This window comes from Limosilactobacillus agrestimuris, from assembly GCF_943193105.1.
GTDB lineage: Bacteria > Bacillota > Bacilli > Lactobacillales > Lactobacillaceae > Limosilactobacillus > Limosilactobacillus agrestimuris.
The window spans coordinates 1-100,803 of the sequence record NZ_CALPCW010000006.1; the positions used below are offsets into that span (position 1 = coordinate 1).

Below are 100,803 nucleotides of genomic sequence, written 5' to 3' on the forward strand. Positions count from 1 at the left end.
TTTTGCTGAAAACTTTTTGATCCCCCCGCCTCACGGGCTTTGAAAGAAGAGCGCACACATTGCCCTCGACTTTTGTTGCACAACATAGAATACAAACTTTTACCGGCAGGGGCTCTGTTAGAATGCCCGCCAAATCAACGATTAAATACAACGGGGCCTAAAATGCCCGTAAAATCAATTAAAGGAGGCTCAAATGATGCCAAAAACTGTTTATTATAAGCAAAATAACGGGCAACTGAGCAAATCACCACCACGTCATTTGGGCCCAATTGCTGCTGCTTGTTGGCGTCAAATTGTTCCATATCTGATTTCAACTGGAAAAGTTGAACGGATTGATTCTCACGTGGTGGAGCGCTATTGCATTGCTTACGAAACATACCGCAAGTGTTATGACGATATCTTACAAAATGGTGAGAAAATCGAGATCATTAAAGACGTTCAAGACAACACCGGCAAGGTGATTGATAAGGTAACCACTAGAATTCAAGCAAACCCGATGGAGCGATTAAAGAAGGATGCATCTGCTGAAATGACAGAGCTTGGTCAACAACTTGGATTGTCACCAAAATCACGTCAAGAGTTGCAAGAACTAGCTGGTGAAAAGAAAGAGAAGAAATCAACTGCTCAGCAGCTACAGCAATTCTTTAACAAGAACAAGGGTGGTGATAACTAGTGAAAATTGATTTAACTAAAACGCATGACGTTAATAGTGCTTATGAATCTATTGATTGGTCTGATATTCGATCAAAATACCGCGATGCAGGTACAAAATACGCCTTTGATGTTATGGATAATAAGATAGTTACTGGTTATCACATCAAACTTGCTTGCTTTCGTCATTTGAGAGATCTTCAACGTCAAGATACGGACGTTTTTCCTTATCACTATGATGTGGACGAAGCTAACCGCATCTTGCTCTTTGCATCTGTTTGTCCTGAAATGGCAACACATAAACCTGTTAAACTACTTGCTTGGCAGAAATTCATTCTGACACAGCTGGTTGGATGGCGGAACAATCTTGGTGATAAGCGTTTTACAACGGCTATTATTTCAGTTGCTCGTCATAACGGGAAGACTTACTTAATGTCAATTATTACTGTTTACAGTGTGCTGATTGAAGCGATGAACGAAAGCTCACAAGACTTTCTGGTTAGTTCTATTAACTACAAACAAACTAGCAAGTTGTTTGGCTATGTTAAAAGCATGTTGCTATACCTTCACCAGACAGAACCTTGGGGCTCTTTGATGGATGACTTGGGAATTAGCTTGCAGACGTTACGCTCACAAGCTGACCAGATTGCTTTGTCAAATACTGGTGGTTTTATTCGTGCTATTACCTATAAATCAGGGCAATACGACTCATTCCATTTTAAAACAGCAATACTTGATGAAGCTGGTGATCCTGAAGTTTCCGATGATACAAAGATCAACAAAATTACATCAGGTCAAGCGCTTGGTGTTAAGTCAAAGCAATTTATTCAGATTTCAACTGCTTATCCTGACGCGTTGGTTCCGTTCCACTTGGATGAGAAGCGTGTCATTCAATCAATGGAGCAAGATTATAAGCGTGATGCAGATACTTATTTGGTGCTTGATTGGTCACAAGATGACGAAAACGAAATGTATAAGCCCGAAACTTGGGAGAAATCAAACCCGTTACTTGCAATGAAAGGCCAGCGCGATTCGTTCATGTATGACTTGAACGATCAAAAGAACAAAGCCGAGTTGAAAGGCATTGTTAACGACTTTCAGAACAAAACTATGAACGTCTGGACGCAACAAAGTGCTGATAGTTTCCTAAAATATGCTGATATTCAAAAGGCAAAACTTGATCACTTCGACATCCGCGGTCATCAAGTCTACGTTGGGTTTGACTATTCAATGGCAAGTGATAACACCGGTATTGGTTTTGTCATCCCTTATACGGATGAACACGGAACTCAGCGCTTCTATGCTTGGCAACACAGCTTCATCCCTTGGCAACAAGCCGGATCTATTGAAGCTAAGGAAAAGCAAGACGGTATGAATTATCGAGAGCTTGCTAAAAAAGGATTCTGTACCATCACTAGTCATCAAGAAGGGTTAATCAACCCCGACCAGGTTTACTCCTGGCTGACGGATTACATTGAACAAAACAATTTAAACGTTGTTTTCTTTGGATATGACTCAATGGGTGTTAATAGAATCATTAAAGCGTTGGAACTAAACACAGATTATCCATTGGAACCAATTAGACAACGTACTAGTGAATTAAAAGATCCAACCAAGTATTTACAAAGGCTGTTTGTTGAAGGAAACATCTCCATTCCAGATGATCCTGTGTTAGAAAAAGCTTTAACCAACGCTCAAATTTACGAAGATAAGATTGGTATTCAAGTATCGAAAGCAGCCGCAACGTTTAAGATTGATGTTGTTGATGCTTTGATTGATGCTTTATATCAAGGAATGTATCACTTTGAAGATTATGGATACACCAACGACAAGAGCCATCAAGTAGAAAGAATGACGGCTCAACAGGTTAAAGATTGGTTTCATAGTCAAGAAAGTGGGTTGTTAGATGATGATTAAAACACTTTTAAAATCAATTTGGCGTTATTTTGACGTCATATGTATAGTTGCCGCAATGGTCTTTGCCGTTTGCGGTTTTTTCTTGCTTAATTTTATTGCTGGAATCTTTTCAGTGGCGGGCGCCTTGTTAATCTTGGCGCTTTTATCGGAACTGATTGCCAGTTCAATCAACAGAAAGGGGTGATAATCTTTGCCATTGATTAAATTTAATCGTGGTGGTCGTAATAGTCCACCAAATGGAGGTGCGTTAAGCATTGCCAGTGATCAAGACATTCTTCATTTCTTGGACCCACAAGGAAAAAGCAAGTATGTTGATGCATCCACGGCTATAAAGAACTCTGATATTTATTCTATCGTTTTCCAACTATCATCTGATTTGGCTAATGGGACGTTGAAAGCTTCTCAGCCACGAGCTCAAGGCATTCTTGATAATCCTAGTTCAACATCAAATGCTCATGCATTTTGGCAGTCAATGTATATTCAGCTGTTACTCGGCGGTGAGGCATTTGCCTATCGTTGGCGTAATCGTAATGGAACAGACAAGACATGGGAATATTTACGGCCGTCACAAGTTCAGCCGTTCTTGTTAGAAAATGGCAACGGGCTGATTTATAACATCAATTTTGACGAACCAAATGTTGGGATTATGGAGGCTGTACCACAAACAAACGTCATTCATATCCGGTTAGCATCACAAAACGGCGGAAAGACAGGAATTAGTCCACTTCAAAGCCTAGTTAATGAGCTACAAATCAAGGATAAATCTGATGAATTGACGTTATCAGCACTCGCACGTTCTCTTATTGCACCTGGTGTCTTAAAGATCCAGGGTGGAGGTCTTCTAAATGCTAAAGAAAAAGCCTCACGGTCTCGTCAATTTATGAAACAGAGCGAATCGTCCAAAAACGGTCCAATTGTGCTGGACGACTTGGAAGATTACACACCTCTTGAAATTAAGAGCAACGTGGCTCAGCTTTTGAGTCAAGTTAGCTGGACATCAGCCCAAATTGCTAAGGTTTACGGTGTGTCTGACGCCATGTTGAACGGTACAGGTGACCAACAATCATCTGTTGATATGATTGCAGGTCAATATATCCGGTCACTTAATAGGTTTGCATCTGCGATTGAAAGCGAATTGAGGAATAAACTTGGCTCTAACGTTCATCTTGACTTGCGGTCTTCCATCGATCCGTTGGGTGATAGTCTTGCTTCTCGGATTGATACACTGCAAAAAGATGGAACATTAGCTCAAAACCAGGCTCAATATGTTCTCAAACAGTTTGGTTACTTACCTGATGACTTACCGGAAGCTAAAGTTACTCAAACACAAGCTAAACCGGTTCAAGTAATCTCAACGAAAGGGGGTGCTGATAGTGAAGAAGATGACGATTAATGGCGACATTGTCGATGATGACACAGCTTGGATGTACAACTTCTTTGGTATGAGTTGTACTTCACCAAAATCTGTCCGGGATGTGTTACAAGATTCTGACGATGACGAAACCACACCTGAAGACTTGACTGTTGATATTTCTTCTGGTGGTGGTGATGTTTTCGCTGGTAGTGAAATTTATACGCTGTTACGTAATTATGATGGAAAAGTTGTGGTTAACGTTTACGGTATGGCTGCATCTGCTGCTTCTGTTATTGCAATGGCAGGGGATGAAGTCAACATGTCACCGACTGCTCAAATGATGATTCATAAAGCGTGGTCTGTAAATCAAGGAAACGCTGATGATCATGCGCACGAAGCAAAAGTGTTGGATTCAATCGACCAATCAATTGTTAATGCGTATGTTGATAAGACCGGTCTAAAGCGTGATGACATTTTACAGATGATGCAAAATGAAACGTGGATGACCGCTCAAGAAGCCGTTGATAAAGGATTTGCAAATGGCATTATGTTCCACAATGATGATGACGATGAAGACGACACAGACGATCACGAGGATGCTTTACAGGTCGCCGCTGCTACTCACAGCATTCCTAAAAAGGACGCGGTTAAGAAGTTTATGATGTTACTGCATAGTGATAAATCTAAGGAAACTGTAAAGAAACAACAAAACAACTCACAAAATAAGCCAACTTCTTTATATGACAAGAAGCTGGCTTTGCTTTTAAACAAAAACATTACTGAAAAGGAGAATTAATTATGGATATTAACACTTTAAATGATGCTTGGGTTAACGCTGGTCAGCAAGTATCTGACTTAGACAACCAACTTAACACTGCTTTGGTTGATGATTCTTTTGACCAAGAAAAGTTTGCTAGCTTGAAGACTAAGCGTGATAACGCTAAGACTCGTCGGGATGCTTTGAAGGACCAATTAGACGAAGCACGGGCTGTAGAAGTTCAAAACATGAAGGAATCAGATAAGAAGCCACTAAACAACAAGGAAAAGAGCGTTGAAGCTAAGTTTGTTGAAGGTTTCAAGAACATGGTCACTTCAGGTACGACTGGCAAGGGTAACGGTGGATTAACTATCCCAACTGACATTCAATACGCTATTAACAAGCTTGTTCGTCAGTTCGCTAGTTTGCAAAACTTGGTCAATGTTGAATCTGTTTCAACCACTACCGGTCAACGGACTTATGAAAAGATTTCAGACATTACGCCAATGGTCGACCTTGACGACGAAACTGCTGCTATTCCTGATATGGATGACCCTGAATTAACTCTTATCAAGTACGCAATTCACCGTTATGCAGCTATTCAAACGGTTACTAATAGCCTGTTGAAGGACTCAGTTGAAAACATCTTAGCATGGTTATCTGACTGGGTTGCTAAGAAGGTTACGGTTACTCGGAACGCTAAGATCATTGACGCCATGGGTAAGCCATCAGCTAAGCCAACGATTGCAAGCTTTGATGACATCAAGGACTTAGAAAATAACACTCTTGACCCTGCAATTGAAACTACTTCAAGCTTCGTTACTAACCAATCTGGTTTTAACGTTTTGAGCAAGGTTAAGGATGCTGAAGGTCGTTACATGATCCAACCAGATGTTACTCAACCGGACGTTTACCGTATCGGTGGAAAGAATATCACTGTTGTAGCTGACAAATGGTTACCTGATATTAAGGGTGCTCATCCGCTTTACTTCGGTGATTTCAAGCAAGGTATTACGTTATTCGACCGTGAACACATGTCATTGCTTTCCACTAACATTGGTGCTGGTTCGTTTGAACATGACTTAACCAAGGTACGTGTTATTGACCGGTTCGATGTTGAAGTTATCGACGACGGTGCATGGGCAACTGCTTCATTCAAGACGGTTGCAAACCAAGCACCAACTACGGCTGACGCTTCTGGCAAGACCGACACTGCTAAGTAATCGAGGTGTGAACGATGAGTGACAACAACGTAGATCCACGAGTTCAGCAAGTCCGTGACAACATGCTATATCTTGACGATGATAGCGATGATAAGTTGCTGTCACTTTACGTCAACGCAGCAGACCGTTATGTACGTAATGCGATTGGTACTGATTTAGATGGATTTTATGACAACGAAGAAGTGAAACCGCTCTTTACTGAAGCGGTTCTTTCTTTAGCTGCCACTTTTTATCAGAATCGGCTAGCAATTTCTGCTGTACCAACCTATAAGGTTGATTTAACGGTTAATAGCGTTATTGCTCAACTTCGTGGTGTATATGCAACGATGAGCGACGACAACGATAACTAAAAATGTAATTCAAAGAACTACCCGGAATGAAGTAACGAAGTGATTAAGTCCGCACTGGTTCTATAGTATCTCTAAAACCTCAGCGCCTCCGCGGGGATGCTAAACGTTTTACATTTTGAGGACAAGGCGTGTGATAAGGAGGAATTTGATGGCACGTTCAGGTAAATTATATCGCCAAACGTACCAATTCCGTCACGTTGGCGAGTTTGGGGTGTCAAAATCAATGTTAGATCCAAACACTGGAGCTAATATTCCCAAATTTCAAGCTGTCAAGCGTCTGCATTTTGCACGAAAGAAGCAAACTTTATCTGAGAAGGCACAGGTTGCTGGAACAGAATATGCTGATAGCATTGTTATCACTATTCGGCACAACAAAGCCTTGGCAGAAATGAAATCATTATTTGCCGAAATCAATGGTGATGTCTACGAGGTTATCAGCTATTCCGTTGATGATGATAGCTATGATTCTGTTGATTTGCTGACGTTAAAGCACACTGAAAAGATTGCGGGGTGACGGTCTTGGCTGATTTTGAGAACACGCTTGGCGAGAAGTTGAGAGCCTGGGTTGATACAGATTTGGCTAAAAAGACGTCTAAGATGACTCTAGCTGACAAAACCCGGATCACAACGGCACAAGCGGAAGTATACAAAAAAGGTCTGACTGACTTAACTAACCAGGAACACCGGACAACCCACGACGATAAAGTGTTTGGACACGCTGCTGATGACATCCACATGGCACCGCTTGGAATGGGCGGAGCTAAGGATGTTAATGAGCTGAACGGGACAATGCTGGTTGGTTGGGGAAAGCATTATCACGCAAAAAACATGCAGTTCATCAATGATGGAACCAAGCATGTCACTGGTGACCATTTTGTCACCAACTACTACAATGACTCGGCGATTCATTCAGCCATGAAGGCGGCTGGTGAAGAAGCCTGGCGCGAAATTTTGAACAGAAAGGACTGATAGTGATGGCATTAGCTGTAGTTGACGCTAAAAACGTTATTGAGACCGCCAAAATCGACGGAATAGATGCTGTTTATACTATCAATCTTCCTGCTGAAGAAGTTGAAAATGTCAATCAGACTTTGGTTTTAATCACTGATGCTAACACAAATTTGGGTGGCTATGGTTCTAATCATTTCAACACGTTAAGACGAGAGGTTGAGGTGCAAGTCTTCTATGCTTTGCATCCCTCTGTAAGTGTTGATAATGTGGAGGTTTCATTGTATCGAGCATTTGAAAATGCTGGTTGGGAAATTGGTGAAACTCATGGCCACACCTACGATCCAGAGACGCATCAGCTGACCGTAACGATGTATTTATATCAAACAAAAGTAGTAAATGATTAAAAAGGAGGACAAACAATATGTCTCTTGAAGGTTTAAAGAAGGTTGTATTCCATACACCAAGTGGCACGTATGAAGTTGGCCGTGGTGACAACGGTGCCACTGATGTTGAATTTAAGGATCTTGATGGAGCTTTGAACGACGTTTGGGGTTCTGATATCAAGCAAGCAACGTATAAGGGTAGCGCTAAAACTAGTGCAACCGTAACGGTTAATGGTATTTCACTCCCATTGTTAGGTGAAATTGTTGGATGGAAGAAAACATCGGACAATGTTTATGTTCCACAAAATGATGCAAAGCTTCCAGTTGTTGGATTACTTGCTATTACGCACTTGTTCAACACTAATATGGATCGTTGCGTATTTATTCCGTCTGCTAATGCCACTTACACTAAGTTGAGCTTGAAGACTAACACTGATAAGAAGAATCTAGCCACGGTTGCTATCGACTTTAGTGCTATTCAAGATGATAAGCTTGGTGGATTGTCTGGATTTAAGGACGTTCCAAGTGGTGATGCTTCATCTGTTTACACTTTGTTAGGTTGGGACGAACCAAAACAAGATATTGAAGCAGGTGCAGACAACGGCACTGTTGCTGACAAGGCACAGTAATAAATATCAATCAGTCCATGATTTAGCTTTTAGTTTAGGAGGTTTTATAAATGAAACATACTGTTCACGTATCAGTTTTAAATAAGGATTATGAAGTTCAAGGACGTACTATTGACGCTTACCATGCGCTTGAGTATCAAAAGGCACAATCACAGATTCAAGCCGACACCATGCGTCAAAGCTTAAAGAAGTCTGAAAGTGTTATAGATGACGCTCAGAATGCTGTTGGTGTTTATGAATCTGGGATGAAGATGATCAAGGGTCAACTTGACTTCATTCAGAACATGCTTGATTTGTCAGATGCCGACGCTAAGAAGCTATGGAATCTCGGGAGTATTGAACGCCAAGTTCTAGTTCAAGAAATTCTTGGCTACGCTGAAGGGAAATCAGAAGAACAAGTTGAGGCTGATATTCAAGATTTAAAAAGCAACCTTGAAGAACAAACCGAAGCATCGAACGAAAGCGGAAATAAAAAAGCTACTAAATAAGCTAGATGACCAAATCATGGACTATGACATCATGTTGAAGCGGTCACTAGCGGCCGAACATGAGGCCATTAAAGAGTTCGGCTGGTCGCTAGAAACGTATGAAAATACTGATTTGAAGCGATTAAACGCTGTTATAACAGCGGAACGTCAGGAATCAGCTGATAGTGAAACATCGGGAATGACTAAATACTAGTCACCCGTCTTTATTTTTTAAAGAAAGGAGGAGAATGTATGGCTGTTGATATGATAATGGCTACTCAGATTGGAGTAGACGTTAGCCCGGCCAAGCGAGCGCTAAACAACTTAAAAAGCAGTATTAATATTGTTGATCGTTCAAGTCAAACATTGTATAACTCGCTAAAATCAGCCGGTGATATGACGGGTGCTTGGTCTAGTCGTGTTAATGGCTTGAATACGGTTTTAGACCGTGAAAAGGAAGTTATTAGCCAGCTTCGTGATCGTCAAGCCTCTTTGCTGGAAATTGCAAAGAATAAAGACGAAGAAGAGAAAGCGGCACGTGAAAATATCGAACGTGTCACTCAGGAAATGAACGAAGAAGCCAAGGCCAATGGTCGGACAAGTGATAAGTACAAAGAGCTACGTGAACAACTCAAGCAGTACAACACGGAATTACGTACTATCACTAATGTTGGTACTAAGTTGGAAACCACTAACCGTCAACTTGGTATTCAAGAAGCTAAGCTCCAGCGTGATACTCAACGTTGGAATGATGCCAAACGTCAATTGGATTATTACAGTAGCGGTCTTGGCGACTTAAAAAAGCAGTATAACAAAATCAATCAAGCCACTGATGTCCATGTTCAACGTTTGCAAGCTGAAGGACGACAAGCAGAAGCTACGACTACTCGTTATGATGGCCTTAAAAATCAACTAGACAACCTCCGTCAGCAATACAAATTGGAAGAATCAGCATTAAATCAAATTGCTGATAAATCTAGCGAAGCTTACAATAAACAAAAAGTTTCACTAGATAAAACTGCTACATCAATCGCCAAGACTAAGGAACAGATGCTGGGGATGTCCTCAACAGTCTCACGACTTCAACCAACCGGGGTTGATCGTGTTGATCGTGCTTTAGTGCGTGTAAAAGACAATGCAAACATTGTTAAAACTCGCCTGGGTTCAGCATTTCAAAGTGTTAAATCTACAGCTATTACTGCAACTCCAGCCGTTGCTGGTATCGGCGCTGCGTTAGGTAAAGGTGCTGTTGAAGCCACTAACCTTCAAAACAGCTATCAACAAACAAAGAACTTGCTCATAACGGGCGGTGAACAATCAGCCGAAGCCATCCGTAATGTCAATCAGATGCAAAAGGACGGTCAACAGTACAGTGTCCAGTATGGTATCTCACAAAAAGAGATTGCCGATGCTTACCAAGAATTGACTAAACGTGGTTACACGTCTTCTCAATCGTTGGGTGCTATGAAAACCATGATGCAGGCTTCTGTTGCATCTGGTGAACCATTGACTGATGTTGTTAATAATTCGACTGCCGCCTTGGAAGCCTTTGGACTTAAAGCTGATGGCACAGCTCAAATGATGCGTAACACCAAGCAGGCTGTTAACGAAATGGCCTCTGCTGCTGATCTGACGGCCACTGACTTCAATTCGATGGGTATTGCAATGGAATATGCTGGACCGCAAGCCCACACACTTGGATATAGTGTTGGTGAAACTGCTTCAGCGATCGGTATTCTTTCTAACAATGGTCTTGAAGCTGACAAAGCTGGTACTGGTTTACGTCAAGTTCTTAACTCTTTGATTGCTCCAACTGCTGGTGCTAAGAAGCAATTGAAAGCCATTGGGTTGTCAACTAAAGACTTTACAGATAAAGCTGGAAAAATGAAGCCGATTAATGAAATCATGGCGGAGTTGAACCAGCACACCAGTAATCTTAATGCTCAGCAAAAAGGTGCCTTGTTCAAGGCAATTTTCGGGTCAACTGGTGAATCAGCTGCCTTAATTCTTGCTAAAAACAGTCAACAACTTGGTGATTTGAACAAGAAGGTTCAGAACTCGTACAAAGGCCAAGGCTATGTTGCTAAGTTGGCTGAAAAGAATACGGGATCAGCTAAAGTTTCATTTAATCAATTTAAAGAAGCAGCTAATGCGGTTGCAATGACGCTAGGTAAACAGCTTTTACCTTCGCTAAGAGATGGCGCTGTTGCAATGGCTAAGTTCTTTAACTCAAAGCAAGGTCAACAGGATTTGAAGGCACTAGCTAATGGTGTTCGTAATTTTGCTCAACAAACCGAACACGTAATCCAGTTTATGATTCAACACCAGCAAGCTGTTAAGACGTTTGGAAGAATCTTTATTAGTGCTTTTGCCTTAACTAAAGCGATTACAACACTTGCATCTCTCAAACGAAGCTTAGGTATTTTAGTGCCGAGTCTTAACAAGGTCAATTTGACAGGTAAGGCGTTACAACTAGTATTCCGAGGCCTTGGTGTTGCTATCCGATTTATGTTTGCTAATCCAATTGGTATTGCAATTACGGCTATCACAGCTTTGTCGGTTGGCTTCTATGAGTTGTACAAGCATAATACGAAATTCCGTAACTTTGTAAACGGAATTGGACGTGCTATTAGTCAAGGATTTGGTGCCGCTATTAACTGGATTAAAAAGAATTGGGGCAATCTTGCTTTAATGATCGTCAATCCAGTTGCTGGCGGTTTGAAGATGCTATATGACAACGTTCCCGGCTTTAGAAAATGGGCTAACGGTGTTGGTGGACATGTCAAACACGCTTTTAATACTGTTAAAACACACGCTCACTCCGTTGTTACAACGGTCGGCAATTTCTTTACTAAGGACATCCCCAATGCGATTACTGGAGCATGGGGCGCTTTAAAGAGTGCTGCTAATAAGGTGGTTCATGCTTTGCTTGAGCCACTGAACGGCGGACTTAAAAAGCTAGAAGGCGTCTGGAATAAGATGGCTGGAAAGTTACACGTTGGTGAAATTCATGCTTCATTGCCTGGATTTGCTAACGGTACTGGTCCAATTGACCGTGACCAACTAGCTATTGTTAACGATTCTAAGACCGACCACTGGCGTGAATTAATGTTTTATCAGAACCGGCTTTTTGCCTTTCCTAACCAACGTGACTTTATGACACTTTTGCCAAAGGGTGCTGAAATCATTAACGGGGATGACGCTCACAAGCTGATGCCTGGTTATGCTAACGGTACAAGTTCCGGAATGCAAGCACTTATGAATTGGGCTTCTGGTATCAATGATTACGGTTCTGCAATCCATACAATCGAACTTAGAGAGCTTTCAAAGAAGCTAACTAAGCAGATGAACGACCGGATCCAAAAGATTTGGGAGAAAGAGATGGATGCAATTGAAGCTCGTGACGAATCAGGTACTGACGAAGATTGGTATAAGTATAATCGTCAAGTTCAAGGTTACGAAGCTCTGATTGATAAAGCACATGCTTGGAAGAAGAGCAACATGGATGCTGCTTTGAGAGGCGTTCCAATGTTTGCCAACGGCGGTTTAGCTACTGCTCCAGGTATTGTCGGTGAAGCTGGCTATCCTGAAATGGTTGTTCCTCTAGCGGATGGTCAAGAAGGTAATGCATTTAATGAGCTTGCAGGAATTATTGATCATTACAGAACAGGTAAGCCAACCTCTGGAAATGCTTCAACTGAGCAACTTGTTAATGAAGTGCGTGGCTTGAAAGAAGCCTTGTTAGGTGCTCTTACGAAGATTAACGAAGCTCAAGGAACACAAATCAGTGCTACACGAGGAATCCAAGGTTACGACAAAGATGTTGCTATTCGTGATAATACGGAAGCAATGCACAACGCCGCAACCTTTGGAATGACGTATTAAAGAAAAGAGGATTGAAATTTAATGGCAGGTTTAGCAGATTTGTTCGGACACATGAACGATAACGAGCGATTACATCTGGCTATATATCGGGATTGGGGAGGCTTGAACTCTCATAATTCGTGGTGGGATAACCATGACACTGCACAAATGGTGGATATTGAGTCTTTGTTTCCTGATTTACGTTTCTTAGATTATGAGATCAACCCGGTTATTAACAATTCTTTCACCAATGATGCTGGAATTGATGGTTCTAGTTGGCAATATAATTCGGCTGGACAATCAACCCTAACGTTACATTTCTGGTTACATTTTGACTCATATTATGACTTCTTAGATAAAAAGCGTGATATTCAAAATTATTTTACTAGTAAGGCAGCCTTTGAGCTGTCTTTTAGTAATCATGATATTATTCACGCACGCTGTTACACAAGTAAGTGTGATATGACACTAAAAGATCAAGGGACGCATGACCTGTTGTTTGATGTTGAGATGATTAATGCTCTGGGCTTGTGGTTCACAAACCCAACCAGCTTGTTACAGAAACGTTGGAAGAGTGATTGGCTGTATGACTTGCACATGGCCGTTGGTGTTAGTCATCCTGACTGGAGCTTAAAACCAGGCACAAACAACATCTACATCCCCGAAGGTGTGAGAATCCAAATGACCAATCCAAACATGGAGCTTGGAATCAAAATTTACGGTGCAAGTGGTTCAATATCAATCAATAACGAAACGACCGGCACCGAATTATCAGCCAAAGGAGACGGTGTGATCGGCAATTTGACTTGGTACAATCTCAATCTAAAGAACTCAGTCGGTGAGCCAATTAACCAATATTCAAATTCACGTGATTTCTGGCTGGATCCCGGTGTTAACAAAATTACTTTAACTGGTGCTTCTGGTGGATACGTTGATACGCGTTTCTTCTTCGCAGCACCATAGAAAGGAGAGAGCTAATTGAACAACAAAACAAATACTTCATCAATTTTGTTTAGTGATACGTGTGATTATCTTAAAGTTCGACAAGAAATGGACGGAAACACACGACTTAAAAAGCCTTTGATATATGTTCTTGACTCGGCAACTCGTCAATCAACAACTGTCAACTATAAAGACAATCAAGAGTTCTCTATCAGCTTTCAAGTCTACAATAACAGCCATCCTGGATTTAAGGCCTTGAACGTTGGAAACGTTATCTTGTTTGGTGGGAATGAATTTAAGATTACTTCTTTTACTAAGCAAGTTAACGGTGCCGCTAACGCTTCTGTCACAGCTAATCAACTTGTCAATGTTGACTTTCAAAATGTTGTTCAACCGCGAAAGTTAAACTATGCAACTACTGGAACTGGTTCTGCTGATAATGACAACAAAAACGTTGCGTATCTTGATTTGCAAGGTCTCATTGATTGGTTCAAAAAGGGCGTTGATATGCAAGGCTTCACTTTCAAAACACACGGATACTTTCCAACTCGTCCAATATCTGATGCTGGAAAATGGGATGGCAAGCAATTGTTAACGTCAATTAAAACTGTTTGGCCTGGAACAGTAATTGTTGGGAATAAAAAAGAAATCAACATTTATGGCTTCCAGGAAGAACGTGACGATCACGGTAACTTACAAAACGTTATTGATACTGAAACAGGTGAACGTGTTGATGCAATGTTAAACGCGCGTTCAGTCTCTATCACACGTGACATTTCAACGTTATGTAATGCAATTGAGGTACAGTCTGCCAGTTATACTGTCAATAATGACAATGACGATGAGACGACTGAAGAGCAAGAATTAACGTTTGACCAATATTATTACTTCCAAAACCACATTGCTTACTCCAAAGAGTCTGTTGACAATTGGGGCTTCCATCCAGCAAAACAAGCGCTAGCTAACAATTTCACTGATGCAGATGCTGCTGATGATGCAGCGCGTGAAGCAATGGTTACCGAACCAACGGTATCAATCACCGGAACGATTGACCGACCGGGTGATAGTTACACCATCCCCGCAATTCACGGAAAGTACACTGTTGGTTTGAGTCAAGAAAACGAAACATACCACGTCATGCTGGTTGGCTTTACTGCTCATCCGTTCGACTCTTCAACCGGTACTTCTGTAACATACTCTAACTTAGAGCCTGGTATTCTTGACGTAATAAGTAAAATCACTGTTCACGATCAAGAAATGTCACCAGTTGTCAAACAGATTAAAGATGCCATTGATAACGATGAGATTAACGATGTTAGTGATATTGGAAAAGATGAAGGAACTGATACATATCACAAACGCAAGCTGCGTAACACCGATAAAACCAAGCATCGTAAGAGTGATGATGGGAAGGCCGCCAAAGAACTTCTTAAAGCACTCGTGAAAAAAGTGAGTACCATGAGGGCACACTTGCCGATCAGTGACCGAAAAACAAACGCCCACATTAGTAAATATGGTGGATTGACGTTAAACGAAAAGAACAAATCGTGGAACATTCGTATAACTGATGATGATCACTTGAAAGATTTACGTGATGGAACATGGCAACAACAAACAGATGAAGATCCTGGAGATGAGGATGATTCTGAATGGCGTCACCTTTTAAAGGCCGACTATCACCATTACGATTGGGACTGGATCAATAAAGAAGGACATCAAAGTTATTACACACAATCTGATTGGTACTTGGGACAGATGGCGTTTTGCAATTCGGGACTAATCACCACAACTTCCCCGACGTTCACTCTTAGAGCAAATGTAACTGATGATGACTATATTCCAGATTTTTCTAATGATGATGGAATGGGATTTAAGAAAAACAAAAACGGTGGAACGTTAAGACGTGTGTGGAAAACGGATAAAAAGGACCCAACACTCCACACCATTGATGATGCAAGCCCTGAACAACCTGGTGAGTTAGCTGGGTTGCAAGTTGGAAGAATTCACGTAAACCGAATGCCAACACCAACTGACGGATACAAACAAGGGGATGTTATATGTCATCGGATTGCGTATAAGAACAGCTATACATTTTCAAAGCTCAGCATGAAGAAGGACGTCAAGTCGCTCTCAAAAAGTAAAGCATTGAATACAATTCTTAATACGGATATTGCAGAGTATCAGTATAAGCACGATGATACCCACGAAAAGCACGCATCTGTAATTATTGATGATGTTCATGATAAACCACAATGGAAAACACCAAAAGCTTTTATTGCAGATAATGGTGCTGGTGGTGGTCGTAAAGATGACGTCACGGTTGGCTATCTTGTTAAAGCAGTGCAAGCTTTACAAGACCAAATCAACGATCTCAAAGATGAAAATAAAGACTTAAAAAAGCAACTTAACGACTTGAAAGGTTAGGCTGCTTTTTGCTTTAAAGAGGTTTTTACAATGAACGATTTAGAAGATTTCAGCAAGCACATTGACGATTTTAATTATCGTTGTCTTGCAATTAAAAAGAAGATTTTAAGAGTGTTTTCAATCAATGTAAATTTTGAACCAGTCAATGCTGAAAAGCCACGTTATTACAACAGTCGACTTCGTGCATATGTTCGTGAGTCTCAATATGGTGTTATTCGTGGCTTTAACAACTTATCAAAGCAGTTGCAACAATTACGGCTAGCACCACCGGTCTTACTATATGACAATGCCGACTGGTCAACAGTAGACCAGGCTTTAAAGCAGATTGAAAACAAAGTTAACAAATACTAGGAAGGAGGAAAATTATGTTAAATCAAGATCCAAAAATGCAAAGGTACACACCAAAGTTAGTTGCCAATATGTATTACGAGCTGGACACCACAACATTACCTAATAAAACAGCGGTTATTAACGCCGCTAATGGTCGAGCAGACGATGATATGCGGGCTGTTCCAATTGCCTTTGTTGATGATGGCCAACCACACGATTTGACTAACACAACTATTGAGTTGCGAGTTCGTGATGCAAGCGGCGTCGTTAAAGTGTCTGATAAGATTCTAAACTTAATGGAGCCGACATCAGGATTAGTTATTTTTGGCATTCCAAAGGCGTTCTATGAGGCACCTGGTGAAATCCAACAAGGTTATTTTGTTCTTAAAGACAAAACGTTGACCGGGGATGATCAACAAATTTCAACTATTAATGTTGTGTTTACTGCCATGCAAAGCATTGACATCACTAACCAGCAATCAACGGTTTATATTTCAGCTTTAAACCGGGTGATTGGCTCAGCCAACAATGTTATTACGGCTGATGGCGATAATCATTTTACTGGAAGTAATGTGATTGACCGGGTGACTATCAAGAACTTAGTCAACAGTGAAGTTGAATCTCTGAAGGCTGAAATGCCAACTGTTAGTGATGTAGCTTCAAACGCTGTGGTGAGTGCGTCAACTAATGCAACGAGTATTTCTAGCTTGAGTGCTGCTGTTAGTGATGCTCAAAACGCGGCAACTAATGCTGGAAACAGTGCATTTAGTAATGCTAATAGTATTTCTGCTATGTCTACTAGTCTTGATACTGTTTCAACTAGTCTTAGTGCTATTAAGAACAACTTAACATCACTATCTGAAACGGTTGATGCTATTCCAACACTAGGTAGTACCAAGGATTATTCCAGTGATATTTCAAGTGTTGCTGATGATGTCACTGATGCTCAAAATGCTGTCAGTTCACTATCAAAAGAAGTTTACAAAGTAAGTAATACTTACAGTTTAGCAAGCTATCAAATAGCGGTTAACTCGGTGATGACATCATCTATTTCTCAAGCTGTTCATGATTTCATCATACAATATGACACGAATTCATCTGTCTATGGTGAGTCTGGGCTTAAATTTATGGGGTCATTCTTGCAGTCAGCACAAACTGAATACACGAAAAACATTGGAAATATACATTAAAGGAGGCTTTTAATTCATGCATTTATTAATTTTAGCCGCCTCTGAATGGACAGCGTTTGGTATGACAGTTACTGATTGGGTAGCATTATTGACGTTTTTAGGTACAATTATTGGACTTTTGATTGGAGCTATAAAAATGATCGACGCTTTACGCAATGCTATCGACGACCTAAACAAGACTGTTAAAGATATGAATGAAGCCAATGCTAGGCGTGACGCTGATTATCAAAAATTATCAGAGCACTTAGCAAAGCATGACAAGGCTTTTATTAAAGATGAAGAACGCATTGCCGAATTATTTCGACTGTTAAAGAACGGAGGCAAATCTCATGGATAAGACTAAATCAGTTTTGAAGAATAAGTTTTTGAATGTTGATGGAACAATTAACAAGACTACTTTAGTTAGTTTTATTACTTTATTGATCGTTCTGGTTAATGAAGTGTTATCAGCATTTAACATCACACCAACTCATGAAGACCAAGTTGTAGGAATCATTAACACCATTCTAACTATCCTCGGTTTACTTGGCTTTGTTGAGGGTGGTGCTAATGATCAATCTAAAGTAGTTGCATCAATTGATACCAAACCAGAACTTCACCACTCAGTCCAAAACGTCTCAACTGCTGAAATCAAAGCATTAACGTCCCTAGCATCACAAGCTCAGCACATCAAAGACGAACAAATTGCGTCTGTTAGTGCATCCGTTTTAGCGGAAAATAATAAATCATTGTCATCAAAACGAGACAAACAATAAGGAGGACTTCCATTGTTTAGACATAAAAATATTTTACGTACTATTGCCGTTGCTTTAGCAGCGGTTTTTTTATTGGGTACAAGTACTCAAACAGCCAACGCTGCCAAGGGTGACCGCGGAACTGACCAAAGTGTCTACCAAGGTGCTTATGGGAAAGCCGGTTACGGGGATGAAACGTTTGAATTCAGCCAAGTTGGAGGCTATTACAACGGCTCATTCGTCCCACACTGGACGTATAGCACCCAAGTTTCTAACGCTAGAGCTCGTGGATTACATGCTCACACGTACATTTACGCTCAGTTTAGTGGACGTTGGCAAGCCGACCAGATGCTCAACTACTACTTGCCACGTGTTACGACACCAAAGGGATCAATTGTTGCGTTAGACGTTGAATCAGGCAGCCCAGATACTGACTCTGTCATGTATGCACTTGGACGCATTAAAGATGCTGGTTATACGCCTGTTTTATATGGTTACAAGAACTTCTTGCTTAATCATTTGAACCTGCAATATATCAGTCAAAACTATCCACTTTGGCTTGCTGAGTATCCAGATTACAGTGTTCGTCGCTATCCAAATTACGGCTTCTTCCCAAGCTTTAACAACGTGGCGATCTTCCAGTTTACTTCAACGTATATTTGGGGAGGCCTTGATGGTGATGTTGATTTGACCGGGATTACCGACAACGGGTACACGAAGAACACCAACCCAGCAGTCAAACAGCCAGCGCACACCCAGAATACTGCGCCAGTAAAGCCTGCTCAATCAAACGGAACTTATACGGTTCGCGATGGAGATTCCTGGTGGGCCATTGCAAATGCTCATGGAATGAACATGTACGCGCTCGCATCAATCAATGGAAAGAGCATCAACTCGGTTATTTATCCAGGTCAAGTGTTAAAGCTCACCACTTCAACACGGCAAGCAAACCCTGTTAAATCAGGCAGTTCATGGCGTGATGCGTTGGGTGATACTTGGCATTCGGAACAGGGAATGTTCACCGCGTCGACGTGGATTAATCTCCGGTGGGGTGCTCGTACAACATCAAACCGGATCACAACACTAGTACCGGGTAGTCAAATTAAGTATGACGCTTGGAGCAATCACGGTGGATACGTTTGGATTCGCCAGCCACGTTCACACGGCGGTTACGCTTACTTGGCTGTTCGTAATGCTAACACACATCAACCATTTGGCAGTTTTAAATAAAGGAGATACTTAATAATGCGATACTTAACAAATGAAAATGACACAAATGTTTTTAAAGCTTCTGATTCGTCTGAAATCATCCGGTTATCGGCACGCAATGATAATGAACCTGTAACGTGGGATAATGACAATGTGGCAAAGATCCACATTGATAAAGACAAGGCACACGTTAAAGATATTGACGCAACGTTAATCACAGGCAGCAACAATGTTACCTTCTCGACATCAGAATTAGCAGACCTTCCAGCTGGTGACTATCAACTTGAACTCTGGACTAAGTTAAGTGATGGTGTGAATGCAATTTGGCCTTCACAAGGTATGCTTGAGTTCACCATTGACCGTAACGCTGATAGTCTTGAAGGCGGTGCTATCACTGTTATCACATTGGATGATTTTAAGAAGCAATTAAACAATGCAATCGATGAAGCCGAAAAGAAAGCTGTTCCGGGTAAGAGTGCTTATGAAGAGTGGCTTGACGCTGGAAACAAAGGCTCAAAAGAAGATTTCTTGAAGTCATTAAAAGGTGAAAAAGGTGACGGTGGCGATACTGGCCAACCGGGTCCATCTGGAAAGAGTGCTTATCAAGTAGCCGTTGATAATGGCTTTAAGGGAACTGAAAAAGAATGGTTAGACTATCTGCGTAAAGGTCCTGTTGGTCCAGACGGAAAGAGCAGTTATCAGATTTGGCTTGACGCTGGAAACAAAGGGTCTGAAGAGGACTTTTTGAAGTCATTAGTTGGCCCTCAAGGTGATCAAGGATTGACTGGCAAGAGCGCTTACGACATTTGGAAAGATGCAGGTAATGTTGGTGATGAAAAAGCCTTTTTGAAATCACTAGTTGGTCCAAAAGGTGATTCCGGAAAGTCTGCTTATCAGTTAGCAGTTGAAGGCGGATTTGCTGGAACAGAAAAGGAATGGATCAATTCACTAAAAGGTCAAGACGCCTACCAATTAGCAGTTGATTCTGGTTATCAAGGAGACTTAAAGTCATGGCTTGCATCACTCAAAGGTGAAAAGGGTGACCAAGGATTACCTGGCAAGGATGCTGTAGCTCCTAAGCTTAAAATGGGTGGTGTTAAGAGCGTTGCATCTGACCAACCAGCTCAAGCAGATTTGGTTGACAACCACGACAACACTTACACGTTAACTTTAAGCATCCCCGCTGGTGCTAAAGGTGAAACTGGTGGTGTTAACCAAGTCATCAAGCCACAATTAACAATCGGTACAATCACTAGTGTTGGCAGTGATGAAAAACCATCAGCTTCACTAACTAAGACCGGTGAGACAAGCTATGCAATCAACCTGTCAATTCCTTCTGGAAAAGCTGGAGCAGATGGCGTTGGAAAGCCGGGTGCTGATGGAAAGAGTGCCTACGATTTAGCTGTTGAAAATGGCTTTAAAGGTGACCTTCAAAGTTGGTTAAACAGTCTCAAAGGACCAGCTGGAAAGGATGCAGTTGGTGCACCCGGCAAAGATGGTGAGAGTGCTTATCAAATTTGGCTTGACCAAGGCAATACTGGAGACAAGCAAGCATTCTTAAACAGCTTAAAAGGTACTCAAGGTGCACCAGGTAAAGACGCTATTGGTACACCAGGTCGTGACGGAAAACGGGGTACTGCAATCTTCCTGAGTTCCGACACTGTATCTACTCGAATGTCACCAATGACTGTTAGTCTGACGGCATTATCATCTGCTGATTCAACGTTGAAACCAGAAGTTGGTGACTATGTGATCGCCGATGATAACTTCGCCAATGGTCAAATGCTTTTGCAGATCAATAACGTTACTGACAGCACAGCAGAATTGAGTTCAAACTTTGTTAAAATCGAGGGGAAGCAAGGCCTCACAGGTACTCAAGGTAAAGGCATTTGGTTCTACACTAAAGGAAGCGTAAGTAACTTGTCACACGCTCAAGTTTCGGACTTAGCGGGGTACGAAAGTTACGGAACTCAACCACTATATGATGATGTTGTTATTGGCACTGATGGCTCTGTTTCAACTATTAGCATGTTCACTGCATATGCTTCGGATGGAACCACTCCAACACAGTTCTCAACAAACGCCGCAACGGCTAACATTGGTGGTCAATCAGAGGCTTCAACTAACGCCAACTTTGATTACGACAAGTTACCTAAATTAACGATTGTAGACCAGGACCAACTTGGCAAATATCTTAGCCTTGACTCGTCAAAGAGCTATACTTTAGATGTCGATAATTTCACTCTTAATGATGGAACTAACGATATTAAAAAGTTCTTGAAGCCAGGCATCTACCTACTACGTGATATTGCAAATCATGGATACAATTTGACGATTAAGAGTAGCTCTAACATGGCTTCAACCTATGCAACTCCGGTTCAGTTAATTGTCACACCTTATACTGTGATTGCAACTGCTGCCGAAGGTTCAACAGCGGTATGGTTTATTCGTACTGATTGGTCACACGATTCAATGCCTTACTACGGAATGAATAACGGTTGGACTAAGCTTGCTGAAGGTCCAAAGTCGGTACAATAATTGAATAATTAACACGAAGAGCACAACCTGTTGAAGGACTGTGCTCTTTTTCTTTTTGTGTATTATCATCAAAAAGAGACAATTATTGTTTAAACAGTTTGATAGAACTGATGATATTTTGACATAGCTGTTCACTTGTTTCAGTATCCATTTTATCTAATAGGTTATTCAATCGCTGTTGATTAGGTTTCAAACTGCTATTTAAATCAGAATTTTTCTTATTAGTTAGATCATCGAGTGTCACACTAAGAGCTTCTGCAATTCTCATTAGAATTGTTACGCTAATATTTGTAGGTATTGATCTCTCCACCTTTGACAAATAACCAACAGATAGCCCAGCTTGCTCAGCAAGCTTTTCTTGACTCAATCCCGCCTTCCTACGATATTTTGAAATGTTATTACCTATGTTGTTAGTTTCATTCATACTTTACGATCCTTTTTTATATTTAATCGTAAAGTTTCAGGTTGACTCAATTTAAGAGACTAAAGAACTTATTTAAATGGTCATATATAGCTAGTACAATAGTTAAAACTGATATGAATCAATAGTTGAAGTATGTGATAAAATATTTATGAAAAATGTTTTAGGGAGGAATCTATTTTATGACAAAGAAGAATACTAAGAAGACATTAGCCATGGCTGCCGCTGCAGCCGCCGTTACCGGTGGAACAATGGCAGTAACAGGCAATGTTCATGCTGATACCGTTAATACCCAAGCTGATACCCAAACTCAGACTCAAAATCCACAAGCTAGTGACTTAAAGACTCAGCAAGACGCCAGCCGGCAAGCTTATGCTAACGCTAATAAGGCAAATACAGACGCACAAAGCAATCTTGCTCAAGTTAGTGCTAAGAACACTCAAGCCCAAGGCAACGTTGATTCTGCTCAAGCTGACGTTAACACAGCTAATCAAAAGGTTCAATCAGCTACTGCTGCCGAACAAGACACTCAAACTGAAGTTGCTCAAGCCCAAGCTGAAGCAAGTAAGGCACAAAATGACTATGACAACACGGTAAAGCAACAAGCCCAAACCGATCAAGCTGTACATCAAGCACAAAGTGACCTCAAGGCTGCCAACAACGCCGTTAGCGACGCCCAAAAGGCTGCCGATCAAGCTAACGCCAAGCAATCTCAGGCTCAAGCCAATGCTGACACTGCCGCCCAAAACGTTAAGGACACTACTAATCAAGTGCAAAAAATCCAAGGCGAAGTTAACGACGCCCAAACCAGTGTCAACAACGCACAAAACGACGTCAAAAACGCTGAAAACCATGATCAAGTAGTTGCACAAGACACTAACGATGTGAAGACGAAGACCAATGCCAAAAACACGGCCGACGCAAAAGTCAATGACGCCCAAAAGGTTAGCGACGAAAAGAGCGAAGCGCAAAATAACGCACAAACTGCCGTTAATAATGCACAAAAAACAGTTGATCAATTAAGCAAGGATGTCCACGTTGTTAACACCATTAATGCCAGTGACGCCTACCTTAACCAAATCAACAAGGAACGCGGCGGCATGGGCTTTATCGATCAAAACTTAAAGCCAAAGAACATGTCTGATAATGATTACCAGCAACTAGTTAGTGAAAGTAAGAAGCTCAATCAAAGTAACCAATACCAAGACGATCCAGCTGCCGAAGCTATTCCAATTCACATGAACAGCAATGGTACATTATCTGATGAAGACGCTAAGTTTGCCACTCAATATGCCGCTCAATTGCTCAACCCATTACGTCAAAAGGCTGGTTCTCCAGTTTATAAGATCACTAATGGTTCACTCAAGATTGCACAAGATGTTGCCGATCGATACAGCAGTGACCACTGGAACCAATGGGAAAAGGGCCATGACAATGCCGGAATCGAAGCTGTCGGCAATCAATGGGGTGTCGGTGTTAACGAATCATGGAGTGGTGACAACTCATTCGCTCACCAAAAGTTCGTTGCTGACAACCCAGACGACATTTTAGCTACCAGCGGTACCTGGGTAAGTGAATACAACGGTCTTACTCGCAATGATTTACAACGTGGTATTTACAACGCTATCAAAGCCATGCTCTTCGACGACATGGGCGAAAGCTTCGGTCACGCTACCGATATTTTAGGCATTCGTGAAACCAATGCCGATAAGCCAGTCGAATTCGGGGTATCTTACGAATACGACACATCTGACCACGTAACAAACTTCGCTGGTCAAAAGAACAAGAACGCTGGTGGATTCCACTTCAACTCTGAATTCAACAGTAACAACACCAATCCAAACGGAAAGTTCTTCCAAGCTGAATGGCAAAAAGACGTTGCTATTCCAAAGACTGACGATCATGCAGCCCAACTTGCCAACGCCAAACAGGAATTGCAAGACGCTCAAGCTAAGCTTGAAACAGCTAAACAAGAAGCCAGCCAAGCAAGTGCTGACCTAGCTAGTGCCAAGGCTGACGCACAACACGCTGCTGACGAACTGAAGGCTGCTCAAGACAAGTTAGCTCACGATCAAGGTTCTAGCATGTCACTTGCTGACGCCCAGGAGGCACTCAAGAATGCCAAGGCAGTACTGGCTCAAAAGCAAGCTAACTTAGCAGATGCCAAGAAGGCCGCTCAAAAGGCTCAGACGATGAAGAGTCAATCTGACAGTGCGCTTGCTAGTGCTAAGCAAGAAGCTCAAGCAGCACAAAAGACCCTTGCTGACGCACAAGCCAAAGCTAAGTCGGCTCAAGAACGGGTTGACGCATTAACAAGCGGTGATCAAACTGTTGCTGATGCCAAGGACAAGCTCAACGCTGCCAGCCAAAAGTTACAGGTTGCCAAGTCCAATCACGAAACAGCTCAAGAAAACTTAACCAAGGCCCAAAACGAGTTAAAGCAAGCTCAAACAAAGCTCGAAAATGCCAAGGACGAAGCTACCAAGACAGCTAACGCCTTAACAGACGCTCAAGCAAAGGCTGACAAGACCAAGAACGCGCTCGCCAAGGCCAAGGCAGGCCTCATCACTGACAACAAAGTTTACGGTGACTCAGTTGCTATCAAGGACCAAACCATTCACGCCAGCGAAACCGGCAAGCTCGTTGATCCACAAATTGCCAACCCAATGGCTAAGGATCCTACCCAAAGTCTTGTTATGGGTGCCTTCTTACAAATGGCCGCTTCCAAGCTTGACACAATTCCTACTGGAACGACGGCTTCATGGAACGACCTCAACACGCTCAATCATGACGCCAACACCGTTGGTGACCACAGCGAAGACGTTCTGGTAACGTTCCCTGATGGTTCAACGACCACCGTTAAGATGAACTTACACGTCTTGGCAGCAGTCAAGCCATCTCAGCCTGACACACCAGTTGTTAACCCAGGTCATGAAACAAAGCCAGGTGACGGTCAAAAGCCAACCACCCCTAGTGATCCTACGGACCAACCAGGCCACAACGTCAAGCCGGGTGACAACAACAAGCCATCAACTGAACCTTCAACGACGCCAACTCACGAAGAACAGCAACCTGGTACGCACACTAACACGCCAACTGCAAAGCCTAGCGAACAACAGCCATCCACTCAACCAAGTGGTGACCAAGGCCAAACTAAGACCGATCACAAGGCAACAGTTGCACCTAGTCAAGGCAATAAGGTCGATGATGTTCAAAGCAATGCTACCGCAGAACCAATTGCCAATGAACTCGGCAACAGTGACGAATACCTTAACGTTGAACCAACTGCCGAGGTTACAGTTAAATCAACAGCTAAAGCCACTGTTGCAAAGCGTTCTGATCTTAACAATGGTCAGTTGCCACAAACGGGTAACAAGAACGAAACTGCCTTAATTGGATTAGGTTTAGGCACTATGCTTGCGATGTTTGGACTTGCCGATTTACGCCGTAAAAACTAACTCATATAAACGATTTTAATGTTAAGACGACCTAATTTAGGCCGTCTTTTTTCGTGTCAGAGTGGATTTGTTGAATCATGAAAAGATACCCGCCAGACGGTCATTTAGTACCAAGACAGTTATTTTGTATTTATTGCACTTTTGCTCAAATTCAGCCTAATAGTAGGGTAAACAGCCGTCTATTGGTTATCTAGTTGTATTGTCTATACATCGTCAAACCGTGATGAACTCGTTAGACAATCAGCCCGATTAGGCGGTGATCCTTATGCTCTTCCCGCATACCGTGTAGACGAATTTGCGGGTATAGTTGCGGGGAATTAAATTATCAATAACAAGGTAAAAACAAACCCGGCAATGCCGGGCCTTTTTGTTATGCGATTGCTACACGGCGATCACAAGATGGTTCATAGTAGTAACGGCAACGTTTTTCCTTGTCATTGTACAAGGCAACCTGCTTAATGTATGGAGCACCATTCACCAACCATTGCTGCTCGGCAAGCTGTTCTAGTTCATCAAAACTAGCAAACTTTGCCGTGTGCTCGTGATCAAACTTTTTATCATACTTGTAAGGCTTTGACTTAGCAAGTTCTTTTAAGTCAACAATGGCTACTCGTTGTTGAATTTTATCCGTAGCCTTGATGGAATTGTACTTATTGAGGTAGTAACGCTGATTGTTAATCACAATGTAGTCATCTTCTTTATCAAACGTTAGAATTACAAACCGCTCTTTGTCGTTTAACACATCAATAGGACATGTTTGTTTTGGTTCAATGTAATAGTTGTTGCCGTGAGCGCCTTGCTTGGTTCTTGTGTAGTAACGTTGAATACCTTTTAAGCTTTTTTCTTCCTTATTATTAGTCATAATATGATCTCCTTTTTCTAATTTTTAATTTCTTGTTTCGTAATTTCTTTGAGTGCTTCACTGAAGCACCAATCCAGCAGATAGCATCTGATCAATGAATCACACCATTCAGGACCTTTTTGAATGGGATTAACATGCAAGTCAAATTCACTCATTGCTTCTTCTAGTAAGTCCCAATTGCCTACCAGATTTTCTTCAGCCTTTCGAGTGCTGAATGTGTAGCTTCCCGATCCATTTCCGGTTATATCATCTTGGTCAAACATTAGATCTTTAACGTCTTCAATTGTGTCTTCATCCCCTTGAATTAGTAGACCAAACGTTCCTGCGTCTAAACGTGCTTCAATGAACTGTTTGATGTCTTCTTTCTCGTGGGTTGGATAACTGTATGTTTTCATATTAATTGCTCCTTCAATTTGTTCTGTTTTCTTCTTTCAACATAAAATCATTAAGCCGGGTTTTGCCCGGCGTCTAGTTGTCATCAAAAAGAGATAATTAAATTAAAACAGTTTTGTGGACAGTTACACTGTTTAATTCATCTGAGAGCCTGTTATATTGTCAGTCAAGTGTTATAATGTAATGAAGACCAAACCAGTTTGTTATTGTCGTAAGATGACACGAAATGACAGGTGAGGCGAAAATGTGACAAATGTATAAAAATAAGCCCGTCAAAGGTTGATTTGGCGGGTTCTTTTCGTTGTGGAAGTTTTGTCACGGCCGCAATTGGCTTAGAAGAAAACCGGAACGTTTGTGCTATCCCTGGACGGATCGATGCGCCACTTTCTTTGGGCTGTAATCAGTTAATTGCAGAAGGTGCGAAACCAATTACTGAAGTAAAGGATCTTCTCGAGGAGTTTCTTTTAACTAATTGATCCTTGCAATTTGGCTCCTTTTTAATTAAAATCAACATTCGATTAGGATATGGTTTGACAGATACTATATAAATGCATTAATAATAGTAGTATCAGTAAAGATAATTAAAAGTATAAAAGTAAGGAGCCAATGCAATGGCAACTAGTACTACAAAGAAAAAAACGACGAGTAAACGAAAAACACCCCGTCGCGCAAAGCCAAAAAAGAAATTAGTGATCGTTGAATCACCATCGAAAGCAAAAACAATCGGGAAATTCCTGGGTCGATCTTACAAGGTTGTTGCAAGTTTAGGTCACGTGCGAGATTTGCCAAAGAGTCGAATGGGAGTTGATATTGAAAATGACTATCAACCGGATTATATTTCGATTCGAGGAAAAGGGGATGTAATTAAGAAACTGCGTAAAGATGCTAAAAATGCTAAAGCAGTCTACCTTGCATCTGACCCTGATCGTGAAGGTGAAGCGATTGCCTGGCACGTTTCTAATATTTTAAAATTAGATGATTCTGAAAAAAACCGGGTAACCTTTAACGAAATTACCAAGGATGCGGTTAAAGAGGCTTTTAATGAACCACGAACCATCAATATGGATTTAGTTGACGCTCAACAAGCACGACGAGTATTAGATCGGTTAGTAGGGTACTCAATCAGCCCGATCTTATGGAAAAAAGTAAAAAAAGGTTTGAGTGCAGGACGGGTGCAGTCCGTTGCCCTTAACCTTATTATTCAACGGGAGAATGAAATTAAGAATTTCAAGCCTGAAGAATATTGGACAATTGATGCCGAATTTAAGCATAATAAGGACAAATTTAAGGCATCATTCTATGGCGAGAACGGGAAAAAGGTTAGCCTGAAAAATAATGATGATGTTCAACGAGTTTTAGGTAAATTGGATAAGAATAAGGATTTTCAAATTACCCAGGTAACTAAGCGGGAACGGAAACGTCAACCGCAACCACCATTTACAACGTCGACCATGCAACAAGATGCAAACCGTCGCTTGAATTTCCGCACGCGAAAGACAATGATGACTGCTCAAATGTTGTATGAAGGAATTGACATTAAACAGGGAGCAGCGGTTGGTCTAATTACCTATATGCGGACTGATTCAACCCGGATTGCCTCTGTTGCTAAGCATGAAGCTTCTAAGTTTATCCATGAAGAGTATGGTGGTGAATATGCTGCCGTAAAACCGATTAAAGGGAAATTGCCAGAAGGGGCTCAGGATGCCCATGAAGCGATTCGGCCAACTTCGGTTTATCGGACACCAGCAAAAATGAAGCCGTATTTAACTAATGACCAATACAAGCTCTATAACTTAATCTGGTCACGGTTTGTCGCCAGTCAGATGACGCCCGAAATTATTGATACGATGAATGTTAACCTTCAACAAAATGACGTCGACTTTCGGGCATCAGGTTCTAAGGTTAAGTTTCCTGGCTTTACAAAAGTTTATAAGCGAGGGAAGGAACAAGATAATTTGCTTCCTGAATTAAATGAGGGTGATAGTGCTCTAATGGTAAGCGATAATCCTGCGCAACACTTTACCCAACCGCCTGCACGGTATACCGAAGCGGCCTTGATTAAGACCCTTGAAGAAAATGGTGTTGGTCGTCCTTCAACCTATGCACCAACACTAGATACTATTCAACGGCGTTATTATGTTCGCCTGGTTTCACGTCATTTTGAACCAACAGAACTTGGTGAGATTGTTAACACTATCATTGAAAAACAGTTCCCAGATATCGTGAATGCTAAATTTACTGCTGATGTTGAAGGTAAGCTTGATCAAATTGAAGAAGGAAAGCAGAATTGGGTAAGGGTTGTTGATAGTTTCTACCAACCATTCTCAAAGGAAGTTAGCACCGCTGAAAGCGAAGTTGCTAAAATTGAAATGAAAGATGAACTTGCCGGAATAGATTGTGATATTTGTGGGGCCCCAATGGTAATTAAAATGGGACGTTATGGTAAGTTCTATGCTTGCTCTCGTTTCCCAAATTGTCGAAATACCAAGGCAATTGTTAAGGATACTGGGATAACTTGCCCAAAGTGTGGTCAAGGAACTGTTGTTGAACGAAAGTCAAAGAAGAACCGAACCTTCTATGGATGTTCTCGTTATCCAGATTGCGACTTCGTTTCTTGGGATAAGCCAATTGGTCGTAATTGCCCTAAAGATGGTCACTTCTTAGTTGAGAAAAAGATCAAGGGTGGTACCCAAGTTGTATGTCCTAACGGTGATTATGAAGAAGCACCACAGAAATAGTAAAACGGTTTCATTTAATTTTACTAAATTTTACTAGTTTACTAATTTAAAAGAGCTCTCTAATTTGCTATGATGCGGTTAGAGAGCTTTTTACTAAGGAGAAATGGTACTATGATTAAGCTAGAAAACGATAAATTAACTGTTGAAATTGCTGAGTTAGGAGCCCAATTACATAGTATTCGGCGGAATGACAATCAGGTTGAATATTTATGGCAAGGTGACCCTGCTTCATGGAAGCGTCAAGCACCAGTCCTCTTTCCGTTTGTTGGTCGTCTAAAGGATGATCAATATGAATATGCGGGTGAAACATATCATCAGACTCAGCATGGTTTTGCTCGTGATCGTGAATTTAAGGTAATTGATCAAACTAGTTCACGAGTTGTTCTCGAACAAACAGAGGATGAAGAGACATTAAAAGTCTTTCCGTTTGTCTTTCAATTGCGGATAACATATGAATTAGCTGGAGATCAGTTAAATGTTTATTACGCGGTTACTAACCCTGATAGTAAACATTCACTAATTTATGCAATCGGTGCTCACCCTGGTTTTAACATGCCGTTGAACAACGATGGTGCCTTTGAACAGGTCCAATTAAGTGTTTCTCCTGCTGAAGAGTATTCGCGGGTCGTACTAGATGGTCCTTACAATGATTCACAAAATCCAATTATGATTAACATGCAAAAGCCATTAACAATTAACCATGAATTATTTAAGAATGATGCCATAATTTTTGAAACTGAAGGTGCAAAGTTTACTGCTACTTTGACCGATCCGGTTAATAACCATGGTGTTCATGTTCATACCTTAGGAACCCAACATGTTGGAGTATGGTCGCCATATCCTGCTAAAGCTAACCTGGTTTGTGTTGAACCATGGTGGGGGATTGCGGATAATGTTAATGCAGATGGTAAATTACTCCATAAACAGGGGATGCACCGCTTGGCACCGCAGGATAATGATACATATAAGTATAGTATCCAACCATTTTAAATCAAAAAGTAATTGGTAATAATTTTCTTGCAGATCTTAAAAGACTCTGGCACAGTACACAAAAAGGCTCTAGTATTTGGAAAATCCGAACGCTAGAGCCTTTTTCAAAACCCCTATTTTTGGTGTTTTTTCTTTAAATAATAAACGAGACCGAAACTCACTAATGATTCTTTACCAGTAAGAATTCGTATAATATTACTCTTGTGTCGCCAGAGAACTAATACGGTTAAAATTCCTGCAACGCAGCTAAGAATCAGATCATGCTCACAAAGAGCGATGATAAAGATTGAAGTAATTCCAACGATACTGGCACAACTAGCCATACTAGTTAACAATAATGTCCCAATGAAAATTGCGCAGGCAAGTGCAAATAATGGCGGATTATATGCTAATAGGATCCCAGCACTAGTTGCAACTGCTTTTCCTCCATGGAAGTGATCAAAAATCGAAAAAGTATGCCCTAATGAGGCAAAGATACCAATAAGCAGTGGGTTAACAGAGTGAGAAACTCCCAATAAGTATGGTTGACTTGCTGCTAAAGTTCCTTTCAGAACATCCATTAGGAGAACAACAACTCCTGCTTTAGGCCCCAATTCACGAAAAGTGTTAGTGGTTCCAATATTCCCACTACCAAGTTTGCGAATATCTTTATGGTAAAAAGTTTGACCAATCCAAAGTCCTGATGGAATAGAACCAAGAAGGTAGGCAACAATTACCATTCCAATTATTTTAATTGTCATTCAATTTACTCCTTAAAAATAGCTACCCATTTAAGATAGCACGAAATGCTGCTGGAAGCTACTAAGTCAACTACTTTTTAAAATGCGGTTTGCAAAATAATGATCAAATGAAGTATTATCGTTATTGTTAACGATTGTAATTGAACTATTACAATCTTGTTTGAACTAGGGTATAATATACTAGCCGAACAAATGTTCAAAATGAAAAGGGAGGTCATTTTGTGGCCACAAAGAAAGTAAAGTATGATGCATCCTCGATTCAGGTCTTAAAAGGGCTTGAAGCCGTTCGAAAACGACCGGGGATGTATATTGGATCTACGGATTCTCGAGGATTACACCACCTCGTATACGAAATTGTTGATAATGCGGTTGATGAAGCATTATCTGGATATGGTGATGAAATTAATGTCACTATTGAAGCTGATAATTCTATTACTGTCCAAGATCATGGTCGGGGAATGCCAGTAGGGATGCACGCTTCAGGTAAACCAACCCCTGAAGTGATTATGACTGTTCTCCATGCCGGTGGAAAATTTGGACAATCAGATGGTTATAAAACTTCTGGAGGGTTACATGGTGTTGGGGCATCAGTAGTTAACGCTTTGTCTACCAATTTAACTTTAACGATTGTGCGAGATCATGAGCGTTATCAAGAAAAGTTTAAAGATGGTGGACAACCAATTGGAACCTTGAAAAAATTAGGCCATACTAGCGCCGGAAATGGGACAATGGTTTCTTTTAAGCCTGATCCAGCGATTTTTACAACTACTGTCTATGATTACAATACTTTAGCTAATCGTTTAAGGGAATCTGCTTTTCTTTTAAAGGGAATTAAGATTGTTTTAACAGATAAACGCAAAAATCAGGAAAAACAAGATATCTTTCAATATAAGGATGGTATTCAGGAATTTGTTACCTACCTTAATGAGGGAAAAGATACCCTGGGAAAAGTTTTGTACTTTGATGGCAGTCAAGATGGTGTTGAGGTTGAAGTAGCTGCCCAGTATAATGATGGCTATTCTGAATCACTACTGTCGTTTGTCAATAATGTTCGGACTCCTGATGGTGGGACCCATGAAGCAGGATTTAGAAGTGCTTGGACGAAGACATTTAACGAATATGCCCATAAAGTTGGTTTATTAAAGGAAAAAGATAAAAACCTTGAGGGTAGTGATGTTCGTGAAGGACTAACCGCTGTTGTTTCCGTTCGAATTCCTGAACGAATTTTACAATTTGAAGGTCAGACAAAGGATAAGTTAGGAACCCCTGAAGCACGAAAAATTGTTGACTCCATCGTTAGTGAACAACTTGGCTATGCATTAATGGAAAATGGCGACTTTGCTCAAATGTTGATTCGTAAATCAATCAAAGCCCGTGAAGCCCGTGAAGCAGCGCGAAAGGCCAGAAACCAAGCTCGTGGTGGTAAACGAAAGAGTCGAAAAGAACGAAACCTTTCCGGAAAGTTAACCCCTGCTCAATCAAAGAATGCAAAGAAAAACGAGCTCTTCTTAGTCGAAGGTGACTCCGCTGGTGGTTCTGCAAAGCAAGGACGTGACCGGAAGTACCAAGCAATTTTGCCGTTACGGGGGAAAGTCTTAAATACTGAAAAAGCAAAGCTTGATGATGTATTAAAGAATGAAGAGTTGAACACCATTATCTATACGGTTGGTGCCGGTGCTGGTTCTGAATTTAACGTTGAAGATTCTAACTACGATAAGATTATTATTATGACGGATGCCGATGATGATGGGGCCCATATTCAAATCTTGTTGTTAACCTTCTTCTATAAATATATGCGACCAATGATTGAGGCAGGAAAAATTTATATTGCCTTACCTCCGTTATATCGTTTGCAAACTGGGCGGGGAGCAAAAACAAAGATTACTTACGCCTGGACTAATGATGAATTAACTAAGCTGACTAAAAAGGCAGGAAAAGGTGCTCAATTACAGCGATTTAAGGGTCTTGGTGAAATGAATGCTGACCAACTATGGGAAACCACAATGAATCCTGAATCACGGACATTGATTCAGGTTCGAATTGAAGATGCTGAATTAGCTGAACGACGCGTTACAACCTTAATGGGAAATAAGGTTGAACCGCGACGGGAATGGATTGAAAACAACGTTCAATTCACAATGAGTGATGATAAGGAATCCGATGAGTTAGTTGAAAACAAAGGGCATTTACTAAACCATAAAAAACAACCTACTAAAGCTGCCAAGAATTTTAGCCAAGAAGAACTTTTTTAGGTAACGAGAAAGGAACATTGTAGTGAGAAACGGTAAGATTGAAAAGATGACCCTAGAACAATTGATGGGGGATCGTTTTGGACGTTACTCTAAGTCAATTATTCAAGAACGGGCGCTACCTGACATTCGGGATGGGCTAAAGCCTGTTCAACGGCGAATCTTATTTGCAATGAATAAGGATGGAAACACCTATGATAAAGGATTCCGAAAGTCAGCTAAGTCAGTCGGAAATGTAATGGGGAATTTCCACCCCCACGGTGATAGTTCGATTTATGAAGCATTAGTTCGTTTAAGTCAGGATTGGAAGTTACGTGAACCTTTAATTGAAATGCACGGGAATAATGGTTCGATGGATGGCGATCCGGCAGCTGCAATGCGGTACACGGAAGCACGGTTGAGCAGGATTTCTGGCTTGATGCTTCAAGATATCGATAAGGATACGGTTGAAATGACCTTGAACTTTGATGATACCGAAAAAGAGCCAACCGTTTTACCAGCGCGGATCCCTAACTTATTAGTGAATGGTGCAACAGGTATCTCTGCGGGGTACGCAACTGAAATTCCAACACATAACCTTAGTGAGGTCCTAGATGCACTAATCTACTTAATTAATAATCCGGAGGCCAGTTTAGAAAAGCTAATGGAATTTATTCCCGGTCCTGATTTCCCAACCGGTGGAATTATTCAGGGGATAGACGGAATCCGTAAAGCTTATCAAACTGGTCGGGGACGAGTAGTTGTTCGGGCAAAAACAGAAATTGAAACACTTCGGGGTGGCCGCCAACAAATTAACGTAACTGAGATTCCATATGAGGTTAATAAGGCTCAGTTAGTTAAGAGAATTAACGACTTACGCTTAGCAAAGAAAGTTGAAGGAATCGCTGAAGCACGTGATGAAACTGACCGGAGTGGATTACGAATTGCAATTGAGTTGAAGCGTGGAGCCAATGCCCAAGGAATTCTTAATTACTTACTTAAGAATACTGATTTACAAATCAACTATAACTTCAACATGGTGGCTATCGATGACCAACGACCAATGAGGGTTGGCTTGAAGCGGATCTTGACTTCATACCTAGCTTTCCAAAAACAAGTTGTTCGTCGGCGAACCCAATTTAATTTGGACAAAGCTCAGCACCGACTTCATATTGTTGAAGGACTGATTAAGGCCTTATCCATTTTGGATCAGGTAATTAAAACTATTCGGGAAAGTAAAAATCGTAAGGATGCAAAACAGAACTTGATTTCTGAATATGACTTTTCCGAAGAACAGGCAGAAGCAATCGTTACCTTACAACTTTACCGGTTAACTAATACCGATGTTTCTGAATTAAAGGCTGAGCAAAAGAAACTTAACCAGCGAATTGATGAATTTCAATTGATTCTAACTAATGATCAAGAACTGGCAAATGTTCTTCGCAAAGAGATGCTGGCAATTAAGAAAGAATTTGGTAACCCACGGCGTACCAAGATTGAAAGCCATGTAGAAAAGCTAAAAGTTGATACAAAGGTCACTGTAGCAAAGGAAAACGTCATTCTTTTGGTTTCCCATGCGGGTTATATCAAACGTTCTAGTGTCCGTTCTTTCAAGGCATCTCCAGTAGATGAGAACGGTCTTCGTGAGGATGATTATCCAATCCTAATTCAAGAAACAAATACTTTATCGCATTTATTTATGTTTACTAACTTAGGAAATGTGATTTATCGGCCCGTTCATGAAATTACTGATGTACGTTGGAAGGATACTGGTGAACATATTTCCCAAACAATTGGCTTAGCCGAAAATGAGCATATTATTAAAGCAATGGTCTTTGATAAGCTTGACCAGCCTGGAACGATTATTATGGGAACTAGCGATGGTCAAATTAAGCAAACGGCATTTTCTGATTACAAGCCTGGAAGTCGTTACAAGAGCCGAACAACTACGGGAATTAAGTTAAAGAGTGCTGACACTCGGCTAGTAAGTGTAAGTTACTATGAACCAACAGATAAGAATCGTTCTCTTCTTGTAATCAGTCATGAGGGATATGCGGTTCGTTTTGATGTAGCCGATGTCCCTGTTACTGGTTTAAGAACTGGTGGTGTCCGCGCAATTAACTTGAAGGATGACGACTACGCTACAGACTATAGTCTCGTTTCTGAAGGTCAGAATTTAGCGATGGTTACCCAACGCGGTGCCTTTAAGGAAATGGCAAGTTCAGAAATTGAAATAGGGGCTCGTGCTCGTCGTGGAGAGTTAGTACTTCACCGTATTAAGACTCATCCGCATAAGATTATTGATTTTCTTGCCTATAATCCAGATAATCATGATGTCCTTGAAATTATTACTGACCGACCAGCATTCCAGGATGTTGCTGTTGATGATCACCATCTCGGTACCGCTAAATCAAACGGAACATTCGTGATTGATACTGATACCCAAGGGATACCTGTAAAATTACGGATTAAACAAGTTAATGTCCTAAATGAGGAACCGGTAAAGCAGGAAAGCTAGCTTATCAACTTTTTACTGAGATATTTAATAATTATCCCACCAAGTTGGAACTTCCATGATAGAATAGAAAACGTAGATTGTTTCATGCCCTATTACGTTATTAGGGCAATCTTGAAGCAAACAGGAGGAATTTTTAATGAGTAACAAAGAATTAGTTTTTGGTCATCAGAATCCAGATACTGATGCAATTACAGCTGCAATGGCTTTTTCATACTTCCAAAACCAGTTAGGTTACGAAACTGAAGCTGTTGCTCTTGGTGAACCCAATGATGAAACAAAGTATGCTTTGGATCACTTTGGTATGAAGGCACCTCGTGTTGTTAAAACTGTATCAAATGAAGTTGATAAGGTAATGCTTGTTGACCACAACGAGCCACAACAAAGTGTTAGTGATCTTGATAAGGTTACTGTTACTCACTTGGTTGATCACCACCGGATCGCCAACTTTAATACTGCTCAACCACTTTGGATCACTGCTCGTCCATATGGTTGTGTAAGTACAATCATCACTGAATTGTTCCAAGAAAAGCACATTAATATTCCAGCAGACCTTGCCGGAATGATGCTTTCAGCAATTATTTCAGATACTTTACTTTTGAAGTCACCAACCACAACGGATCATGATCGCGAAGCTGTTAAGTACTTGGCAAAGGTTGCTGGTGTTGAAGATTACGAAAAGTATGGTATTGACATGTTAAAGGCCGGTACTAACATCGCTAAGAAGACCGATAATGAAATTGTTGATGGTGATGCTAAGACGTTTGAACTGGGTGGCACTAAGCTACGGATTGGTCAAGTAAACACTGTTGACTTAGATGATGTCTTCTCCCGTCAAGCTGATCTTGAAAAGGAAATGCATAACTTGATGGACCAAAATGGTTATGAAACCTTCGTATTAATGGTTACCAACATTTTGAACAGTGATACTGATCTTTTTGTAGTTGGTGATCACACTGATACTGTTGAAAAGGCCTTTGGTAAGAAGTTTGAAAACAAGCGGATGAACCTTCCAGGTGTTGTTTCTCGGAAGAAGCAAGTTGTTCCTCCATTGACAGATGCTTTTGAAGGCTAATTTTAATTAAATTTGATATTAAAGTTCCTGTTGATCTGAATAGATTATCAGGAACTTTTTTTAGTATTAGGGTACCTTTGAGCAGATTAATTGAACCTTCCTTAGGAAAGAAATTAAACTAACATTATAGTTTGAGAGAAAGATGGTGTTAGTAATGAAATTAACGGTTACGGAAGAGGCAAAAAAGCGAATAGCACGGTACCTTTCACCGGATAAAAAAATCATCTTAGACTTTGATGATGGTGTTGGTCCATTTTCTGCAGTTGGTGATTGTGGTTTAGAAGCCGGTTATAAGCTAGTATTTGTTAATTGTGACCAAAAGTTTCCTGATTTTGATAGCAAGATACCTTCAAATATTGGAACGATTTATTATAAGGGTTATACAAAGCCACAATTGGACGAAGAGATGGAATTACGATTTAATCAACACTATTTTACGATGCCGTTAGTTAGTCCTCACGGAACCTTAACAGAGAATGTTGAAGTATTAGATTTTACTGGTGTTCAAGAAACTAATGATTTTCAATTAACCCATGATTGCTGATTAACGATCATAATTTTAAATCCTTAAATTCTGTATTTAATAAAGTTAAAAGCCTCTATAATAAATATAAATTTAATTAAAGGGGCTAGCTAAATGAGTATTCAATTTAAAAAAGCGGTGCATGAAGACTTACCGCAAATTGTGGAAATATATAATCAAATTATCCCTTCCCGCCTTGCGACCGCAGACTTAGATCCAGTGACCGTCGAACAACGCGAAGAATGGTTTGCATCTTTTACTCCGACTCATCCCTTATGGAAAATTGTAAACAGTGAAGGACAAATGATCGGTTGGGTTGGCCTGGAACCCTTTTATGGACGACCAGCCTATGAGCATACAAGTGAAATTGCAATTTATATTGATCAGAATGTCCGGCATCAAGGAATTGGACGACAAGCAATAGAATTCCTAATTAGTCAGTTACACCAATTAGGAATTTCGGCGATTGTTGCTTATATTTTTGGTCATAATATTCCTAGCTTAAAGCTCTTTAAGGAATTCGAATTTGAAGAGTGGGGAAAATTACCACAGGTGGCCGAATTAGACGGCATTCAACGCGATTTAGTTATTCTGGGCAAAAGATTTGATCTTTCAACCCAAAAATGAGAATATAATTAAAAAATGTGAAAGCTAGAATATATTATTTTGTCTGTTTTCCCAATTTTTAGGGGGGCACTGAGGGGGCAAAGTTTCGTCATTTTCTAGTATTTTGTCGGTAGTTTCTCGGATTTCACTAATAATTTTAAAACTCTAGATCCCTTGCTAGAGTAAGAAAGAGGTTGATATAGATGAGTTTAGACACAGCAATCTTTGCTGGTGGATGTTTTTGGTGCATGGTGGAGCCATTTGATACTTATCCAGGAATTAAATCGGTCATTTCTGGTTATACCGGAGGACATGTTCCTAACCCGACCTATGAACAAGTTTGTTCAGGAAAGACTGGTCATACGGAAGCAGTAAAGATCACCTTTGATCCAGATGTTATTTCATATGATGACTTAGTAACAATTTATTGGTACCAAACTGATCCCACAGATGCAATGGGACAGTTTCAGGACCGGGGGGATAATTACCGTCCAGTAATTTTTGTTAATAGTCCCCAGCAACGTGAAATTGCCGAAAAATCAAAGGCAGCTCTTCAAGCTAGTGGTCAATTTGGTGATGATAAAATTGTTACCCAAATTGAAGATGCTAAGCCGTTTTATCCTGCTGAAGATTACCATCAAGACTTCTATAAAAAAGATCCTCAACGCTATGCCCTTGAAGAAGCAGGTGGTCGGGAGCAATTTAAGCGGGAACATTGGAATAACGAAAATTAAGATCATAAAAGCTCTCACGACAGGTTTGTTGCGAGAGCTTTTTTAACAAGATTATGATGCTTAACAGGATTGTAAACAATTATCAAATTTCATACGGTCATCCCCTAGTTAACAGTTAAATCAACGTTACCAAGATGATGGTCAAACTTAACCTGCCAATGACCTTTTTTAAGGTGGGGTGGTAAAACAAAGGTCCCAGAAGAAACTAATTGACCCTGCTTGAACTGTTTTCCTTGTTCTTCAAGTTTACCAACTAACCATTGGAGAGATTTAAGTGGGTTACCAAGGACCTCTTTAGAGTTACCTTCATCTAATTTAACATCATTGAAGAATAATTCTGCGTTGACGGTAGCAACATCGGTGACAGCGGAAAAAACATTTGTTGAAGGAACTTCATTTCCGTAAACAACTAAGCCACCAACAGCACAGTCAGCCATCACATTATATTTACCGAGACTTGGGAACCATTCCTTGAAACGAGAGTCTGGAACTTCAAGTGCACCGGCAACAGTTGTCTTTCTTAAAAGATCTTCCAGTGAGTCTTCACTAGTCAAATCCGCGGTTGCCCGAAAGGCAAGTTCAACTTCAACTAGCGGATCCATTAAGTTACCTAATTTAACGGTTGAAGGAGCCGGGAGAAATTTACGGTTAACCTGTTGACCATATAAAGGTGAATCTGCGGCAAACATATCCTGCGTTTGCCTGCTTGTAAGTGATACTTTATAGCCACCAACGGGAACTCCTTTGAGTTTCATGACTTCATCTTGGACGGCGTAGGCAGTTTCATCATCTTCTACAACACCTTTCCAATCAGCTTCAACCAAAGGGTTACCGGTTAAATCAGCGTTGTAAAGAGCTTTAGCAAATTCTTTTTGGTTAGTGTTTAAAGTTGTCATAATTGATTCCTCCAAAATTTCTTCGTTATGATTCTCATCACCATCAAAAATGCCAACACAGGTGAGAATCATTATTAATTGTAATTTCTCTTTGAATGTCACTAATGTCGCTAATATCACTATCTTTCATGATCCTCACCACACTTAAAGTAAATTTCAAAGTAAACAAAAAGCCCCCAAGCATAATTAATTATGCTTGAAGGGCGACGTTGCCGCGGTACCACCTTCATTTATGGAGAAATAGTCCACCTTATACCAGACAGAAGTATCTGGAGCCAGGGTAATGGTTGGCAGCCAGGCAAGCCCTACTTAGTTCAGGAGCCAATTCACAGGGGATTAAATATTAACTAACCATGCTTAGTTCGCACCAACCACTAAGTCTCTGAACTAGTTAGTCAAACTGTTTCCTGTTCGAGATCATTAACATGTTTACATTTGATGTTTCATATTTTACTCATCAAATTTTAATTTGTCAACGATTAAAATAAATTTATTTGATTTATTACCTGGCACTTATATGTAGAAACAATCTTGTTAAAATGTTGAAATAACTATTTATTCTAATAAGGGCTTCACAAGTTAGAATTTGTATTGTAAACTACTCAACAATTACAAAATGATTAGAAAATAAGGAGTGGTAATTATGTTTAAATTTTCTAAAAGAGTTCCTGCTGACGGTACAGATGCTGTTGGTGCAATCCTAAAAGCAGCTGCTGATCCGAAGATTATTTCATTTGCGGGTGGTTTACCAGCTCCTGAATTATTTCCTGTAGAACAGATGAAAAAAGCGACTGATAAGGTTTATGCTGAACACGGTCGTCAAGCACTTCAATATGGTGCCGCCAAAGGGGTTACTGAGCTTCGTGAACTAATCCTAAAGCGCGTTAAAGAAAAAGAAAATGTTGAGGCCGATCTTGAGAACGTAATGGTAACTACCGGTTCAGAACAGGCAATTGATCTGGTCGGTAAAGCATTTGTTAATCCAGGGGACACAGTTCTTGTAGAAGAACCAACTTACCTTTGTGCTTTGGATGTTTTCCGTTCTTATGGAGCTAACTTTGTCAGTGTACCAATGGATGAAGACGGAATGAAAATGGATGCCTTGGAAGATGCTCTCAAACAGCATCCGGAAACAGCTTTAATTTATACAGTTCCTAATTTCCAAAATCCTACGGGACGAACAATGCCAGCCGACCGCCGAAAGAAATTTGCTGAGCTAGCAGCAAAGTATGATGTTCCGGTTCTTGAAGATAACCCTTATGGTGATATCCGATTTGCTGGCGAGCATGTTCCTTCTGTAAAGTCATTTGACCGTGCCGGTAAGGTTTTTTATATGAGTACTTTTTCTAAAATTCTTGCGCCAGGTTTTCGTCTTGGTTGGCTTGTAGCAGATCCTAAAGTAATTGAAAAGTTAACGGTCCTTAAGCAATCGGCGGATCTTCATACCGATAATTTAGTCCAATATGTCGTTAACGAATTCTTTAAGGAAAATGATGTTGATGCTCACGTTAAAGAAATCAGTGATCTTTATGGTAAACGAAAGCAATTAATGATTGAAGGAATTAAGAAGTACTTCCCAAAGAATGTTAAGTATACTGATCCGGAAGGTGGAATGTTCTTATGGGTTGAAGTACCAGGTGTTGACGATACCGTTGAGCTCTTTAAACAATGCCTTGAACACGATGTTGCCTTTGTCCCTGGTGATCCGTTCTATGCTGGAAAGCCACAACCGGGAACCTTCCGCTTGAACTACTCTAATATGCAAGAAGATCAAATCGAAGTAGGATTAAAGCGACTTGGCGAAGCATTAACCCAAGCATTAAAAGCTTAGAAAATAGGATTATTTTGAAAGTGAGAGGTTGAATATTTATACCCAGTCTCTTTTTTCTTTTTAAAAATTGTTTTTATTCTATAAAGCCATTCTTCCTTTGCTGGTAATATAATTGTAAAATATAAGTAGTTAAATAAACGGGAGAAAGAATACAAATAGAAAGGGTTGGAACTATGCGAAAACCATTCATCGTTGCCAATTGGAAAATGCACAAAAACGTGAAAGAATCCGTTGACTTTGTTAACCAAATTAAGTCTAAATTACCAGACCCAAAAAAGATGGAAGTTGGGATTGCGGCACAGGCCTTTGCTCTTCCCAGCATGGTTGAGGCTGCTGGGAAATCCGGCTTGAAGATTATTGCCCAGAATGCTGCTGCTGAATATTCAGGGCCATATACTGGCGAAATTAGCCTTCGGGGGCTTGCAGACGCAGGAGTATCATATGTGATGCTAGGACATATTGAACGACGGCGATTATTTGGTGAGACAAATGAGAGCGTTCATAAGAAGGTCCAAGCCGCCCTTCAACGAGGAGTCACCCCAATCATTTGTACTGATGAAACAATGGTTCAACAGGTGGTTAATGACGAAATTCACTATGTTTTTCATCAATTAATGACCGTTCTTCACGGGATTTCATTAGACCAGATTAAGCAAGTTGTTATTTCTTATGAACCCAGTTGGGCAGTTGGTGCTGGTCAGCATGCTAACCCAACTCTAGCAGAAGAAGGATGTCGACTAATTCGGCAGACGATTGCTGAGTACTATAGTTACGAGATCGCTGATAAGATTCGGATCTTGTATGGTGGGAGTGTTAATCCGAATAATATTAAGGATATCGTTGATAAACCTGATATTGACGGCGTCTTGATTGGTCGGGCAAGTCTTGATTTGGATAATTTCCTCAAGATGATTTCGAATGCTCAATTAACCATAAAGGAAGAAAAGAAGTAGTAAAAAGGTTCTTGGTATTCAGCCTTGAAAACCAAGAACCCTTTTTAAGAGATTGAACTACTTATCATCATCCTTTTTCATTTCTTCACGAGTTTTGACATCATTAACGTGAAGCTCAAACTTAACCAACTTTAGTCCGGTCATTTTCTCCAAAGCATTTTCGACTTCTTTGCAGACAGCGTCAAAAATTTCTGGAGCACTTTTACCATATTCAATTGTTGCGTCCATTTTGATTGCAACTTGTTTCTCACCAACATCGGCATTAATTCCCTTAGTCATGTTACTACTGGAAGAAACCTTGTCGGCAAATTCTGAAAACATATTGCCATCCAGAGAAATGATACCAGGGACACGAGTAGCAGTAATGCCAGCAATTTTTTCAATTACGCTGTCATCAAATGTTAAATGTTGATCAACAGTTGCTTTAGTTGAGTTTAAGTTAGTGTTTGTAGTAGTCATAATTAATTCCTCCTTAGAAATTATTCAGCGAGTTTAGCACTTAATTTGTTAACGATTCCTTTGAATGAGAAACCGATGAGGTCGAGCGTCAGTCCAATTAGTGCAAAGATAGCGGTGGTCAGAAGGATGGCTAATGCTGGCCAAAAGCCCCAGACAATCCAGCTAATGCTAAGCACTAATCCGGTGATTGCGCCAATAAGAACAAGTTTCATTTTAGTCCCTCCTTTTGAGATTAAATGACTGTAACGGTTTTCTTGTGATTATAAGGTTCTAGTCTTACCCGAAGTTTCCGCAGACCAATAGCAAAATTAGTTTGTAAGTTATTTTCAATTGTGTCAGTTAAAGAAGTCTTAAGCAGTTCTGGGTTTGATTGAGTTGAAAGCATCCCCGTAACAGTAACATCAGCCTTTTGACGGTTTTTAAGCATCTTAACCTTAGTTGTTGGGTTGTATAAACCAAAGCTAGATAAACTAAGACGGATACTTTTTTCAACCGCAGCCCTGTCAACCGAAATATGACGGGCACCACTACGGGCAATTATTAGTTGCTTACTCGTTGTTGGACGAAAGATTGAACTTCCGATTACGATAATTGCCATCAGGATGATATAGCTTGCTAAACCAATGATGGTATATTGTCCGGGGGTGGTTAACAGCCAATGGTTCAGTTCTAGTGTCCAGGGTTCATGACGGAAGATCCAGAGAAGGATTACTAATCCCCCAATTAACCCTTGAATTAACATTGTGAGAGTTATCCACCATTTTTTCCAATTAGCCATTAAAGCATCACTCCTTTCGTTATGCAGGCTTTTCTTTGAGTGTCTTAACTTTAACATGGCTGAAAGGATTTTACATTAGATCGCTAATTGATATAAGAGTTTCTTATACGGGTGATCATCGATTCTTCATAGTTATTTACAGATAGCAGATAAAATTAACAAAAGGGATCGTATTTGTCGTATAATTTACTATGATTAATTTGATTCTATTTTGAAATGGGGATGAGAAAATGATAATTCGGCAGGCAAAGCAAAATGATTTAGAAACTATCTTGGAGATCCTTCGTGACGGAAGAAACCAATTAGCTGAACGGGGTGTCGATCAATGGCAGGGGGACTACCCGAATGCCCAGCATATTCAAGAAGATATTGATAATGGATACGCATACCTGGTTAAGTCAGATGATGGAATGACTGTTGGGGCAGTTGCCATTGTTAATTCGCCGGACCATGTTTATGATCACATTAACGGAGAATGGTTAATGAATACGGATAATTATGTTACTATCCACCGGGTAGCAATTCATTCAAGTCACGCTGGTAAGGGGTACGCATCGAAGCTTTTTATTAGTGTGATCGATTATCTGGAGAAGCACCGTCCGGATGTAAAGTCAATTCGTCTTAGTACCAATGAGAATAATCTTGTTATGCAACATATTGCTGAAAAGAACGGTTTTCAAAAGGTTGGGACGATGCCAGGTGCATACCGCCCAACAGAACTTTCTTATGTTTACGAATTACTAACAAAAACCCATGCATTAGTTGGATAATAAATTAAAGGCCTCGGATTCAATGAGCGAATCTGAGGCCTTATTTGTTATTTATTAATTTGCTGAGCGTAATTGCGAGCATTATAGAGCTCATAAACAATGATTGTTTCAATCAGGGTAATAATACAAATCAAGAGAAAGGTATACATCTCAGGAAGAATAAAGAGCAGGATTAGTAAAATCCAAGAGAACCAACTCCACTGAGTCTCAATTTTAACAACTCGTTGAACTCGCTTTGTTGGGGTAATTCTTCCAGAGTGTTGGAAAATATCACGAATTTGAGTAAACCACTTAACTTCGAAGAAACTTTCAATCATAAAAATGACGATTAAAGCCATTAGGTAAATATGTGCCATCTTTTTGGACTCCTTTAAGCATGATGCAAAGTTAAGTTTAACCGTTTCACTAATAATAAGCAAACATCAAGTTACTTAATTAATTTTGCATTAACCCACCGGGAAACGGCAATCGACAATGCTACTCCTAGGGCAAGTGGAATAAAGGCGGTAAAGTTTAAATGACACACTTCAAAGAGCATAAACATCGACATAAGTGGTGCTTGCTGAGAAGCAGTAAGGAAGTATGCTGCACCAAGAACGGCACATTGGGTAATGGTTACTCCTGGCATAATTTGAACATAAACCATCCCCAAGAAAACGCCAATCACAGCGCCAAGAGAAATAGATGGCGTCAAGATACCACCGTAAGCCCCACATTTAATACTAAAGATGGTTACAACTGCTTTGGCCATAAAGCCAAAGAGAAGGACAAGAATAACACTCTTATTAATAGTAGTGGTGTTCATTGCTAATTGAGCTAAGCCACGACCATTTCCCATTATTTGGGGATAGAATGCGGCAACCGCTCCCGTGATGATTCCCATTAGTGGTAGTTGATAAAGAACGCTTTTGGTAACAGCACGGTTAGCACTAGCTTTTTTGACCCCCAGTTTGAAGTAGGAACCAAGAATCCCGAGAAGGGGGGCAAGAATAATCACGATTGGTAAGATTCGCAGGGATGGAAAATTTTTGGAACCAACTAAGTAGTATGGCTTGTATCCCTTAACGATTGAACCGATTAACGTAGCAATGACAGACATTGTTAAACTAACGGATACGACTCTGGCATTGACTTTTTTATAAAGAAGTTCGATTGCAAAAACGGCACCAGTAATCGGGGCGATATATACCCCTGAGAAACCAGCTCCGGCAGCGCAAGCAATCAGCATTTTTTGGTCTTCTGGATCAAGTTTCAAGTATCGATTATTAGCGAAGACGCGTTCCCATTTTTGAGCAATAGCAGCACCTGCTTCCCGTGGTGCTAATTCACGACCAATGGAATTCCCGGTCCCAACATAGAAGATCTGGGTAACAACATGGATCATTGTCTTTGCTAAAGGCATCGTTTTTCCGTCAATTGCTTTGCTAATTCCCACTGGACGGTATTTTCGTTGCAGGAAGAACCACGAAATTGCTGCAATGGCAGCACCAACAAAAACAGAAATAAAACGGTGACCAGGGCCAACAAAAATGTCGACAGGGAATTTATTAGTTTCCTCAAAGTTAAGGAAGTATTTTTCCGATAGGTCCAACAAAATACTTAATAGTAATGAACTTGTCCCCACGATCACGCCGAGGACAATGGTGGCAATAATTAACGGGACATTTTTGGAAATAGACTTCATTTTCTTTTTCTCTCCCATATATAATTAATTTATACCTTGTTAGTTTATAACAGCAAAAAATAAAAATAAAGGCAATTAGGGAAATATGAGATATAAGGGTGTATGATAAAGAAAAAATCTAGGTGAGAGAAATTATGGATAAACAGCCAACTAAAAAAGATGCAATTGTGTTAATTATTATTGCCCTAGCGGTAGCTACAATTCAAGGAATCTGTGCACAATTAGGCAAATAAAGGAGCATAATAGCGTTCATCATTTTGGTGATGGCCATTATGCTCCTTTTGTTTTAGTATAGTTGTTTAATTTTCTTAACAGTTGACGTAATATCTTGACTACCAAGAACCATAGAAATCATTGATAGTCCACTAACACCGGTCTTAAGAACTGTCGCCATATTATCCAAAGTTATACCACCAATTGCAACTAACGGGTGAGTGCTTAGTTCATCTAATTTTTGCAGTTGGGTAAGACCTAAAGCTGGATCTGCATCCTTCTTTGACGTTGTTTTGAAAACCGGACCGCAGCCAATATAGTTAACTTCTGGGATTTGGTTTGCCAATTTAATTTCAGTAGGTGTATTGCAGGAATAGCCAATCATTAGTTTACCATTGGCTTTTTTAATTACTTGATGAATTTGTTCATCGTCTTGTCCAACATGGACTCCATCTGCGCCCACACGAAGAGCCATTTCAACATCATCATCAATAAAAATTGGGATTGAGTAACGCGTTCCCATCTCAACTAATCGGCGAGCCATAATTAAGCGGGCATCGTCTGTCATTGTTGAACTATCCTTTTCACGGTATTGGAACGCGGTGATCCCTGCTTGCATAGCTTCTTCAACTTTGTCAAGGAATTCATAAGAATCATGGTGAGTATCCTGAGTACCGCCAACAAGGTAAATTTGTAACATTTGAGGATTAAATTTCATTTTGTTCACTCCTTATTTTTGCCCAATGGTTTAGTGGACCATGTCCGTGACCAACATTAATGCCCTGCTTAATAGTTGCTTCAACATATGCTTTTCCAATTCGAAGAGCATCTTCCATTGATTTTCCCTTAGCTAATTCGGCAGTGATACATGAAGAGATTGTATCACCAGTACCATGAGTATTTCGTGTTTTCTTTCGCTTAGAAGTTAGCCAAAATGATTGACCGTTTTCTAATAATACATAATCATTGGCTTCATCTTCACTAGAAAAGTGGCCTCCCTTAACGAGGACGTTTTTGGCACCCATGGATTGAAGACAATGACCAGCAGCAGCCATGTTAGCTTCTGTGGTAATCGTCATCTGTGTTAATTCTTCAGCTTCGGGAAGGTTAGGGGTAATTAAATCAGCAAGTGGTAATAATTGATCCCGAACGACATCAATTGCATCATCACTTAAAAGTTTAGCACCACCTTTAGCAATCATCACGGGATCAACAGTTAATGGACCAAAATCATGACGTTTTAAATTATTAACAACGGTTTTAACCCGGAGTGGATCAGCGAGCATCCCCGTTTTACATGCTCTAATCTTAAAGTCCGCTGCTAAGGATGCAAATTGTTCATCAATTAGTTTGGGCGGCGTTGCTAATGCATCCTGAACACCAAGAGTATTTTGTGCTGTAACTGCAACCACAACCATGGTGGCAAAAACACCACGCATTTGCAATGTTTTAAAATCAGCAGATATACCAGCACCACCACCTGAATCAGTACCAGCAATCGTTAAGGCTTGTGGAAAGTCATTTGTCATTACTATTTACTCCTTTTTATAAAACTGACAATACTTCATTTGAGTTAAGGGTTGCGAGCTCATCCATTAGTTTAACTTGCCATTGGCCGAACCCCGTTACTTCTCGCGCTGCCTTAACACCAGCAGCTGTAAAGAATTTTGTTGCCGTACAAACAGCTAAATAGGGAGTATCACTTACACTTAAATAAGCCGCGATAATACTCGAAAGCATATCACCACTACCAATATTAGTTGTAAAGTAATTAGTGGAGAGATGATTAATAAATTCGTTATTGCCGTCAGTTACAATATCTGTTTTACCCGTGAGGACAACTATGCAATTATAAGCCTGAGCAACATTCTTGGCTATTTCATGGAGATTTGCTTGGCCCGAACCGCCATCGATTCCGTGGGAACTCCAATTAACATTAGCGAGTGCCGCAATTTCACCTGCATTACCGCGGATAACGGTGAATTGATAGCTTTGAAGAAGGCCTTTAGCCACCGTTAATCGGTATTGGCTGGCACCAATGGCAACCGGATCGAGGACAACTGGCTTCTGATTTTGGTTTTCCTTTAAAACGGTTGTAATTTCATTAACTTGTTCTTTATTAATTGTTCCTAGATTGATTGTTATTGCATTTGCTAATGCAACCATTTCACTAGCTTCCTGTGGGGCAATGGACATGATTGGTGATGTTCCAATTGCACTTAACCCGTCCGCAACTTTAGCAGGGGTCACTGTATTGGCAATTGTTAACACAACCGGGTTCTGTTGGCGAACTAGTTTTGGTAAGTTTAGTTGTAATGTTGTCATAATTTCACTTCCTGGATAATAAAAAAGCTGTTAGTTGATCGTTAACTAACAGCTCCATTTTTTATATTGAGTTAGCATTTTCCTTGCGCAAGTACTAGCTTAACAGGTTCAAGGGTCCGTATATCTAAATACATCTCAGTCTGGCAAACAGACACCCCTAATGCTGCTTATTAACATAGTTTTATAATAACACAGAAAGCGCTTTTAAGCATTAAGGTAGTCAATTAATTTTGGCAATATTTGCTTGGTTTCCCGTTGACCTGTTTCGTATAATTGACGAATCTTTTTAACGTTCCCTTCAACCCGGCTTACTTTAACTGGGTGTTGGGGGGCAATATTAAAGATTTGACCAGTTCGTTCAAGGTGTTCAATTTGGGCAATTTGTTGATTATAGACTTCTGGACGACGAATTCCAGCTTCAGCGAATTGGGGATAATCCTTGAAGTAGCGACGGTATAGTTGTCGGACGGGACGGCTAGAGGGCTTTTTCCTATAACTAACATCGCGAGTACGGACAACCACGATTTTATCGTAGCCTTGTTCCTGAGCAACATCAAATGGAATTGAATCAGCAATTCCTCCATCTAAACAAAGGCCATCTGGTGTTGGTGCTGGATCCATCATAAATGGCATTGAACAAGAAGCAATTAGCGCTTGAGTTAGCTTTTCACCAGTAAAATCTGTAAACAAGGCTTTTTTTCCGTCCTGAAGTCTGGTAGCAACAGCGGTGAAGTGGGAGGCAGATCTAATGTAAGCTCGCTCATCAAAATTTCGCCAAGAAAGGCCGTGATCTTCAAAAAGGTAATTCATATTAATTACCTTTTTTTGGAATAATCGCGCCATTGAAATATAATCATGATCATGACGGTGGTTAATGTTAATGTTTGCTGCTCGACCATATTGTTTAGCGACAAAATTGACACCATTAAGTGAACCAGCTGAAACACCAATTACGCTGCTAAATTCGATGTGGTTAGCAAGAAGCATGTCGCATACTCCCGCAGTATATTGACCGCGGAAAGCGCCACCTTCAAGGACTAACGCTGCATTATATAGCATTACTTTCACTCCTTAATATTATTACTAGGTTATTGTAAGTCGATAGTGGTTAAAAATTCAATCTTTTATTGGTTTTCCGCTAGAGTAGCAAACTCTTGAAGAAATTTTTCCATTACTGGGGTAATTACCGTGTTTTTTCGCCAGGCAAGGACATGGCCTGTTTCTTTATGCGGGGAAAAAGGAATAAAGGTTAATTTTGGATCATGAAATGAATCAACAATTCCTTCAATTCCCAATAAACAGTAGTTGCCAGTTTTAAGAAGCTCGTAAGCATTACTTGGCAGATTATTGGTTGCCATGACATTTAATTTTGTTTGGTCGAGTTTAAGGACATCGCTAATTTCATCGCGGACAATGTTACGGGTAGGGACAATTAGTGGTAATTTATAAAGATCATCCTTGGTGATTGATTTTTTCTTGGCTAATGGATCAGAACTTTTAACAATTAATCCCCAACGTTCGCGAACCGGTAAAACAATAAAATTATACTTTGCTGCCTCTACAGGCTCAATCAAAGCAGCAAAATCCTCTAATCCCGAATCTAGGCGTTGACGTAAGAGATCACCATTACCATCATAAAGATTAAATTTAACATTCGGGTACTTTTTCTGAAAGTTGCTAATAATTTTCATTATGAGTTTAGATACCTTTGAAACAACGCACCCAATGTTGATTACTCCAGTTAGTTCTTCTTCGGTATTTTGTAATTCTTGTTTAGTTTGGTTAACTAATGAGAGGATTGTCGAAGCACGTTGTTGAAAAAGGGCTCCCTCATTAGTAAGGGTCATCCGTCTTTGTTGACGATCAAAAAGTGTCACACCGAGTTCCTTTTCAAGTTCGATTATTTGGCGGGAAAGGGTCGGCTGTGTAATATGAAGTTGTTGAGCAGCACGGGTAATATTGTTTGTTTGTGCTACAGTTAAGAAGTACTTGATTACTCTAGTATCCATATTTATCCCTCAATTCAGTTAATGGATAGATAAAACTATTTTAAGCTAAAATTATAATAACGTAAATTAAGAAAGCTTGACCTATAGAAAGGAAGAACATTAATGTCGCGAAAAGTATTAATCTTATATTATTCTCAATTTGGTAATACCGCGAAGCTTGCTAGTTCAATTCATCGTCAAACAGGAGCGGACATTCTTCGTTTAAAAGTCCCCCAAAACTATTTTCCTGAAGATATGGAAGAAGCGGATCAAGTTTTTAAACGTGATAACAGGGCTGGTAAATTACCTCCAATCATGACTAAAATCCCGGATCTTCACTATTACGATACAATTTTAATTGGTGGACCAGTTTGGGACGGTAAAGTGTCATCCACGATTTTGAAACTTTTACAAATGATGTCTCATTACCAAGGTAAAGTAGTGCCATTTAGTACTGGCTGGAGGGATTCTGGAAAATACCAGAAGGATTTTATTGCGCATGCTGGTAAATTAAATGTTGCTCATGGGTATCATGTATTGACCCACGGTACTCCACAGTATAGTCCAGCTTCTCTGGCTTCATGGTTACGAAAATTGCAATTCAATTAGTGAATGATTCCTTAGTTATAATAAGCATTATACATACTGTGACTTTTCTTGTAAGCTATAGTTAATCAAAACACTTACATCAAGGAGGAGTTTAAACTATGACAAAGAATGAAGAAACGGTCAAGAATGATATGTTTGGCTTTGGAGATAAAAATGTTGCTTTCGCTAAGTACTTTATTGGAACAAGCTACTTGAACGGGTTAGTGTCACCTGATGATAATATTGATATCAACGTGGCGAACGTTAATTTTGAACCAGGATGTCGGAATAATTGGCATATTCATCATGATGGTTTTCAAATTATTATGTGTACTGCTGGTGAAGGTTGGTACCAGGAAGAAGGAAAGCCAGCTCAATTATTAAAGCCCGGAGATGTAGTAGCCATTCATGAAGGTGTAAAACATTGGCATGGGGCTACTAAAGATAGCTGGTTTTCTCATATCGCGATTACGAAAGGGACTAGTAAATGGTTAGAACCAGTTGATGAAGATTACTACGATCAGTTAAGCGATTAGTTAATTAATCAGAAATACATAAAAACGAGTTAGCAAAATAGGGACTTTGTTATTCCTACCTTTGTTAACTCATTTTTTACTTTCATTTATTCTACTGATTCTGAAGCGATAATCAGCATTTTACCATCCAATTTCCATTCATTAATAGTTGCTGGTATGAGAAGGTGGATTCCCTTCTTTAGTTGGTAAGCTTTTCCATCTGCAGTTAAGGTTCCTTCACCATTAATGACTGACATTAGGGTATATGGACCATGCTCATGTTTCCTGATTAATTTTCCATTTACCTCCCACTTATAAACGCTAAAGAATGGAGAATCAGGTTGGGTAATAAGGGTAGTAACTTTAGAATCACCAATCATTTCCGACTGAATGTGTAATTCGGGCTCCTTAAACGGGACAGTTGTGACATCGATTGATTGCTTTAAATGAAGGGCACGTTTCTTTCCAGTTTTCTTATCGACCCGATCATAGTCGTAAATTCGGTAAGTAGTATCAGAACTTTGTTGAGTTTCAAGGGCAACAATTCCCTTATTCAAGGCATGAATTGTCCCAGAAGGAACGTAAACAAAGTCGCCAGTTTTAACCGGCTTTTTATCAAAAAGCTTTTCCCACTCATGGTGTTTGATCATTTCTTTAAGTTCATCCCGTGTCTTTGCGGTATGACCATAAGTAAGGTAGGCACCCTGATCAGCATGAATAATGTACCAGCATTCAGTCTTACCAAGCTCGTGTTCATGTTCTTCAGCGTAAGCATTATCTGGATGAACTTGAACTGACAGGCTAGCTTCGGCGTCGAGAATCTTAGTTAATAGTGGGAAAACTTTTGACTTTGGATTTCCAAATAGTTCTGGATGCTGGGCATAAACATCAGGGAGTAATTGTCCCTTAAATTCACCATTTTCGATCATATTTGAACCATGGGGATGTCCAGAGATCGCCCAACACTCACCAATTGTTCCGTCTGGAATATCGTAATTAAAGTCTTCTGCTAACCGTCGACCACCCCAAATTTTTTCATGAAAAATAGGTTTTAAAAATAATGGTTCTGCCATAACTGTCACTGTCCTTTTTGCTCGAAATTAAGAAACGCATTTTCACTTCTATAAAGCGCTTTCCACAATGATTTTAACAGTCTTAGTTAAAGAAAACCATCTAATCACGTAAATTTAATAAAGAAAAGCTAGAAAACAACCACAAGATAGTTGGCTATTTTCTAGCTTTTTCTAGTCATCCCAGACTTTTTTTGCAACGTTGAATGCTGACCAGGCATTCGGCCAGCCTAAATAAAAGGCAAGATGAGTAATCACTTCGGCGATTTCGTCTTTTGTAATACCATTAATTTTAGCAGTTTGCATATGGTAAGGGAGCTGTTCGAAGGCTCCTTTAGCAATTAAGGCAGTTACGGTAATTAGACTCCGGTCACGGGGACTTAATTCTTTCTCTCGGGACCAAACTTGCCCGAAGAGGACATCATCATTTAATTCAGCAAATTTTGGTGCAAAGTCACCCAATTGATCGCGACCAGCGGTTTGTTTTTTTACCATTGAAAATCATCCTTTCTAAGGTAAAGTCCTTTCTTATCATTACTATAAGGCCAGATGAAGAAAAGATGAAATACCAATATTAAGTAGATATTAATGCAAAAGGTGAATGATAAAGCAGACCTAATGATTTGTCTTGATTAATTTTACTTCCACCCGGTCACGGAAAGTATTCTAGTACTTTGACTGTGAAGAGATAATACTTGGGGTATCAATAATATCATCGAAAAATCAAGATTTCTTACAAGAGTTAAATAGCCGACCAGCATCACAAACTGAGATTCGACAAGTTGTTAGTGATATTACTGGTCACCAAATTGATGAATCAGTAGAAATTCGCTTACCAATCAGGAGTGATTATGGAGCTAACCTAGAAATTGGTAAAGAAGTCTTTATTAATAGTGGTGCCATGTTTACTGATCTTGGGGGAATTGTCATTGAAGATAAAGTCTTAATTGCCCCTAACGTAACAATAATTTCGGTCAACCATCCCCTTAATCTAACAAAACGTCGTGGACTTGAACTAAAGCCCGTCAGAATTAAGGAGAATGCTTGGGTTGGAGCTAACGCAACTATTCTTCCTGGTGTAACAGTAGGCAAGAATGCCGTTGTTGCTGCAGGGGCAGTAGTAACTAAAAATGTACCAGATAATATGGTAGTTGCGGGAGTTCCAGCAAAAGAAATTAAGAAAATTGGAGAGAATTAAATTATTTTCCTTAAAAATTTATAAAGGAGAAAATAAATGAAAAAATATTTTAGTTATTTGTTAGGGATAATTGTTCTTTTATTGTGGATGATTAGTTTTAACCAACGTGCTCATGCAGTAACTCACTATGTTCAATCTAACACGCCAACGATCTTTGTCCATGGCTGGGGAAGCAGTTCTCATGCTGAAGAAGCAATGGCAAACGCAGCACGAAACGCAGGGGTTACTAAAACGATCGTCCGAGCAAATGTTGATAAAAAGGGTAGCGTTACTTTTAACCACCAGATTCCAAAGAACGCGATTAATCCCATCGTGGAAGTTAACCTAGAAGATAATAAACTTGCTGGCTACCAAGACAACTATACTCAAGGTTATCACCATGGTGCTAATTACGTTAAGAACGTTATTCTTGCCCTACAGAAGCAACATCACTATCAGCAGATTAACTTAGTCGGCCATTCGATGGGAAGGAAATTATCAATTGCATTAACGATAACGTAAACAATAAGCGTCTTCCCCAGGTTGGCTACCTAGTTGCGATTGCTGGGCATTATAATGGTTTAGTTGGAAAGCACAAAGATTGATGAGCAAACGGGTAAACCAGATAAAATGGATTCTTCTTATAAGGAATTATTAAATCTCCGACAAACTTTTCCTCGTAATACTGCAGTCCTTAATATTTATAGTGATATTGGTGATGGCAGTCATTCAGATGAAGACGTTCCTGTTAATTCAGCCAAATCGTTAAAGTATTTAGTTGCTGGACGAGCAAAGTCATATCATGAAGTTGAAATTCATGGTAAAAAAGTCCAGCATAGTAGTTTACATAATAACTCGCAAGTAAACAGCCTCTTGATTAATTTTCTTTGAAATAAGTAAGGATTATGAAAGGATAACTTTTTGCCTATGGTGGCCAAATATAAACAATCAGAATTATGTTATCCTTAAATAAAAAGGACTGTGGAAAGATGACAGCATTAACTGAGAAAATGTTTGCAATCTTTGATCAACCAGAATTCTCTTTTAAGAAAATTAAAGAGAATTATACACCAGCAGAAGTTGATCAATTAAAAGCTGAATTTAAGGAAGTTTGGCAAAAGTGGAAGCAGGTTAATCAGAACGTTGCTAGTCAATTACCGGTTGGTAAATTTGCAAAAGTTCATGTTGAAAGTTGGACCAATGGTTGGAATCTTCGGGACCATTATTGGGCATCGTATCGGTTAAACGAGTTGGCAGACTATAATCCCTGTATTGGTGTGATGCTTGATAAAAAGCAACTGCAGGTTTACCTGATGTTTCAGCATTACAAAGGCGAACAGCGTCAGGGGATGCCAGATGAATATAACAACTTATTAAAGAAGGTACCAACTTGGGCGAAGATGATTGATTTGAATAATTGGTACTTATGGGATAAAAATGAAATGGAATTTGATGATCATATGTCGTTAAAAGATTACCTCACTAATAAACGGCAACAGGCTTCCTTCAATGCCGAAGCACAAGAAACGAGTTTTCTTCTTGGCAAGTTTGCTTTCCGTAATCAGGATCAAGTTAATAGTATGGAAGATTTCATTTTAGTAACAATTAATGAATTGACTCCTTTGTACGAAGGATTAATTTAATCAAATAAATTGAGGTTGGTGAACTAGCCAGTCTCTTTTCATTTTAAATCCAGAGAGAATTGATTATCACGTAAGATATATAATTTTAGTTTACATAATTATCGTTCGATATAAATTAGCGATATACTTTTCTTGTCGCTCCTGAAAATGAAGCATATAATTAAAGTTAGAAATAATAGGGAGGGTGTTGATTGATGAATAAAGTATTTATGACTGGCTATTATCAAGGAGTTGTTGAAGTTGCTCCAGCGTCTTTATCAGCTGCAAAGGTTGAAGAATTAGCAATTGCGATGACAATTCAGCACCTTCGTCATGCGGGAGTGAAAGTTTCAACGATCCACGATTTTTTGGTATTGGATATACAAGCAAATGAACGGCTCGTTAACAAGCATATTAATGATAATGCAGATCAACTTGAAACTGTTCAGGCAAAGCTTGTAAGCTCCGCATTTATGAAGAGAGGTAATATAGAGTAATGAAGAAAAGTTCAGTTGGAACGGCTCTTGCGGTTCTTGTTGTCTTAGCAGCAATTATTGGTGGGGCAGTTTATCATACTCAGAAAAACAATCGCTTTGTTCATTCAACTACTGCAACGCTCTTTTTCCATGGTGGTGGAAGTAGTTATCGGGCTGAAACAGGAATGGTTAATGCAGCTAAACGTGCTGGAGTAACAAATACGATTATTCGAGCAGATGTTACTAATAATGGTAAAGTTACTCTTCATGGTAATATGCATCGTGGCGCGATTAACCCAATCGTTGAAGTTAACTATGAAAACAATCGACAACTAGACTTTAACAAACATGGAGAATATGCAACTAATGTCGTTAAGATGCTTAAGGAACGTTATGGAATTAATAAGATAAACATGGTTGGTCACTCACTGGGTAATATTTCGATTATTTATTACATGCTTCGCAATGGGCAAAACAAAGATATGCCAAAACTTGAAAAGCAAGTTGATATCGCTGGCCATTTTGGTGGATTGACGTTTGATGGTATCCCTGAAGGCATTGCGCAACCTGCGGGAATGAAGTTGAATTCTGCTGGGAAGCCTAACCATATGAATGCAACATATAAGCAGATGACGGCCGCCCGCAAAGCTTATCCAAAGGGACAAGTTGCTGTTCTTAATATCTATGGTGATATTGGGAACCATACAGATGGTCGAGTTACTAATGCTTCATCACGGTCACTTCAGTACTTAGTTGCATCTCGTGCTAAGTCTTATACTGAATTAAAAGTAACTGGTAAAAATGCTCAACATTCAAAGCTTCATGATAACAAGCAAGTTGATCAAGCGTTAATTAAGTTTTTATGGCAACGAAAAAAGTAAATACAGTTAATAAAGAGGTTAGGAAAATCAATTGATTTTCCTAACCTCTTTATTAACTGTAATTTTTATTTTCTATAATTAATTATTTGTCATCTTGTTTAGATTGGTCTTTATTTTTCTTTGGTTTAATATAAATGACCTTAAATTTATTTACGTAAGCGTTTTGTAAATCTAATGGAATAAAGGAGAAGTTATCGACTCTAATTGGTTGGCCAACCTTTAAGTCATACTGACGCTCAAGGAAGAAACCAGTAAGGGTTGTTACTTCTGAGTTTTCAAATTGATCGATCTTGGTATGGAAATACCGTTCAAAGTCATCGAGAGGCATTTTACCTGAAACTTCATATGTTGGGTTTCCTTTACTATCAGGATCCTTCTTTTCAATCATATCAGAAGTTGCATGATCGATTTCTTCACCAACAGTTCCAAAGAGTTCTTCGTAAATATCCTTGTCGGTAATGATTCCTGAGGTACCACCATATTCATCCTGAACAACAACAATTGGAACCTGCTTTTTAATCATTTCTTGAAGGACCTTGGTAATTTGTTCATTTTCATAAACAATTGGAATCTTCCGCATAATTGTCCGAATTGATTGCTGAGGATTGATTTGGTTTTGCCGCATAATGTCATAAGCAAAGATATATCCAAGGATGTGATCCTTATCGTTGTTTGCAACGACTGGGAACCGGGTAAATTTCTTTTCAAAGTATAATTGTGCAGCCTCCGCAATTGATGCAGTAATGTCAATAACAGCCAATTGAGTTCGGTCAATCATGATGTCCTCAGCAACCTTATCGTTCATCTCAAATGCCCGTTGCATGAAGATAACATCTTCTTTGTCCATTTCACCGGCTTTTTCTGACTGCTGGGAAAGGGTCATAATTTCATTTTGAGAATAAGTATCTTCTTCTGGTTGAACGTTATACCCAAGTAACTTAGTAATTTGGGCGGCTACAACCGCAAATAACCATACGAATGGGTAGAAGATTGTGTGGAAGAATTGAATTGGGTGAACAATTGCCATTAGAATCGGAACTGGTCGGTCAATTGCCATATTCTTTGGAACTAAATCGGTAAATACAGCATGGAAGAACGTAAAGATTAAGACACCACAAATAGGGGCAATTACTTCACGAACATCATCCGGAATGACCGTGATTTTCAATAGGAGGTTGGTAATAAATTCATCACCAATCCACCCTAATACCAGTGACGTCATTGTAACCCCAACTTGAGCCGTAGAGAGGTATTCGTTTAGGTTATTAACCATGTGTTCGGCGCGCTTAACCTTTTTCGTTTGGCGGAGTTCTTTTAGTTCGCTCGGCCGAACCTTAACAACAGAGTATTCAAGCAGCGTAAAAAGGGCCGCTAACAATAAAATCAAAATGATAACAATCAGTTGAAACCAATATGAACTCATTAATCCATTCATCTTTTAAATCTCACCTAAGCCTTTAGTTTATTATATTCAAACTCTATTTTAGCAGTCTTTTCATAGGCCGCCAACATCTTCCTTACTTTTCTGGACGATTACTAATTTCATTAAGTGCTTCTCGTTGTTTCTTTTGGTCAACGTGAGTATAAAGGTCGGTTGCAGAGGTCCCTTTTTGACCAAGTTGTTGGGCAACTAAAACTTGATCCTTTGTAACGTTGTACATTTCAGAAGCAAGGGTGTGGCGCAGTTTATGTGGTGTTAATGGATGACCAAAGGCAGTTGAATACTTTTTGACCATTTTTTCAATTGCATTTGCTGTCATTCGTCGGGTTTTACCATGATATACAGTTAAGAAAAGAGCAGTATCTTTTTTTAAGGCATGATAACGTTTTGCGCGGATTCTTAGGTAATTTTTGATATATTGAATTGCCCATGGTGCAATTGGTACTGAATCTTTTTGCCCACCTTTTCGAACAACATCGAGGAGACTTTGCTTTAGGTTAAGATCGCCTAGATCAATATTGGCAGCTTCTGAAACCCGAACACCTGTCCCAAGAATCAATGTGATAATAGCGATATCCCGTTCAGCATTTTCCTTATATGCTGGAAGAGCACGTTTATCACACATCTTAGGATACTTATTTTCGATAAATTCGATAAAATCAAACTTCATTTGTCCACGATACATGTGTGATGCAAGAGTATGAGCACGGTAATTTAGTGTTTTCGTATCATTTAATGAGTCAATCTTAAGCATAACATTCCGGTAAAAGTATGGTTCACCATCATTGATATCTGCTGTTACAGTTAAATACTTAAAAAGGGAACGAAGAGCGTTGATTGACCGATTAATTGATGTTGGTGAGTTTAGGTGCCCTTGAGAATTAGTTGTGTGACGAAGATGATCGATATACAGCATAATATCGCTACGGCGGAGCTTTGATAGTTCTGTGGTTGAAATAGCTAAATTAGTTTCAGCTTCACTGAGACCACTTTGACGAAGCCATTCAAAAAAGCGACGAATCTCTGTTAAATATTGGTAAGTCGTTGTAACCGCATGGTTGGTACCTAAATAATAATCATTAACGTATTTAGGAAGACGCTGTAGTTCCTCTTGAATTAGTTTTAAGTATTTATCTGATTCCATCATATCCACTCCAGATTTTTATTCTGCTATTTTATTATAAAGAAAAAGCCACCCCAATCGAGGTGACTTTCAATAATTATCGGGAAAACAGGATTCGAACCTGCGACCCCCTGGTCCCAAACCAGGTGCTCTACCAAGCTGAGCTATTTCCCGTTGACGGGTTGTATCGCACAACACAAAGTATTATATCAAATACTTTACTAATTAGTAAAGACTTTTTTTAAAAAAGGTGAGGGGAGGGAGAATTTTTTTGAATACTACTACTCACCTAACGTAATATTTGATAAAATCATATTGCGAACAGATGTTCTGGAAAGGGTGATGGAGAAGTGAGTGTTGAATTAGTATATAAATCTATTAAAGGCAATAATAATTATTGGACAACAGAATTTCATTTTACACATAAGAAAGAAAAGCATTACCAATGGGAAAATATTACTGACTTAACGGCTACTTTGCCTAAACTAGTAAGTGACTATCCGAATTTATTTACTAGTAAAAATACCGAACGTTTCTATGCCTATGATGTAGAAAAGGATAACTATTCAAGTGTTGAAATATCTTCTACAGCTAGTAATTCTCAGATAAAAGATAGTGATTATAGTTGCCCAATTAAGCTAAACAATGGTAAGTACTATGCAATTGCCATTGATACAAAAGAGGGGCGTTTCTTCTTTAGCACATCTAAGGGCAAATTTATTAAAGATTTAACCGATGAGAATATTCGGCGGTGGAAAGAGCTAGACAAAGCAAGTACGACCGCTAATTCTATTCGTTTAAACAAGAAAATTTGGAATAAATATTCAGGATGGAATCCCTTAAGTAATTATGTAATTAACCTGAAAACCGGTAAAGCAGTTTGGCCAAATGAAGAATTTAAAAAGGGACTTGTCCCAATTGAAGGAAATCCAGATTCTGTAAATAGTGCACTAATATTAATGCTCCTTACTCAATTAACCGAACAATTAACAATTCATTTTAAGGCAGATAATAACATTCCGATAATTGATAATACTAATGACCAAACAATAATCCCAGAAATTGATCTAGAACAATATAATGCTCAAAAAGTCTATGAAGCATTTAAGTATTTAACAATGGCATTATCGCAGCAAGTTAAGGTTAACCAGGCGCTAAAAGCATATGATAATGGCATTTTACAGGATTATTTACATACGGTTGAAGTAACCGATATCGAACAACTAGATACCGTTCAATTTGCAAGGCAGTTACAAAGATCAAGGAAAGATCGCCGGCAAGTCAAGGATTTAGCACTTCTGTTAAATACGATTGCTGAAAATATGAATATTGAAAAAATCCTTAAGAGTCTTTGGCAAAATCCATCCTTAAAAAATCAATATCATTACCGGAATTATGAGACTGGAAAGATTTTATTAATGCAATTAAATAAAACAAAGTTAGCTGCAAAAGAACAACAAGACTAGATCTGATTAAAGGAAGAGGGTTTCTCTTTTCTTTAATCAACCTGTCATTAAAATTATAGTTTTAATGACACAGAAATTAAAAAATCCTCCTCAATTACCTATATAACGTAATTGAATAACTGCTTTTCTTAAGCTTAATTACTATATTTAATTTAACGGTGAATCGATTTCTTAATATCGATTGGTTTATTACTGTTATCTGTTTTAACAACTGTAACATCGCAAGGTGCAACGCGGACACAATATGAAGCCGTTGAACCAACGATCAAACGACTAATGCTATTTAATCCAGTTGCACCGACGACTAACATATCAATTTTATGTTTTTCTGGATAATTTACAGCTAATTCTTCTTTAGAATTGCCGATTAAAACATCAGTCGTAATTTTATTAACTCCAGAGTCCTCAGCAATCTGTTTTAATTCTGCTAGTTGTTGTTCCATTTCATCAACAGCTGGCTGATAGATACTATTATCCGCAAAACCGTATCCTTTAGGCGTACTATCCGGAAACTTTTGACCATTGGTAACACTTAATAAGTATAAATTTGCATTATTTTTCTTTGCAATTTCAGTAGCCTTGTAGAAGGCAAACTTTGCTTGACGTGAACCATCAATACCTACTAATACATTTATACATTTTTGTAACTCATAGTAACACCTCTTAAATACTCTTTTATACCTATCAATTTCGACACTGATATTGCATAACAAAATAATTGTATTTTGAACATGATGTCTAATATCGCTGTTATATCGGCAACTATGCATGCTGATACAACAGTATTTAGAGTTATAATACTGATTATTTGTAATTAGTATTAAATAATTTTATATCATAAAATAGGCAATGATGATTGAAGAATAAAGATTAACAATGGTCAACTTATCCAAAGTCAATTTGGTCAAGCATTTGTTCACGGCTGATTTGATCCAGCCCTAAATACGCTAATGTCATTGCCTCGCTTGAATGATTCAGCAGTCTCATTACTAAACCGATATTATAGTTGCTTTGAACGTAAACACGATACGCACCCGTTTTCCTCATTGTATGTGTTCCAAGATAATTGATATCAAGTAATTCGCCAACACGGTGCATTACATTGTAGAATTGACGCTCATCGATATGCTTTTGTGGTCGCGTAATGGACGGGAAAAGCCATTCGGTCGTTCCTTCATATCGTTTACGCTTTAACCATTGCTGATACATTGCTAGATCACTAACAACAGGTTTTAGGTATAGTGTGTTTTGCTTTCCAGTTTTTTTATCCTTGATAAAGGCGTGTTCACGGATTGTACCATAATCATCAAAAACATCTGATTGTTTTAAACGTAAAACATCACTGACCCGTAATAAGGTTGCTTTGCCAACTTGAAAAATTGTGTAGTTTCTTCTCCCAGCTTTAAAATTATTTAGTAATGTATCCTGAACCTCAGATAATATGTTTGAATCTTTGATTGGTAGTACTAATTGCTTCAAAATTACACCTGATTTCGGTTATTTTAGATAAATGTTATTTATAGATAATACATTATTATAACACATCCAAGAAATTGCCAAAAATTGGATGCTGATAAATCAACGTTTACGAAGTGTTATTATATACAAATAACACTTCTAATGCTACGAATTACATCCTTAAATTAGCTTTCAAGGTAAAATAATAGTTTAAAATCAAAATTAGCTCTCAGACGAAATGAAAATCAATTAGACATGTAGTTGTCCATTTTGTTTTGCCTGAGAGCTAATTAATTATTAAGAGTTATTTTGATCGGTTTTAAGTTGTTCGAGAAGGTTTTGATCACGTTTTTTAACGATCTCTTTGCCAGTATCTCCCTGCCAATCATAAAATCCCTTACCGGTTTTTAATCCTAATTCATTTTGAGAAACTTTTTTGGCAAGTGCCGGATCGGTACCTGTTTGGTTAGCTAAATCTGCGTATAAGTATGAACTAATATTCTTAAAGACGTCCAAGCCACCAAGATCAGCACTTGCAACAGGTCCAACTAAGTTCCATCGACGACCTAAACTGTATTTAATAATATCGTCGACTGCTTCTGAACTTGCGATTCCCTGATTAATGATATGGAATGCTTCACGAAGAACCGCCAATTGGATTCGGTTTCCTACAAACCCAAGCGCTTCCTTTTTAAGCGGGACAGCATGCTTCCCGATCTTGTTCATTAGTTCTACTGTAGTATCAACCGTTTCTTGGTTCGTTTTCTCGCCAGGAACAACTTCAACTAATGGCATTAACTGAGCGGGGTTCCAAAAGTGAGCAACAACAAATCGTTCGGGATATTGAAGAACGCTTTGAAGAGCTGTTGGGCTTAAGCCGGAGGTATTAGTTGCTAAGATAGCTGATTCACTAACAATCTTTTCAATCTCCGCCCAGACAGACTTTTTAATCTCCTCATTTTCAACGATTGATTCAATTACAAAGTTTGCATTTTGACAAGCAGCTTTAAGATCGGTTGTATAAGTAAGTCGAGACAGAACTTGCTCTGGATTTTCATCAATCAACCCGGCTTTAACAAAAGTCTGAAGATCGTGTTGAATCAACTTTTGACCTCGTTGTAGCCCTTCTTCTTCTCGATCATAAACGTTGACTTGATAACCGTTCATTGCAAATTGAAGTGCAATTGCATGCCCCATTGTTCCAGCACCGATATTTGCAACTTCTTTAATCTCAGTTAGTTTCATCCCGATCACTCCTTATATTATCGTTAATTTAATTATAAACGATTTTATTGAAAAAGTGATTGGTATTCTCCATACCCTTGTGCTGTTAATTGATCAGCAGGAATAAACTTTAATGCTGCAGAATTAATACAATACCGTAGTCCTCCACGTTCCATTGGACCATCAGTAAAGACGTGTCCAAGATGTGAATCACCATCTTTACTCCTGACCTCAGTCCGCTCCATTCCAAAAGATTGGTCACGTTTTTCTTTAATTGCTCGTTTTTTAATTGGCTTAGTAAATGATGGCCAACCGCACCCTGCATCGTACTTATCTAAAGATGAGAATAGTGGCTCACCACTGACCACATCAACATAAATTCCCGGTTGATCGAAACGATCATATTTACCTGTAAAAGGGCGTTCAGTCGCTGCTTCTTGAGTTACCGCATACTGTGTTGGTGTAAGCTTTGCTAAAGCAGCTTGTTTCTTTTCTTGATCCATTATAATTCCCCTCCTTGATTAACAATTCCTTCTATATATTATAGGTAACTATATTATATAGAAAAATGCTTTTGAATCAGTGTTAATTAAAGACAAAATTAGTTGTTTTGGTGGTAAATTAATTGATACTATATGAGCCATAATTATTTCGTTAATCAAATGAATATAGAAATTAAGAAATCTAAAAATAATTTATTTAAACTAATGTGTAAATAGCATGCTATAATAGGCTGAATTTGTTATAGGCCGATTAATAAAAGTGAAAGAAGTGATCCTTATCGGTTTCCATAAACATTGGAAAATAGTTATGTTAAAACTACTAACCCTCTCTGGCATTTGCTTCAATGGGATCAACTGGAGGTGGTAGTGGTGGTTCTACGGGTGGTAGCGGTACATCATCAGGCAGCTCCTATTCTGACAGTTCGTCTAACAGTAATACTGGTGGTGATCTTCGTTTTCTTCTCCTTATTATCGGAATTATCCTTCTCTATTTTGTAATAAAGAAAGTAATTTTAATCCTTCGTGAAACTAACGATATTGTTAAAGTTGATGGATTAGATAATTGGATACTGACACCCAATGTGACTATTTCTTCATTTAATTCTACACTTAAAGATAACAATGTTAAGCTAATGGATGAAAATAAGTTAGATGATGAATTAAGACAAAGTTTAATTAATACTTATGCTAAAGCCCAATTTAACTACAGTGAAGCAATTCGACGTTGCTTTACTAATAATTCTGGTTATCTAGATATCCTAAAACAACAATTGGGACATACCTTCTTGGTAACAATGAAAACAGAAATCAAAAATAAAGCAATAGCTGGTGTAGTCGATGATGTAATGGTTAATCACGGTAGTATCATCAGCGCTAAAGTGATTTCGCCTGATTTAATAATTGCTAAAGTTCAGGTATCCGGATCAGATAACGAGGTTAATGTCCTATCACACTTTAACTCCTCATTTAAGCGGAAGCGCTGGGCTGACTATGTTATTTTGGGACGAGAACAAAAGAATTCAGAATGGAAGTTTTCAATATTATTTACGGGGCTCATTTTCATCTCAATGGTAAGGACTATAATAAACAAGCAAGTCTAGATAAGTCCGATATTGTTGAACAACATTTAACTATTTCTCCCGAGTTAGCTAAAGCTGCTAAGTTGTATCAACCACAAGCCACTCTCAAAAAGAGAATTGGGTACATTATCATAGCGCTTATTGTTGGAGCAGTCCTTATCTACTATCTTGCTCCAGGAATAATTGAACTTTGGTTAATCATTAGATCAATTTTTGAGATATTTCTTATGCTTTTTAAGGCGTTCTTTTGATTAAAGAGAGTTGAATTGACCTGCTTTAGCGGCACATGCTTTTTGAATGTGTGTAGTTTGTGTGCAGGCATTGGATTTTCTTATGTTTTTCGTGATTTCTAATAATACGTAAAAAGCTCATAATCGTTGTTAAATCAGCAATTATGGGCTTTTTATGTTTCTTCATGTTTTATCAAAAATGCGCCCCCCGAGAGTCGAACTCGGATCATGAGGACCGAAATCTCATGTGCTATCCATTACACTAAGAGCGCCTTACGTAAACTATTTTAATCCTTTTCTAGTAAAATAGTAAGTAGTGATTATAAAATATTAGATAAAATCCTACTTAATCGAAGGAGAATAGTATGATACCACAAAAGTTTATTGCGATTGATATTGATGGGACACTATATGACGATCATGATCATTTTGATATTCAACGATTTAATCAAGACTATCAAGCACTACTTAATATAAGAATCTTCTTAATTGTAGCAACCGGTAATAGCTACGATGCGGTGCAAACCATTTTTAAGGATTGTCCAGTAAATACCTTTGTTGCTGAAAATGGTGGACGAATTGTGATTAATGGTAAAGATGTAATTAGTCATGTTCATTCACACTCTACCCTACAGAAACTGATGACTTTTTTATCTAGAAAGAATTACCAACCAGATCTTTTTTCACTTTCTGGAGCATCCAACACCTTTATTGACAATCAATTTAAAGATGTTCCTGTACCTTTCTATCCTCACCATCAATACTTTGCATTCTTAGATCAGGTTACTGAACCAGTATATAACGTTAACTTGAACTGGTTTAAGCGTCAACCTGAATTAAAATTAATTCATCAAGTAATTAAAGAGATTAACCAAACATTTCCCATGCAACTCCAGGCAACCTATAGTGGTGCGTATGGGATTGATATCTTACCATATAGTGTAAATAAGGCTGTGGGATTAAAAGAACTAATTCACCATTTTCCTAATAAGACTCTTAAGGATGTAGTGGCGTTTGGTGATACAAGTAATGATCTTGAGATGATTCAAGAAAGTGGGATTGGTTTTGCAATGAAGAATGCGACGACTGATTTAAAACAAGTCGCGGATCGAATTACTAGCAAGGATAATAATCATGATGGCTTACTTTATGAAATTGAAAAACAATTTTTAAGTTAACATCTGAAATAATATTATGTAAACTAAAAACGCAAAAAACTAGGATCCCCTGAATTATTCAAAGGATCCTAGTTTTTGTTAGCGTACTAATTAGATTGAACTAGTAAACTGCCCCATCATAGAAATTAAATGTTGGCTTATTAAAATCAAAGGTTGTTAATTCAGACATTTTAATAAATTGGTCGCCAATTCCCCAACTCATAAGATTAATTGGCTTTCCCCAGTCTTCATCAGGAATAACAACAAGGATGTGCTTACCAAGTGCCGAAGCCATTCCAAGCTCAACACCCATTCCAACGTCCTCTTCGTTCGGAATGTAGATAGCTAATAATAGATCACTTGTAGAAACCCCAACACGGTCACCATTATAGGTAGCGGTTGCCCATTCACGATCTTCTAGTAATTCAGGATGCTCATCTACTCGTAAGCCTTTGTATTGGTGATCTAAGGGAATGTAAGAATTCTCTACATCAACAGTAGGATTTTCTTTAATAGCATTCATTGCGTTCTGGTAAGCTTTATTCTGCTTATCCGTAAACCATCCAGCACAAAAATAAACTGTCTTTGTCTTTTGATCCACGAAATTTCCTCCTCTATTTAAACAGCTAAAAATGATTCTACCATATAATTCGAAAAAAAGCTTACGAAAAAAATTAAAATCTGGTAGACTAATCAATCGTTGAATAAAAGGAGTGAAGAGAAAATAATGAATAATACTCAAAAGAATGCTGCACGAAAGCAGATTAATCACCCCAAACTAGCAATGGTTGCCATGCTTTTGGGGGCTTTTGTTGGAATGTTAAGTGAAACTTCACTTAACATCGCCCTTCCTAAGTTAATCTTGTCGCTACACGTTAATATGGCAACAATTCAGTGGTTAGTTACGGGGTACATGCTTGTAATTGGGATCATTTTGCCATTATCTAGTTTAATTTCTAAGTGGTTCACTACCCGGCAAATTGTTATGTTTGGTTTAAGCGTTTTTATTATCGGTGCGATTATTTCAGCCTGCGCAGGTAGTTTCCCAATTGTCCTCGCTGGGCGAATGATCCAGGGGATTGGGACAGGTTTAATCTTGCCATTGATGTTTGCTGTTACAATGCAAATTTTCCCACCTCAAAAACTTGGTGCAGTATTAGGAATCTGTGCACTAGTTATTATGTTTGCCCCAGCAATTGGACCAACCCTTACTGGATTGATCCTTGCTAAGCTTTCTTGGCGGTGGATTTTCTGGTTCTTTATTCCATTTCTAGCAATTGCATTAATCTTTGCAATTACCTCATTGGATAACGTTAATAATATTACAAAGCCACATGTTGACTGGCTTTCCATTATTGAATCAGCAGTTGGTTTCTCTGGTTTAGTTATCGGTGCTAGTTTATCAAGTCGTGACGGTTGGCTCTCTGTTCCAGTCCTTTCTGCGTTGGTAATTGGTGTTGTTGTTTTAGGATTTTATGTTCATCGTCAACTCCATCTTGAAGAACCAATTCTGAATTTAAGATTGTTCAAGACATCAGCATTTACTACTGGAGCATTGCTTGTGATGCTTGATTTTGGAATTATCTTATCTGCAATGTACCTATTGCCCAACTACTTACAGAATGGCTTGATGGTAACTGTTGCATTAACCGGGATTATCATGCTTCCAGGTGGAATCATTAATGCTATTACATCAGCATTGGCAGGACGACTTTATGATAATATTGGGGCACGGAAACCCGCAATCATTGGTTTCATCATTGCCTTAATCGGTGCAATCATGTTTGCTTGCGCTTCAGATCATTCATCAATCGCATTTATTATTGCAGCTCACGTAATCTTGATGATTGGTTGTCCGTTAGCAATGTCGCCTTCACAAACAAGTGCATTAAACTCATTAACTGGTTTAGAATCAGCTGATGGAAGTACAATTCTTAATACCCTTCAACAAATTGTTGGTGCACTAGCAACTGCGTTTGCAACTAGTTTCTTAGAACTTGGTCGAGCGAACATTAGTGGAAATGGTGCGGTTCGTTTCACTAATGGATTCCACTATGGAATTTACTTTACAATTGTTCTAGTTGTTATTGCATTAATCCTTTCCTTCAGACTTCAAGACCGTGCTAAGGATACGAAGGACATCAACTAGTAATTTATTGCAATTTTTTATTGAATCAATGATAATAAGACCAACACCTATATTCATAAGGAGTTGGTCTTTTTGTTTTCCTTGCCCGTTGGTATTGGCGAAGTTCATGCAATGCATGAGTTATTCAAATTAAATCCGCGCTTGGCAATCATCATTCTCTTGTTGCTAATTTGCCTGGCATTTTACCTTAAAAATAAGTAAAAACAGAGCCTCATTATAACTTCTCGTAAACATTGGAAAAGTTATAGCGAGGACCTGTTTTTATTTTCTCATTGCTTCCTTAAGACCGATTCTAACTAATTCTTTTGCAGCAGCAGAAACTGTCAGGGACTGCTTTTCAGCATATTGTTTAACTAATTGATAAAGCGCAAGGTCATCTGGACCACGCCAGATAATTCCGGTAACCTGGCCATGTTCTTTTTGCATTATATTATTCCTCCTTTTTATTCACCTTTTCCCCATAACATTTTAGCAACTCGTTGCAGAATAACCGTTCGATCATGGAGTTGAAAATGGTTAGTCTTAGGAACAATGACCTGTCGGTACTGAATATCTGGGTGAACTTTAACGAGTGTCTGAAGCATCTCAGATTGAATCCGAGGAACTTCATCATCAGTTCCACCCATAATATTTAAAATCTTAACAGTTGAATTAGGGTTCCAGCTTTTCATTTGCCGTTCTAATTGGTGGAAGTTTCTATCCTTAGACTTCCGATTTAGGTTAGGAACAAATTTTACTTTGACTCCAAAGCTTTCTTCAACTGGAACGCCAAGGAAAACAATGTTACGAAGCTGAATTTGCCGCTGTAATTGCTTTGAACCCATATATGCATGAATAAATTCAGTTCCCCCATAGGAATGAGCAATAACGTTCATTCTATTGATATGGTATTGATCATGAAGAACCTGGAGGACATGAGTGAGTTGGTGTACTTGGGGATGATAAGTAGCGTTATAGTTCCAATTGTACAGTACCTGAATAAGGGCATTCTGTTGATGGGTGTAGTTTCCACTTGTTTTAACTGTTCCTGTCGGTGATACCCACACAGTCATTATCTTTTGTGCGTAGTCATTCTTTTCAAAGTAGTTCGTCATTTGATGGTAAGTAGTTGTGTTACCGCCCCATCCCGGAATCATTACCGTTGGCGTTTTACTGTAATAAGTATTTGAACGGTAATTGCCTGGCTTTAATGATGAATTAGGTAGTGGTAATAGAACTCCAAACTGAATAACTAGTATCAAGATCAGTAAAATATCGATAATAGTGGCAGAACTTTTTAATAACCGTCGCATTCACTAATCATCTCGGTTCAATTTTTAGCCAAATAAGCGAGCCCAGAAACCCTTTTTCTTTGCCTTTTCTTCAATAACATTGTTTTCTTGTCCATTTTCGGTAGAGTCTGTTTTGTTTTCTTCATAAGGATTATGTTCACCAATCCACCTGAAGAACTCAGGAGCTTTAATTTCAACAAACTTTCCCCGCTTACCATTTATTCCATCAACACAAAGTTCAATTGGTAAAGCGTTACGGTATTTTTCAATACTATCAGCTGTGAATCCATTGAAAGTATTAAGCTTGGAAATATCAAATAAGAGACTCTCATCCCCCTGCCGATATTGGAAATCATCTTGTTGAGTTAAGTATAATTTAGCCCACCGATTTCGTGAACTTTCCTTAAAGTCATCGCAAATCGTTTCGGAGAAGTAGTCTGGTAATGGCATATTAGCCATTTCGTAATAGTTCTTAAACAATTGCCGAGTCATCGCGAGAAAATCAAGACGACCAGTCGTTGAATTGAAGTCGCGCCATGGTGTCTCATCATCTTCAAGAAGGTTAGCCATCCGCATTACAAAGTCTTTAAACAAGGTATTATTAAGGGTCTTTCGTACATTATAGATGTACTGATTTGCAGCACCCTTTTGTGATTCATCAATTACTTTATCAATCTGGAGATAGTAGGTGCGGCGGGCAGTTTCCCGAAGCATTGTAAAGCCAGAATCATAGTTCGTTGTTCCGATTAGTGGAGCAATTGGTTGGGGATAGTTAACTAATTCATTCATAATATCAACCACTAAGTGCCGACTATATTGATCTTGTTGGAAGAAGTAGGGTTCAATCTCATCCATTAAAACTGGATATGAACTACCTAACTTCATGTAATGTTCCATAGCTTCAACTGTCTTGGCCTTTTTTTGTGGTGTTTGTGATGGGTAAATTGTTCCAAAATCAATCAATGACCGATCTGTATTCCATGTTAGCTGGTTAATAATTCGGAGAAGAGTTGATTTCCCAGAACCAGCAGTAGCTCCTAACACAAGAAAATTAGGAACATCATTACCATCTTCAGGGTTTAAACTAGATTTTGCCCGAATTTCCCAGAGAAACGGCGCAGTAAAGCTATAAAGAATTGCTTCAAAGAATCGTTTTCCGTAATTGGCATCATAGTCTACAACAAACTGCTGGTATCCTTTCATTACGGCATCAATACTTTTTAATCCGTCCCGAATCTCAGAAATCGTTGCAATTTTCCCAAACGGAATTGGGTGTGTCCCAGTATCGTTTGGAACATAGAGACCACTATTATTATTTGCAATGTTCCGTTCCATTGGTCGATCGTATAAGAATGTCGTATATTTTTTTTCAGCATCCCGTTGTTGCGGTGACATCCCACTAATTAAGGCATCTTGAACCTGCTTGGTAATCTTTTCCCGAGTCTTTAATTTAGGCTTAGCAGCTCGTGGTGAAACGGCCTCTTTTTGTAGAGTATAAATTGTATCGTGCTGTTTTACTTGCTTAGCAATTTTTTCCTTAGTTTGAGAACGGTCCATGGTAACATCACGCATTGACTTAGTAATCATGTCGGGAATCAGTTCATGATCAATATCGTGTTGAACATCATGCTTAATGAGATCAACCATATCCGTCTCAGCAATTTTGTCTGTTGTTTCATTATCAAGAATAACGGGGCCAGTACTCTCTTGTTTATTGTTGGTCTGGTCCTTTTTACTTTCTTCAATTTGCTTTTGAGCAGCCTTTACTAAGTTAGCGGTAAAGAAAGGACGTAATACCGGCTTCAAATCTTTTTTAAAGTGATCAGCAAGGTTTTGGTATAAACGAATATTGTTATCAAAAACTAGTACTTCTTCAAATTGGTTTCGATGAGCATCAAAAGAGGCATCAGTTAAATCAACACTACCAAGAATAACCCGGGTATCATGAGTTGTTGAGTTACTCAATAGATAAAATTTAGAATGAATCACCTGTGTTGGCGTAATTGAGATTTGAAAAAGGCCGTTGAGAACGTTAGATTGGTTGTCACTAGTTAATGTGGAAAAGATCTTTGCGGCTTCCTTATTTGCAGAGCTGAGAAGCGCATTGGTTAGCGCAACCTTAGTGACCATTTCATCAGCACTTAGTCTACTAGTTGATTCGGAACTTAATGCAACATTAACGCTAATAAACTTACTAAGATACTTATTAATAAAGTCAGCTGTAATTTTCCCGGTAACTCCAATTAATTGATCATACTTCCTAGGATCAAATAACTGGTGGATTTTTAATGGTGGTGTATCCTGACCGTCAAAAGCAATGTGAATTTTTCTTATATCAGAAGTTTCTGTCATGACCATAATCCTTTTCTATCGATAAATATATTAGTTTTATTTTCGACTATTTAACCACCTTTTGCAAGTAATTCTAAGATAATGGACAGTCATACTAACTAAAGGTAGCATTTTCTGCTCATTTGACCTGAAAATCATCGATTAATTTTAATAAATTATTCCAAACGTATGTTCAAACGAGTAAAATAGAACGCGAATAGTAAAGAATGGAGTGAACCTATGAAATTCAAAAAGCGACTTTACCACCTTGCTTTTGTTCTGGTTGGTCTACTAGTAGTTACTGGTGTTATTCAAAATCCCCAATTAACAAATGCGTCTTTAAACCGAATAAGCCAACTTGCCCAGCAAAAGAAGACAAACTATCATCACCAGCAAGCACTTCCACCAAGCCAGAAGCACGCCAGTTCAATTTTAACTCCTGGCGTTCGACAACAACTTGGTTCAAATATTGCTTGGAATAATGCTGGTGCGTTCATTATTAATAATAACCAGACAGACCTTAATGCTCGGATTGCTAGTGCACCCTATGCAGTCAATCACTTAGATAAGCAAGGGCGAGCATGGCAAGGAGATGCATGGTTAAACAAAACAACGCGTCAATATAAGAACCGTGCAACTACCGGAAACGGTGCAACTGACTGGCGTCCAGCTGGTTTCCTTCAGGCACATAACCTTAAAGGTGGCTATAGTCATGCATATGATCGCGGACACCTTTTGGGATACGCCCTTGTTGGGGGAATTCGTGGCTTTAATGCTTCTGAAGCTAATCCAGCCAATATTGCAACTCAAACAGCTTGGGCAAATGAAGCACGGAGTAAAAACTCGACCGGACAAAATTATTACGAGAGTCTTGTCAGAAAGGCCCTAGATCAAAACAAACAAGTTCGTTATCGTGTTACAGATATTTATGATGGTAAAAATATTGTTCCTGCTGGTGCTCATATTGAGGCAAAATCTAGTGATGGTTCGTTAGAATTTAATGTTTTTGTTCCTAATGTACAAAATAATATCTCAATTAATTATGCTACAGGTGCTGTTACAGCGATTAATCAATAGTTAGCATAAAAGCAGCTTTGTAATTTCCATTAAGGATTTACAAAGCTGCTTTAGTTTTAGAGTATTTTATTTTTCTTTTCCTGCATGAACACGAATCCGGTAAATAATGGTCATAATAACCAGGAAGATAACCCCAACTGATACTGAAACTCGTGTATCTGGGTTAAAGAACATGAAGAGTAAGATAACCGTTAGCGCAATTAAACTAAAGTAGTTATATGCGGGATAGAGTGGCATCTTGAATGGGTGATCCTTTAATTGTTCTGGGTGTTGTTTACGGAAGTGAAGTTCTGATAAGAGGATAATAAACCACGGAACCATCCCGGGAAGAACACTAGAACTATAAACAATCACGAAGATGTTCTGGGCTGCTGAACTAAAGATTGACATTAATTCGTTAACGATAAAGCCGAGAAAAATCCAGAACGAAATCGTTAAAATTGCAACGTTAGGAACGATGTGCTTGGATAGTCTACTAAAGAATTTTGGCACTTCACCATCAACAGAAAGTTTGAAAAGCATTCGGCTAGCACTATAGATTCCGGAATTAGCACCTGAAAGTGCCGCAGTCAAAACAACAAAGTTAATAATTCCGGCTGCCCCAGTAATTCCGACCTTCGTAAAGGTTTCAACGAATGGTGAACCAACAGCTTTTAGTTCGTCCCATGGATAAATGGAAACAATTACAAAAATAGCACCAATGTAGAAGATTAAGATCCGCCAAATAACGGACTTAACAGACTTTACGATTGCGTGACGGGGAGATTCAGCTTCTCCGGCAGTAATTCCTAGTAATTCGATTCCTTGGTAAGAACCAGCAATCACGGACAGTGAGAACATGAATCCCATAAAGCCACCCGTAAAGAAGCCACCGTGAGACCATAAGTTAGAAATCCCAACCGGTTGCCAATGGTTACCAAGTCCAAGGACAATTACCAGTAAACCAAGGATAATCATTGCAATAATCGTAACGACTTTAATCATCGCAAACCAGAATTCTAGACGACCATAGGCCTTCGCTGAAGCAAGATTTGCCAATGTAAGAATGATAATCATTATTAAACCGGAGATCCAATCAGGAAGTTCAGGCCACCAATAGTTTAAGTATTGACTCATTGCAATGATATCTGAGATTCCCACAATGATGAATTGGAAGACGTTACTCCATTTTGTTAAATACCCGGCAACTGGATGAATATATTTTGATCCATAATCAGCAAACGAACCAGTTCCTGGACTAATATAAATCAGTTCACCTAAAGCACGCATAACCCCGTATAGGACTAACCCAACAAAGGCATATGCTAACAAGACAGAAGGCCCAGTCCACTTAATGGTGGATGTTGCCCCCATGAAAAGACCACTACCGATTGTTCCACCGATGGCAATCATTTCCATTTGTCCAGGCGTCATCGTCCGATTTAATTTTGCTTTATTTTCGCTCATGTCTAACTCCTCATTTCCTTTAACTAAAAAAGCTACCCAAAAAGCCCTCTCAACCAGGTCCAAAACGTTTGATGGTCGGTTGAGTAACTTCTGAGTAGCTGTTAACTTACAGAATTAATTAAATATTAAAGGTACTCAACCACAGTAGTTGTTGTTGTGGTTGAGGTGGAGGTTAGACTTTGTATGATTGAATATTGACTTAACATAATAATTCCTCCAATTCATTTCTTTCAATGTCATTAGAATACTATTAGAAAATTAAAAATGCAAGTCTTTTTTTGCTTTTTCTCGATGTTTCCAAGATAACATTGTCAAAAAGCCTACTAATCCAGTAATTATGATTCCAATAAGCGTTGTCTTATTATCAGTTTGATTACCAGTTTGAGGAAGCACTTTTCTTCTTCCCATGTTTTTAGTAATGCCATTTTTCTTATTGTTTAGTTCTTTTAATGATGTTGAATCTCGATCAAGAAGTTGTTGGATGTTTGTATCATTCATTCCTAAACTTCCATGATTAAAACGAGTAATATTTGATGATTCACTATCCTGAATGCGCTCCTCAATTTGTGAATCTGCTGATTTTGGTAAATCATCGTTTTCATTTTTTGTAGATTTTATCTGTTCTTGATGGTTAATTACCTTATCAGTTGGGGTTAACGAATCGATATCTCCTAAAATATCAGTTTGTGTTGAGTGATCATTAAGATTTAATCTGGTTTGAGTGCTTTGATCTACATCATTTGATTCTGTTTGCGAGTAATCTTCTTTTGTTACAGGCATTATTGTTTGGGTAGTATGATTACCAATTGTAGTATTTTCAGTTTGGGCACCATCTGAAATTGTTCCTGTTTCAATTGTTTGACTAGTGTTATCCTTACTGGTCTGATCTGTTTGTACTTCTCCGTCCTTACTTTCAGGGAAGTCAGTTTGTTGCCCTTGATCTTTCCTTCCTTCAGTCTGGGTTTGAGCATCATTATGAGAAACAAGTTCAGTCTGAGTAGTTTGATCTACACCATTTAAATCAGTTTGTGAGCCCTTTTCTTTATTTGCGGGTCTTACTGTTTGAGTACTGTCTTCCTTAGTCTTTGTTTCTTCAGTTTGACTATCATGGGTACTTGTTTCCGGATCCATTGTCTGATTACCACTATCCTTTCCAGTTCTCTCCGTTTGTACCCCATCATCACTACTTTCTGGAGAATCGGTTTGTTGATTTTGATCTTTATTTTTCTCTGTTTGCGTTTCGTTATCATTATGGGTAATCAAATTTGTTTGGGTGTCAGTAGACGTTTTATCCTTATCAATATTTTTACTTGGTTGCTCTTTGTCTTCCAACTGTTCCTCGTGTCTATCACCAACTTGTTCGTTGATCTTTTGAATTGGTCGAATTAGTAAACGAAATGGTTCTTGATCGGTTTGATACAGTTTAAGGCGTTTTGGTAGGACTTCTGGCTGGCAATATTCGAATCCCTTTGGAGCAGGTGGGAAATCATACCATTGGCCGACCTTTGCAAGCTTGCTATTCCATGTTACTGAATTAAATTTAAAATTATCATCATAGCCATAAAATGTATGGCGGAATTCAACTAATCGTTGTCGCTCAGGAATTTTATATTGGTGGTATGTAACGGTAATTGTTTTTCCTTGATCATCTGCTGTTACGGGTTGTGCCCGTACTTGAACAATATTTGGCTCAAAGTCATCATAGTTAGGAACAAAAAATGATGACCAAAAGTTTGGTGTTAGTGCTTGCCATTGGTTAGCAACTTTCTTGAAGATTACTGTTTGCTTAACAGTTTGCATCCCCTTATATGGATCATCAATCTTGATTGTTCTTGTTACCTGACGAATTTCATCTTGGTTATTAAATTGTTGACCACTCGTAACGCTACTTGGATCGCTTTTAGCAGCATGACTTGTTCCTGTTGTGACAGCTATTGTCATTAGAACGGTTGCTGAAGTAATTCCTACACATTGCTTAATAATTGATTTCTTATTATACATAAAAATTCCTCCCAAATTGGCTTACATAATACCAATACGGAAGGAATTTAATTTTGCACGAAAAAAGTTTGAATTAATTTTTAAAGGGCGTGAATAACTTTTTCGATATCATCCACAATTTGATCTGGAGTTAAGTGATACCATTCGTAAAGTACATCAAGAGGAACATTGTCCGCAAACTCACGTGGAGCACCAAAGTTTAAAACCTTCATAGCTTTTGGACCATAGTAGCGAGCAATCGTTTCACCAAATCCACCACTCACGTTGCCGTCTTCAAGGGTTACAACAACATCATGATTTTCAGAAAGGTGATGTAAATAGTTTTGGTCGATTCCTGTTAATGATTTTGGATTAATTAGTGTGGCATTAATATTTAGCTTCTTTTGGAGTTCTTCACAGACGTCAATCCCTAATTGCCAAAAATCTCCAACAGCCATAATAGCAACTTCACTACCCTCGCGTACAACATCATAGTGAATAAGACTGTAGTCATCTTGACTAGCTTTTCCATGAAGGAGTTTCTTTTCTGGTTCACGAATAATAACGGGTTGCTCAGTTTGTTTAAGTGCCCACTTTAACATTGAAATCAACTCTTCAACATTTGTTGGGGCAAGGTATTCAATATTTGGAAGGTTGGAAATCATTGAGATATCAAACGTTCCTTGATGAGTAGCAGAATCAGAAGCAATCGTCCCACCACGAACAATCATTACTACTGGTGCATCATTAAGCGCCATATCATGAATTAATTGATCGTATGCTCGTTGGAGGAACGTGCTATTTTGAAAGACAACTGGACGAGCACCGGCAGTTGCCATTGCTACGGCCGTAGTTATTGAATCTTGTTCAGCAATTCCTACATCATAGTAATGATCAGGGTATTTGGCTTGGAATTGTTTAAGGCTGAAGACTCCAGGGATTGCGGCGTTTAAGGTAACAACTGGTACCCCACTATCAATTTGTTTTCCTAATTCAGTTAAGATTGCATCGCTATAATTCTCAGCATTTGTTGTTTCCTTAACCTTACCGGTCTTAATGTCGAATGGTGGTTGCCAATGCCAGTCCATTTTGTCGTCAACTGCAGGCTGGTACCCTTTCCCCTTTAAGGTATTTACGTGAAGAACAATTGGATGATCAATATCCTTTACGTCCTTAAATGCATTAATCATTGTTTGAAGGTCATTTCCGTCTGCAATGTACTTGTAATCAAGCCCCATGAACTTGAAAATATTGTTTTCTGCCTTACCATTAGAGTCACGTAATTTTTTAAGTCCCTTGTAAAGGCCCCCCTGATCCTTATCGATTGCCATTTGATTATCATTAACGACAATAATGAGGTTAGAGTGAAGTTTAGCGGCATTGTTTAATCCTTCAAACGCTAAGCCACCACTTAGTGAACCATCACCAATCACAGCAATAATATTATCATTTGATTCGGGATGCATTAAGTCGCGAGCCTGAGCCAAACCAACGGCAAGCGAAACGGAAGTGGAAGTATGACCAATCTCAAAAAAGTCATGTACACTTTCCTCTGGTGAAGTATAACCGGAAATATCCCCATAATGATCCGGATCGAGGAAGCCAAGCTTGCGGCCAGTTAACATTTTATGTGGGTAACATTGGTGCGATACGTCCCACACTACTTTGTCATGAGGAGAATCAAAAACATAATGGTATGCGATTGCAGTTTCCATAATGCCGAGGTTTGGTCCCACGTGTCCCCCAATTGCTGCATCTCTTTCAAGAACTAGTTGCCGCATTTCCGTCGCAAGTTGCTTTAATTGCTCAAGAGGCATTGATTTAATATCAGCTGGGTTATTAACCCGGTTCAAAAGATAATCTGGATGTCGATTCATCTGAGCCACCCTTTCCGATCGATGATCTATTCACACTATTTTTAAAGATAATTTAAAACATTTATTTTATTTTAACACGTTTTAGGATTCCTGCAGAAATTCGTCGCTCCCTAAATTGACGAATGTTGCTTCCTCATTTAAAATTAAACATGATTATATACAGAGGGATGAGAACGTTGAATCAGCTTACTAATGAAGCTACTGAAAAATTATCACCATTTAAGGACTTGACTTCAGAGCAAGAACGCCTGGTTAACTCTATAATTAAGTTTGCTGCCAAACATATAAAAGAAGATTTTCCAGCAATCTATACGATCTACGGCGATGCAGGGACGGGAAAAAGCGTTGTCTTATCGAACCTCTTTGAAAGGATTCAAAAAGCAGCTCGCCAAGATCCTCACTCACCTTTTTTTAAAACTAAAAACTACTTTTTAGTCAATCATCCCGAAATCCTAAAGGTTTACCGTGAAATTGCTGGTTCAATTAAAGAACTCTATAAGAAAGATTTTACACGGCCAACATCATTAATTAACCAATTAGATAAGCGCCAAGAAAAGATTGATATTGCTGTAATTGACGAAGCTCATTTATTATTATCAAAAGCGGATCATTACAATAATTTTTATCATGACAATCAATTAGTAGAAATTATTAAACGAGCTAAAGTGGTTATTCTGGTCTTTGATCAATACCAAGTGCTAAGAATGAAGAGCTTATGGACCCCAAAACGGTTGGAAAAGATTACTCATCAATATCCACACCGAGATTATTATCTTCACCATCAGTTTAGGATGACCGCTAGTGATAACCTAATAGACTGGTTTAACCATTTTACTGATCAATTTAAACTTACTCCCTTTCCGACTGATAGTCGGCAAAATTATGATTTTCGGGTTTATGATGATGCTGAGGAAATGCGGCAAGAAATTGTTAAACGGAATAACGAGGTCGGCCTTTCGCGAATCCTTTCTACTTCCGGCTACCCTTCAACTTTAGATGGCGGTAAGCATTACATTAAAGAAGGCCGTTTTAGTTTGCCTTGGGATCAATACAACTATACCGTTACTCCCTGGGCAGAACTACCACAAACAATTAACGAGGTTGGTTCAATATACACCTGTCAGGGCTTTGATTTAAATTATACGGGGATAATTATTGGACCACCGATTAGCCAAATCCCTGGAACTCAAAAGTTGCAAATTAACCTTGATAAGTACACTGATTCCGAAGCATTTAAAAAACGAGATGACCTAACAGATCCTAAAGAAATTAAGGCGCTTGAAGAACGGATGATCATGAACTCATTAAATGTTCTGTTTAAGCGTGGCGTTTACGGAACATATATCTACGCTCATGACCCACTTTTGCGATCTTCCCTTGTTCAGCTCTTTAAAAAAGCCGGCCTTAACTACTAAGAAAGTGAAGTGCATTATGAAGAAAAAAACTCTCAACAAGAAACTTTTAATCGCTTTAGGAGTCTTCTTGGCAATTATTATTATTATCTTTATCTATCAAAACTATCGGCCTGAAATAGGCCTTTTGGTTCATCCCGTCCCTCATGAAAAGGAAAGACTTCTTCATATGATTCGGGCACACGGAATTGCTAATTCATTACTATTGCTTGTTTTAATTGCCGTTTTGAATGCCATTCCTGGCTTATCAAATTCACTTATTTGTATTCTTTCGGGTCTTTGCTATGGACCAGTCTTTGGCTTTATCATCAATTGGCTGGGCAATGTTCTTGGTAACTGTGTTGTGATGAGCTTGATCAGGCAAATCAAACTTTCCAAAAAAATTAAGCAGCATAAACTGATTAAGTCCCTAATGCAACAAAAACACCCCCTAATTGGGTTAACAATTGGGTTCATGATTCCAGTCGTCCCTAGTATCCTTGTTAATTATGCCGGAGCTCAATTGAATGTTAACCGGCGTCAGTACATGGCGATGGTCTTGGTGGGAATGGCACCGACGTCATTCCTTTATGCCTTTGGTGGGGATGCAATTTTCAAAGGGAATCTTAAACGAATCATTAGCGCTGCCATCTGTATTGTGATCTTGATTGGAATTTACTTAATTATTAAAAAGGTAGATGAAAATCGAAAGAAACAATTAAAAGCTGAATAAAAGTAAAATAACATCTCAAGTTAACTAAGCAGTTAACGGAGATGTTATTTTTTCGGCTATTTATTTTTGAAATCGATTGACAAATTCTGCGAGGTATTGGGTTGTCAGACTATTCGGATGCTGAATCAGCTTTTCTGGGCGGCCTTGGGCAACAATTTGACCACCGTTTCGGCCACCACGCGGTCCTAGATCAATCATGTAATCCGCATTTACCATTAGGTTAACGTCATGGGTAATAATGATAATTGTTGCGCCACGATCGATTAGCCGTTGCATTACTTGAAGGAGGACTTGAACATCTAGAGGATGAAGACCGACAGAGGGTTCATCAAAGACAAACAGGGTTGTCTTTTGCTGACGATTAAGGTGTTTAACAAGCTTTAAGCGTTGCGCTTCTCCTCCAGAAAGGCTTGGTGTGCTTTCATCAAGATGAAGGTACCCCAGGCCAACTTCATCAAGAAGTTTTAATTCGCGTTGAATTTTAGAAACATCTTTGAAAACCGGAATTGCATGGCGAACATCTAAATTTAATAGGTCAACAATTGAATGATTATGCCACTTAACTTGTTGAATTTCCTTATTGTACCGGTCACCATTGCATACAGGACAAACCTGTTGCATATCGGGCAAATATTGAATATCCAACGTTACTATTCCAGTTCCACCACAATTAGGACAAGCTCCCTGCTTATTATTGTAAGAGAAGTAACTTGCGGTCCAGTGCTTCTCCTTAACTTCGGGTTGAGCAGCAAAAAGGCGACGAAGATTATCCATAATACTGGTATAAGTTGCGACTGTCGACCGGGAACTTTTACCAACCGGAACGGCATCAACACTTACCACATTTTTGATTGGAGTTGTTAATTCTGTAACCTGCTTTGGTAATGGCTCTTTATTCTCCTGAGCTTTTAACGCTGGAACAAGGCTATCAAGGATTAAGCTAGTTTTTCCTGCACCAGAGAAGCCGGTAACTGCAGTGATTTGATTTGTCGGAATTGTTGCAGTTACTTTCTTTAAATTAAAGTAATCAGTGACAGTAAAGCTCGTTTTAGATGATGCATTTGTAGTTGTAGTTTTACGGACTTTAATCTTTGCACTACCGTTTAAGAATGGACCAATTAATGATTTTGGCTTTTTCCTTAGCTCTGCTGGAGTTCCTTGTTCAATAACATTTCCTCCTTCGGCTCCAGAACCAGGACCAATTTCAATTACCCAGTCTGCCGCGTCAATAATATCAATATTATGATCGACAACGACCAGTGAATTTCCTTGGTCAACAAGTTCATGAAAAACATGCAGAAGGCCATTAATATTATCGGGATGCAGTCCGATCGATGGTTCATCAAGGACATACAAAACACCGGTAGTTTGCGTTCGGAGCGTTCGCGCTAATTGAATTCGTTGCAACTCTCCAGTGGATAGAGTATTCCCGTTACGCGAAAGAGAAAGATAATCTAATCCTAGTTCCAGTAACGGTCGAAGGTTATCATCAAATTGTTTGAAAATTGCAGTGGCCATCTTATTCATATTTGCAGAGAGTTCACTTAAAACATCCTGTTTCCACTGATTAAGATCGCCAAGTGTTAGGTCCGAAACTTCCGCAATATTTTTGCCCCCGGCTAGTTGACTTAGTAATTCAGGGCGAAGTCGTGTACCATGGCAAACGGGACAAGTAGATGTATGGAAAAATTCATTAATCCGTTGTTGTGCCCGAGCACTCTTACTTGTTTTAGCAGATTCAAGTACCGCAGCATGGGCATTTTCATACAAGGCGTTAAAATCATGAAAAACGCGTCCAGTACCTGAAATAAAGTCCATTTTATATTTTTTGCTAGGACCATTTAGCACAAAATCCTTCTCTTTTGCCGAAAGATCTTTATATGGAACATTAATTCGGACTCCAGCTTGTTCGGCAACTTGTGGCATAAAGTTCCGTCCCGGAAGGTGCCAAGATGCCACTGCCCCTTGGTCGAGCGTCAGATTTTCATCACCGATTAACTTATCTTCATCTAATTCTCGAACACGTCCGGTTCCCTGACACCGTTGACAGGCACCGTCAGAATTAAAAGCAAAGTCTTCAGCACTAAAAGCATAAAACTTTGTTCCACATTCTGGGCAAGTTACTAATCCCATCTCATCACCAGATTTACTCATTGCCTGAGCAATTTTTAGACTTGGTTTTAACCGGTGGCCATTTGGGCAAACCGGAGAACCGAGACGGGAGAAAATCAAACGAATAACATTAAAAATCTCACTCATTGTTCCTACCGTTGCCCGTTCTGAAGGAATTGAAGGACGTTGATGAAGTGCAAGTGCTGAGGGAATATGTTTAACACTGTTAACCTGTGCTTGAGCACCAAGTTTAATGCGCCGTCGCGTGTAGGTTGACAGTGCCTCTAGATAGCGGCGTGAACCTTCTTCGTATAAAATTCCCATTGCAAGTGAACTTTTCCCAGAACCTGATAAGCCGGAAATAGCCACAAATTGGTGCAATGGAATATTAACATTAATATTTTTTAAATTATGGACGCGACCACCCCGCACCTCAATTTCTGCGGGAATTGTCGTTGCTTTACTCTTATCCAAAAAATACCTTCTTTCTTAGCTAAAGGTGCAATGCGATCCATGCTAGACAAAGTCCACCAAAATAAGTTAGGCAGCCGTAAAATAGCAAACTTTTCCATTGGCGTTCATTATACATAGTAATTAGTTCAGTATTTAATGTCGAAAAAGTAGTATACCCACCTAGAAAGCCTGTTTCCCAAAAGAGAATGGTAAATTGACCGCTTGGAAAATTATGAATTAATAATCCTAAGCAAAACGCTCCAGTAAGGTTAATAAATAGTGTTGCCAATGGCCAATCAATTTGTGCTTTCTTCCAAAGGTAAGTAAATAGGTAGCGTAAAAGTGCCCCACAAGAAGCTCCAAGACCAACTAAAATCATTTATTCTTCCTCCATTTCAACTAGTAATTTAGCTAGGAGGTAACCAATTAATGCTGCAAAAAAGCCGCCCAAAAGACTAACAAGGAAATAACCACTACCAATTAAAAAGTTAGTCTTTACTAAGTTGATAACGCTAGTCGTAAAGGAGGAAAAGGTTGTGAATGCACCAATTAATCCTGTTCCTAAACCTAAGTTCAACCACCCTGCTAAAAGATCCCGTTCGATTACATAGTAGGTCAGAAATGACAATAAGAAGCAGCCGATTAGATTAGCAATCAGGATCCCCCATTCATTTAAATTGGTGCTGAATAAATAGCGAAAGATCCCACCAAAGAATGCAAAACCAGCAACAGCAATTAGATTTTTAATTTTCATTTAAGTTCATTCCCCCATTCACACCAATTGATTTTACGCTTTGGATTACCGTTTGCCAATTTAAATCCCAACATCGTATAATAATAGCCGAGAAAAGAGGAATTAATTATGAAAATGCGAAGAATCGACCATATTGTCTTGACCGTTAGTAACCTTGAAGAATCAATGCGCTTCTACCATGAAGTATTTGATATGCCAGTAATCGATCAACAAAGTAATGATAGTGTAATTACTTTACGGTGTGGTCACCAATTAATCCGTCTTCAAAAGGCTGATCGACCAACTAGTCTGGTAGCCCAACGTCCAACTGTTGGATCCGCCGATCTTTGCCTTGTTGCTGGTGATAAGGTTGATGACATTATGCATCACTTTAATAGTTACTATGTTGATGTTGTTGAAGGCCCGGTAGAAAAACATGGGTCTGAGGGAGCAATGACTTCCATCTATGTTCACGATCCGGACAAGAATTTAATTGAAGTTGCGGTTTACGCAAATAAATAGAAGAAGTTGAGAATTACATAATACACAAAAAGCCTTCAATGTTCAGGGAAACCGAATACTGGAGGCTTTTTTGTGCTTTTAGGAGAGCTCAGTGACTAATTTCGTGTTGAAAAACAAACTACTTCTTTTTAGTATCGCCAAAGTTCACCAATAATAATTACAATAATCAATAACCCGAGCCAACTTCGGTAATGGTCACGAAGGATCCCTAAATAGTCCCGAATCACAGTTAATGATTGAAATTTCCATGGTGTCCTACTAGGGCTTAGCGACCATTTTAAGCCTAGTCTCCATAAATAGCTTTTGGTCCGTAATACATGAAAAGAACTAGTAACCACTACTACCTTTGGGTTCGGTTTAATCCGGCTTTGAAGCAACTTTTGACAATTTTGAAGGTTAGCCCACGTATTTTTTGCTTGTTCCTCTAACAATATTTTATTCTTAGGAATACCATGACTTATTAAGTAATCTGCCATTGCCTGTGCTTCCGATAATTGTGCTCCGTGTAAAAGACCACCAGTAACAATAATGGTTGATTCATCATTTAATTGCCAACAGGAAATTGCTTGTTGTAAACGTGCAGCTAAAATTGGAGGAACCTTTCCGTGACGTAAACCAGCCCCAAGGACTATTAAATAATCCGCATTAACTGGCTTTGAAAACACTTGAAGGAGAATTGTAGATCCCCAGAAAATCAATAAGCCCAATGTAGTAATACCGTTAACTACCCGCGCGCAAAAAATAACCTGTTGTCCAAACCAAGAGAATTGTTCAGCAGGTTCAAACAATAGCGGAAGCCAAAAGATGAGATTAAGAAGGATTAAAGCAAAGGCCTTGTAATTATCCCTCACTAACCGATTTTCTTTGGAAAAGCGCCGAATTAAAACAATGCTAATTAGTTCTAACCACGTCAGGAGACTGGCTGTCCCTAAACTAATTGCCGTTATTTTCTCTGGATAACAAATCTGACCACCAATTAAGATTAATAATATTCCAGTCCAGCAGAGAGCCCATTCATTCTTTTTCGGTAATGGCCACCATAAAAGGATAATTAACAATGCAAGTGCAAAGATAATCATTTCTTACCGTACTCCTTTTTCCGCCGACGATGTTTTCGGTACCGTTGAAGTAATTCACTAATTGCCATTGCTACTATGATAATAATTGCTAATGAGTAACCTAAAACACCAAGACGATAAATGTGGGGATGATCAGCGCTTCCCTCTACCAACAAAGAAGAACCAACAATTATTGCTGCCAAAATAATTGCAACAATAATCCGGTTAACAATTCGACTAACCCATTTCAATAATTGATCCTGATCAGAATAATGGAAATTAATTCGTGCATCCCCACCACTGACAGCGTCAAAAAAGGTATTTAACTTCCCAGGCATTTGAGTAATCGCTTTGACGGCACGGTAACTACTCCACAGACTATTATCTAACTGAGTCCGGAAATTAAAGTGTTGCTTTAAGTATTGCTGACCAAATGGACGAGCAACTTCAAGCATTGAAAGGGATGGATCTAATTTAGCGATGATCGTTTCTAAAATACCAAAAGCCCGAACTAGCATCGTTACCTGTGAATCAATTTGTAAGTTGTTATTTTGGCATAGTTGAACAATTTGGTAGAGCATCTTGGTAAAGTTAATGTCTGCCAAGCCAGCATTTAAGTACGGACGTAAGAAACGGCCAAGATCACGATAAAATTTTTGTTCATCAAGAGGTCCGACTTGTTCGCACATTGGAATAATTGATTGGCCAATTTCGTGAATATCCTGTGAATTGATTGCTAATACAATTTTAGCGATCCCATCCGCAGTTGATGGGGAAATTCGGCCCATCATTCCGAAGTCAATCCAAATAACCCGGTATGGGGGAAGTGCGACCTCTTTTTGATAACTAAAGTTAGTGTTACCAACTTGTTTTTCAACCTTTTTACTTACTTCAAACTGGTCGTCCTGAGACTCAGATTTCGTTAACTTATGGATTGAAATATTTCCTGGATGCGGATCAGCTTGAAAGAAATGATCCACAAAGACCTGCTTAAGGAAGTTCTTTACTAAAGCTTGAGCGATTTCATGACGAATTGCTTGTTGTGCTTTTGCCCGTTTCGGATCTTCCTTATCCAGAGGCTCGTTTGCTAAATGCTTGATACTCTTCCCTGGCATGAATTCGTTAACTAAAATTTTGGGTGCGCAATATTCAAAATATACTTTAGGAACCCGAATGATTGACTGACCATTATTAAGTCGGTAAAATTCAATACCATTTTTTGCTTCCTGTATTGTATCAATTTCACTTTTTAATGAGCTACTTAATGCATTAAAGATCTTAACTGGATCGACAACCGTAATCCCTGTTGGAACGTATTTTAATAATTCGACAGCGCGCTTTAATAGGGCCAGATCGGTATCTACTAATTTTGTGACGTCAGGGTGCTGGATCTTAACTACTACGGGCGTTCCGTCTTTTAACTCTGCATGATGAACCTGCCCAATTGAAGCTGAAGCAAATGCCTTCTCATCAAAACTTTTAAATACTTCACTGATTCTCTTTCCGGTTTCTGTTTCAAATGTTGTTTTCACACTTGCAAAATCATCAGCTGGTACATCATCCTGTAGCTTACGAAAAGCCTTAATATATTCAGAGCTAACTAGATCTGAACGTGTAGAAAGAATTTGTCCCATCTTAATAAAGGTTGGACCAAGTTCTTCCAGTGCTTGGCACACTTCCTCTGGATTCTTTTGATGATAGAAATTACTGAGGAAATGGTACTCACGCATGATCCTCATGATCCGGCGAAGACGTTTACCAGGAGACGCTACTGTTTCTTCAACCATTAGTAATTAACCCCTTTTACAATTCATTTCCATTCCGGGAACACAGTTACATTCAACTACTTCAGGAGCTGTTTCCTTTTTCTTAGCTAACAATGTTTGAAGCTGGTCAATATCATTTTGGCTAAGGTTAACATCTTCTATTACATGTTTTAAGGTTGCACCAACATGCATTTCACAAATACTACTAAAGAGCTGGTCAGCAGCCTCGTTCATGGTAATTTGTTCCTTGATCAATGGTGTATAGATAAAGACACGGCCTTGACGAGTTGTTTCCAAAGCCCCCTTTTCAACTAATCGCCGGAGTAAGGTCTTAATTGTTGCCGGTTTCCAATCAACCTTTTGCTGGAGCAATGCGATTACCTGAGTACTGGTTGATTTCCCTAGTGTCCAAATAATTCGCATTACCTGCCACTCTGCTGGTGTAATATCTGTTTTCTCTTCCATGAACTCACCTCGTTTTAAAATCTACACCTGTCAATCAAGGGCGTCAAACAATTTCAGAATTAATTCAAATAATCATTGTAGCCTGTATTAAGATCTGCTAAACTACTGCTTTAGTTATCATAAATTTTACAAAAAGGAGTCGATGTTCTTGACTGACCAGCGAATTAGGCGTGCCCTAATTATAATGGTTTTTGGAACTTTTTTTGGGATCCTTTGCTCAACCTTGATGAATATTGCGTTACCAACCTTCATGGCGGTCTTTCATATTAGCGAAGCCCATGTTCAGTGGGTTACGAACGGCTATATGCTGGTAAATGCACTGATGATCCCAGTTAGTTCCTATCTTATCAAAAGGTTTTCGTTTAAATGGTTATTTATCTTTTTTACGGGAATCTTTCTTTGCGGAACAATTATTGGTGGATTAGCAAATTCCTTTAATCTCTTAGTAATTGCCCGGATGATTCAGGCAATTGGTGCGGGAATGATGATGCCACTAGTTAATGTGCTAGCAATTCGTTATGCACTTCCCGGTAAAAAGGGACGGATAATGGGAATTATCGGTCTGGCATTTAACTGTGCACCTATTCTAGGGCCGGCAGTGTCAGGCTTTATGCTTGATTATCTCTCATGGCGGTATTTGTTTATTTTAATCATTCCATTTGCGGTCATTACCTTACTCTTATCGCTGTGGATGCTTCCATACATTCCTCATAACGAATTCCCCCAATTTAATAGTTTGGGTTTTACAATAATTACAATTGGTTTATGGGCACTATTGATGGGGCTCTCCAATGTTTCGAGCTTTCCCCTCTTATCATTTAATGTTGGGGGAATGGCAACTGTTGGTTTGGCATTTATTATTCTTTTCTATATTAACCAACGTAAGAGTAATCATCCACTAATTAACCTTGGTGTTTTTGAACATCGTCAATTCCTCTTGGCAACGGTAATTAATATGTTAATTACGGCTACGATGTATGGTAATGCGATCCTAATTCCTCTTCTAGTACAAATCGTTCTTGGTGAAAGTACGGTGATTTCAGCGATTGCCATTCTTCCAGGTGCAATCCTTACTGGATTATTGTCAACGACCAGTGGGCGATTCTATGATCGCTACCCAATTCAATGGCTTGTCGGTGCTGGGCTTTTGATTGATATTATTGGGACAACAGGCCAAGCGCTGATTGGTGCCCGGAGTTCGGTAATAATCATTACTGTTTTTCAGACCGTTCGTCAGTTTGGTCTAGTTACAATGTTAATTCCCTTGCAAACACAGGCGCTCTCCCTTTTACCAAACGAAATTGTTCCCGATGCGGTAGCTTGTTTCAATACCCTTCGCCAAATTGCGGCTGCGTTTGGAACTGCCCTCATTGTTTCAGTTGTTGGAATTGTTAACCACCTTGTCCACAGTTCAACGTCTCATTTAGGAATTCAATCCGGATTTGCCTTTTGTTTAGTCCTCCTTTTACTATCACTTGTTTTAAGTAGAAAACTATATCATAAGATAAAATAAACGGTCAGCAACTTCATTATTGAAGTATGTTGACCGCTTTTAAAAAAATAAAATTAACCAGAAGAATATAGCTGACCGTTCCCAATAGTAAAGATAAGCTCATATTACGTTTCCAAAGGTGAACAATAACTGTAATAACGCTTGCAATAATTTCTGGCAAACCATAATTACCACTCAAAAAATGGACATTGCGGAAACAATACACCACAAGCATCCCCATGATTGCCGGTGGAAGGAATTTCCCTAATCCTTCAATAAACGGACTCAAGTCTTCCTTACCGTTTCGTTGGTGATCAAAAATGAGAAATGGCGTAAAGCGGGTAAAGAAGTTTGCTACGGCAGCAATCGCAATTGAAACAATTTGTTGAACAACCGACATCTTATTTTCCCTCCTTTGCCCGTCGTTTTGTTAGGTAGTAATACTCAGCGACTAGAAGAAGTAGTGTTACTACTAAGAAGCAGGTTTTACCGACCAATAACAAACTAATAATCGTAATCAGCACTCCACTAATTGAACTAATACGGTTGTCTTCCTTAAGAAATTGATCTAGTGCTAAAACAATAAAGAGGGCAGTCATTACAAAATCAAGTCCTTTAATCTGGATTTGAAGGAGGCTTCCAAGAAATCCCCCAAGGAAAGCTCCAAGAACCCAATAACCCCAATCAAGAAGAGTGATCCAAGTATTAACTTTAACCTGACTCATCCCCTCTGGAATCTCGGTGTAATAGTTAAGCACAAAAGTTTCATCTGTCAGCTCAAAGATTAATAGCCATTTTCGCCAACCGGCCTGACGATATTGCTTCAACATTGATAAAGCATAAAATGATTGACGAAAGCCCACCACTAAAGTAATTAAGAGAACATTCAACGGATTAAAGTGTTGAACTAGCATATTGGCAATTACAAATTCAACCGAGCCACCATAAATTGTTAACGCCATTAGTGTTGGATACCAAAAAGAAAAACCAAGGTTATGCATGTAAAGGCCATACCCAAGTCCTAATGTTACATAACCAAATAATACCGGAATTGATCGTTGTAATGCGAAACGAAATTCTCCCTGCATCATTTTCATAAGCTACTCCCCAATTAGTTTTATTTGTTCTTGATAAGGACTAAATTCACAATTCATATTGTATCATTTAAGAGCGCTTTTATATATGACAAAAGCACGCTCCCGTTAAGGACACGTGCTTCAATCAAAACCTAATAAACTGGTCTTGAAGATCCCTGGGTTGCGGGATCAGCAAAGCCAATACTTTCGTTATTCCACTTGTTGGGATTTTCAATAATTTTAGTAACAACGTCAGCAACGCTCTTTCGCGAAACCGATACCCCCACATACTTTTCACCTTTATGGGTAATCGTATAGTTAGTATCATTCCGATCATTTAACCAGGCAATCCGGAGCATAGTATAATCCAATCCAGATTCTTCTACATACCGATCAGAAAGAACTACTGGACTATTATTATCAACATGACCACCAAAACATATTTTACGGTTAAAATCACCAAAAGCTCCAGGAACTTCATCGTAAATTCCAAGAATATTAGAAGAAATCAATCGATGAACTCCTTCGTCTTTCATTACCTTAATAATCTTTTGAGTTAGTTTAGCTCCAGCACCATGTTCCACAAAAGAAACGTAGACGATATCCTGAGCATGAACTGCTGCTTTAAGTGCCTCTTCAGTGTTAGCATCTCCCTCTACAAGAGTTACTTGTGGATTATTGGCAAGATCACTTAATCGTTGAACATTTCTTAATAATAGAGTTAGGTGAACTTCTGGATCACCGTTCAGAATATTTTTCTCCACTAATCGGGCAATTTGTCCATTAGCGCCAATAATTACTACATTCTTAGACATCCTGGTTCCTCCTACTTTCGTAATGCTTTTAGACTAGTGCCAAAAATACTTTCAATCGCTGCCGGATCGCGGTGATCAAAGAACTGACTTTCATTCTTATTTAGACTGTTCATGGCTTGCATATCTTCATCGTCTAATTGAAAATTGAAAACATCAAAATTTTCTGCAATTCGTTCACGGTGCACTGACTTAGGAATCGTCACAATCCCCCGTCGCAAAAGCCAACGTAAAATAACTTGACCATTACTTTTACCATATTCTTGGCCAATCTTGGCAATCACTTCATTGTTAAAAATATCGTGTTTGCCTTCAGCAAATGGTGCCCAGGCTTCTGTAACAATCCCTTCCTGTTTGTTAAAAGCGACATCATCGGCTTGTTGGAACCATGGCGATACTTCAATCTGATTAGCGGCTGGTTTAACCTTGGCCATTAATTCTAAATTCTTTAATTGATCAGGATAGAAATTAGAAACACCAATTGATCTAATTTTTCCTGCTTGTTGGGCTTCTTCGAATGCTCGCCAGGCACCAGCAATGTCACCGTATGGTTGGTGGAGTAAGTACAGGTCGATATAATCTAACCCTAGCCTATTTAAGGACACATCAATTCCTTGTTTAGCTTTTTCATAAGAAAAATGATCAACCCAAAGCTTTGAAGTTACAAAAAATTCTGAACGATCAATGCCACTTTCACGGATTGCTTTGCCAACAGCCGCTTCATTCATATAAACAGCTGCCGTATCAAATAATCGATAACCAACTTGAATTGCATCGCTTACTGCCTGCTTTGCTTGTTCTTGATCTAAGATTTGGAAAACACCAAACCCCAGTTGAGGCATCCTGTTTCCATCATTTAATGTTACGTATTACATTGTTTTCCTCCAATTTCGTTCACTTTAGGTTCATTTTATTGTTTTTCACTTTTAATTTTCTGAAGCCAATTAGCAAAATTATCATGGGCATCATCGAAGTTATCAATAATTTGTAATTGTCCACAACAATTATGGAAAAATTCCATAAATCGTTGCGAATTACCGACACTAGTGTAAAAGGGAGCTACCTTTCCTTTAAAGTTTTGAATATTTTCCATAAACTTCATTACTGGAGAAGTTACTCCCCAATCCCAGGTAGGACTACCAAGTAAAATTAAATCGTAGTCGTTAATATTTTTGGGCATATTAATCACTGATGGTAAGTGATGCGTTTTCTTTTGCTTTTCATAAATATCAGCTGTCTCGTACACATCAGAAGAAAAGGTATTAGCAGGAACCTTGATTTCTAACAAATCGCTACTTGGTAACTCTCGATGAATCTTTTGTGCTAAATGTTTAGTTGTTCCTGACCAAGAATAATAGGCCACTAAAATTTTCATGTTACTTATCCTTCCTAATAACGATTTTTCATAGTTGAACGTAGAATCAACCTCTTTGCGGAGGTGAAATTATGAACTAGTTCTCTCACTCTTAATCATTAGCATGAACGTCAAAAGCATTAAGAAGCATTTCACCAGTACCTGGGGCATCCGGATTGTGGGCACCATGTCCTTGATCAAGTTTGCGAATGGCATCCATTTCATCACTAGTTAATTCAAAGTCAAAGATATCTAAATTAGACTTAATTCGTGCTTCATGAATCGACTTTGGAAAGACAATAATACCTTCTTGATGTTCAAATCGTAAAATGATTTGACCGACATCTTTGCCATACTTTTTAGCTAAATTATTTAGCAGGGGTTCTGCAAATAATGAATGGTTCCCTTCTCCCAGGGGCGCCCATGCTTCTAAAGTAACGTGATTTTGTGACATAATTTGGCGGAGTTCTTTTTGTTGGAAGTAAGGGTTAAATTCGACTTGGTTTACTGCTGGCATCTTTTTATTAAAAATACCTTTATCTGCCCACTTTTGCCAAATCTTGGGTGTCATGTTTGAAACACCGATAGAACGAATCTTCCCTGCTTTCTGAGCTTCAATCATTGCCTGCCACGCTTCATCAACTTTACCGTATGGTTGATGAATTAGGTACAAGTCAATGTAGTCTAATCCCAATTTCTTAAGAGTACGATCAATTGATTTGTTAGCATCTTCGTAAGCATAATCTTGTAACCACATCTTAGAAGTAATCCAAATTTGGTTACGAGGAATACCACTATCACGGACAGCTTTTCCCACTTCTTGTTCGTTAAAGTAAGCTACAGCAGTATCAATATGACGATAACCATCCTTTAATGCTTGACTGACTGCTTTATAAGTTGAGCCATCCGCTGGAATTTGAAAAACGCCAAAACCAAATGAAGGAATTTCATTACCATCGTTTAACTTAAATTTAGGTGCTTCTTCGGTCATATTTCATTTCTCCTTTTTTTCAATTCTTTAATTGATATTGTAGATAGTAATTAGTAGTTTGAAAATTTACTTTTAAGCAAGCTAGTATACGATTACCGTATGGTAAAATGATCATAAACAATTAATATTAAGGTGACATACTATGATTGATAATTACTTACTTGAGGAATTAGTGGCCTTTGCTAAATATGGTACCCTAGCAAAAGCTGCGGATTTTCTTGGCCTCTCTCAACCAGCAGTTACTCGCGGGACAAAAAAACTTGAAAATGATCTCGGAATTAAACTATTTAAGCGGGAACCAAACAAAATTACTCTAAACGCTAGCGGAAAGTTTGCAGCCCAGAAAGCTCAGCAAGTTTTAAATGAAAACCAAAATTTCATTAATGAAGTAAAGAAGTTTTATCAAAGTAACCAAGAAATTAGTCTAACCTCGGTTGCTCCCGGACCTCTCTTTGTTTTAGCAAACAATCGTTTTGTTAATTTAAAAATTGACGACCAGTTCGTTCAAGAAGGACAGATTAAAGACTTATTATTGCAAAATCAATATACCTGCATTGTCTCTACTAGCCCAATCCAGTATCCACAAATTGATTCAACGTATTTAGGGATGGAAAATTTAATGGTTAATGTGAATGAATTTTCTAATTTAGCTAGTTATCCAAGTATTCACTTTAATGATTTAAAGGGGCTAAGCTTTCTGGTATTAACCAATATCGGTATTTGGAAGCAAATTATTCAGAAAAATATTCCTGATGCTAAATTTATCTATCAAGCAAAGGAAGAAAATTTTAACGAAATTAAGAATTATTCCGTTTTCCCATTTTTTACAACTAACTTATCTAATGCAAATCCAAATTGGGATAAGAAAATGGTTAGTGATCGAATTCCCGTTCCGATCGCTGATCAAGCAGCAACCCAAAGCTTTTATCTCAATTACTTAAAACAAAATAAAAAACGCCTTGAACCACTAATTGAAGAGTGGCAAGACGCCTGGGAAAAAGTAGACTAAATCTACAAAAATAACCTAAGATTAGTTTTAAGCTAGTCTTAGGTTATTGTCGCTTTAAATATTTTTGATTACTTATCTTCGCCAACTGGTTGAGTAATCATTTCGTAAACGTATGATTCTTCTTCAGGACGGTATACCCCATGAAGTTCACCAACCTTAGTGAACCCGTTCTTGGTAATCAAATGTTGCATGATCTCATTATTTTCGTGAGTATCGATCCGAAGTGACTTAATGTCCTTCCGGTTGTTCTTAATGTAATCAATTACACTTTCAAAAAGTTGTGAAGCATAACCGTTACCAGCGTGCTTAGAATGAATGGCAACCCGGTGAATAACTTGGTATTTATCAGTGTCTAGTAACCACTTACCATCTAAAGCATCGTAAGAATGGTCTGGGGCGTCAATAATTGCTAATGCACCAACAGTTTGGTCATCGTCTGATTGAACAAGGTATGCCCAGCCATGTTGAATATCTTCTTTGATGTGTTCTTCGTTCGGGTAATCACCCTGCCATTGATCGATTCCTCGTTCTGCTAATTGGTTCCGACCATCACGAAGAATATCCATCACTGTATCCAAATCTTCCATGGTAGCTTTACGTAATTGCATTCGTATTACCTTCCCTTCCGTTAATTGATCATTTACTTTTAACTAATTAACAACCATATAAATTTACCATATTGATAATGATAAGTGCAAGCTAAAAGTTCCTCCTAGTATTATCCTACCGCATAATTCACTTTCATGTTAAATTAAAGATATTATTACGTAAGGAGGAGCCGATGAAACTTACAATTCGAGAGTTATACGATAAAATGTTACAAAACATGGGAAGTTATGGTTGGTGGCCTGCCGGATCAAAGGCAGAAATTATTGTTGGTGCAGTCATGATTCAAAATACTAATTGGCAAAACGCTGACAAAGCAGTTGCCAACTTTCGCCAACTAACTAATTTCAATCCCGATCGAATCCTTCAGCTGTCCACCGAAGAGCTTCAAGCAATTGTTCGACCAGCTGGCTTTTACAAGAATAAGAGTCGTGCAGTTAAAGCTATTTTTAGTTGGTTATCTAAATATAATTATGACTATTCACGAATTTACCAATCTTTTGGAGCAAGTTTGCGTAAAGAATTGCTGAAGCTTCACGGAGTTGGTGATGAAACGGCAGATGTTCTTCTTACTTATATTTTTGAGTTACCAACATTTATTAGTGATAAATATGCCCGAATACTCTTTACCCAGCTAGGAGTTTCCGGGCTTACCGACTATCAAAGTCTCGCAAAACGAGTGAAACTGCCGAAGAATTTTACTAGTGATGAAGCTCAAGACTTTCATGGCCTCATTGATAAATTTGGGAAAGTCTACTTTCACCCGCTCACAAAATTTCAAGAGAGTTTTCTTGCCGGAGATCAACTAATCTTATAAATGCACCTTTTTCTGAAGCATTTACACTTCAGAAGTTACCAAAAAATATTCGAAAGGAATTTTATTCGATGAATCAAGAACAACAGTTAATGGCTGTTAAACAATTTACAATTAAAAAGCTTGTCGGAGATCGGACTGGTCACGGAATGGATCACATAAACCGGGTCGTTAAAAATGCTGCCCGAATTGCAAATGGTGAAGACTATGATCCGTTTTTACCCCAAATAGCTGCATACCTTCATGACACAGTTGATGAAAAAATTGTTAATAGTGTAGAAAAAGCTCAAGATGAAGTACAGTCGTTTCTTCGTCAAATTGAACTGACTGATGAGCAGGTTAGTACTGTAATGGAAACAATTAAAAATATTTCTTTTGCTCATACTCTAGAAAAACAACAGATATCCCTTAGTGCAACTGCCCAGATCGTCCGTGACGCCGACTGGTTAGATGCAATTGGTGCAATTGGAATTACTCGTGCAATCTATTATGGAGGCGCCCATGGTGAAGTTATTTATGATCCCAAAATTAAGCCCCGGAAGAAAATGAATAAGCAAGAATACCGAAATCTAGATGATGAAACGATCATCAATCACTTTGATGAAAAACTTCTTGGGTTGAAAGACAAACTTTTTACCCCAACTGCAAAGAAGATTGCAGAACACCGCCAACAAGTAATGCTCGATTTTCTTGATGAGTTCCATCAGGAATGGAATGCAGAAGCCTAATATCAATCTTCTTAAATATATACAAAAAAGAGTCTGGGAATGACTTTCCAAACTCTTTTTTGTACATATTTTATTTTTGATCGTCATGATCTTTTTTCTGGTGCTTATTCATGTCGATAATCACTGAATCATTCGAAGAATTATGACTATCATCGGGGCTGCTTACTTTTGGTAACCACTTTTTATTAATATATAGCATAAAAATACCAATTGGTGGAACTAGTAAGGCATAACAGAGTCCCGTTAATAATGACGTTGGTAATGCTAAGCGAGCAATTTCAAACATTCCGTTACTGCTTCCTGTCAATTGCCACCCTACAATTAAATAGGCAATTTCCAGTAAAATAAGAATAATTAAACCGCTGCCAATACCAATCGTGATCAGCTGCTGGTGACGTAATTCTTGAGACCTTGCTTGTTGCCACCTAACTACCCAACCACTAAAGAGGGTTGTCAGGGCGGTAACTACAACAGTGAGCCAATCACTTTGACCAAAAGCTAGTAAAATCAACTGTGAAATTATTACTAGTAATGCCGAATTCAGCATCCCAAATATTGGAATGACAGTGACCGCTAATAAAGCAGTGAGTGGAGCAATAATTGTTCCACTTGGCAAAACGCCACGTAAGTCAAGTGGTGACAACAGGCAAATCACTAATAAAACCACGAACCATGTAACAATATGAAATAAGCGAATCTTTTTCATCATGCTAAAGGCTTCTTTTCTGTATCTTGTAACCAGGCAAGCGCCAATGCTCCTTGTCCTAAGTGAACTCCAATTACAGGACCAAAGTATGATAATTCAAACTTAATATCAGGATGTTCCTCTTGGAGTTTATTCATCCATTTTTCCCCTGCTTCTTTATCGTTAGCGTGCAGAACGATCGCCCGTACCGGATAGTCCAACTTTTCAATTGATTCATTAAAGAGTTGTTCACAACGCGCCTTAGCTTTCTTCATCGACCGGACCTTCTCAAAGGCTTCAATATCATGATTAGGGTTATCAAATGAAAGGAGTGGCTTGATCCTTAAAATTGAACCAACAAAGGCTGAAGCGTTAGAAAGTCGTCCCCCACGTACAAGATTTTGTAAATCATCAACGACAAAGACGTCGCGAAAAGTATTCCGCAATTCCGTCAGTTTTTTAACAATTTCATCAATATCCGCACCCTGCTTAGCCAACTTAGCAGCTTCAATTGCAAGATAGCCCATCAACTTAACTGTAATTCCGGAATCAAATGGCACAATCTTGATTGTATCCTTCATTTGTTCAGAAAGTTGGGTAATATTGTTGAGAAATCCTGAAATTGTCTTTGCAAGATGGATACTAATCACAGCATCATAGCCTTCATCCGCAAGCTTCTGATAAAGTTCCATCATTTCACCAATTGAAGGTTGAGATGTGCTGGGGAAGGTACTGGCAGTCTTTAACTGCTTGTAGAACTCCTCAGTAGTGATATCAACACCCTCACGGTAAGTTTTACCGTTAAGGGTAAACGGAATTGGTACCACATGAATATTATTGGCTGCGATCTCTTCTTGAGTAAGATAGCAGGTACTGTCAGTCACAACAGCTATTTTCATTAATACTACCTCCATTAGAATGTTGTTATTTGATAATTAAAGAACAATTGCATAGTAAAGGTATTTTAACAACATCGTAATAGATATAGAATACCACATCGCTGTACAGAAACCAATAATCCTGATTCTTTGAATTGTCTATTTCCCGAAACAAACGGTATAATAGTAATCGCTATGCAAAACGTTAAATAAGGAGGAAATAGATAATGGCATTTGATGGTTTCTTTACCCACGCAATCGTCCATGAACTTAATGAAACTCTTGCAACTGGACGAGTTGCTAAAGTTAATCAACCCTACCCTGCAGAATTAATTATGACCATCCGGGTACACCGTCATAATTATTCCCTGCTTCTTTCTACTAACCCAACATACCCTAGAATGCAAATTACCAAAATTGCCTACCAAAATCCTGCAGTTCCTAGTAATTTTGCCATGACAATGCGTAAATATTTAGAAGGAGCAATTCTCGAATCAATTGAACAAGTTGATAATGACCGGATTATTAAAATGAACTTTAATACTCGGGATGAACTTGGTGATCGGCAACGACTTGTCCTAATCACAGAAATAATGGCTCGTCACAGTAATATTTCACTAGTTAATGAGAAAACGGGTAAGATTATCGATACGATAAAACACGTTGGCTCTGACCAAAATCGTGTTCGTCTCTTGCTTCCTGGTGCTACTTTTATTATGCCACCAAAACAGGATAAGATTAATCCATACCTCCCTAACCAAATTTATACAGACTTAATGCGGGAAAAATTAAGTGAAGATGATTTGGCTAAGCAGTTACAACGCAGCTATCAAGGCTTAGGTAAACAGTCTGCCCAAGAACTAGCACGTGAACTACAAGTTAGTTCAGACTTACCAACTACTTACCATACCTTCCTTAAGCATTTTGAAAATCCTGATCCCGTAATCTATGACGATAATAACGGGAAGCAACAATTTGCAGCCTTTGCACCAAGCAATATTAATGAAGAACAAATTACCCATTATGATACCCTTTCAGTAATGCTGGATGCTTTTTATGCCCAAAAAGCTGAACGGAATCGCTCAAGAGAATTAGCAGGACAAGTTCTCCGTGTTCTTCATACTGAACTAAAAAAGGATCGGCGAAAGGTTAAGAAACTAAACCAACAACTAGCAGATGCGGCTAAAGCTGATTATTACCGGATTCGTGGTGAAATTTTAACCACCTATTTAGGAAAATTAACCCACGGGATGACGGAAATCACCCTACCAAACTTCTATGATGATAATAAGCCGTTAAAAATTAATCTTGATCCTGAACTATCTCCTTCAAGAAATGCACAAAAGTACTTTACGAAGTATGACAAGTTAAAGACTTCGGTTAGTTATGTTAAGGAGCAATTAAAGTTAACTAATGACGAAATTGACTACCTTACTAATATTGAAAGCCAAATTGATCTTGCCTCACCCGCCGATATTCAGGAAATTCGCTTAGAACTTCAACAGCAAGGTTACTTGAAGCAAAAGCGACAAAAGAGCAAGAAACGGCGGAAAGTTCGGGTAAGTAAGCCCGAAGAATTCCATACTAGCAACGGAACCACGGTCCTTGTTGGGAAAAATAACCTCCAAAATGATCGCCTGAGTTTCAAGATTGCGAACAAAAATGATATCTGGCTACACGTTAAGGATATTCCTGGCTCTCACGTTATCATTCGAGATAGTAATCCAGATGATCAAACCCTCCTTGAAGCAGCACAGCTAGCTGCCTACTTCTCAAAAGGGCGGGATTCAGACAACGTTCCTGTAGACTACCTTCCTGCAAAACGACTCCATAAACCGAATGGTGCCAAGCCTGGTTTCGTTACTTTTACGGGGCAAAAGACCCTGTATGT

General features: G+C 39.0%; 98 protein-coding genes, 2 tRNA genes, 2 pseudogenes and 1 riboswitch. Of the genes and pseudogenes, 55 read left to right on the forward strand and 47 right to left on the reverse strand.

From position 1 onward, the window contains the following. The first annotated feature begins 193 nt into the window (after positions 1-193). From NFR46_RS05080 to NFR46_RS05185, 22 genes are all read left to right on the forward strand, one after another. Complete coding sequence (locus NFR46_RS05080) at positions 194-673, forward strand: phage terminase small subunit P27 family (RefSeq protein ID WP_251575267.1); 480 nt, start codon at positions 194-196, stop codon at positions 671-673. Further along, the gene (locus NFR46_RS05085; RefSeq protein ID WP_251575269.1) at positions 673-2,568 is read left to right on the forward strand and encodes a terminase large subunit; all 1,896 of its coding nucleotides are present in this window, start codon (positions 673-675) and stop codon (positions 2,566-2,568) included. Before NFR46_RS05080 ends, NFR46_RS05085 begins: the two co-directional genes overlap by 1 nt. Next, positions 2,558-2,752, forward strand: coding sequence for a DUF1056 family protein (locus NFR46_RS05090; protein ID WP_251575270.1), 195 nt, complete (start codon positions 2,558-2,560; stop codon positions 2,750-2,752). Before NFR46_RS05085 ends, NFR46_RS05090 begins: the two co-directional genes overlap by 11 nt. Positions 2,753-2,758: 6 nt before the next feature. Continuing rightward, positions 2,759-3,961, forward strand: a complete 1,203-nt coding sequence (locus tag NFR46_RS05095; RefSeq protein ID WP_251575272.1) for a phage portal protein — start codon at positions 2,759-2,761, stop codon at positions 3,959-3,961. Further along, entirely contained in the window at positions 3,939-4,718 is a 780-nt protein-coding gene (locus tag NFR46_RS05100; RefSeq protein ID WP_251575457.1) for a head maturation protease, ClpP-related, read from the forward strand. The genes NFR46_RS05095 and NFR46_RS05100 overlap by 23 nt, the downstream gene beginning before the upstream one ends. Positions 4,719-4,720: 2 nt before the next feature. Beyond that, on the forward strand, positions 4,721-5,902 hold the full coding sequence (locus NFR46_RS05105; RefSeq protein WP_251575273.1) for a phage major capsid protein: 1,182 nt from the start codon (positions 4,721-4,723) through the stop codon (positions 5,900-5,902). A gap of 14 nt (positions 5,903-5,916) precedes the next feature. Then, positions 5,917-6,252 (forward strand): head-tail connector protein, encoded by a 336-nt coding sequence (locus NFR46_RS05110; RefSeq protein ID WP_251575275.1) that lies wholly within the window; start codon positions 5,917-5,919, stop codon positions 6,250-6,252. A 148-nt stretch (positions 6,253-6,400) separates the two neighbouring features. After that, the gene (locus NFR46_RS05115; RefSeq protein WP_251575276.1) at positions 6,401-6,766 is read left to right on the forward strand and encodes a phage head closure protein; all 366 of its coding nucleotides are present in this window, start codon (positions 6,401-6,403) and stop codon (positions 6,764-6,766) included. A 5-nt stretch (positions 6,767-6,771) separates the two neighbouring features. Further along, a complete protein-coding gene (locus NFR46_RS05120) occupies positions 6,772-7,221 on the forward strand; it encodes a hypothetical protein (protein ID WP_251575277.1) in 450 nt (149 codons plus the stop codon). Positions 7,222-7,226: 5 nt separating this feature from the next. Further along, a complete protein-coding gene (locus NFR46_RS05125) occupies positions 7,227-7,607 on the forward strand; it encodes a DUF806 family protein (RefSeq protein WP_251575279.1) in 381 nt (126 codons plus the stop codon). 17 nt (positions 7,608-7,624) lie between these two features. After that, positions 7,625-8,215, forward strand: coding sequence for a phage tail protein (locus NFR46_RS05130; protein WP_251575280.1), 591 nt, complete (start codon positions 7,625-7,627; stop codon positions 8,213-8,215). 50 nt (positions 8,216-8,265) lie between these two features. Next, positions 8,266-8,703, forward strand: coding sequence for a hypothetical protein (locus NFR46_RS05135; protein ID WP_251575281.1), 438 nt, complete (start codon positions 8,266-8,268; stop codon positions 8,701-8,703). A 16-nt stretch (positions 8,704-8,719) separates the two neighbouring features. Continuing rightward, the gene (locus NFR46_RS05140; protein WP_251575283.1) at positions 8,720-8,896 is read left to right on the forward strand and encodes a hypothetical protein; all 177 of its coding nucleotides are present in this window, start codon (positions 8,720-8,722) and stop codon (positions 8,894-8,896) included. 38 nt (positions 8,897-8,934) lie between these two features. Continuing rightward, complete coding sequence (locus NFR46_RS05145; RefSeq protein ID WP_251575285.1) at positions 8,935-12,567, forward strand: phage tail tape measure protein; 3,633 nt, start codon at positions 8,935-8,937, stop codon at positions 12,565-12,567. A 102-nt stretch (positions 12,568-12,669) separates the two neighbouring features. Further along, positions 12,670-13,509 (forward strand): phage tail domain-containing protein, encoded by an 840-nt coding sequence (locus NFR46_RS05150; protein ID WP_251575288.1) that lies wholly within the window; start codon positions 12,670-12,672, stop codon positions 13,507-13,509. Positions 13,510-13,524: 15 nt separating this feature from the next. Next, positions 13,525-15,912: a bZIP transcription factor gene (locus tag NFR46_RS05155; protein WP_251575289.1), complete on the forward strand. Its 2,388-nt coding sequence runs from the start codon at positions 13,525-13,527 to the stop codon at positions 15,910-15,912. Between the two features lie 30 nt (positions 15,913-15,942). After that, the gene (locus NFR46_RS05160; RefSeq protein ID WP_251575290.1) at positions 15,943-16,263 is read left to right on the forward strand and encodes a hypothetical protein; all 321 of its coding nucleotides are present in this window, start codon (positions 15,943-15,945) and stop codon (positions 16,261-16,263) included. A gap of 14 nt (positions 16,264-16,277) precedes the next feature. Then, complete coding sequence (locus NFR46_RS05165) at positions 16,278-17,432, forward strand: BppU family phage baseplate upper protein (RefSeq protein ID WP_251575291.1); 1,155 nt, start codon at positions 16,278-16,280, stop codon at positions 17,430-17,432. Positions 17,433-17,448: 16 nt separating this feature from the next. After that, positions 17,449-17,769 carry a hypothetical protein gene (locus NFR46_RS05170; protein ID WP_251575293.1) on the forward strand — a complete coding sequence of 107 codons (321 nt, stop codon included), beginning with the start codon at positions 17,449-17,451 and terminating at the stop codon, positions 17,767-17,769. After that, entirely contained in the window at positions 17,762-18,187 is a 426-nt protein-coding gene (locus NFR46_RS05175) for an SPP1 phage holin family protein (RefSeq protein WP_251575295.1), read from the forward strand. The genes NFR46_RS05170 and NFR46_RS05175 overlap by 8 nt, the downstream gene beginning before the upstream one ends. A 12-nt stretch (positions 18,188-18,199) precedes the next feature. Next, positions 18,200-19,396: a GH25 family lysozyme gene (locus NFR46_RS05180; protein ID WP_251575298.1), complete on the forward strand. Its 1,197-nt coding sequence runs from the start codon at positions 18,200-18,202 to the stop codon at positions 19,394-19,396. Between the two features lie 15 nt (positions 19,397-19,411). Beyond that, the gene (locus NFR46_RS05185; protein ID WP_251575300.1) at positions 19,412-21,913 is read left to right on the forward strand and encodes a collagen-like domain-containing protein; all 2,502 of its coding nucleotides are present in this window, start codon (positions 19,412-19,414) and stop codon (positions 21,911-21,913) included. 82 nt (positions 21,914-21,995) lie between these two features. Here the strand turns inward: NFR46_RS05185 and NFR46_RS05190 are convergent, their stop codons facing one another. Then, entirely contained in the window at positions 21,996-22,337 is a 342-nt protein-coding gene (locus NFR46_RS05190) for a helix-turn-helix domain-containing protein (RefSeq protein ID WP_251575301.1), read from the reverse strand. 179 nt (positions 22,338-22,516) lie between these two features. On the opposite strand from NFR46_RS05190, the gene NFR46_RS05195 reads away from it, so the two are divergent. Then, positions 22,517-25,792 (forward strand): SEC10/PgrA surface exclusion domain-containing protein, encoded by a 3,276-nt coding sequence (locus NFR46_RS05195; protein ID WP_251575303.1) that lies wholly within the window; start codon positions 22,517-22,519, stop codon positions 25,790-25,792. Positions 25,793-26,162: 370 nt separating this feature from the next. Here NFR46_RS05195 and NFR46_RS05200 read toward each other — a convergent pair whose 3' ends face one another. Both NFR46_RS05200 and NFR46_RS05205 read right to left on the reverse strand, forming a co-directional pair. Continuing rightward, entirely contained in the window at positions 26,163-26,654 is a 492-nt protein-coding gene (locus tag NFR46_RS05200; protein ID WP_251575305.1) for a hypothetical protein, read from the reverse strand. A gap of 17 nt (positions 26,655-26,671) precedes the next feature. Beyond that, positions 26,672-27,049, reverse strand: a complete 378-nt coding sequence (locus NFR46_RS05205) for a hypothetical protein (RefSeq protein ID WP_251575306.1) — start codon at positions 27,047-27,049, stop codon at positions 26,672-26,674. Between the two features lie 297 nt (positions 27,050-27,346). On the opposite strand from NFR46_RS05205, the pseudogene NFR46_RS05210 reads away from it, so the two are divergent. From NFR46_RS05210 to NFR46_RS05220, 3 genes and pseudogenes are all read left to right on the forward strand, one after another. Beyond that, positions 27,347-27,523: pseudogene (locus tag NFR46_RS05210) on the forward strand (DNA-processing protein DprA); the annotation flags it as partial. Between the two features lie 135 nt (positions 27,524-27,658). Beyond that, positions 27,659-29,785, forward strand: coding sequence for a type I DNA topoisomerase (topA, locus tag NFR46_RS05215; RefSeq protein ID WP_251575307.1), 2,127 nt, complete (start codon positions 27,659-27,661; stop codon positions 29,783-29,785). A gap of 111 nt (positions 29,786-29,896) precedes the next feature. Continuing rightward, the gene (locus tag NFR46_RS05220) at positions 29,897-30,775 is read left to right on the forward strand and encodes an aldose 1-epimerase family protein (protein WP_251575309.1); all 879 of its coding nucleotides are present in this window, start codon (positions 29,897-29,899) and stop codon (positions 30,773-30,775) included. A 113-nt stretch (positions 30,776-30,888) separates the two neighbouring features. Here the strand turns inward: NFR46_RS05220 and plsY are convergent, their stop codons facing one another. Next, entirely contained in the window at positions 30,889-31,515 is a 627-nt protein-coding gene (plsY, locus tag NFR46_RS05225; RefSeq protein WP_251575311.1) for a glycerol-3-phosphate 1-O-acyltransferase PlsY, read from the reverse strand. 221 nt (positions 31,516-31,736) lie between these two features. On the opposite strand from plsY, the gene parE reads away from it, so the two are divergent. The 6 genes from parE (at position 31,737) to msrA (ending at position 39,196) form a co-directional block, all read left to right on the forward strand. Then, the gene (parE, locus tag NFR46_RS05230; RefSeq protein ID WP_251575312.1) at positions 31,737-33,767 is read left to right on the forward strand and encodes a DNA topoisomerase IV subunit B; all 2,031 of its coding nucleotides are present in this window, start codon (positions 31,737-31,739) and stop codon (positions 33,765-33,767) included. Positions 33,768-33,789: 22 nt separating this feature from the next. Beyond that, on the forward strand, positions 33,790-36,261 hold the full coding sequence (parC, locus tag NFR46_RS05235; protein WP_251575313.1) for a DNA topoisomerase IV subunit A: 2,472 nt from the start codon (positions 33,790-33,792) through the stop codon (positions 36,259-36,261). 136 nt (positions 36,262-36,397) lie between these two features. Continuing rightward, a complete protein-coding gene (locus NFR46_RS05240) occupies positions 36,398-37,333 on the forward strand; it encodes a manganese-dependent inorganic pyrophosphatase (RefSeq protein ID WP_251575314.1) in 936 nt (311 codons plus the stop codon). A 154-nt stretch (positions 37,334-37,487) separates the two neighbouring features. Continuing rightward, positions 37,488-37,877 carry an iron-sulfur cluster biosynthesis family protein gene (locus NFR46_RS05245; protein ID WP_251575315.1) on the forward strand — a complete coding sequence of 130 codons (390 nt, stop codon included), beginning with the start codon at positions 37,488-37,490 and terminating at the stop codon, positions 37,875-37,877. A gap of 93 nt (positions 37,878-37,970) precedes the next feature. Further along, the gene (locus NFR46_RS05250) at positions 37,971-38,483 is read left to right on the forward strand and encodes a GNAT family N-acetyltransferase (RefSeq protein ID WP_251575316.1); all 513 of its coding nucleotides are present in this window, start codon (positions 37,971-37,973) and stop codon (positions 38,481-38,483) included. 182 nt (positions 38,484-38,665) lie between these two features. Beyond that, entirely contained in the window at positions 38,666-39,196 is a 531-nt protein-coding gene (msrA, locus tag NFR46_RS05255) for a peptide-methionine (S)-S-oxide reductase MsrA (RefSeq protein ID WP_251575318.1), read from the forward strand. Positions 39,197-39,300: 104 nt separating this feature from the next. On the opposite strand, the gene NFR46_RS05260 is transcribed toward msrA, so the two are convergent. Further along, positions 39,301-40,092: a 2-keto-4-pentenoate hydratase gene (locus tag NFR46_RS05260; protein WP_251575319.1), complete on the reverse strand. Its 792-nt coding sequence runs from the start codon at positions 40,090-40,092 to the stop codon at positions 39,301-39,303. 643 nt (positions 40,093-40,735) lie between these two features. Between NFR46_RS05260 and NFR46_RS05265 the strand changes: the two genes are divergently transcribed. After that, positions 40,736-41,923 (forward strand): aminotransferase-like domain-containing protein, encoded by a 1,188-nt coding sequence (locus NFR46_RS05265; RefSeq protein WP_251575320.1) that lies wholly within the window; start codon positions 40,736-40,738, stop codon positions 41,921-41,923. Between the two features lie 173 nt (positions 41,924-42,096). After that, complete coding sequence (gene tpiA, locus NFR46_RS05270) at positions 42,097-42,876, forward strand: triose-phosphate isomerase (protein ID WP_251575322.1); 780 nt, start codon at positions 42,097-42,099, stop codon at positions 42,874-42,876. Positions 42,877-42,933: 57 nt separating this feature from the next. Here tpiA and NFR46_RS05275 read toward each other — a convergent pair whose 3' ends face one another. Genes NFR46_RS05275 through amaP form a run of 3 tightly spaced genes read right to left on the reverse strand, consistent with a single transcriptional unit; the run spans position 42,934 to position 44,113 of the window. Next, on the reverse strand, positions 42,934-43,335 hold the full coding sequence (locus NFR46_RS05275; protein ID WP_251575323.1) for an Asp23/Gls24 family envelope stress response protein: 402 nt from the start codon (positions 43,333-43,335) through the stop codon (positions 42,934-42,936). A gap of 20 nt (positions 43,336-43,355) precedes the next feature. After that, positions 43,356-43,547: a DUF2273 domain-containing protein gene (locus NFR46_RS05280; RefSeq protein ID WP_251575325.1), complete on the reverse strand. Its 192-nt coding sequence runs from the start codon at positions 43,545-43,547 to the stop codon at positions 43,356-43,358. A 20-nt stretch (positions 43,548-43,567) separates the two neighbouring features. Then, positions 43,568-44,113 (reverse strand): alkaline shock response membrane anchor protein AmaP, encoded by a 546-nt coding sequence (amaP, locus tag NFR46_RS05285; protein ID WP_251575326.1) that lies wholly within the window; start codon positions 44,111-44,113, stop codon positions 43,568-43,570. 230 nt (positions 44,114-44,343) lie between these two features. On the opposite strand from amaP, the gene NFR46_RS05290 reads away from it, so the two are divergent. Beyond that, the gene (locus tag NFR46_RS05290) at positions 44,344-44,883 is read left to right on the forward strand and encodes a GNAT family N-acetyltransferase (RefSeq protein WP_251575329.1); all 540 of its coding nucleotides are present in this window, start codon (positions 44,344-44,346) and stop codon (positions 44,881-44,883) included. A 47-nt stretch (positions 44,884-44,930) separates the two neighbouring features. On the opposite strand, the gene NFR46_RS05295 is transcribed toward NFR46_RS05290, so the two are convergent. The 7 genes from NFR46_RS05295 to NFR46_RS05325 all read right to left on the reverse strand — a co-directional run bounded on the left by NFR46_RS05295 (position 44,931) and on the right by NFR46_RS05325 (position 51,114). After that, complete coding sequence (locus NFR46_RS05295; RefSeq protein WP_251575330.1) at positions 44,931-45,239, reverse strand: hypothetical protein; 309 nt, start codon at positions 45,237-45,239, stop codon at positions 44,931-44,933. A 71-nt stretch (positions 45,240-45,310) separates the two neighbouring features. After that, complete coding sequence (locus NFR46_RS05300) at positions 45,311-46,567, reverse strand: chloride channel protein (RefSeq protein ID WP_251575331.1); 1,257 nt, start codon at positions 46,565-46,567, stop codon at positions 45,311-45,313. A gap of 286 nt (positions 46,568-46,853) precedes the next feature. Further along, the gene (thiE, locus tag NFR46_RS05305) at positions 46,854-47,498 is read right to left on the reverse strand and encodes a thiamine phosphate synthase (RefSeq protein WP_251575333.1); all 645 of its coding nucleotides are present in this window, start codon (positions 47,496-47,498) and stop codon (positions 46,854-46,856) included. Then, the gene (gene thiD, locus NFR46_RS05310) at positions 47,488-48,309 is read right to left on the reverse strand and encodes a bifunctional hydroxymethylpyrimidine kinase/phosphomethylpyrimidine kinase (RefSeq protein WP_251575337.1); all 822 of its coding nucleotides are present in this window, start codon (positions 48,307-48,309) and stop codon (positions 47,488-47,490) included. Before thiD ends, thiE begins: the two co-directional genes overlap by 11 nt. Positions 48,310-48,325: 16 nt before the next feature. Then, positions 48,326-49,105 carry a hydroxyethylthiazole kinase gene (gene thiM, locus NFR46_RS05315; protein WP_251575340.1) on the reverse strand — a complete coding sequence of 260 codons (780 nt, stop codon included), beginning with the start codon at positions 49,103-49,105 and terminating at the stop codon, positions 48,326-48,328. A gap of 62 nt (positions 49,106-49,167) precedes the next feature. Further along, positions 49,168-49,274: riboswitch (TPP riboswitch) on the reverse strand. A gap of 35 nt (positions 49,275-49,309) precedes the next feature. Next, the gene (locus tag NFR46_RS05320) at positions 49,310-50,164 is read right to left on the reverse strand and encodes a patatin-like phospholipase family protein (protein ID WP_251575344.1); all 855 of its coding nucleotides are present in this window, start codon (positions 50,162-50,164) and stop codon (positions 49,310-49,312) included. Positions 50,165-50,229: 65 nt separating this feature from the next. Then, complete coding sequence (locus NFR46_RS05325; protein WP_251575345.1) at positions 50,230-51,114, reverse strand: LysR family transcriptional regulator; 885 nt, start codon at positions 51,112-51,114, stop codon at positions 50,230-50,232. Between the two features lie 102 nt (positions 51,115-51,216). Here NFR46_RS05325 and NFR46_RS05330 point away from each other — a divergent pair, with 102 nt between their 5' ends. Together NFR46_RS05330 and NFR46_RS05335 are read left to right on the forward strand one after the other, a co-directional pair. Then, positions 51,217-51,702, forward strand: a complete 486-nt coding sequence (locus NFR46_RS05330) for a flavodoxin family protein (RefSeq protein ID WP_251575347.1) — start codon at positions 51,217-51,219, stop codon at positions 51,700-51,702. Between the two features lie 98 nt (positions 51,703-51,800). After that, the gene (locus tag NFR46_RS05335) at positions 51,801-52,217 is read left to right on the forward strand and encodes a cupin domain-containing protein (protein WP_251575348.1); all 417 of its coding nucleotides are present in this window, start codon (positions 51,801-51,803) and stop codon (positions 52,215-52,217) included. Positions 52,218-52,303: 86 nt separating this feature from the next. Here the strand turns inward: NFR46_RS05335 and manA are convergent, their stop codons facing one another. Then, entirely contained in the window at positions 52,304-53,269 is a 966-nt protein-coding gene (gene manA, locus NFR46_RS05340) for a mannose-6-phosphate isomerase, class I (RefSeq protein ID WP_251575350.1), read from the reverse strand. Between the two features lie 171 nt (positions 53,270-53,440). Further along, entirely contained in the window at positions 53,441-53,761 is a 321-nt protein-coding gene (locus NFR46_RS05345; RefSeq protein ID WP_251575352.1) for a carboxymuconolactone decarboxylase family protein, read from the reverse strand. A 193-nt stretch (positions 53,762-53,954) separates the two neighbouring features. Here NFR46_RS05345 and NFR46_RS05350 point away from each other — a divergent pair, with 193 nt between their 5' ends. From NFR46_RS05350 to NFR46_RS05370, 5 genes and pseudogenes are all read left to right on the forward strand, one after another. Beyond that, entirely contained in the window at positions 53,955-54,464 is a 510-nt protein-coding gene (locus NFR46_RS05350) for a DapH/DapD/GlmU-related protein (protein ID WP_251575461.1), read from the forward strand. Between the two features lie 87 nt (positions 54,465-54,551). Further along, positions 54,552-55,334: pseudogene (locus NFR46_RS05355) on the forward strand (alpha/beta hydrolase). 98 nt (positions 55,335-55,432) lie between these two features. After that, positions 55,433-56,086, forward strand: coding sequence for a glucose-6-phosphate 1-dehydrogenase family protein (locus tag NFR46_RS05360; protein WP_251575465.1), 654 nt, complete (start codon positions 55,433-55,435; stop codon positions 56,084-56,086). Between the two features lie 194 nt (positions 56,087-56,280). Next, the gene (locus NFR46_RS05365; RefSeq protein WP_251575353.1) at positions 56,281-56,562 is read left to right on the forward strand and encodes a hypothetical protein; all 282 of its coding nucleotides are present in this window, start codon (positions 56,281-56,283) and stop codon (positions 56,560-56,562) included. Continuing rightward, positions 56,562-57,422 (forward strand): alpha/beta hydrolase, encoded by an 861-nt coding sequence (locus tag NFR46_RS05370; RefSeq protein WP_251575355.1) that lies wholly within the window; start codon positions 56,562-56,564, stop codon positions 57,420-57,422. Before NFR46_RS05365 ends, NFR46_RS05370 begins: the two co-directional genes overlap by 1 nt. An 82-nt stretch (positions 57,423-57,504) precedes the next feature. Here NFR46_RS05370 and NFR46_RS05375 read toward each other — a convergent pair whose 3' ends face one another. The 3 genes from NFR46_RS05375 to NFR46_RS05385 form a co-directional block, all read right to left on the reverse strand. Next, positions 57,505-58,857 (reverse strand): hemolysin family protein, encoded by a 1,353-nt coding sequence (locus NFR46_RS05375; protein ID WP_251575357.1) that lies wholly within the window; start codon positions 58,855-58,857, stop codon positions 57,505-57,507. Between the two features lie 82 nt (positions 58,858-58,939). Continuing rightward, entirely contained in the window at positions 58,940-60,007 is a 1,068-nt protein-coding gene (gene xerS / locus NFR46_RS05380) for a tyrosine recombinase XerS (protein WP_251575360.1), read from the reverse strand. A 79-nt stretch (positions 60,008-60,086) separates the two neighbouring features. Beyond that, positions 60,087-60,160: transfer RNA gene (locus tag NFR46_RS05385), tRNA-Pro, on the reverse strand. A 176-nt stretch (positions 60,161-60,336) separates the two neighbouring features. On the opposite strand from NFR46_RS05385, the gene NFR46_RS05390 reads away from it, so the two are divergent. Continuing rightward, positions 60,337-61,452, forward strand: coding sequence for a hypothetical protein (locus tag NFR46_RS05390; protein ID WP_251575361.1), 1,116 nt, complete (start codon positions 60,337-60,339; stop codon positions 61,450-61,452). 152 nt (positions 61,453-61,604) lie between these two features. On the opposite strand, the gene NFR46_RS05395 is transcribed toward NFR46_RS05390, so the two are convergent. From NFR46_RS05395 to msrB, 4 genes are all read right to left on the reverse strand, one after another. Continuing rightward, complete coding sequence (locus NFR46_RS05395; RefSeq protein WP_251575363.1) at positions 61,605-62,222, reverse strand: universal stress protein; 618 nt, start codon at positions 62,220-62,222, stop codon at positions 61,605-61,607. Positions 62,223-62,337: 115 nt separating this feature from the next. Continuing rightward, positions 62,338-62,931: a site-specific integrase gene (locus tag NFR46_RS05400; RefSeq protein ID WP_251575365.1), complete on the reverse strand. Its 594-nt coding sequence runs from the start codon at positions 62,929-62,931 to the stop codon at positions 62,338-62,340. A 276-nt stretch (positions 62,932-63,207) separates the two neighbouring features. Then, complete coding sequence (locus NFR46_RS05405; protein ID WP_251575367.1) at positions 63,208-64,155, reverse strand: 3-hydroxyacyl-CoA dehydrogenase family protein; 948 nt, start codon at positions 64,153-64,155, stop codon at positions 63,208-63,210. Positions 64,156-64,199: 44 nt separating this feature from the next. Continuing rightward, on the reverse strand, positions 64,200-64,637 hold the full coding sequence (gene msrB / locus NFR46_RS05410; protein ID WP_251575370.1) for a peptide-methionine (R)-S-oxide reductase MsrB: 438 nt from the start codon (positions 64,635-64,637) through the stop codon (positions 64,200-64,202). A gap of 344 nt (positions 64,638-64,981) precedes the next feature. Between msrB and NFR46_RS05415 the strand changes: the two genes are divergently transcribed. Next, a complete protein-coding gene (locus NFR46_RS05415; protein WP_251575371.1) occupies positions 64,982-65,737 on the forward strand; it encodes a hypothetical protein in 756 nt (251 codons plus the stop codon). A 409-nt stretch (positions 65,738-66,146) separates the two neighbouring features. Here NFR46_RS05415 and NFR46_RS05420 read toward each other — a convergent pair. After that, positions 66,147-66,218: transfer RNA gene (locus NFR46_RS05420), tRNA-Arg, on the reverse strand. A gap of 93 nt (positions 66,219-66,311) precedes the next feature. Between NFR46_RS05420 and NFR46_RS05425 the strand changes: the two genes are divergently transcribed. Next, positions 66,312-67,124 (forward strand): HAD-IIB family hydrolase, encoded by an 813-nt coding sequence (locus tag NFR46_RS05425; protein WP_251575372.1) that lies wholly within the window; start codon positions 66,312-66,314, stop codon positions 67,122-67,124. A gap of 100 nt (positions 67,125-67,224) precedes the next feature. On the opposite strand, the gene NFR46_RS05430 is transcribed toward NFR46_RS05425, so the two are convergent. Beyond that, positions 67,225-67,704, reverse strand: coding sequence for a nucleoside 2-deoxyribosyltransferase (locus tag NFR46_RS05430; protein ID WP_251575374.1), 480 nt, complete (start codon positions 67,702-67,704; stop codon positions 67,225-67,227). A 126-nt stretch (positions 67,705-67,830) separates the two neighbouring features. Here NFR46_RS05430 and NFR46_RS05435 point away from each other — a divergent pair, with 126 nt between their 5' ends. After that, the gene (locus NFR46_RS05435; RefSeq protein WP_251575376.1) at positions 67,831-69,252 is read left to right on the forward strand and encodes a DHA2 family efflux MFS transporter permease subunit; all 1,422 of its coding nucleotides are present in this window, start codon (positions 67,831-67,833) and stop codon (positions 69,250-69,252) included. A gap of 261 nt (positions 69,253-69,513) precedes the next feature. On the opposite strand, the gene NFR46_RS05440 is transcribed toward NFR46_RS05435, so the two are convergent. From NFR46_RS05440 to NFR46_RS05450, 3 genes are read right to left on the reverse strand one after another with little or no spacing between them, the layout of a single operon-like run. Then, complete coding sequence (locus tag NFR46_RS05440) at positions 69,514-69,678, reverse strand: hypothetical protein (protein WP_251575377.1); 165 nt, start codon at positions 69,676-69,678, stop codon at positions 69,514-69,516. A 17-nt stretch (positions 69,679-69,695) separates the two neighbouring features. Next, positions 69,696-70,544, reverse strand: coding sequence for an alpha/beta hydrolase (locus NFR46_RS05445; protein ID WP_251575379.1), 849 nt, complete (start codon positions 70,542-70,544; stop codon positions 69,696-69,698). A gap of 24 nt (positions 70,545-70,568) precedes the next feature. Beyond that, entirely contained in the window at positions 70,569-72,881 is a 2,313-nt protein-coding gene (locus NFR46_RS05450) for a phospholipase D family protein (protein WP_420908584.1), read from the reverse strand. Between the two features lie 213 nt (positions 72,882-73,094). Between NFR46_RS05450 and NFR46_RS05455 the strand changes: the two genes are divergently transcribed. After that, positions 73,095-73,931 (forward strand): DNA/RNA non-specific endonuclease, encoded by an 837-nt coding sequence (locus tag NFR46_RS05455; protein ID WP_251575383.1) that lies wholly within the window; start codon positions 73,095-73,097, stop codon positions 73,929-73,931. A gap of 66 nt (positions 73,932-73,997) precedes the next feature. On the opposite strand, the gene NFR46_RS05460 is transcribed toward NFR46_RS05455, so the two are convergent. The 3 genes from NFR46_RS05460 to NFR46_RS05470 all read right to left on the reverse strand — a co-directional run bounded on the left by NFR46_RS05460 (position 73,998) and on the right by NFR46_RS05470 (position 79,234). Continuing rightward, on the reverse strand, positions 73,998-75,377 hold the full coding sequence (locus NFR46_RS05460; RefSeq protein WP_251575385.1) for an amino acid permease: 1,380 nt from the start codon (positions 75,375-75,377) through the stop codon (positions 73,998-74,000). Positions 75,378-75,635: 258 nt separating this feature from the next. Continuing rightward, positions 75,636-77,378: an LPXTG cell wall anchor domain-containing protein gene (locus tag NFR46_RS05465; RefSeq protein WP_251575387.1), complete on the reverse strand. Its 1,743-nt coding sequence runs from the start codon at positions 77,376-77,378 to the stop codon at positions 75,636-75,638. Between the two features lie 80 nt (positions 77,379-77,458). After that, a complete protein-coding gene (locus NFR46_RS05470; protein ID WP_251575389.1) occupies positions 77,459-79,234 on the reverse strand; it encodes a 1-deoxy-D-xylulose-5-phosphate synthase in 1,776 nt (591 codons plus the stop codon). 149 nt (positions 79,235-79,383) lie between these two features. Between NFR46_RS05470 and NFR46_RS05475 the strand changes: the two genes are divergently transcribed. Next, positions 79,384-80,649 carry a DUF2075 domain-containing protein gene (locus tag NFR46_RS05475; RefSeq protein WP_420908585.1) on the forward strand — a complete coding sequence of 422 codons (1,266 nt, stop codon included), beginning with the start codon at positions 79,384-79,386 and terminating at the stop codon, positions 80,647-80,649. Positions 80,650-80,665: 16 nt separating this feature from the next. Then, the gene (locus NFR46_RS05480; protein ID WP_251575391.1) at positions 80,666-81,358 is read left to right on the forward strand and encodes a TVP38/TMEM64 family protein; all 693 of its coding nucleotides are present in this window, start codon (positions 80,666-80,668) and stop codon (positions 81,356-81,358) included. Positions 81,359-81,418: 60 nt separating this feature from the next. Here NFR46_RS05480 and NFR46_RS05485 read toward each other — a convergent pair whose 3' ends face one another. From NFR46_RS05485 to NFR46_RS05495, 3 genes are read right to left on the reverse strand one after another with little or no spacing between them, the layout of a single operon-like run. Continuing rightward, positions 81,419-83,944 carry an excinuclease ABC subunit UvrA gene (locus NFR46_RS05485; RefSeq protein ID WP_251575393.1) on the reverse strand — a complete coding sequence of 842 codons (2,526 nt, stop codon included), beginning with the start codon at positions 83,942-83,944 and terminating at the stop codon, positions 81,419-81,421. 19 nt (positions 83,945-83,963) lie between these two features. Further along, the gene (locus NFR46_RS05490; RefSeq protein WP_251575395.1) at positions 83,964-84,302 is read right to left on the reverse strand and encodes a FluC/FEX family fluoride channel; all 339 of its coding nucleotides are present in this window, start codon (positions 84,300-84,302) and stop codon (positions 83,964-83,966) included. Continuing rightward, positions 84,303-84,677, reverse strand: coding sequence for a fluoride efflux transporter FluC (locus tag NFR46_RS05495; protein ID WP_251575415.1), 375 nt, complete (start codon positions 84,675-84,677; stop codon positions 84,303-84,305). A 108-nt stretch (positions 84,678-84,785) separates the two neighbouring features. Between NFR46_RS05495 and NFR46_RS05500 the strand changes: the two genes are divergently transcribed. Further along, positions 84,786-85,178, forward strand: a complete 393-nt coding sequence (locus tag NFR46_RS05500) for a VOC family protein (protein ID WP_251575416.1) — start codon at positions 84,786-84,788, stop codon at positions 85,176-85,178. A 128-nt stretch (positions 85,179-85,306) separates the two neighbouring features. Here the strand turns inward: NFR46_RS05500 and NFR46_RS05505 are convergent, their stop codons facing one another. From NFR46_RS05505 to NFR46_RS05515, 3 genes are read right to left on the reverse strand one after another with little or no spacing between them, the layout of a single operon-like run. Next, positions 85,307-86,257, reverse strand: a complete 951-nt coding sequence (locus tag NFR46_RS05505; protein ID WP_251575418.1) for a YdcF family protein — start codon at positions 86,255-86,257, stop codon at positions 85,307-85,309. Further along, entirely contained in the window at positions 86,254-88,023 is a 1,770-nt protein-coding gene (locus NFR46_RS05510; RefSeq protein ID WP_251575421.1) for an ABC1 kinase family protein, read from the reverse strand. Before NFR46_RS05510 ends, NFR46_RS05505 begins: the two co-directional genes overlap by 4 nt. A gap of 6 nt (positions 88,024-88,029) precedes the next feature. Then, complete coding sequence (locus NFR46_RS05515; protein WP_251575426.1) at positions 88,030-88,467, reverse strand: CopY/TcrY family copper transport repressor; 438 nt, start codon at positions 88,465-88,467, stop codon at positions 88,030-88,032. Positions 88,468-88,615: 148 nt separating this feature from the next. Between NFR46_RS05515 and NFR46_RS05520 the strand changes: the two genes are divergently transcribed. Next, entirely contained in the window at positions 88,616-89,980 is a 1,365-nt protein-coding gene (locus NFR46_RS05520; RefSeq protein ID WP_251575428.1) for a DHA2 family efflux MFS transporter permease subunit, read from the forward strand. Between the two features lie 16 nt (positions 89,981-89,996). Here the strand turns inward: NFR46_RS05520 and NFR46_RS05525 are convergent, their stop codons facing one another. The 6 genes from NFR46_RS05525 to NFR46_RS05550 form a co-directional block, all read right to left on the reverse strand. Further along, positions 89,997-90,359 (reverse strand): branched-chain amino acid transporter permease, encoded by a 363-nt coding sequence (locus NFR46_RS05525; RefSeq protein ID WP_251575432.1) that lies wholly within the window; start codon positions 90,357-90,359, stop codon positions 89,997-89,999. Position 90,360: 1 nt separating this feature from the next. Next, positions 90,361-91,056 (reverse strand): AzlC family ABC transporter permease, encoded by a 696-nt coding sequence (locus NFR46_RS05530; RefSeq protein WP_251575434.1) that lies wholly within the window; start codon positions 91,054-91,056, stop codon positions 90,361-90,363. 131 nt (positions 91,057-91,187) lie between these two features. Further along, positions 91,188-91,850 carry an NAD(P)H-binding protein gene (locus tag NFR46_RS05535; RefSeq protein WP_251575436.1) on the reverse strand — a complete coding sequence of 221 codons (663 nt, stop codon included), beginning with the start codon at positions 91,848-91,850 and terminating at the stop codon, positions 91,188-91,190. A gap of 11 nt (positions 91,851-91,861) precedes the next feature. Further along, the gene (locus NFR46_RS05540; RefSeq protein WP_251575439.1) at positions 91,862-92,689 is read right to left on the reverse strand and encodes an aldo/keto reductase; all 828 of its coding nucleotides are present in this window, start codon (positions 92,687-92,689) and stop codon (positions 91,862-91,864) included. A gap of 68 nt (positions 92,690-92,757) precedes the next feature. Further along, positions 92,758-93,222 carry a flavodoxin family protein gene (locus tag NFR46_RS05545; RefSeq protein WP_251575441.1) on the reverse strand — a complete coding sequence of 155 codons (465 nt, stop codon included), beginning with the start codon at positions 93,220-93,222 and terminating at the stop codon, positions 92,758-92,760. A 91-nt stretch (positions 93,223-93,313) separates the two neighbouring features. Next, positions 93,314-94,192, reverse strand: coding sequence for an aldo/keto reductase (locus NFR46_RS05550; RefSeq protein WP_251575444.1), 879 nt, complete (start codon positions 94,190-94,192; stop codon positions 93,314-93,316). A gap of 142 nt (positions 94,193-94,334) precedes the next feature. On the opposite strand from NFR46_RS05550, the gene NFR46_RS05555 reads away from it, so the two are divergent. Then, positions 94,335-95,201 (forward strand): LysR family transcriptional regulator, encoded by an 867-nt coding sequence (locus NFR46_RS05555; RefSeq protein ID WP_251575445.1) that lies wholly within the window; start codon positions 94,335-94,337, stop codon positions 95,199-95,201. Between the two features lie 68 nt (positions 95,202-95,269). Here NFR46_RS05555 and NFR46_RS05560 read toward each other — a convergent pair whose 3' ends face one another. After that, a complete protein-coding gene (locus NFR46_RS05560; RefSeq protein ID WP_251575448.1) occupies positions 95,270-95,809 on the reverse strand; it encodes a GNAT family N-acetyltransferase in 540 nt (179 codons plus the stop codon). Positions 95,810-95,982: 173 nt separating this feature from the next. On the opposite strand from NFR46_RS05560, the gene NFR46_RS05565 reads away from it, so the two are divergent. Beyond that, entirely contained in the window at positions 95,983-96,624 is a 642-nt protein-coding gene (locus tag NFR46_RS05565) for an endonuclease III domain-containing protein (RefSeq protein ID WP_251575449.1), read from the forward strand. Between the two features lie 68 nt (positions 96,625-96,692). Further along, on the forward strand, positions 96,693-97,349 hold the full coding sequence (locus NFR46_RS05570) for an HD domain-containing protein (RefSeq protein ID WP_251575451.1): 657 nt from the start codon (positions 96,693-96,695) through the stop codon (positions 97,347-97,349). 70 nt (positions 97,350-97,419) lie between these two features. On the opposite strand, the gene NFR46_RS05575 is transcribed toward NFR46_RS05570, so the two are convergent. Together NFR46_RS05575 and NFR46_RS05580 are read right to left on the reverse strand one after the other, a co-directional pair. Next, on the reverse strand, positions 97,420-98,058 hold the full coding sequence (locus tag NFR46_RS05575; protein ID WP_251575452.1) for a hypothetical protein: 639 nt from the start codon (positions 98,056-98,058) through the stop codon (positions 97,420-97,422). Continuing rightward, positions 98,055-98,933, reverse strand: coding sequence for a DegV family protein (locus NFR46_RS05580; RefSeq protein WP_251575453.1), 879 nt, complete (start codon positions 98,931-98,933; stop codon positions 98,055-98,057). Before NFR46_RS05580 ends, NFR46_RS05575 begins: the two co-directional genes overlap by 4 nt. 206 nt (positions 98,934-99,139) lie before the next feature. Here NFR46_RS05580 and NFR46_RS05585 point away from each other — a divergent pair. After that, a partial coding sequence (locus tag NFR46_RS05585) for an Rqc2 family fibronectin-binding protein (RefSeq protein ID WP_251575455.1) occupies positions 99,140-100,803 on the forward strand: 1,664 nt, incomplete at its 3' end.

Coding starts and splice junctions, on each gene's coding strand:
- tpiA (WP_251575322.1), top strand. CDS start 42,097: ATGCGAAAACCATTCATCGTTGCCAATTGGAAAATGCACAAAAACGTG.
- NFR46_RS05580 (WP_251575453.1), bottom strand. CDS start 98,933: ATGAAAATAGCTGTTGTGACTGACAGTACCTGCTATCTTACTCAAGAA.
- xerS (WP_251575360.1), bottom strand. CDS start 60,007: ATGGAATCAGATAAATACTTAAAACTAATTCAAGAGGAACTACAGCGT.
- NFR46_RS05480 (WP_251575391.1), top strand. CDS start 80,666: ATGAAGAAAAAAACTCTCAACAAGAAACTTTTAATCGCTTTAGGAGTC.
- NFR46_RS05200 (WP_251575305.1), bottom strand. CDS start 26,654: ATGACTAATAATAAGGAAGAAAAAAGCTTAAAAGGTATTCAACGTTAC.
- NFR46_RS05505 (WP_251575418.1), bottom strand. CDS start 86,257: ATGATTATCTTTGCACTTGCATTGTTAATTATCCTTTTATGGTGGCCA.
- msrA (WP_251575318.1), top strand. CDS start 38,666: ATGAGTTTAGACACAGCAATCTTTGCTGGTGGATGTTTTTGGTGCATG.
- NFR46_RS05440 (WP_251575377.1), bottom strand. CDS start 69,678: ATGCAAAAAGAACATGGCCAGGTTACCGGAATTATCTGGCGTGGTCCA.
- NFR46_RS05080 (WP_251575267.1), top strand. CDS start 194: ATGATGCCAAAAACTGTTTATTATAAGCAAAATAACGGGCAACTGAGC.
- NFR46_RS05105 (WP_251575273.1), top strand. CDS start 4,721: ATGGATATTAACACTTTAAATGATGCTTGGGTTAACGCTGGTCAGCAA.
- NFR46_RS05395 (WP_251575363.1), bottom strand. CDS start 62,222: ATGCATAGTTGCCGATATAACAGCGATATTAGACATCATGTTCAAAAT.
- NFR46_RS05565 (WP_251575449.1), top strand. CDS start 95,983: ATGAAACTTACAATTCGAGAGTTATACGATAAAATGTTACAAAACATG.
- NFR46_RS05335 (WP_251575348.1), top strand. CDS start 51,801: ATGACAAAGAATGAAGAAACGGTCAAGAATGATATGTTTGGCTTTGGA.
- NFR46_RS05490 (WP_251575395.1), bottom strand. CDS start 84,302: ATGATTTTAGTTGGTCTTGGAGCTTCTTGTGGGGCACTTTTACGCTAC.
- NFR46_RS05250 (WP_251575316.1), top strand. CDS start 37,971: ATGAGTATTCAATTTAAAAAAGCGGTGCATGAAGACTTACCGCAAATT.
- NFR46_RS05370 (WP_251575355.1), top strand. CDS start 56,562: ATGAAGAAAAGTTCAGTTGGAACGGCTCTTGCGGTTCTTGTTGTCTTA.
- NFR46_RS05300 (WP_251575331.1), bottom strand. CDS start 46,567: ATGAAGTCTATTTCCAAAAATGTCCCGTTAATTATTGCCACCATTGTC.
- NFR46_RS05510 (WP_251575421.1), bottom strand. CDS start 88,023: ATGGTTGAAGAAACAGTAGCGTCTCCTGGTAAACGTCTTCGCCGGATC.
- amaP (WP_251575326.1), bottom strand. CDS start 44,113: ATGGCTAATTGGAAAAAATGGTGGATAACTCTCACAATGTTAATTCAA.
- NFR46_RS05405 (WP_251575367.1), bottom strand. CDS start 64,155: ATGAAACTAACTGAGATTAAAGAAGTTGCAAATATCGGTGCTGGAACA.
- thiE (WP_251575333.1), bottom strand. CDS start 47,498: ATGAAATTTAATCCTCAAATGTTACAAATTTACCTTGTTGGCGGTACT.
- NFR46_RS05465 (WP_251575387.1), bottom strand. CDS start 77,378: ATGTATAATAAGAAATCAATTATTAAGCAATGTGTAGGAATTACTTCA.
- NFR46_RS05145 (WP_251575285.1), top strand. CDS start 8,935: ATGGCTGTTGATATGATAATGGCTACTCAGATTGGAGTAGACGTTAGC.
- NFR46_RS05290 (WP_251575329.1), top strand. CDS start 44,344: ATGATAATTCGGCAGGCAAAGCAAAATGATTTAGAAACTATCTTGGAG.
- plsY (WP_251575311.1), bottom strand. CDS start 31,515: ATGACAATTAAAATAATTGGAATGGTAATTGTTGCCTACCTTCTTGGT.
- NFR46_RS05185 (WP_251575300.1), top strand. CDS start 19,412: ATGCGATACTTAACAAATGAAAATGACACAAATGTTTTTAAAGCTTCT.
- NFR46_RS05455 (WP_251575383.1), top strand. CDS start 73,095: ATGAAATTCAAAAAGCGACTTTACCACCTTGCTTTTGTTCTGGTTGGT.
- NFR46_RS05260 (WP_251575319.1), bottom strand. CDS start 40,092: ATGACAACTTTAAACACTAACCAAAAAGAATTTGCTAAAGCTCTTTAC.
- NFR46_RS05280 (WP_251575325.1), bottom strand. CDS start 43,547: ATGAAACTTGTTCTTATTGGCGCAATCACCGGATTAGTGCTTAGCATT.
- thiD (WP_251575337.1), bottom strand. CDS start 48,309: ATGACAAATGACTTTCCACAAGCCTTAACGATTGCTGGTACTGATTCA.
- NFR46_RS05325 (WP_251575345.1), bottom strand. CDS start 51,114: ATGGATACTAGAGTAATCAAGTACTTCTTAACTGTAGCACAAACAAAC.
- NFR46_RS05125 (WP_251575279.1), top strand. CDS start 7,227: ATGGCATTAGCTGTAGTTGACGCTAAAAACGTTATTGAGACCGCCAAA.
- NFR46_RS05560 (WP_251575448.1), bottom strand. CDS start 95,809: ATGCAATTACGTAAAGCTACCATGGAAGATTTGGATACAGTGATGGAT.
- NFR46_RS05345 (WP_251575352.1), bottom strand. CDS start 53,761: ATGGTAAAAAAACAAACCGCTGGTCGCGATCAATTGGGTGACTTTGCA.
- NFR46_RS05295 (WP_251575330.1), bottom strand. CDS start 45,239: ATGGCACATATTTACCTAATGGCTTTAATCGTCATTTTTATGATTGAA.
- NFR46_RS05135 (WP_251575281.1), top strand. CDS start 8,266: ATGAAACATACTGTTCACGTATCAGTTTTAAATAAGGATTATGAAGTT.
- NFR46_RS05495 (WP_251575415.1), bottom strand. CDS start 84,677: ATGAAAATTAAAAATCTAATTGCTGTTGCTGGTTTTGCATTCTTTGGT.
- NFR46_RS05160 (WP_251575290.1), top strand. CDS start 15,943: ATGAACGATTTAGAAGATTTCAGCAAGCACATTGACGATTTTAATTAT.
- topA (WP_251575307.1), top strand. CDS start 27,659: ATGGCAACTAGTACTACAAAGAAAAAAACGACGAGTAAACGAAAAACA.
- NFR46_RS05115 (WP_251575276.1), top strand. CDS start 6,401: ATGGCACGTTCAGGTAAATTATATCGCCAAACGTACCAATTCCGTCAC.
- NFR46_RS05550 (WP_251575444.1), bottom strand. CDS start 94,192: ATGACCGAAGAAGCACCTAAATTTAAGTTAAACGATGGTAATGAAATT.
- NFR46_RS05330 (WP_251575347.1), top strand. CDS start 51,217: ATGTCGCGAAAAGTATTAATCTTATATTATTCTCAATTTGGTAATACC.
- NFR46_RS05425 (WP_251575372.1), top strand. CDS start 66,312: ATGATACCACAAAAGTTTATTGCGATTGATATTGATGGGACACTATAT.
- NFR46_RS05220 (WP_251575309.1), top strand. CDS start 29,897: ATGATTAAGCTAGAAAACGATAAATTAACTGTTGAAATTGCTGAGTTA.
- NFR46_RS05470 (WP_251575389.1), bottom strand. CDS start 79,234: ATGAATCGACATCCAGATTATCTTTTGAACCGGGTTAATAACCCAGCT.
- NFR46_RS05175 (WP_251575295.1), top strand. CDS start 17,762: ATGGATAAGACTAAATCAGTTTTGAAGAATAAGTTTTTGAATGTTGAT.
- NFR46_RS05365 (WP_251575353.1), top strand. CDS start 56,281: ATGAATAAAGTATTTATGACTGGCTATTATCAAGGAGTTGTTGAAGTT.
- NFR46_RS05535 (WP_251575436.1), bottom strand. CDS start 91,850: ATGTCTAAGAATGTAGTAATTATTGGCGCTAATGGACAAATTGCCCGA.
- NFR46_RS05195 (WP_251575303.1), top strand. CDS start 22,517: ATGACAAAGAAGAATACTAAGAAGACATTAGCCATGGCTGCCGCTGCA.
- NFR46_RS05130 (WP_251575280.1), top strand. CDS start 7,625: ATGTCTCTTGAAGGTTTAAAGAAGGTTGTATTCCATACACCAAGTGGC.
- NFR46_RS05170 (WP_251575293.1), top strand. CDS start 17,449: ATGCATTTATTAATTTTAGCCGCCTCTGAATGGACAGCGTTTGGTATG.
- NFR46_RS05540 (WP_251575439.1), bottom strand. CDS start 92,689: ATGCCTCAACTGGGGTTTGGTGTTTTCCAAATCTTAGATCAAGAACAA.
- NFR46_RS05525 (WP_251575432.1), bottom strand. CDS start 90,359: ATGTCGGTTGTTCAACAAATTGTTTCAATTGCGATTGCTGCCGTAGCA.
- NFR46_RS05515 (WP_251575426.1), bottom strand. CDS start 88,467: ATGGAAGAGAAAACAGATATTACACCAGCAGAGTGGCAGGTAATGCGA.
- thiM (WP_251575340.1), bottom strand. CDS start 49,105: ATGACAACATTACAACTAAACTTACCAAAACTAGTTCGCCAACAGAAC.
- NFR46_RS05190 (WP_251575301.1), bottom strand. CDS start 22,337: ATGAATGAAACTAACAACATAGGTAATAACATTTCAAAATATCGTAGG.
- NFR46_RS05090 (WP_251575270.1), top strand. CDS start 2,558: ATGATGATTAAAACACTTTTAAAATCAATTTGGCGTTATTTTGACGTC.
- NFR46_RS05265 (WP_251575320.1), top strand. CDS start 40,736: ATGTTTAAATTTTCTAAAAGAGTTCCTGCTGACGGTACAGATGCTGTT.
- NFR46_RS05450 (WP_420908584.1), bottom strand. CDS start 72,881: ATGGTCATGACAGAAACTTCTGATATAAGAAAAATTCACATTGCTTTT.
- NFR46_RS05205 (WP_251575306.1), bottom strand. CDS start 27,049: ATGAAAACATACAGTTATCCAACCCACGAGAAAGAAGACATCAAACAG.
- NFR46_RS05555 (WP_251575445.1), top strand. CDS start 94,335: ATGATTGATAATTACTTACTTGAGGAATTAGTGGCCTTTGCTAAATAT.
- NFR46_RS05415 (WP_251575371.1), top strand. CDS start 64,982: ATGGGATCAACTGGAGGTGGTAGTGGTGGTTCTACGGGTGGTAGCGGT.
- NFR46_RS05570 (WP_251575451.1), top strand. CDS start 96,693: ATGAATCAAGAACAACAGTTAATGGCTGTTAAACAATTTACAATTAAA.
- manA (WP_251575350.1), bottom strand. CDS start 53,269: ATGGCAGAACCATTATTTTTAAAACCTATTTTTCATGAAAAAATTTGG.
- NFR46_RS05435 (WP_251575376.1), top strand. CDS start 67,831: ATGAATAATACTCAAAAGAATGCTGCACGAAAGCAGATTAATCACCCC.
- NFR46_RS05275 (WP_251575323.1), bottom strand. CDS start 43,335: ATGACTACTACAAACACTAACTTAAACTCAACTAAAGCAACTGTTGAT.
- NFR46_RS05475 (WP_420908585.1), top strand. CDS start 79,384: ATGATTATATACAGAGGGATGAGAACGTTGAATCAGCTTACTAATGAA.
- msrB (WP_251575370.1), bottom strand. CDS start 64,637: ATGGATCAAGAAAAGAAACAAGCTGCTTTAGCAAAGCTTACACCAACA.
- NFR46_RS05240 (WP_251575314.1), top strand. CDS start 36,398: ATGAGTAACAAAGAATTAGTTTTTGGTCATCAGAATCCAGATACTGAT.
- NFR46_RS05460 (WP_251575385.1), bottom strand. CDS start 75,377: ATGAGCGAAAATAAAGCAAAATTAAATCGGACGATGACGCCTGGACAA.
- NFR46_RS05360 (WP_251575465.1), top strand. CDS start 55,433: ATGACAGCATTAACTGAGAAAATGTTTGCAATCTTTGATCAACCAGAA.
- NFR46_RS05140 (WP_251575283.1), top strand. CDS start 8,720: ATGGACTATGACATCATGTTGAAGCGGTCACTAGCGGCCGAACATGAG.
- NFR46_RS05165 (WP_251575291.1), top strand. CDS start 16,278: ATGTTAAATCAAGATCCAAAAATGCAAAGGTACACACCAAAGTTAGTT.
- NFR46_RS05320 (WP_251575344.1), bottom strand. CDS start 50,164: ATGCTATATAATGCAGCGTTAGTCCTTGAAGGTGGCGCTTTCCGCGGT.
- NFR46_RS05545 (WP_251575441.1), bottom strand. CDS start 93,222: ATGAAAATTTTAGTGGCCTATTATTCTTGGTCAGGAACAACTAAACAT.
- NFR46_RS05245 (WP_251575315.1), top strand. CDS start 37,488: ATGAAATTAACGGTTACGGAAGAGGCAAAAAAGCGAATAGCACGGTAC.
- NFR46_RS05575 (WP_251575452.1), bottom strand. CDS start 98,058: ATGATGAAAAAGATTCGCTTATTTCATATTGTTACATGGTTCGTGGTT.
- NFR46_RS05110 (WP_251575275.1), top strand. CDS start 5,917: ATGAGTGACAACAACGTAGATCCACGAGTTCAGCAAGTCCGTGACAAC.
- NFR46_RS05375 (WP_251575357.1), bottom strand. CDS start 58,857: ATGAATGGATTAATGAGTTCATATTGGTTTCAACTGATTGTTATCATT.
- NFR46_RS05530 (WP_251575434.1), bottom strand. CDS start 91,056: ATGAAAATGATGCAGGGAGAATTTCGTTTCGCATTACAACGATCAATT.
- NFR46_RS05500 (WP_251575416.1), top strand. CDS start 84,786: ATGAAAATGCGAAGAATCGACCATATTGTCTTGACCGTTAGTAACCTT.
- NFR46_RS05445 (WP_251575379.1), bottom strand. CDS start 70,544: ATGCGACGGTTATTAAAAAGTTCTGCCACTATTATCGATATTTTACTG.